Genomic DNA, 115,343 nt, shown 5'->3' with positions numbered 1-115,343 from the left:
AACTGCAGCGGTCGCTGGCGATCGCGGGCAGGGTCGTCCTGTTCGGTAGCCGGAAGAGACCTGCGTGGATCCTCGGTACCGCCTTGATGGGTGCGGCGAAGATCATCGAGAACATGGAACTCGGCCACAATGTCATTCACGGTCAATGGGATTGGATGAACGATCCCGAGATCCACTCGTCGAACTGGGAGTGGGACAACACGTGCCCGTCGTCGGGGTGGAAGCACTCGCACAACTACGTCCATCACAAGTTCACCAACATCGTTGGTCTCGACAGCGACGTCGGTTACGGGATCCTGCGTATGACCCGGGACCAGAAGTGGTCGCCGGTGTACCTGGCGCAGCCGTTCTACAACGTCCTGCTGGCGTTGCTGTTCGAGTGGGGTGTCGCGCTGCACCACCTGGACGTGGCGAGCATCCGGCGCGGCGACTACGACCGCGCCGAAACCCTCCGCAACGCGAAGGAGGTGGGACGCAAGATCGCGCGGCAGGTCGGCAAGGACTATGTGGTGTTCCCGGCGCTCACCGGCCCGGCATGGAAGAGCACGCTGACGGCGAACATCACCGCCAACGTGATCCGCAACCTGTGGGCCTACGGCGTGATCTTCTGCGGTCACTTCCCGGACGGTGCCGAGAAGTTCACCAAGGAGGAGTTCGAGAAGGAGACCAAGGCCGAGTGGTACCTGCGGCAGATGCTGGGCTCCGCCAACTTCAACGCCGGCCCGGTGCTGGCGTTCATGAGCGGCAACCTCTGCTACCAGATCGAGCACCACGCTTTCCCTGACCTGCCCAGCAACCGCTATGCCGAGATCGGTGTGAAGATGCGGGAACTGTGCGACAAGTACGACCTCCCCTACACGACGGGTTCGCTCCCGCACCAGTACGGGCTCACCCTCCGCACCATCTTCAAGCTCGCCCTGCCCAACCGCTTCCTGTCGGCGTCCGCGGACGACGCACCGGAGACGGCGTCGGAACTCCGATTCCGCATTCGGGGTGGGATGAAGGAAGTGTTCGGGGTCGATCCTGCGACCGGGAAGCGGCGCGGACTGCGCACCGCGCTGGCGATGATCCGCAACTGACTACGACGTCCACGCGTACCGGAAGCGCTGTGCGACCTCGTCGACCGGTTTGTCCCGGTATTCGGCGAGCTCGTACCCCTTGACCGCCGCGAGCGCCTCCATGATCAGCGGCCCGAACAGATCCCGCGGGAGCGCCGACGACTCGAACATTCCGAGCACGTCGGACGGCTGGGTCGGGAGGAGATCGACGGCGTGGGCGCCGGTCAGTTCCGCCGGGTCGACCGACACCTCGTCCGGGAGGGGAAGCCCAGTGGCGATGCCGTCGTGGGCGGCGCCGAGAATGGCGGCGCTGCTCAGATACGGGTTCGCGGACGGGTCGATGGGTTTGATCTCGAGGTTCGCGCCGTGCGGGTTCCCGGCGGTGTCCGCGCAGAGGCGGACGGCGGCCTCCCGGTTTTCCAGGCCCCAGCAGCGGAACACCCCCGACCACATGCCCGGGCGCAACCGCAGGTGCGACAGCGCCGACCCGGCGAGAACGGCCGTGAACTCGGGTAGCGCCCGCAGAATCCCGGCGATGGCCGCACCACCGGCGGGAGTCAGCCCGTACTGGCCCGGGCATCCCGACAGGATCGGCAGGTCACCCTCGGCGATCGACACGTGCTGGTGGGCGCCGTTTCCCGCCCCTCCCGCGACGGGCATGGGTGAGAACGACGCCCGCAGCCCCTGGGCACGCGCGACCCTGCTGATCAGGGCGCGGGCAAGTACCGCGTTGTCGGCCGCCGTGACAGGATCCGCGGGGGCGAGCGACACCTCGAACTGGTTCAGCCCCGCCTCGGCGTGGACCTGTTCGATCGGTAGCGCGGCCGTCGACGCCGCAGCGAGCAGATGCTCGAAGAATTCATCCTGCGCGAGAACGGCATTGAGGCCGTAGGCGGACCATTCTTCGGCGGTCGCCGCTTCGAAGAGGGTGAACTCGATCTCGTGACCGATCCGCGCGGTCAGTCCGGATTCCGCCAACCGCGTCGACACCTGCCGCAGCGCACCCCGGGTGCAGGCGAGCGACGGCGTCCCGTCCTGCTCGGTCAGGCACGCCGGCGCCCAATACGTGCCGTTGCCCAGATCTCGCACGTCGTCGCCGTCGATACGCAGACGGAGGTCGCCCACGACGGAGAAGGACGGCGTGAACGCGAGATGGTCGTCGACGCAGAACACATTCCAGCTCGGCGATGCTCCAGCACCGGAGTCGACGAAGGAATCCAGTCTCGAGATCGGAAATACTTTCGCCCGGGACACCCCGGCCATGTCGACGATCGAGCCGACGATGCGGTCCGTGTGGCCGAAGCCGCCCTCTGCGCGGCGCATCAGGCCCTCGCCACCGCGGTGGTCCGCGCGAGGAAGCCGAGCACGCTGTGCACCGCTTCGCGCTGCGCCCGGCCCTGACCTGCGCCCCCGCCACCGAACGCGATGCCGCCGGTCCACTGCGCGTCGGCGGGGAACATTCCGAGGCGGAGGAGGTGGCCGGCGCCGTCGAACGTCCGGTGTTCGTCGCGGGTGCCGGATCGACGCCCGAGAAGTGCCGTGGCCATCTCGTACGACGGCCACAACTGGTCGTCGGCGCCGGTCAGGCACAGCACCGGCGCGGTCGCCTGTTCGGCCCGCAACGTCGCCTCGGCCGGTGCGGCCGCGAGCCCGGCCCGGTAGGCGGCACCCAGCCGCAGCAGGCTCGGGCGGTGCGCGGTGAGGTCGTGGTGCGCCCGCCACGCGTTGCGGATCAGCTGGGGCATCAGCGTCCCACCCGGCAGCGGCGCCCACGGCACGGGCCCGCTGTTCCATGTCCACGACGGGGTGTCGGCGATCTCGCCGTCGGGGCCGATCGCCTGCCACGACACCGAACTCGGGCTGATCAGGATCAGCCCGGCGACGGGGAGGTCGCCGACGCAGGCGGAGGCCAACAGGCCCTCCGCACCCCGCGAAATGGCCATCGCGGTCAGGCGGCTCGCGTCCACCGACGGCTGCGCACCGAGAGCCTCGACCGCGGACGTGAACCGCTCGAGCGGAACGTTCACCAGCGTCGCGTCGGTGTTCGATTCGTCCACCCACGAATAGGCCAGTGCGGCATACCCGTTGGCGGCGAGCATCCCGATGGTGGAACGTTGGGAGTCGACGCCGCCCTCCGAGCCGCCGAAGCAGGCGACGCCCGGCCACCCGCCGCTCGGCGCGTCGCCGGCGGGCAGTGCGAGCAGGGCGGGCCGGCCGCCGACATCGAGGGAACGGACGGACACTCCGGGGGCGCTCACGTGACGCGTCACCGTCCGCCGCGACGTTCCGTCCGGAGTGCTCGCCTCGACAGTGACCAGCCACGCGTCGGGCGGCGGCACGAAGACGTCGGGTACCCGGTCTTCGGACACGAAACGCATGGCCCACAACGGGGCGTCGGCGTCCGCCACGTCCCAATCACCGTGGTCCGGAACCTGTCCGGCAACGTCGACGATTCCGTCGGCCGGGACGGTGAACGTGGCCTCGGACCGCCATTGCCCACCGAACAGGTCGGTCCCGGTGGTGCGGACGGTCACCGACGATCCGGGCCGGTCGCCGCGGACGATCAGCGAGAACGCCTCGTCGTGACGCGACGACGCCGGAACGTCGAGTTCGACGGACCCCGCCGACACGTCCGCGGCCGGCGCGGGCTGCTCGGCGACCGCCGGCTCCGCCGAAGATTGCGTCTCCAGCAGCTGCGACCGCTTCTCGAACCATCCGGGAAATACCGCGGACACCAGCCCCGCGATGCCCATGAGGGTGAACGGCAGCACCCAGTAGCAGACGACGGACAGGGTGTCGCCAGCGTCGCGCATGGTGGCGTCGCCGTCGACGATCGGCGGGATCAGCGAGAACACGGTCATCAGTCCGAACGCGGCCACCCACATCCACGTCATGGCCGTGGTGATGTACCGGAAGCCGCCGCTCGCCGCCGTCCGGGCGTCCACGGTTGCCGTCGCGTACTCGCGCACGAAGGGCCGCCCGATCACGACGCCCACCACCGCGATCGCGAACAACCCGAAGTTGCTGAGTGGCTGAAGCCAGCGTTCGAGGACGGCGTCGTCCAGGGTGAGTGCCGCGATCAGCAGCAGCGCGAAAACGGCGACGGTGCCGACCTCGAGGGTCCGCCACGGTTGGCCCCGTAACCGTTGCACCACCTGGCCAATCGCCGCGATACCGAACGCGATCGCGACGGCAGCGACGAATCCCGTGTTGCCCACCAGGATCCAGTAGACGATCCACGGTGCGAATCCGATGATGAATCCCATTGCACTGCCCCACTGCCCGGCACACCCGAGCGGACGACGGCCGACCCACACATATTGTCGGCCCTCGGGCGGGCGCGGGGGCCGGATTCACCGAGCCGAGCGGGTACCGCTCAGGTCACGCACCGAGCAGCTGGTGCGCCCGCAGACCGACGTACAGTTCGGCGGCGTCGATGGGGTCGGAGAAGTCGCGTCCCGTGAGGGTGTGGATTCTGCGCAGCCGGTACAGGACGGTGTTGCGGTGGTAGTGCAGTTGGGTGGCCGCCGCGGTGGTGGATCCGCGACAGGAGAACCAGGCGTCGAGAGTGGCGAGCAGGCTCTCCTGTTCCTCGGCGGGCAGCGCCAGCACCGGTCCGAGGATCTGGTTCGACGCCAGCTTGCCGGCGTCGGGAACGCTGACCAGCAGCAGCGACACCGGCACCGACTCGTAACGGGTGGGGGTGCATCCGCCGTGTCCGGCGCAGCGACGCGCGATCCGTGCCTGCTCGACGGCCCGGCTCGTCCCGCCGGGACGTCCGAACACCGAGCTGACCCCGATCCGTCCGTGCCCGGTGCGGCCGAGGAGGTCCAACGCGGAATCGAGTACGTCGGCGGTGGCGGCCCACAGCAGTCCGATCCGGCCGTCGACCTCCGTGTCCCACACCGAGTCGACACCCACACCGCGGAGGTCCGACTGCACGACGTCCGCGGCGGACGGCGAGGCCGCCGCTTCGACGGACACGACGAGGAACGTGCTGTTCTCCGGAATCCGGAACGTGCGGAGCGCGTCGGCGGCACCGGCCGGGTTGGCCGCGTGGTCACCGAACAGGGTTCTGATCAGCCGGCCCCGCGACTCGGCGTCCTCGCGGGCGCGCAGGTCGGCGGTCTCCCGGTATGCCTCCGCTGCGCTGTCCGAATAGACGTCGACGAGCGCCCACACCTGGGCGGCCATGTCGAGCAGCGCGTTGGTGGCGCGGCCCTCCGAGCGATCCATCAGTTCGTCCCAGATCAGGCGGCCGCCGAGCCGGAACGCGTGGAGTAGCGCCGCGAGCGGCACACCCTGTTCGGCCTTCAACTGTCCGGCCGCGCGCGCCGCCTCGAGCCGGATCGGCGCACTGCCCGCGAGGTTGCCCAGCATCGCCGTCAGATTGTCGACGCACGCCGCGTACAACTGCTCTGGAGTGAGGAGGGTCGCCTCCACATAGCCGTGCTCGGCCGACAGGATGCGCGAGACGAGTCGCTCGGACAGCTGGTCCACCGACTCCAGCATCGATCCGAGAAGATCGGTGGGCGACGGCGCGACATCCGAGCTGACAGTCATCCGGCAAGACTATCCACCGGACGTGGTCCGCGCCATACCCTTTTTGTGCGACGGCATAGCCCGCATGTTCACATTGACAGCCGCTGCCTATGGCGCGACGCCCGGAACTGGGACGAGAATCAGTGTTCTACGCCACAGTAGTTTTTCGTTTCTGCGGCGCGGTCCTTCATGTACTCGACTCGAGCGGAGCTGTCCACAGTGAGCACTTCAGAACCCGAGGCCACCTCCCCCACCCCCGGCGCGGGCTCCCCACATCCGGAGGTCGACGCCGCCCTCGCCGACCTCGCCGAGGGCGAGAAGACCTGGGCCGACCTCTCCCTCGCCGATCGCAGGAAACTCCTCGACAAAGTGCACGACCTCACGGTGCAGCACGCCGCCGACTGGGTGGACGCCGCGGTCGCGATCAAAGGACTGGACCCCAAGTCGCCGCTGGTCGGCGAGGAATGGATGTCCGGACCGTACCCGCTGGCCACGGGCACCGCGGCGCTGTCGGCGAGCCTGGCGAAACTCGAATCCGGGACCAGCCCGCTGGACGGCGCCACGTTCGGCACCGCCCCCGGCGGCCGCACCACCGTCAAAGCGCTGCCCCTGAACATCTTCGACAAGCTGCTGCTCAGCGGATTCAGCGCGGACGTGTGGCTGCAGCCGGGAATCGATCGTGCGACGGCACAGCGCGACGCCGGCCTCGCCCAGCGCGACCCGTCGCGGACTCAGGGCATCGGCGTGGTCCTGGGCGCCGGCAACATCACCTCGATCGCCCCGCTCGACACCCTGTACGAACTGATCGCGCACAATCGCGTCGTCGCACTCAAGCTCAACCCCATCACCGACCGCCTGCTGCCCGTGCTGACGCGTGTCCTCGAACCGCTCATCTCCATCGGCGCGGTCCGGTTGCTGACCGGCGGTGCGGAGGTCGGGACTTATCTGGTGCACCACGACCTCGTCGACCACGTGCACATGACGGGCAGCGCGCTCACCCACGACGCGATCGTGTTCGGCACCGGCGAGGAGGGTGCACGGCGCAAGGCTGCGAACGAGCCCATCCTCGGCAAGGCCATCTCCAGCGAACTCGGCGGTGTGTCCCCCACCATCGTGCTGCCCGGTGAGTGGAGCCGCGCCGACATCAAATTTCAGGCCGAACACATTGCGACGCAACGACTCCACAACGGCGGCTACAACTGCGTCGCGGCGCAGGCCGTGGTCGTGTCGTCCGAGTGGAAGCAGCGCGACGAGTTCGTGGCCGCCCTGAAAGAGGCCCTCGACACGGCACCGGACCGCGCCGCGTACTACCCCGGCAGCGACTCCCGGGTCGCCGGCGCCACCGCGTCGTTCCCCACCGCCGCACGCCTGGGCGAGAACGGTGGACGCGTCCTCGTCACCGATCTCGAGCCCGGCGCCTACGCCCCGCTCCTGCAGACCGAGTACTTCGCTCCGGTGCTCGGCGTGATCGACCTACCCCACGGAGGCGCCGAGTTCGCGGCACACGCCGCCGACCTCGTGAACGAGGACTTCATCGGCACCCTCGGAGTCAACATCGTCGCCGCACCGCAGACCATCCGCGAGCTGGGCACGGAGTTCGACTCACTGCTCGAGAGCCTCCGCTACGGGACCATCGCCGTGAACGCATGGACCGGCGTCGGGTACCTCACCGCCACCGCGACCTGGGGAGCCTTCCCCGGCCACACCCTCGACGACGTCCAGAGCGGCATCGGCGTGGTGCACAACGCCCTCCTCATCGACCGGCCGGAGCGCACCGTCGTCCGGGGCCCGTTCCGCCCGTCGCCGCGGTCGATCCTGAACCGTGAGATGTCCATCTCGCCCAAGCCCCCGTGGTTCGTCACCAACCGAACCGCCGCCACGACCGGCCGATTGCTGACAGGATTTGCCGGTGCACCCTCATGGACCCGGCTGCCGGCGATCTTCGCGTCCGCGCTGCGTGGATGAGGCTGCATGTCCTCGATCCCTCACCCTCGTCGAAGTGGAGATGAACGATGAATCAGGAACTGTCTGTGGCCGACTACGTGATCGTGGGGTCGGGTTCGGCAGGTGCCGTGCTGGCCGACCGGCTCAGCGCCGACTCCGGCAGCGAGGTCGTGGTCCTCGAGGCCGGCGGTGAGGACAAGGACAAGTTCGCGCACATCCCCGCCGCATTCTCGAAACTGTTTCGCAGTGAGTTGGATTGGGACTACCTGACCGAGCCGCAACCCGGGCTCGGCGGACGGACGATCTACTGGCCGCGCGGCAAGATGCTCGGCGGCTCGTCGTCGATGAACGCGATGATGTGGGTGCGCGGGTTCGCCGCCGACTACGACGAGTGGGCCGAACTCAGCGACGACTCCTGGTCGTTCAAGGAAGTGGTCAAGTACTTCCGCCGCATCGAGGACGTGCAGGACGCGTCGGACGCCGACAGCGGAACCGGCGGACCGATCGTCGTCTCGCACCAGCGGAGCCCCCGCGCTCTCACCGGGTCGTTCCTCGCGGCGGCCGAGGAGACCGGCTACCCCGTCGAACAGGCGAACACCGCTCGGCCCGAGGGCTTCTCACAGACCATGGTCACGCAGAAGCGGGGCGCCCGGTGGAGTACCGCCGACGCCTACCTCCGGCCGGCGCTGAAACGGAAGAATCTGACCGTCCTCACCGGCGCCCAGGCCACCCGGGTGCTGTTCGAGGGCACCGCGGCCGTCGGCGTCGAGTACGAGAAGGACGGGGTGCGACGCACCGTCCGCGCCGCGAAGGAAGTGATCCTCGCCGGCGGGGCGATCAACTCCCCGCAACTCCTCATGCTGTCGGGCATCGGCGACGAGGCGCAGTTGCGTGAGCACGGAATCGCGGTGCAGCAGCACCTACCGGAGGTCGGGAAGAATCTGCTCGATCACCTGGTGTCGTTCCTCGGCTACAGCGTCGACTCGGACTCGCTGTTCGCCGCCGAGAAGATCCCCGAGCTGCTCAACTACCTGACTCGTCGCCGCGGCATGCTCACGTCGAATGTGGCCGAGGCATACGGCTTCACGCGCAGTCGGGACGATCTGGCACTGCCCGACCTCGAGATCATCTTCGGGCCCGCGCCGTTCTTCGACGAGGGCCTCATTCCGGCAACCGGTCACGCTGCGGTGATCGGCACCATCCTCGTGAAACCCGAAAGCCGAGGCGAGATCTCGCTGCGGTCGGACGATCCGCTCGCCAAGCCGATCATCGATCCCCGCTACCTCAGCGACAGCGGCGGAGTCGACCGGCAGGCGATGCTCGAAGGACTGCGCCTGTGCGATGCCCTCGCATCGGCCCCGGCACTGAAGTCGCGGCTCGGCAACATGATTCGCCCGGCGGTCACGCCGAGCACGCCACTCGACGAGATCCTCGCCCGGGCACTGCAGGAGAATGCCCACACCCTGTACCACCCGGTCGGGACATGTCGCATGGGCAGCGACGACGCGAGTGTCGTCACGCCCGACCTGCGGGTCCGCGGGGTCGACAAACTGCGCGTCGCCGATGCGTCGATCATGCCCGCCATCATCCGCGGGCACACCCACGCACCCTCCGTCCTCATCGGTGAGCGGGCGTCGGATCTGATCCGCAACTCGTAGGGCGCTTCGCGCCCCGTGCGTGGTTTGCGAGTGCAGAGACTCGTTAACCACGCACGGGCGGCGGAGCCGCCTCAGTACCGGCGCGCCGCGTAGAACGGCATCGAATCGAGGGGCGCCTGCTTCACGGGCTGCCCGGCGGTGGGCGCGTGGACGACCGTGCCGTTCCCGGCGTAGAGCCCGACGTGGTTCGCCCCGTTGAACAGGACGAGATCACCCGGCTGCAGGCTCCCCTTGTCGACGGGCGAGCCACCGTTCACCTGGTCGTAGGTGGTGCGGGGTACCGAGATGCCCGCCTGCTTGTACGCCCACTGCACCAGACCCGAGCAATCGAAGGCATTCGGCCCGGTGGCGCCCCAAACGTACGGCGATCCGATCTTCGATTCGGCGGCCGCGAGAGCCTGCGCACCGTGGGTGGACGGCAACGCCGGCGGGGCAGGCAGGGGTCCCGGCAGGGGTCCCGGGAGGGGCGCTGGGTTCGGAGCCGGAGCCGGAGCCGGGGGCACTGGCGGCACGCCTGGTACCTCGAACGTCCCAATCCCTGGGATCGTGATCGGCTCCGCTGCAGCGGGAGCAACGGGAAGCAGAAACGCTCCCACTCCCACACCGGCGGCGATCAGAAGACCGCCGGTCGAAAACTGCAGACGATTGCCCCGACGCAATCTATGCTTGGCCATTGAGCTGAGTCCTTCAATTCATGAGGTTCCGGCGACATCAGTGCCGCTCGGACGAGACGTTAGATAACATCCCGGTCACGGACTCAGCAGACAACGGCCGAATGGCCCATACACATACCTGTTTTCGCAATCCAGGTATATAACGATCAGATCTCGAACCGACCGGTCCGTCATGAAACCCCAGAAACAGGTATGCCTTCAGGCAATTCGGCCCGTTACCGAAGGCATGCGCGTCGTCCACGCTGTTGGGCGTGTCACTGATCCAGAACTCAGAACCCGAGATCTTCGGGGTACCCGCAGGTGCGGACGCCGCGACCCTCACCGTCGTGGGGCGCGGCTCACCCGTCGTCTTCCTGCACGGATGGGGGCTCACCCCGCGGGTGTACGGCCGCAGCCTGTCGATGCTCGCCCAGCACGGGCACCGCGTCCTCACTCCGACACTCCCCGGCTTCGGCGGAACTCCCGACCATCCGCCCGAAGCGCGGACCTTCGCCGGTTACGCGGCCTGGCTGGGACGGTTCCTGGACGAGGCGGGAATCAGCGAACCGATCACACTGATCGGCCACTCCTTCGGCGGGGGCGTCGCCATTCAGGCTGCCCACGACCTTCCGGAGCGGGTCGCGCGCCTGGTGCTCGTCAACTCCGTGGGCGGTGGCGCCTGGTCGTCCGACGGCTGGGGAATACGGCCCATCGGCGAGAGGCCGCTGTGGGACTGGGGCGCGTCGGCCCTGGGTGAGGCACTGTCGATCCGGACCATCGCCCACACGGCGGCGTCGCTCGTCAACGGCTTCCTGCCCAACACGCTGCGGGATCCGGGTGCGGTCTGGCGCACCGCACACCTGGCCAGGCGAGCGGACCTGCGCCACGAACTCGGCGTCCTCGCCGACCGGGGCCTACCGGTGTCCCTCGTCTGGGGTCGCGGGGACCGGACGATTCCGCTCGCCAGCTTCGAGTCGATGCGGAAGGCACTCCGCAATCCGCCCGTCCTCACCGTGACGGGCGGCCACGGCTGGCTGATTCACGACCCCACCACGTTCGCCGATACCCTCCGCCGGGCACTCCGCAGCCCGTGAGCGGTTGACGAGTCCAGAGACTCGCTAACCGCGCACGGGCGGCGAAGCCGCCTACGCGTACGGGTTGTACTCGTTCGTGAAGAGGTCCTCCGCCGCCGCGCCCCCGGGTTTCAGCACCCCCAACCGCACGCCCTGGTCGATCCAGATCTGGAACTCCCCAGGGGCGATCACTCCCCCGGGCGCGGGCACGCCGGCACTCTTCCACTGCCGGACGAACTCCGTGGACTCGTTCCGCCCACGCCCCTCAACGATCTTCACGAACCGGTCGACCACCTCCTCCTTCGGGACCGTCTGCGTCCATCGCACGGCACGCGCGACACCCTGCACGAAGTCGCGGGTCGCCTCCTCGTTCTTCGCGATGAAGTCGTTCCGGAACACCACCGACCCGATCCCCAACGGTCCGGTGAGATCGACATCCGTGAACAGCGGCGTCAACCCGCCCCGGCCGAGCGCGGCATCCTTCACGATCCCGCCGAGATTCCCCACGTCGATCTGTCCCGACCGCAGTGCCTGTTCCGTGTTGTTCGGGGGCACGACGGTCAGCTCGACCTGGTTGATCTCGTCGTCGGTCAGTCCGGCACGAAACAGCCATTCCTTGATGACGTACTCGTGGTAGGCGCCGAGGGTGTTGATCCCCACCTTCTTGCCGATCAGATCACGGGCCGTCCGGATGGGGCTGCCCTCGAGGACGTAGTAGCCGTTGAAGCTGTCGGCCTCGGTGTCGCCGTCCGAACCGTACACCGACACGACCCCGGTCAGCGGCGCCCCGGCGTCGACGAGTTTCGCGATGGCGCCGTTGAACGCGGACCCGAAATCGGTGTCTCCGGTGGCCGCCGACTGAATGCTCTGCGGTCCACTCGTCGTGTCGCCCAGCCACTCCAGCTGCACCTTCTCGAAGTAGCCGAGGTCCTCCGCGAGTTCCGGGAAGGTGACACTGGCCGGGCTGCCCTCGTACCGCAGCACCGTCTTGCCGTCCGCCGTGGTGCCCCCGCCGAACGCCGACCCACCACATGCGGCCACCACCAGCGCCACGGCGGTGCCCAACACCGCCGCAACGATCGATCTGTTGCCGCGCAACCCGATCGGCAACTCAGCCCTCATGTCGTCTCCCGTGGCTCAGTCGGCGCCGTGGAACGCGCTGCCGACCACCGACCGCGACGGCTGACCGTCGACGCCGACCGGAACATCACCTTCGACGGTGGTGCGGTAGAGAACCCGAACGACGTCGAGGTGGTCGAGATCCGCCGGCGCGAGGTGCGCGGTGATGCGGTTGTCCCACACCCCGATGCTGTTGTTCTGCCAGCGAACCCGGACGGTGTAGGCCGGGTTCGTGACCTCCTCGAACAGCAGGTCGAGAATCCGGTCGCTCTGCGCCGGGGAGACACCGAGGATCCGGCTCGTGAAACCGGGGGTGACGAAGAGCCCGCGCTCACCGGTTTCGGGATGCACCCGGACCACCGGATGCTCCGTCACGATCGGCTTGGTGGTGACGTTCTGCTCGGCATCACTGCCCGCCTCCCATCGCTTCTGCCGTCCCCCGAAGCGGTGCTCGGCGCGCAGGCCGTCCACGAACGTCTTCAACGATTCCGGCAGGTTGGCATACGCCGCAGCGAGATTGGTCCAGGCGGTGTCGCCCCCGACGTCCGGCACCAGCTCCGATCGGAGGAAGGTGATCGCCGGCGGGTTCACCAGCGCCGAGACGTCGGTGTGCCAGAAGTTCGCATAGCTGTATTTGCGGGCACCGCCGCGGGCCGCGTACTTGCGGCTGTCCACCTCCAGGATTTCCGGGTAGCCCTCGGGGGCGTTGTAGTCGTACGGGTGGGCGGGTGTCACCTTGCCGAAGTGTCGGGAGAACCGGATCTGCGCCGCGTGGTCGAGAGGCTGGTCGCGGAAGAACAGCACCTTGTGGTCGAGCAATGCCTGCCGCAGTCGTGCGGCGGCGGCCTCGTCCAGGTCACCCGCAAGATCCACACCGCTGACCTCCGCGCCGATATAGCCGGCGATGGGAGCGATCCGGAGCTCGGTGACGACACCGGGACGGTCGTCGATAACTGTCATTTCTGTTGTCTCCTTGGTTCTGTGAGTGGCTGACGAGTCCAGAGACTCGCTAACCGCGCACGGGCGGCGAAGCCGCCTACTTCTCGCCGCGGAACGCCGCACCGGCGATGGACGTGGACTCCTTGCCGTCGGGGCCGACGGGAACGTCGCCCTCGAGGGTGGTGCGGTACAGGACTCGGGTGACGTCGAGGTGGTCGAGGTCGGTGGGCGCGAGGTGGGCGGTGGCACGGTTGTCCCAGAACGCGAGGCTGCCCGGCGCCCAGCGGAACCGCGCCGTGTAGGCGGGATTCGTCACCTCGGCGAACAGCAGGTCCAGCAGGCGGTCGCTCTGCGACGGCGAGACCCCGACGATCCGGCTGGTGAAACCGGGCGTGACGAACAGTGCCCGCTCCCCCGTCACCGGGTGCACACGGACCACCGGGTGTTCGGTGACGAGCGGGTTCTCCCGCGTCTTCTGGGCGTAGCTGCTGTCCTCGGCCCACTGCGGGTGCCGTCCGCCGAACCGGTGCTCGGCGCGGAGACCGTCGACGAGGTTCTTCAACGAGTCCGGCAGACCCTCGTACGCTGCGACGAGGTTCGTCCACTGGGTGTCGCCGCCCTGCTCCGGGACGATGTGGGCGCGCAGGATCGTGCCGGCAGGCGGGTTGATCAACGCGGTGACATCGGTGTGCCACTTGTTGTCGTAGCTGTACTTCTTGCGCCCGAAGCGCTTCTCGTACTTGCGGCTGTCGACGGCGAGGATCTGCGGGAAACCTTCGGGGGCTTCGTCGTCGTACGGGTGCGACGGTGTCACGTCACCGAACTTCCGCGAGAACGCGATCTGTTCGGCGTGCCCGATCTCCTGGTCGCGGAAGAACAGGACCTTGTAGCGGTGCAGGGCGTCGCGTACCTGCGCTACCTCGTTGTCGGCCAGCTCTTTCCGGAGGTCGATTCCGGAGATCTCGGCGCCGATGTGCCCGGCGACGGGACGGACCTCCAGCGCGGTGTCGGCGGTCTGATCCGAGTCGGCGGGCGCGGCGGTGGTGAGTGTCATGCGTACTCCTGGTTTCGGGCTGAATCGATACGTCGCGATCATCATCGAATTCCGAACCACGGTGCTACAACGGTATTTTCACAATGCGAAAAAGGTTCACCCTGAGTTTTTCCCTACCGGAACGCGGGAAATGCGGTTCCGGCCCGCGCGCCGATCCGCGCCGCGGCGCCGCGCATCGGCGGCACTATCTCCCGCACCAGTTCGTCGGTGAGTCGCCGGCGCAGCGCCTGGACCCCCAATGCGCCGCGGGACCGTCCCTCGGGGTCGAGAACGGGAACCGCGACGGCGAGGATGTCCCGGTTCTCCGAGGAGAAGGCCGCGGCGTACCCCAGCCGCCGGACCCGTTCGAGGTCGGAGGACGCCGTCACCGAACTGCTTCGCCGTGCGGACGCCGTGCCGAACGCCAGGATCGCCATCCCCATCGCGCTGCTCTGCAGCGGTTGGCGTGCCCCGGGCAGCTGATGCGTGCAGAACCGTTCGGGTGGGCGCGCCGAGAAGACGGTGACCGCGACGTCGTCCCTCGCGACCCCGAGACTGGCCGTCAGCTTCACCCGCGCGGCGAGCGAATACAGGTGCGGGGCGAACGATTCCGCGTCGAGACGCCCCAGCGACGGCACGGCGAGGGAGATCAGGCTCGGCCCCACCCGATAGCAGTCGGTCCGCTCGTCACGCTCGAGTAATCCGCCGCGGACGAGGGCCTGCACGATGCGATACGCGGTGCTGACGGCCAACCCGGTGCGGGCGGCGAGCGCGCTGACGGTCAGGTCGGTGGCCCCCTCGAAGCAGGCGAGTACCGCGATCGCCCGTTCCACCGCCTGCGAGCCCGACCGCGGTGACGTCACGAGCCCCTCCTTACCGTCTGAACGAACTCAGGCCGAGCGTGCGGCGCCGTACTCGGGCAGCGGCACCGCGAAGCGCTCACGCAGGGTCTTCTCCGCGTATACGTGACGGAAGAGCCCCCGCTTGCGGAGCAGGGGCACCACTTCGTCGACGAAGGTGTCGAGTCCGGACGGCAACGCGTCGGGCATCAGGTTGAATCCGTCGGCCGCCTCGGCACGGAACCACGCCTCGATGGTGTCGGCCACCTGATCCGGTGTGCCGATCACGGCGCGGTGCCCGCCACCGCCGTCCAACTCGCGAAGAAGCTGGGCCACGGTCAGATTCCGCTCGCGCGCCAGCCCGACCACTGATTCGCGGAACCCGAGGGAACCCGCGAACGTCGACGGGTCGGGCGGCCCGTCCAGCAGCGACGCCGGGATCGGCTGGTCTAGGTCGAGTTCCGCGAGCGGGACTCCGAGGGTCAGACTCAGCCGGTCCCAGCCGAACTTCGCCGGGACGTGGGCGCGGAGCTGTTCGTGTCGCGCGACGGCCTCCGCTTCGGTCGAGCCGATGACCGTGATCAGCCCGGGCAGGATCTTCACGTCGTCGGGGTTGCGGCCGGCCGCCCGCGCCACGTCCTTGACGTGCTTGTAGTGTCTGCGCCCGGCGTCGAGCGTCAGCTCCGCGGAGAAGACGCCGTGTGCGGTGCGGCCGGCGAGGTCACGCCCGGCGGGTGACCCGCCCGCCTGGATGAGCGGCGGCTGCCCCTGCTCCGACGGCGGCACCTGCAGCACGCCGTCGACGTCGAAGAATTCGCTGTGATGAGACACCGGGACACCGCTCCGGGCGCTCTCCCACAGCGCGGTCACCACACCGACGAACGCCTCGGCACGGCGATAGCGGTAGTCGCGGTCCGGAATCTGGTCGAATCCGAAATTGGCTGCGGCCGTCGGCGAATACGTGGTGACCACGTTCCACGCCACCCGGCCGCCGCTCAGGTAGTCGAGGGACAGGAAGCGTTCGGCGAGATCGCGCGGGTCGTTGAACGTGGTGGAGGCGGTCCCGATCAGGCCCAGGTTCTCGGTGGCCGTCGCCACGGCCGCCAGGATCACCGACGGTTCCAGCGCCCGGGTCGGCTTCACCCGGGGGTTCTCCCAGAAGCCGGGACCGTCGGCGAGGAAGAACGCGTCGAGGGTGCCACGCTCGGCGATCTGCGCGATCCTGGTGAAGTGATCGAGGTCGACGAACGAGTGCGCGTGCACGTCGTCGAGCGTCCACGCTCCGGGGGCGATTCCCACGTCGAGGACGTTCACGTTGAGCACCAGTTGGCGTCGGGATCTACTCACGGCAGTGCCTTCCGAATCAGAAGAATCCGGTGTCGGGAAGCGGGGTCTCGTTGACCACGAGGTCGCCGATCACCCGCGCCTTGTACACCGTCGGGTTGTGGGAGAACAGGGTTCGCAGGTTGCGCCAGTGCCTGTCCAGGTGCGCCGACTCCCGGGTGGCCGAGGCGCCGCCGACCTCGAACAGCCGGGTGGCCGCCCGGAGCGCGATGTCCTCGATGGCCACCTTCACCTTGGCGGCCAGTACCGCGGCCTCCTGCTCGAGCCTCGTGTCGACGCCGGACGTGCGCGCGACGTCCGCGGCCACATCCTGTGCTGCCGCGGCCGCCCGGACCACGGACTCCGCCGCGAAGGCAGCCGCCGAGAGGGTTCCGACGATCTCGAGCAACTGCGGGTCGTGCCGTGGTTCTTCGGCGACTGCAAACACGAAGCTGCGCTTGCGGCCGCGGATCAGCTCGGCGGACTCGGTCGTGACGGTGCGGAGGATGCCCGCCGCGATCGCGTGCAGATACAACTGGGGAAGCGCCTGCCGCGGCCGGGTCTCCTCGTCGCCACCGCGGAACGGCAGCGTCTCGGACTCCTCGACGGCGACGTTCTCGAACACCGTCGTCCCGCTGCCGGTGTGGCGCTGGCCGATTCCGTCCCAGTCGTCCTTGTGGACGATCCCCGCCCGGTCGGCGGGAACGATGGCGCTGAGCACCTTGCCGTCCGGGAGGTTGGCGGAGACCCGGATGAAATCGGAGTACAGCGAACCGGTGCTGTAGAACTTGACCCCGTTCAGGCGGTATCCGCCGGGATCCGGTGTCAGAGTGGATTCGAAGCTGTAGGAGCCGACGGCGCGGGTGCTCAGTTCCGACGACGCGCCACCGAACAGTGTGCCCGACAGGATCTCCGGCAACCATGCGTCCTTGCGCTCCGTGCGTGGGGCCCGCAGCACTTCCTCGACGAACGCGTAGTGGACCCGGACGATGTGTGGCACATCGGGATCGGCCTCGGCGAGGTCGATCACCAGATCGAAGAGATCCTGCAAGGTGTAACCACCGCCGCCGTGTTCCCGCGGCACCCGCACGGCCCCGAGCCGGTGTTCGCGGATCAACTCGACGGCCCGTCGCGGGCCCTCGGTCCCGCCACGGGTGCGCCGCCGCGCGGCGTCCTCGGCGATCTCGGCGATCACGGCCGCCAGCTCGGCGGAGCCGCGGGCAGGCGGACGCACCGCCTCCGGCGCGGGGGCCTCGGATACCACTGTCATGGTGAATCTCCTGTCTTCGGTGGAATGCTCAGCTGACCGGGAAGGCGCTGCGGCCGCCGGACAGTACGGTCTCCGCCGTCTGCAAGCCCAGGCGGTCACGCAGGGTGCGCCGCGGGTCCTGGAGGATCGGCTCCCGCCGCACCGCGTCGAGCAGGGCGGGCAGGGTTGCCGTGGTGGCCCCTCGGAAGACCACACCGTCGGCCTCCGTCGCCAGCGGCGAACCGCCGCCGGGCGCCCAGTGCCGGTCGGTCAGTACCACCTGGTCACGGGCGGCATCGGGGTCGAAGTGCGCTCGATAGCGGCGCACCGCATCCTCGTCCGCGAGGATCACGGCGTCAGCCGTGCGCCGCGCCGCCACCAGTTCAGCCTCGTTCGCGGGGCGCCAGAACACGGGCGGCTTGCGTTGCGGTGGCTCGGGGACGTTGAGCGGGCCCGACACGGAGAACGTACCCGCATGATCGATGTAGACGATCCGCTCGGATTCCGCGAAGATGCCGCGCTCGGCGTCGTCGACGATGCTGTCGGCCGGCCAGCTCTCCCACAACTTCCGGACGACCGACACAGCATCGACCGCGGCGTCCACCGGGCCCGAACCGATCAGCCATCCGGCCCTGCCGTGGGATCCGTGATCGAGCGAGCCGAGGCGGCGCGCGAGATTGAACGGGTGATCGCGGACGGGAGCACCGGCCACCACCAGTCCGACCGACGTCGTGTGGCGAGCCAGGACGGTGGCGGCCACGGTCGCATCGATCGTCGCGTGACTCGACTGCCCAGCGTCCAGGCGGTCACCGCCGAGAACGACGAAGTCGATTCCCGACTCGTCGATGCCGCGCCCGAACTCTTCTCGCCGCGCCGGCTGCCTCGGGTCGAGCAGTTCGGTGACGACTGCGGCATCAACGTGCAGTCCGACGACGGAATGTCGGCTCATGACGGTTCCCCTTTCCGCGATAGTCGTTACCTTCCCAGAGCATCGCTCACGGGACGAGCGTTGCGCTCAGTCTGATTCTGGACTGTGTCGACATGAAACTTTTTGTCCCCCATCATCAGTCACTTGCGTTCCGTCACGTGTCGTAGAACCAGGGCACGGAGTTGGCCGCGTTGCCGAAGTCGTGGATGTGCGGAGCGACGGCGAAGATCTGGGTATCCAGCAGCAGGGGGATCGTGTAGGCGCTGTCGATCACGTGATCCTGGATCTGTTCGATCAACGCGATCCGCTCGGCCCGGTCCGTCTCGGTGACCTGCGAACGGAGCAGGCCGTCGAGATACGGGTCGGTGCCTTCGAGCTGGAACAGATCCCCCTGGTCGCTGTCGTAGTTCTGGCTGCGAAGTTTTCCTGCCCGGCAACCGTAGGCCGTCGACCGCCCGTTTTCCGAGTCTTCCGCTCGTCTTGATTTCAACGACATTTCTAAATGTCTGGCGGACAGAGCTATTCGAGCCATGTTCACCTACCGGGAATCGAACGAGACGCGCAGGTTTCGTGTTCCGCTCACGCTGCGGAGAAGGCTGTACGACACACCGACGCGGGCCGTAACGTCACCCGTGTGATCACCGTCTGGATCATCGCGGGCGCGTTCCTCCTGTTCCGTGGGGTTCCGGGCGTCCTCGCGCTGTGGAGATCCCGGTCGTGGACACGGTCCGAGTGCTCGGTCGTCGACGTACGGCCGTCGATCACCTACTCGTATCGGGTCGGAAGCGACGAGTTCGTCGGTCAGCGGCGGACATTCGATCCCGGATCGACGCTCGGCGCCTCGCTGCCCGATGGGGGTAGGGGCGAATTCGTTGTCGGACAGTCTCTCTGGCTGTGGTATGACCCGCGGAATCCGTGGTCCAGTGTCCTCCGGCGCAGTGCGTCCGTATCGATGTTGCTGGTGATCCTGGGACTGACGTCCCTGACCCTCGCGGCATCCACCCTCTTCTCAGGAGATACCCCTTGACATCACGACAGCAGACCCAAAAATCGACAACGGGAAACCTCCGATGAGTGTGATCCAGCGCAGCAGGACCTTCCATGGGCTCGCACTCGGTGAGCGTCTGCTCGTCGACGCCATTCGCCGCGGCCGGATCGACGAACTCGGCGCATTCATCACCCGCACGGGCGCGGACTTCGCCCTGCTCGGCGTCGAGCGGGTGTCGCGGACCGCTCCCCGGCCCACCGCCGCCCTGTCGCCCAGCGTGTCCGCCGCAGCACTGATCGCCGCCACCGACGACGTCGGTGTGTTCGTCACCGCGGTTCCCCACCTCGACCACCCGTACAACCTGGCTCGCCGGCTCGCATCGCTCGATCACACCAGCCGCGGCCGGGTCGGCTGGCTCACCGGTGTGGAGGACCGATCGGCGCCGGGAAACCTGGCTTCGGCGGGGGTGTGGATCGATGCCGGACCGAGTCCCGCAGCCACGACCGATGCGATCCACGCCTCCCGCACGCTGTGGGAGAGCTGGCCGGCCGACACGATCCGTGGACGCCCGCACGACGTGCGTTTCGCGGATTCCGACCGGATCGTCTACGCCGACCACCGCGGGGTCTTCGACATCGCCGGCCCCCTCAACGTCCCCACCCCGCCGCAGCAGAAGATTCCCGTCGCGTGGTGGGCGCAGGACGGCGACGACATCGTCTCCGCCGCCGAGGTTTCCGACATCGTCGTGCTGGACGGCAGCCAGGTCGACCGTCACGGGCAGGCTGTGCGCGAACGCGCCTTGCTGTTCGTCGTCGACGATCCCGACGCCACCGAGGTGGACGGTCACATCGCGACCGTCACCGACCTCGACGCCGGGTTCGCCGCGTGGCCGAGGCCGGCGCGGCCCCGCGGGTACCGGCAGCGGTCGCTCCGGGCGACGCTGCGGCTGCCCGATCCGGCGCCGGCGCCGGCCCACCGCCGTCCCGTCTATCCGGGCGCGCAGAACTAGCCGCCCTTCCGATCAAGTCGATTCTTAGGCATGACTTTCCGTTTACTCACGCCTATCGTTTCGGGAATCCACCGGCCCGTCCGCGGGCCGGGATTTTCCGTCCCGACGGCCGACCCGAGGTGCCGTCATCCGACACAGGTGGTTCAGCATGATCGAAGTCCGTTCCGTCACGAAACGATTCGGGAAGGGATCCCGTTCCGTCGAAGTGCTCCACGACATCGACTTCTCCGTCGGCACCGGCCAGATCGCGGCGGTGATCGGCCAGAGCGGTGCGGGCAAGACCACGCTGTCGCGCATCATCAGCCTCCTGGAGCGCCCGTCCGAGGGTCGCATTCTGCTCGACGGCACCGACGTCTCGGGACTGTCCGAACGCCGGCTCCGGGATCAGCGTCGCGCGATCGGCACGATCTTCCAGGCGTCGAGCCTCCTCGCCCGTCGCACGGCGGCCGAGAATGTGGCCCTGCCTCTCGAATTCGCCGGTGTGGGCCGCTCCGAGCGGCGGGCACGGGTGGCGGAACTGCTCGAGCGGGTGGGATTGTCCGACAAGGCCGACCTCTACCCCCGGCAGCTGTCCGGCGGGCAGCGGCAACGGGTGGGGATTGCCCGCTCGCTGGCACTCGCTCCGAAGGTCCTGGTGTCGGACGAGGCGACGTCGGGGCTCGATCCCAATACCACGCGATCCATCCTCGCGTTGCTACGCGAACTGCGCGACGACCTCGGGCTGACGATCGTGCTGATCACCCACGAGATGGATGTCGTCCGGCAGGTCGCGGACGTCGTCACCGTCCTCGACGCGGGGCGGGTGGTGGAATCGGGCCCGGTGATCGAACTCCTCCGCGATCCGCACTCCGAACTCGGCGTCGGACTCCTCCCCGATCGTTCCCACATCACCGCGGAGGACCGGGACGTGCTCTGGCACGTCACCTACGGCTCCGACACCGTCCCCACCAACTGGATCGAGCTTCTCGGCAAGGCCACAGGCCGGTCGATCGGCGTGCTGTCCGGGACCGTGGAATCGGTCGGCGGGCAACCGGCGGGGCGGGTCACCATCTCGGTGGCCGGTGATCATCCGTCCGTCGGCGACCTGCTGTCGTCGTGGGGCCTGCACGGAACCCGGGTCGACGACGACGCATCCGCGCGCACCACCGAGGAGGCCGCGGCATGAGCGCCCCGGGCAGTGTCGTTCTCGCCATCTCGACTCCGGTCGAGGAACTTCCCGAGCTGTTCCTCCCCGCCCTGCAGCAGACCGTGCAGATGGTCGGGATCACGGTGATCCTGGCGATCCTGCTGGGCACTCCGCTGGCGGTCATCCTGCACAACACCGCTCCCCGCGGGCTGTTCCCCAACCCGGCGGTCAACGCGGTGGCGGGCTGGGTGGTCAACCTCGGTCGATCATTACCCTTCCTGGTGCTGATGGCCGCCATCATTCCGTTCACCCGGTTCGTCGTCGGCACCTCGCTCGGGGTGCAGGCGGCGGCGGTTCCGATGACGCTGGCCGCGACACCGTACGTCGCGCGGTTGATCGAGAATTCGCTGCGGGACGTTCCCCCCGACGTGGTGGAAGTGGGCCGGGCCTCGGCCGGGTCGAATTTTCAGATCATCCGCAAAGTGCAACTCCACGAGGCGGTTCCGACCATCATCGGCGCTCTGACCATCGCGCTGATCGGCATCCTCGACATGTCGGCGATCGCGGGAGCAGTGGGCGCAGGCGGCATCGGCAACCTCGCCATCGCCTACGGCTACAACCGATTCGACAACACCGTGATGATCACGACGGTCATCGCTCTCGTGGTACTGGTCCAGGTCATCCAGCTCGTCGGCGATCTGGCCGCCCGCCTCACCAACCGGCGCTGAGCCTTCCTTCACATTCACTAAGATCAGAGGACAACACTCATGACGACTCGACCCCGCTCGGTGACGCGCGCCCGTGCTGTGGCGGCAGGCGGACTGACGGCCACCCTGCTTCTCCTCCTCACCGCGTGCGGCGCGGCCGGGGGCAACGACCGAACCGAGGGTGACGGCCCGCAGACCACGTTCAAGATCGGATACACCGCCGGATCGATCCTGGACGAGAAGCTCGCCAAGGAAGTCGCGAAACTCGCCCCCGACCACGGCATCACCGTCGAACCCGTGCAGATCGAGGATTCGAAGCTCAAGAATCTCGCGGTCTCCCAGGGCGACATCGACGCCAACCACAGCCAGCATCAGGAGTGGATGCGCGTGCAGAACGAGGACGGCAACCTCGGACTGTATGCGGCCGGAGACTGGTACGTCCTCGAGTTCTCGGGATATTCCGAGAAGTACGGCAAGCTCGAGGATCTCCCGAAGGGCGCGAAGGTCGCCATCCCCGACGACCCGTCGAATCAGGCGCAGGCACTGCAGACCCTGCAGGACCTCGGCCAGCTGACCCTGAAGGACGGTGTCGACCCGTCGCGCGTGACCATCCGCGACGTGAAGGACAACCCGAAGTCGTTCGAGTTCACCGAGGCCGCGCTTGCGCAGTTGCCGCGCACGCTGCCCGACGTCGACCTGGCACTGGGCTGGCGGTCCAACTTCGACCTCGCCGACGTCCCCGACGACAAGATCGTCTTCAACGCCCCCGCGTACGAGTTGTACTGGATCGAGGTCGTCATCAACGAGAAGAACAAGGACAACCCCGACTTCGCGCCGCTGCTCGACACCTACCACGACCCGCGGATCGGCCAGCTCATCGACAGCGACCCGTTCTTCTCCCGGGTGGCGCAGAGCATCGAATCGGCGCGAGCCACCGACCGCAGCCAGACCAACGTCGACGGCGCGGCCGCGAAGCCGGCCGGCTGATGCCCGCGCAACGAGAGGTCATCCTCAACGTCAACGTGCTGGACGTGGGTTTCCACCCGTCCGCGTGGCGGGCTCCAGACCTGCACCCGACGTCGTTCATCGACCCGGACTACTACACCGAGGTCGCGAAAATCGCCGAGCGCGGCACCCTCGACGCGCTGTTCCTCGCGGACGGTCCTGCGCTCCGCGAGGATCCCGCCGTCAAGCCGACGCGGGCCCTCGAACCCACCACCGTGCTCGGGGTGGTGGCGAGCGCGACGGAACACCTCGGGCTGATCGGCACGGCGTCGACGACGTTCAACGATCCGTTCGATCTGGCGGACCGATTCCTCTCCCTCGACGTCGTGTCCGGCGGACGGGTGGCGTGGAATGTGGTGACCACGTTCCACGCCGGGACCGCCCACAACTTCGGTCTCTCCCGGATTCCCGACCGCGAGTCGCGGTATCGCCGGGCCACGGAGTTCGTGGACGTCGTCACCGCGCTGTGGGAATCGGCGACGACCCGGGTCCCGGTGCACCACGACGGGGAGTACTTCCACGTTCACGGCGCACTGCCCGTGCCGCCGTCGCCGCAGGGCCACCCCCTGCTCGTGCAGGCCGGCGGCTCCCCGCAGGGCCGCGCCCTGGCAGGACGCAGCGCCGACGCGGTGTTCTCGGCGGAGCTCACGCTCGACGCCGGGCGTCAGCACTACCGGGACGTGAAGGATGTCGCCCGCGCAGCCGGTCGGGATCCCCAGGCGGTGAAGATCCTTCCCGGGCTCGTCACGGTGGTGGGTAGCACCGAGACCGAGGCGATCGCCCGGTACGAGGACTGGGAATCCAAGACCGCCGACGGTTTCTCCGCCGAACGGCTCGGCGGCATGCTCGGCGTCGACCTGAGCTCGCTCGACCCGGACCGGCCGATCCCGCAGGAGTTGCTCCTCGCCCCGGTCGATCCGTCGTTCTCCGGCTCGCTCGGGTTCCGGGAGGCCGTCGTGCGGCTGGCACTCGAGAGCCGGTACTCGGTGACCGAACTGCTTCGCAAGGCGGGCGGCTTCGGCCACCGGCTGGTCGTCGGCTCACCCGAACAGATCGCCGACACCATCGAGGAATGGTTCCTGGCGCGCGCGGCGGACGGATTCAACCTGATGCCGGACGGATTTCCCTCCGGGCTCACCGATTTCGTCGATCACGTCGTGCCGATCCTCCGCGCGAAGGGGATCTTCCGGTACGAGTACGCCGAATCCACCCTCCGCGAACGCTTCGAGGGTGCTCCGCTCCCCGTGAGCGGTTAGGTTCAGCGCGCTAGCCGACGCGGGTGTCGTACGTGTTTCTGTTGGCGAGCACCTCGTCCATATGCGCCTCCGCCCACGCCTTGATCCCGCGGATGACGGAGTGGAGCGAGAGCCCGAGGTCGGTCAGCTCGTAGGTGACCGTGACAGGCACGGTCGGCGTCACCGTGCGGGTGAGCAGGCCGTCGCGTTCGAGGGAGCGCAGCGTCTGGGTGAGCATCTTCTGGCTGACTCCGGCCAGCCGGCGGGACAGCTCCGAGTAACGCATCCGCCGCGGCTCGCCGGCGCAGTCTTCGCCCGGGTGTGGGCCGTCGCTGCCCAGCGCGGCCAGGACCAGCGTCACCCACTTGTCGGAAATCCGGTCGAGGAGCTGGCGGCTGGGACAGGTCGCCAGGAACGCCTCGTACTCCACCTTCGCGTGCGCCCGCTCCTGGGCCGCCGTCGTTGTCGGCATCGACCGCTCCTTCCCGTGCGGTGACATACGCACTCTGAAGTGCGTACTTCCCATTGGAGAGTAACCCCTCCATCGTGGAGATGCAGCACCAATCCGGGTCCACAGGAGGCAACATGTCCACCACCTTCCGCACCGCCATCGTCCGCACCCCCGGCGGTCCCGACTCCATCGAGATCATCGACGTACCCGTCGTCGAGCCCGGGCCGGGCCAGGTCCGGGTCGAGATCGCGGGGGCCGCGGTCAACCCCGTCGACCTGGCGCTGACCGCCGGGGTGTTCCACCGGCTCGGGCTGATCGACCAACCCGACCACACCGGCCTGGGCTGGGACTTCGCCGGAACCGTCACCGCGGCTGGTCCGGACGTGGACATCCCGGTCGGCGGCCGCGTCGCGGGGCTGGTCGCCGGGTTCGACCGCGACTTCGGCACGTACGCCGAGCAGCTGATCGTCGCGGCGAGCGACACCGCTCCCGTGCCGGACGGCCTCGACCTGGCCACCGCCGCAACGGTTCCGCTCAACGGCCTCGCTGCAGACCAGCTGGTCGATCTGCTCGGTGACGGTGGCGGCCGGAGCCTGCTGGTGACCGGGGCCGCGGGAGCGGTCGGGGCGTACGTCGTGACGCTCGCCCAGGACCGCGACTGGCGGGTCACGGGACTCGCCCGCGCCGAAGACGAGAAATTCGTGCGCGGCCTCGGTGCCGACTTCACCACGCAGACAGCGCGCGCCTGGGACGCGGTAGCCGACTGCGCCGCACTCCAGGAACAGGGCCTCACACTGGTTCGCGACGGCGGCCTCTTCGTCGGCGTGCAGCCGGGCGCGGCGCCGGCCGAGGAACGCGGCGTCACCGTCCGGGTGCTGGTGGCGCAGCCCGACGGTGCCCGGCTCGCCCAGCTCCTCGACTCCACCGCGAGCGGCCACCTGCCGGCGCGGGTGCACGCCGTCGTACCGCTCGATCGGGTGGCCGACGCCCACCACGCGGTCGCGCGGGGCGGCGTACGCGGGAAGTACGTCCTTCAGCCCTGATCTTCGCCATCCCGGCCGCAACGTTCCAGGGATGGCGCTCGACTTTCCGCAATGATTGACGGCATGGAGAACACGAGCGCCGCACCATGCGGCACCGTCCGCGAGTCCTACTCGGCCAGAGCCCAGGAGTACACGGACCTCTTCGGCTCCATGACTTCGACACACCCCTCCGATCGGGCCCTGGCGAGCAGCTGGGCCGCCACCCTGACAGGTCCCGTCCTCGACGCCGGGTGTGGTCCGGGGCAGTGGACGGACTTCTTGGCCGAGTGCGGACTGGCGGCGAGCGGGATCGATCTGGTTCCCGAGTTCGTCGAACGAGCTCGCCTGCAGTATCCCGACCTCTCCTTCGACATCGGCGGCTTCGAGACAGTGGACGCCGCGGACGAATCACTCGGTGGTGTGCTGTCGTGGTACTCGCTCATTCACCACAGTCCGCAGGACATCCGGACTCCGCTCGCCGAGTTCGCGCGCGTGATTCGGCCGGGCGGCGGGCTGTTGGTGGGCTTCTTCGAAGGAGCAACCGTAGAGGCTTTCGACCACGCCGTGACCACTGCCTATCGGTGGCCGGTGGCGGAACTCGGCCAGGAGTTGGTCACGGCCGGCTTCGAGGTGATCGAGACCCATACACGAACGGGGAGCGGCCACAGGCCGCACGGCGCAATCACCGCACTCCGGCAGCACACCCTGTGAGACCCCTTCTCGGACTGGAGAATTGCTACCCGGTTTGCCGGAGGCCGGTACGGGCAAGGCAGATGTCGGCAAGCTCGTCGAGCGACAGGGGAAGCACCCGGGCGAGGGCCGCGACGGTCGTGAATGCGGGTGTCGCCATCCGCCCGGTCTCGATCTTGCGCAGAGTCTCCGGGGAGATCCCCGCCTCCTGCGCAACCTCGGCGAGGGTGCGATCACCGCGCGCCTGCCGTAGCTGAAGACCGAGGCGCTTACCTGCGGCCAGCTGTTCCGGAGTCAGAGGAAGACGCACCATGCGAGCAGTCTAACTCCGCAGCGGTATGAAAATACCTACACACCGTCTAGAGTGGTATTTTAATACCGATTTTTGGCCTATCAGGAGGAGTAGTTGGTGCTGGAACTGAAAACACCACGGGAGATCGCTGCGATGGACGTCACCGGCACGTTCATCGCCGAGTTGCTCGACGATCTCGAACACCGCGCGGGCCCGGGTGTGAATCTGCTCGAGCTCGAAGAACGCGCCCGCCAGTTGATCGCCCAGCGCGGCGCGACGTCGTGCTACTGGGACTACGCGCCGTCGTTCGGGCGCGGACCGTTCCGCAACGTCATCTGCCTGTCGGTCAACGACGCTGTACTCCACGGCCTGCCGCACGATTACGTGCTGCAGAACGGGGACCTGCTGAGCATGGATATCGCCGTGTCCATCGACGGGTGGGTCGCCGATTGTGCCCGCAGCATCATCGTCGGTGATCCACGACCCGAGGACGAACGCCTCATCGCAGCCACCGAGAAGGCCCTGACAGCCGGCATCGCCGCCGCGGTACCCGGCAACCGGCTGGGCGATATCTCTGCCGCGATCGGCGCGGTCGCCGCCGAGTACGGGTACCCGGTCAACACCGAGTTCGGTGGTCACGGGCTCGGGCGAACCATGCACGAGGATCCGCACGTGTCGAACACCGGACGGGCAGGCCGGGGACTCACACTGCGCCCGGGGCTGACGCTCGCCCTCGAACCGTGGTTCGCCGCCGGCACGGACAAGATCGTCTACGACCCCGACGGGTGGACCATCCGCTCGGCGGATGGATCGCGCACCTCGCACAGCGAACACACCATCGCGATCACCGACGGCCCGGCGCTCGTGCTGACGCGCCGCGAACACGTCGCGGCATCTGCACTGTGATCAGTGGCGTCAGCGCCCGGTGGCGCCGAGGTCGTCGGAGCGTCCGGATTCCAGCGGGACCATTGCGCTGTGGGCCGTCCGTCGGTGCGCATGATTTCCCTCGTGCCGGGCTCCCAATGCTGGGGCCAACCGCTCGGCGAGTCCTCCCACGTTTCCTGACGGCCGTACGCGGTCATGTCGAGCAACCCGTACGTCGGAGCCATCGGTTCCAGACCGACGCGGCGAGCACGGACTGGCCGCAGATCGCGATCCTGGACCCCGCCACCGGTCTAGTCGGCCCGCACGGGCCGGTCCCGCTGCTGGACGTGTTCGAGGGCCGCAGCCAGTTGATCGCGTACTTCCACATGTGGCACGCCGGCCACCACGCGGCCGAACAATGTGAGGGCTGCACATTCTTCAACGGAACCCCTGAACCTGGGGATATCTGCGACAGGACAACAGGGTGTTCGAGACGTTCTGCAAGGAGAACGTGGACGATGACCGATCTGATGGAGTTGTTCCGGCACTGGCATGCCGGCCGGTCCTAGCTGCAGATCTCGACGGCCCTGGGAATCGACCGCAAGACCATCCGGAATACCTGGCACCCGCGTTGGCGGCCGGACTGACGCCCGGCAAGGGCGGCAAGTTCGACGAGGCGCTCTGGCGGGAGCTGATCGCCGGGTAATTCCCGGAGGTCGGCGACCGGCAGATCCTCCCACCAAGCGTCTACATAGATCTCATACTTCCTACCACTGACGTGGCTGGCGTGGGAGATGTATGTACTTCACGGCTACCCGTAACTCGCTGCGGTGTTGCGGGTTCTACCGTGTCCCACACCGACGCTTGTGGCGCAGGAACAATCTTTATCTGGTTCACCCCCACCGGCGGTGTCGCGGCGGGAGCACTACGACGGACACGGCGATGCCGCGGCCGGCTCGGAGTGGGACTCTTCTTGTCGCGGCATCGGCGCACCGGCGCATGCTCGATCACCCGGATCTGCGGATTCGCCCCGCGCTTCCGAATGACTTGTCCGCGCCCCAGCAATGCCCGTTTGGCCAGGTTCACGGCCGCCACATGGTCACGATTTCCGCCGACTGTGCACCGCACACACCAGGCCCGGTGGTAACCACCCGGCCGCGTGAGCGGTTCGTCGCAGCCCGGACACAACGCCGAGGATCCGCGTGCGGGCACGGACACCACCGTCACACCGACACCGGCGACGGTATGGGTGAGAGCGTCGACGGCTTTGCGGCGGGCTGATTGCGCTGCCCGATTGTTGTTCACACGCCCGTGCCCGCGGGTTTCGAGGGTGGTGAGGTCTTCCACCGCGATCACCGTCGCCCCCGCCGCGGCGGCGTAGTCGGTGACCTGGCGGCCGAAGTGAAACGCCAGTTCCCGGTTGATCTTTCCCCGTTTGACTCGCACACCTCACCGCCACCGACACGGTCCCCGCCGCGGATATGAGATCGGGAACGACGGCGGTGGGCGTGGACTGGTCCCCGTCCACACTCGGTGCCGCTGCCATCGTGGCAGAGGACCCGGCCGGGTTGTCGTCGAATTACCGGGGCTGGACCTACGACGACCGAGGCCTCGGGATCAAGCTGGCCCGCCTACAGACCGAAGGTCAACTGCTGCACCGCAAAGCTGCTCGCTTGACCCAGCTGGCCGCGACCGCACCCCCCCCCGAGGTCCGAGCACAACTCGACGCGAAGATCGCCGTCCTCGACGGGCACCGAACCGCTGTCGGTACCGCGCCACCCTGCCGGACCATTTGGCGAAATGCGCGTGCGCTCCGCGAAGGGATTCACGGATGGCGTCGTCCAGGGGATGAACGTCCGTATCGGCCGGCGCCGTCAGTTCAGTGGTCATCTCGCCCCGTGTCAGGACGCGACGGTGCGCAACCAGCGGAACCGGCTGCGGTGGAACACGATCGGCTCGATCTCCGACTGCACCCTCAGTTCGTTGATCCGCAGGACCACGATAGCGTGATCTCCCGCGGGCACCTGCTGGGTGACGGTGGTGTCCAACCACACCGACGCTCCGCCGATGAACAGCGCTCCGCCGTCGGTGGTTTCGGTGTCGAGGCCCGCGAACCGGTCGCCGGTCTTCGCGGCCAGCACACGGGCGGCGGCGTCGTGCGCCTCACCGAGCACGCTGATCCCGACGTGGGCGAGGCGCTCGAGTTTCGGCCACGTGGTGGACGTGTTCTGCACGCAGAACGCGACCAGCGGCGGCTCCAGCGACACGGGCACGAACGTGCTCGCCGCCATCCCGACGCGCTCACCGTCGACTTCGGCGCAGACGGCGACGACGCCGCTCGGGAAATGTCCGAACGCCTCCCGGAGCGAAGTCTTGTCCAGTGTGCCGTCTGCCTGCGTCATGAGAGTTCCGTCCGGGTCCGGGCCGCCGCGGTGAGGATCGAACCCCACCGCTCGGCGTAGTCGGCGATGCGCGTGTCGGTCGTGTAGGTGGTGTCGATGAGGTACAAACCGGGAGCGGGGGCCGTTGCGCCGAGTTCGACGAGCACCGGCTTGAGCAGCAGGTCCGGCGCCATGGCGTGCGCAGGCCCGGCCCCGAGCATCAGCGGCACCACCACGACGTCCTTCAGGCCGTCTCCGGTCGCGAACTGGTCGAGGAACAGCTTCAGCACGCCGGTGTACGACGCCTTGAACGTCGGGCTGGCGAACACGACGAGGTCCGACGACGCCACCGTCTCCACGGCCGCCGCGACCTTGTCGTCACCCCATCCGAGCAGACCCGCACCGAGTTCGATCACGTCGACCGTGGAATCCGCGGCGGCACCCGTGACCGCGGTCGCGACCAGACCGGCTGCGTCCAGCGTCCGTGAACCGGGCTTGGGATTGCCCGCCACTACCGTTACCTTCATTGCTTCATCACCTCTCGCGTGTCTACCCCGCCACCCTAGAGCACTTGGTGGTTCCGGTCGAATACTGTAGGGCAGGAACGGAAGTCGCGACACGACCGTTCGAATCACGGCGATCCAAACCATTCCGCGCAACTCCCGGAGGCGCTACCTTGCCAGTGGCCACACTCCGTGGTCATCCGATCGATCGTGGGGATTTTCCGTGAAGTTCAGCCGTTCTCTCGCCCTTGCCGCCGTTCCACTCCTGGCGGCACTGACAGCGTGCTCCGGTGGATCCGGCAGCGCCGACGGCGACACGGTCCGGATCGGAACCACCGAGGCCAGTGACCGCTCGTGGGAGATCTTCGAGGACAAGGCGAAGGACGCGGGTATCACGCTCGACGTCGTGAACTTCTCCGACTACTCGCAGCCGAACATCGCCCTGTCGCAGGGGCAGATCGACGCCAATCTCTTCCAGCACCTGCAGTTCCTCGGCGAGTACAACACCGGCGCGGACGACGACCTCACCCAGATCGTGCCGCTCGGTCTGTACTCGCAGAAGCACCAGAGCCTCGCCGACATTCCGCAGGGCGGCGAGATCGCGATCCCCAACGACCCCAGCAACCAGGCTCGTGCCCTGTTCGTGCTGAAGGGCGCCGGCCTGCTCGCGCTGACCGGCGACAACCCGTCCCCCACTCCCGCCGACATCGACACGGCTGCGTCCAAGGTGAAGGTGACCCCGGTCGACGCCGCCCAGACGGCGCTGTCGCTCGCATCCGTCGACGGCGCGATCGTCAACAACACGTTCCTCGAGCGTTCGGGCATCGACCCCCAATCGGCTCTCTACAAGGACGACCCGTCCAGCCCGGCCGCCGAGCCGTACATCAACACGTTCGTCACCCGCGCCGAGGACAAGGACAACGCGACGTACCTCGAACTCGTGAAGATCTGGCACGACCCCGAGATCCAGGCCGCCGTGCGCGAGGAGTCGAAGGGAACGTCCGTCGAGGTGGAACGCGACGGCGCCCAACTGCAGCAGATCCTGTCGCGGGTCGAAGAGGGAATCCGTTCGGCCAAGTAGATGACACCGATCGTCCGATTCGAATCCGTCACGAAAACCTTCTCTTCGGGAAAGAAGACGCTCACCGCTGTCGACGCCGTTGATCTCACCATCGAGAGGGGTGAGATCTTCGGGGTCATCGGCTACTCGGGGGCCGGGAAGAGCACGCTGGTTCGGCTGATCAACGGCCTGGAACGCCCGACGAGCGGGCGCGTCGTCGTCGACGACGTCGACATCACCGCGCTGTCGGAATCGAAACTCCGGCACGTGCGCGCGAAGATCGGAATGATCTTCCAGCAGTTCAACCTGTTCCGCTCGCGGACCGTCGCCGGGAACGTCGCCTACCCCCTCGTCGTGGCCGGCTGGCCACGACAGAAGCGCCGCGAGCGCGTCGCCGCACTCCTCGAGTTCGTGGGCCTCTCCGACAAGGCGCGGGCCTACCCCGACCAGCTGTCCGGCGGACAGAAGCAGCGTGTCGGGATCGCCCGCGCGCTCGCGACGTCGCCGGACCTGCTGCTCGCCGACGAGTCCACCAGCGCCCTGGACCCGGAGACCACACAGGACGTACTCCGCCTGCTCCGCAAGGTGAACCGGGAACTCGGGGTCACCATCGTGGTGATCACGCACGAGATGGACGTCGTCCGGGCCGTCGCGGATCGTGTCGCCGTGCTGGCGGAGGGTCGCGTCGTGGAACTGGGCACGGTGTTCGACGTCTTCTCCGAACCCCAGGCGCCGGCGTCGAAGAGCTTCGTGAGCACGATCCTGCGCAACCGCCCGGAGACCGCCGACCTGGAACGGCTGCGGTCGCGTTTCGGTGGCCGGATCGTCACCGCCGACGTGCGGGACGGCAGCCGGATCGGCGACGTCCTCTCCGACGCGGGCGGGCACGGCGTGCGATTCGAGATCGTCTACGGCGGCATCACCACCCTGCAGGACCGCTCGTTCGGCAGTCTCACACTCGAACTCGTCGGTCCGGACGACGGCGTCGACGACGTGATCCGCCGGTTGCGGACCGTCACCGACGTCGAGGAAGTACAGGCATGACCACGAACTGGGACAAGCTGCGCCCCGTACTGTTCGAATCCATCGGCACCACCATCTACATGGTGGTGATCACCCTGGTGGTCGGCGGGCTGATCGGGCTCGTAGTGGGCACGCTGCTGTACGCCACGCGGAAGGGCGGGATTCTCCAGAACACGGCCGCCTACACGGTGCTGAACATCCTGGTGAACATCGTCCGGCCGATTCCGTTCATCATTCTGCTCGCCGCACTGGGGCCCGTGACCCTCGCCGTGGTGGGCCGGACCATCGGAACCGAGGCCGCGATCTTCGTGATGATCATCGCGTCGTCGTTCGCCATCGCACGCATCGTGGAACAGAATCTGGTGACCGTCGACCCCGGCGTGATCGAGGCTGCCCGCGCGATGGGCGCGGGACCCCTGCGGATCATCGTCACCCTGCTGATCCCGGAAGCCCTGGGCCCGTTGATCCTCGGCTATACGTTCGTTCTCATCGGCATCGTCGACATGTCCGCGATGGCGGGGACGATCGGCGGCGGCGGGCTCGGCGACTTCGCCATCGTCTACGGCTATCAGCGATTCAACTGGCAGGTGACCCTCGTCGCCACCCTCGTCATCATCCTGCTCGTCCAGGCCTCCCAGTTCTTCGGCAACTGGCTGGCGCGAAAGGCGCTGCGCCGCTGACCCGTGAGTACTTGTCAACCGCGGGCGGTTAACAAGTACTCACGGGAGGCGGAGCCTCAGTTCGCGGCGACGTTCCCGCGTCACCGCGCCGCCGCTCAACGTAGGAGCCGAACCGACGAGGAGCGCCGTGTACGGGTGCTGGGGATCGGAGATCACCTGATGGGTGGGCCCGTCCTCGACGATGTTTCCGCGGTACAGCACGACGATCCGGTCGACCAGCGCCGCGACCGCCCCGAGGTCGTGCGAGATGAACAGCTGAGCGAGTTGCCGCGAGTGCCCGAGTTCGGTGAGCAGCTTCAGGATCTGGATGCGGTTGACCGAGTCGAGGGCGCTGACCGGTTCGTCGAGCAGCAACAGCGCCGGATCGAGGACGAGGGCCCTCGCGATCGCGATCCGCTGGCGCTGCCCACCCGACAGGTCGGCGGGAATCCGCGCCGCGATGTCGGCGTCGAGTCCGACACTGCTCAGTACCGCCGCCACCCGCGACCGCACGACGCCCCGGTCGAGTGCGCCCCGCACGAGCAGTCCCTCGGCGATCGACTCGCCCACCGGAATGTCCGGATCGAGGCTCAGCAGCGGATCCTGGAACACGTATTGCACGGTCCCCGTGCGGCGGTGCGCCCTGCGGTGCGCCGCGGACAGGTCGTCGACGCGCTGCCCGCGGATCTCGATCGAACCCGACGTGGGAGTGATCAGACCGAGAATCGTGCGGGCCAGTGTCGTTTTCCCGGACCCGCTTTCACCGATGAGCCCCACCTTCTCACCGGCATCGATGGTCAGGTCGACGCCGTGCAGGATCTGCTTGCGGGTCCCGCGGGGCCCGCGCTCCACCCGGACGTCGGTCATGCGCAGCAACGACTCAGACACGAGCCGCCTCTTTTCCGGTGATCGACTCGAGCCCGTACTCCCGATGGTTCTCGACGAGTTGGCGGGTGTACTCGTGCCGCGGCGCCGTGAGCAGGTCCTTCGCACGCCCGGACTCGACGACGGCGCCGTCCCGCATCACGATCACGCTGTCGCAGACCTGAGCCACCACGGCGAGGTCGTGGGAGACGAGGACGAGGGCGAGGCCCAGTTCGTCACGCAGGTCCTCGAGGAGGTCGAGCACCTCGGCCTGAACGGTGACGTCCAGGGCAGTGGTCGCCTCGTCCGCTATCAGGAGTTCCGGTTCCGCGGACACCGCGATCGCGATGAGCACCCGCTGGAGCATTCCCCCGGACAGTTCGTGCGGGTATTGGCGGTACACGGTGTCGGCGTCGTTCAGCCCCATTTTCCGGAACAGTTCGACGCCGCGCCGCCGGGCGTCCGCGCGGGACAGCCCGAGGGTCGACCGGAGTGCCTCGGCCAGTTGTTCACCGACCCGGATGGACGGGTTCAGATAGGACGCCGGGTCCTGGAACACCGCCGAGATGCGGGTACCCCGCAGCGGCCGCCAGTGTTTGCGACCGAGGTCGGTGAGTTCGATGCCGTCGAAATCGATCGAGCCTGCGGTGACGCCGATTCCGCCGGGCAGGATTCCGAGGATGGCCCGGCAGGTCAGCGACTTACCGCTGCCCGATTCGCCGACGATCCCGAGGGCTTCGCCGCGCGCGAGGGAGAAGTCGACGCCTTGGACCAGTTCGGTTCCGTCGTCGAGTGCGATGCGCAGATCGCTCACGGTGAGCACCGGCGTGCCGGGACGCGTGGTTGCGGGTGCCGACGTGGCATCCAGTGTGTCAGTGGACATCCGAGGTGACCTCCTGTTTCCTGCGGGCGCGTCGTTGGGGTCGGCCGGTCGCATCTCGCACCGCGTCGGCGATGGCGTTGAGTGCCCATACGGTGGCCACGATCAACAGGGCGGGCACGACCGGGCCGAACGGAACCTGGTAGAGGTACTGCAATCCGCTGGCGAGGAGTCCGCCCCAGGTCGGGTCCGGCGGAACGACGCCGATCCCGAGGAACGTCAGCGAAGACACGATGACGAGGCTGGCTCCGGTCATCGCCGCGAACGTCACCCCCACCGCCGGCAGCACCTTACGCACTGCGTGGCGACGGATGATCCAGGACGTGTCGGCCCCCATCAGTTCGGCGGCCTCGACGTACTGGGAGTTCGCCACCGTCAGCGCCGCGGCACGGGTGACCCGGTAGAACGCGGGGGCGATGAGGATGCCGACCGCGAACATCGCCTGCGCGAGCCCGTTTCCGAGCAGCGCGGTCATCGCGACGGCGAACACGAGGAACGGCAGCGTGATGAGCGCATCCATCAAGCGGAGGGTGAACCATTCCACGCCGCGCCCGAGGTACACCGACAGGAAGCCCGGGATGACGCCGAGCAGGAATCCGACCACGACGCACTGCACTGCGGACAGCACCGACACGGTCGAACCCGCCAGCAGCCGGCTGAACACGTCCCGTCCGACGTTGTCCGTCCCGAGCCAGTGAGTTCCGCTCGGGCCCTGCAGGATTGCCGACGTGTCCTGCTCGAGCGGGTCGAACGGCGCGAGGGCGGGCCCGAAGACCGCGAGCACCACGATCAGCCCGAGAACGACCACCGCGGCGCGAGCGGAGTGATAGCGCAGGATTGCTGTGAGCATGGGATTTCAGTCTCTCCGCTTGGTTGCCGGCTGCAACGCGCTCTGGGCGATGTTGACGACGATGTTGCAGAACAGCACGAACACGATCGCCACGACGAGCGTTCCCTGGACGATGGGAACGTCTCCGCGCAGCGCGGAGTCGGCGGCGAGGCGACCGAAGCCGGGCATGGAGAACATGGTCTCCATCACGACGGCGCCGCCGATGAGCGTGGGGATCTTCATACCCAGGATGGACAGCGCGGGACCGCTGCCGTTGCGCAGTGTGTGCACGAACAGGATCCGGGCCGGACCGATGCCCCGGACCACCGCGCCGGTGACGTAGTTCTGGTCCAGCTCCGCGACCAATCCGGTGCGGAGTTGTCGCGCGATGTCGGCGACGACGTCCATACTCAACGCGATCGCGGGCATGATGATCAGCGACAGCCAGCGGCCGAAGTCCTCGTCCGGCGGGACGTACCCGGCCGACGGCAGCCAGCGCAACCCGACGCTGAGGACGAGGATCAGTCCGATCGAGATGACGAACGGCGGCAGCGTCGAGGCCACCGACGTGTAGGCGGTGACCAGCCGGTCGAGCAGGCTGCCCTTGTAGACGGCGGCGAGCACCCCGAGTCCGACGCCGAGGACGAGTCCGATGACCAGTGCGACACCGGCGATCGACGCGCTGACGGCGAGCCGCTCACCGATCAACTCGCTGACCGGGATCTTGCTGAACCACGAGACCCCGAGGTCTCCGCTCAGCATGCTCGACATCCAGTCGACGTACTGCTGCCAGACCGGCTTGTCCAGCCCGAACTCGGCGTTGATGCGGGCGATCGTCTCCGGGGTCGCGGCGTCGCCGGCGATCCCGGCGGCCGGATTCAGCCCGCTGGCCGCCCCGAGCAGGAAGGTGATCAGGGTGGAGAACAGGAAGACCGGGACCACGATCAGCACGGTGCTCAGCACGACCCGCAGCGCCGTGCCGAGCGCACCCGCCGGCACCGGGAGAGCGAATGTTCTCCCGGTGCCGGCGGCCTGGACGTCTGCGGTGGTCACGAGACCGTGACGCCTTCCCACCGCACCTGGGACGGCAGGATGTTCAGGTTCTTCAGGTCCGGGTTGGACACGATGATCCACGGATTGCTGAAGATGTAGTTCGTCGGCGACTGCTCGACACCGACCTTGACGGCCTGCCACAGCCGCGGCTTGTACTCCGGGTCCTCGAGGGGCGTGCGACGGACGGCGTCGAGCGCGGCGGTGAACTCCGGCGACGCGTGCGGGCCGCTGAGGTTCATGATGCCTTCGGGGCCGTAGACGGCGAGCAGGTTCTGCACCGGGGATTCACGCCCGATGGTGCCGTCCGTCGCCAGCTGCGGGTTCTTCGCGATGTAGACCTCGCTCTGCCACGTCGACGATCCCGGCGGCACCACCTTGATGGTGGACTCGACGCCGATCTTCTTCAGCTGCGACTGCACCAGCTCTGCCCGGTTGGTGGTCGCCGACTGCGCGGTGATCTCGATCGACAACTGTCCGGGTCCGTATCCCGCCTCGGTGAGGAGACGAGATGCCTTGTCGGGGTCGTAGTTCCAGAGCTTTTCGATCTCGGGATTGAACGCGAGGTACCCGTCGGGGAACGGCTGGCTCGTCGTGCTGCCCAACCCGTTCGTGATGACGTCGACGAAGGCCTGGCGGTCGAATGCGTAACGGAACGCCTCGACGACCTTCGGATTGTCGAACGGGGCCTTGTTGAGGTTGATGGAGACGTCGTTCGCGGCCAGCGACGGCTTCACGGTGACATCGAGACCGGCGGCCTCGGCTTCCTTGGACTGCAGGGCCGGTAGCGTCGCGAAGTCGATGGAGCCGGACTGGACACCGGCGACGAGTGTGGCCGGGTCCGGGGCGACGCTGAGTTCGAAGTGGTCGATGTGGATGTTGTCGGCGTCCCAGTAGTTCGGGTTCTTCTCGAAGTACGCGTGGTCCTCGGCGACGAAGTCGGTGATCGTGAAGGGACCGGCACCGACGGGCCACACACTGAGCTTCTGCGGGTCGGCGGCCGCGGTCGGGCTGGCGATGGCCCCGGTACGCCCGGCGACCAGGTAGGGGATCTGGTAGTCGGCGTCGGCCAGGTGCAGTGTGACGTCGGTGGCGCTGTCGGCCGTGACCTCGGTGACGCCGGCGAGCTGATCGCGGAGGAACGAGTCGTCCTGGATCTTGCCGCGGTCGAAGAACGCCTTCACCGCCTGGGCGTCGAGGGTGGTCCCGTCGGAGAACGTCAGACCGTCACGCAGGGTGAAGGTCACGGCGGTGCCGTCGGCGTTGTACTTCCAGCTCTCGGCGAGCGACGGCTCCACGTTGCCCTCGGCGTCGAGCCGGGTCAGCGACGCGTACGCGAGGCTGATCGTGTTGATGTCGTTTCCTGTCCGGCTCGTCACCGGATCCCAGGAGGTGGGGAGGCTGAACGCCCACTTGACCTCGGCGCCGTCCGAGCTGCTGCCGCCGCCGCACGCGGTGGCGACGAGCCCGACGATCACTCCGAGTATTACGGCGCCGACGATCCGCCGGCTCTTCTTGCTCACTGGGTGCTCCTGACCATGCAAAGGGGGTGGTGATTCAGACGCTCGCGGACAGCGATGCGGTGGTGCCGGGCAGCGGGGCGGGGTCGATTCCCTCACGCCGCGCGCGGGTGTAGCGGTTCTCCGCGAAGGGCAGACCGAGGTTGCCGCGCAACGTGTTCTGCTCGTAGTCCTCCCGGACGACGCCACGCTCGCGCAGGATCGGCAGCACCTCGTCCACGAAGCGCTGGAACTGCGCCGGGTGGCCGATGTGGATGTTGATGCCGTCGAGGGCATGGCCGTCCAGCCAGCGTTGCAGTTCGTTCGCGACGGTCTCGGCGCTGCCCGTGAACGGCGACGTCTTCGGTGCGCTGAGCGCCTCGACCGTCTGCCGCAGTGTCAGCCCGCGGTCGGCGGCGAGGTCGGCGATCTTCTTCGCCTGCGTGTAGAAGCTGCGCTCGGCGTGCTGTAGTGCCTCGGCGGGGAACGGCGCGTCGAGGTCGTACTGCCGGAAGTCGTGCCAGCCGAAGGGCCGGCCCAGTTCCCGGAGCGACTTTTCGAAGTCGTTGTCCGCCAGCTGGGTTGTGCGTTCGATCTCGCGGGCATCGGCGTCGGTGTCGCCCACGGTGACGGTGACTCCCGGCAGGATCACGATGTCCTCGGGAGCGCGCCCGTAGGCCGCGGCGCGGGTCTTGATGTCGGCGTAGAACGCCGCTCCCGCCTCGAAACTCGGCGCGTGCGTGAAGATCCCGTCGGCGATCCGCGCCCCGAGGTCGCGGCCCTGATCGGAGTCACCGGCTTGGAAGATCACCGGCTGCCCCTGCCGGGAGCGTTCGATGTTGAGCGGGCCCACCACCGAGAAGTGCTCACCCCGGTGGTCGAGGGTGTGCAGTTTGTCCGCGTCGAGGAAGCGGCGGGCCTCCCGGTCGCGCGGGAACGCGTCGTCCTCGTAGGAGTCCCACAGAGCCTTGACGACCTCGACGTGTTCGAGGGCCCGGCCGTAGCGGGTGGCGTAGTCGTAATGCTCCTCGAGGCCGTAGTTTCCGGCGGTACCCGAGTCACCACTGGTGACCACGTTCCAGCCGGCACGGCCGCGGCTGATCAGATCGAGGGACGCGAACCGTCGCGCGAGGTTGAACGGCTGGTTGAACGACGTGGTCAGTGTGCCGACGAGCCCGATGTGTTCGGTGGCCACCGCGAGCGCCGACAGCAGCGTCAGCGGCTCGAGCCGGTTCAGGTAGTGCGGGGGCGAGTCGGGGGTGATGAACTGGCTGTCGACGATGAACACGAGATCGAACCGCGCCTGCTCGGCCAGCCTCGCGTACCGGATGTACCAGTCGATGTCGACGCTCGCGTCGGCGGGAATCTCCGGGTCCAGCCAGGTGTACGGGTGCCCGGGCCCACCCGTGGGGGTGAGGACAGCTCCCAGTTTCAGTTGCCGTCTCGTCATGTTCTCGCTCCTTCGTCGTTCGCCGTCAGGCACCTGCCTCGGCACGCCGCGTTGAAGTGTATGGAGCAAACAGACGCGTGCAGAGTATTAAATTCTCGATGTTTCAAAACATATTTCGTATGTGCCGCAGGGCTGTCGAACAAAGTCCGATCAGTCGAAGAACTCGCGCGACGACTCCGCGACGGCCACCGCGACGACGTCGGCGAGTTGCCCGATCAGGTCCGGGTCGTCCGGCAACTGGGTGGCCGACAGGCGTAGGAGTTGACGTGCGGGCGCCTGCACGAACGAGCGGGATCCGGCCCCCACCGAGATGCCCTGCCGCGCCAACGCAACGAGGGCCGCGGTCTCGTCCGACACTGCGACCCACACGACCAGACTGTGCGGGCCCGCGTAAGCCTCGATGCCGCGGTCGGTCAGCGCCCCCAGCAGCGACGTGCGTCTGGCGGCGTAGCGCTCGTGCGCCGTCGTGACCGCCTGCTCGGCGTCGGCGCTGCCGATCAGATGGGCGAGGGTGTTCTGCAGGATCCGGCTGTTCGAGCCGACTCCGTGGCTGCGCACCTTCATGGCCTTCTCGATCAGTTCGCGGGACCCGCCGAGAACGGAGGTCCGCACATCGATCCCATATGCCTTGCAGTAGCTGCGGATCCGGACGACACGCTGCGGCAGTACCGATCCCAGAGAGGGAGGCTGCTGTGGTTCGAGCGGTCCGATCGAGTCGTCCTCGACGACCCACACCGCCGGATGCCGCCGCAACACATCGGCGAGTTCACTCGTGCGCCGCGCGCTGACCTCATGGTCGACGGCGAACGGCGCACCGGGCTGGAACACGAAGGCCACCGCACCGGCGGTCAGGGCCGCGTCGAGAGCGTCCGGCCGGGGGCCGTCTCGGTCGGCGCCGACCCCGACCGCATCCAGCCCCAGGTCGCGGAGCGTGTCGAGAACGCCCGGCCCCAGCGGCTCGTCGACGGCCACCATCGAACCGGGCGGTGCCGCCGCCTCCACGGCCAGCAACAGCGCCTCGGTACCACCGCCCGCCGTGGCCCAGGCCTCCGGTTCGAACGGCCAAGCCGGAGCCACTGCATTCCTCAACCGCTCGGTCATCAGTTCCCGGCCGAACACATTCAGCGTCTCGGCATCCAGACTGGACAACAAAGCGTCGGACAGGGACGGCTGCAGCGCCAGGTCCGGTGCATTCTGCGCCAGGTCGACGCCACGCCAGTCGGGGATGCCCCGCTCGGACACGCTGTCGAGCGGCAAAAGAACGACGGTGCCGCCGCGGCGGCGGGTCTGCACGAAACCCTGTTCCTGCAGCCGGCCCCACGCGTTGACGATCGCACCAACACTGAGATCGGTCGATTTCGCGAGTGCGCGGACGGTCGGCAGTCGATCGCCGGGGCTGAGCTCACCCGACCTGATGAGGTCGGCGACGGCATCGGCCAGTTCCGCGGTGCGGCCGTCGATCCGTTCGAGCAACCACTCCGGAGCAATCGTCTCCGACTCCAGCACCGCTGACATCCACACCCCTTCGATTTACAACCACTACCGCCCCCGCGCCCCGCGAGTCCGGGTCACTGCGCGAGAGCGCCGGCCGGTTCGCGGAGGATGATGTCGGGCGTCCCCGGCAGGCGGAGACGCTCGAGGAACTGCACGATCTCGGCGGCGACCGACCGGTGGGACACGTCGTTGAGGATGTCGTGCAGCCCCTCGTGAACGACGACGACCCGGGCGTCGGGCAACGCGGACGTGACGGCCAGGACGTCCGCTGCCGGGCTCAGTACGTCGGCGCCTCCGTGCACGACGAGGACGGGAACCTGCACGTGGGTCAGCGAATCGGCCGTGGCCACCGGCGTTTCCGCACCGAGCGTTCCCCGCTCGAGAGCGTCGGCCGACGACAGGACCCCTCGATGCACGGGACACGCGGAACGGATCTCGAGTTCGCCGTCCCACTCTCCGGTGAAGGCGTCGGCGCCCGCCACGAGAAGACCGGCGGCCACCACACCGGACACGGCCGGATGCGTCGCGGCCAGGTCGAGGGCGGTCAGGGCGCCACTGTCCGACCCGACGGCGGTGACAGGAAGATCGGTCTCGGCATCGGCGATCACCCGAGCAGTCGCCGCGGGATCGTTCTCCACCACCGCGACACGGTAACCATCGAAGGCGATCCGGCGGGCGAACCGGCGGTACACGTGAGCATGCTCACCGCGGCCGGCGACGACGATCACCGAGCCACGCGCAGTCGCTTCGGGTTCCAGCCAGTCGATGTCCACTGATTACCTCATTCGGGGGGTTGTTCGCAGGATTGACTGCGTCACCCTGACCCACACGCGCGAGGTCGAACAAGACTAATGCTCGAGCAGAACAAAACGCGTGCCTTCTCGCCGCGCTTCGTGTTTTGTTCCGAACATATTCGTTTTGCTCTGCCATTCACCCGCTCTGCCATTCATCCAGAAGTATCGACGAAGGGACAGGCACACCGATGCCCGAGACCACAGGGTTCGCGACCCGGCAGGTCCGCACCGGCTATCAACCCGGAACGCCGCAGAACACCGCGATCCCCCCGATCTACCAATCGGTTGCCTACGATTTCGGCAGCTTCGAACAGGCACGGGACATCTTCTCCCTCCGCCGGAAGGGAAACCTGTACAGCCGCACCGGCAATCCCACGCAGGCCGTGCTCGAGCAGCGCCTCGCCGATCTCGACGACGGAGTCGCCGCCCTGGCCACGGGATCCGGGCAGTCCGCTGTCGCGGTCGCCCTCCTCACGCTCGCCAAGTCCGGACAGCACATCGTCGCGGCGCGGCAGCTGTACGGGGGAACCGTCGATCTCCTCACCGACACCTTCGCGGACTTCGGGATCGAGGTCACGCTCGTCGATCAGGACGACCTCGACGCCTGGCGTGCGGCCGCGCGTCCCGAGACCCGGGCCTTCTTCGCCGAGACGATCGGCAACCCCGTCGCCTCCGTGCTCGACGTCCGGGCCGTGGCCGACATCGCGCACCAGGCGGGGGTCCCGCTGATCGTCGACAACACGATCGCCACCCCGTATCTGCTCCGCCCGAAGGACTTCGGAGCCGACATCACCGTGTACTCGGCCACCAAGTTCATCGGCGGGCACGGCAGTTCGCTGGGTGGTGTGATCGTGGACCTCGGCACGTTCGACTTCGGCGCGGAACCGCAGCGGTGGACCCAGTTCACCGAGCCCTACCCGCGCATCGGTGACCTCGTGCTGTGGGAGGAGTTCGGCCGCGAACGGAGCGCCTACCTGGTCTACGCGAAGACGAAGATCGTCCACGATCTCGGTCCCGCACTGTCCCCGTTCAATTCGTTCCAGCTGCTTCAGGGGCTGGAGACGCTGGACCTGCGGCTGGAACGGCAGGTCGGTTCGGCGCTGGCGATCGCACGATTCCTCGACGGTCATCCCGCGGTCGCGAAGGTCAACTACCCCGGACTGCCGGACAACCGGTGGCACGCTGCAGCCCAGCGGTACCTACCGCGCGGCGCCGGCTCGGTCTTCTCGTTCGATCTCGCCGTCGACGACTCGAAGGTGGCGAAGTTCATCGACTCGCTGCAACTGTTCGCCATCGTCGCCAACATCGGCGACGCCCGTTCGCTGGTAGTACACCCCGCCACCACCACGCACAGCCATCTCGGCGACACGCAACTCCGTGACGCCGGATTCGGCTACCGCACCGTCCGATTGTCGATCGGACTGGAAAACCTGGAAGACCTCGTCGACGATCTGCGTGCTTCGCTCGACGCAATCACGGAGGAATGACATGCACTTCGGCTACTGGACGCCCATCTACGGTGGCTTCCTGCGCAACCTCGGCGACGAAGGGATGCCCGCCACCTGGGACTACGTCAAGAAGCTCTCACAGCTCGCCGATCGTCTCGGGTACCACACCACCCTCGTGCCGGAGCTCTATCTCAACGACCGCAAGGGCGTCGACGCGCCCAGCCTCGAGGCGTGGTCGCTGTCATCGGCGATCCTCGCAGTCACCGAACAACTCCGGGTGATGACGGCGGTGCGACCCGGATTCCACCTGCCGGCGGTCACCGCGAAGGAATCGGCGACGATCACCGACATCGCCGGAACAACCGAGGCCGGTGGGGCACGGTTCGCGCTCAACGTCGTCGCCGCGTGGTGGGAGGAGGAAGCCCGGCAGTACGGCGGCGCCTTCACCCGGCACGACGACCGGTACCGGCAGGCCACCGAATTCGTCGACGTTCTCCGTGGGCTCTGGGAACACACCCCGTTCACCTACGAGGGCGAGCACTTCAGCGTGCGCGACTCGATCCTGTCGCCGAAGCCCGGCGTCCATCCCCCGGTCTTCGCGGGCGGGGAGAGCGAGAGCGGCCGCGAATCGATCGCGACCTTCGCCGACTCGTACGTGCTGCACGGCGGCACCGTCGAGGAGGTGCGCACGAAGATCGCGGACATGAACGCACGGTCCCAGCGAATCCACCAGCGGGACATGGCCGAATTCGGCATGTCCACGTACATCATCGTGCGCGACACCGAAGCCGAGGCCCGCGCCGAACTCGAACGCATCACCACCGTCGATCCGCACTCGCCCGGGTACGCGTCGTTCGAGGAGTTCGTGAAGAACTCCGAACTCGACGTCGAGCTGTCCAAGCGCGAGTACTCCGTCGGCACCCGCGGACTGCGCCCCGACCTCGTCGGCACACCCGAACAGGTCGCCGACAAGATCCGCGCCTACCAGGACGCCGGTCTCACCCTGCTGCTCATCCAGTGCTCCCCCGCGCACGAGGAACTCGAGCGCATCGCCGAGCAAGTCTTCCCGCTCGTCCCCACCCGTGAGTACTTGTTAACCACGGGCGGTTAACAAGTACTCACGGGCGGGACGCCCTTGACCGGACCACTCGCCGCGAGTAAGGATGAATATGTTCTGTGCGCGGCGATTTCATTCCCGGAGAGAGGAATTCACACCCCCAGGACCAATGGCGGCGCACCCGTTACATACGGCCGCACGAGGGCCGGGCGCGCAGCGCGAGGGGATTTGTCATGGCAGACATCGAGGTCGACTATTGCGTCGTCGGCGCCGGATTCGCCGGACTGACGGCGGCACTGCGTCTGAAACAGGCCGGACAATCGGTCGCGCTCGTGGAGGCGCGTGACCGGATCGGCGGGCGAACGTTCACCGAGGTCCGCGAAGATGGTTCGTGGATAGATCGGGGCGGTGCGTGGATCGGGCCGGGACAGGACCGGATCTACGCCATGATGGACGAATTCGGCGTCAAGAGTTACAAGCAGTACACCGACGGCGAGGCGATGATGGTCGTCGACGGCAAGCAGTACCGGTACAAGGGCACGATTCCCCTGACGATGAGTCCCTGGGCGGCCGCGAATCTCGGGGCCGTGTTCGTCGAACTCGGCGAGATGTGTAAGACGATCCCGCTCGAGGCGCCGTGGGAGGCGAAGAAGGCAGCGAAGTGGGACTCGATCAGCCTCGCCAAATGGCTCGGCGACAACACGCTGTCCACACCCGCCCACGACCTTCTCGAGACCGCCATCGCCGGCTGCTACACCTCCGCGGCGTCCGAAGTGTCGATGCTGTTCGTCCTGTACCAGATGGCATCCGGCGGCGGTCCGAGTTTCGTCCTCGGTGTGAAGGACGCCGCCGAGGACGCGCGGCCGGTCGGCGGAATGGGCGCCGTCTATCGTCCGATGGCAGTCGAGATCGGCGACGCGCTCCATCTGTCACAACCCGTCCGGGACATCGCACAGGACGGCGACGGCGTGACCGTCCGCTCCGCGGATCTGGCCGTGCGCGCCCGGAGGGCGATCGTCGCGGTACCCCTCGCGATCGCGAGCCAGATCGTCTACGAACCGCTGCTGCCGATGGATCGGTCCTTCCTGCACCAGCGAATGCCGAGCGGTGCGGTCATGAAAATCGCCGTCCTCTACGACGAACCCTTCTGGCGCGCCGCCGGACTGTCGGGGCAGTCGGCGGCACCCGACTCCCCCGCGACGATCACCATCGACGCCAGTACCGACACGGGACGTCCCGGCGTTCTGTGCGTCATCGTCGAGGGACCGATCGCCCGCAAGCTGGGGACGCTGCCGGAAGCGGAACGGAGGAAGGCCGTGCTCGCGGAGTTGACCGCGAGGTTCGGAAATAAGGCAGCCTCCCCCGTCGACTACATCGAGCAGAACTGGAGCGTCGAGCGGTACTCCGGCGGCGGCATGCTCAGTCATGCGCCGACGGGAGTGCTCACCCAATTCGGGCACGCCCTCCGCACCCCCTGCGGTCGCATTCACTGGGCCGGCACGGAGAGTTCGTCCGTGATGTGCGGCTGGGTCGACGGGGCCATCAGGTCCGGGGAGCGCGCCGCCCGCGAAGTCACCGAACACGACGGCGTGCTGTCACCCACCCGGTCTCAGTAGTAGACGGCGCCCGGAGCACCACCGCCGACGGCCACCGCGTCGCCGGTGATCCCGACACTGCGCGGTGACGCCAGGAACGTGACGACGTCCGCGACCTCGCTCGCGTCGATCAGCCGGTGGATCGAGTTGGTGGCCAGCCGCGACTCCAACTCGGCGACCGGTACACCTTCGTCCTCGGACTGCTTGGCCAACCGGTCGACGAGTCGTTCCGTCCGCGTCAGGCCCGGATGCACCACCGTCACGTTGATTCCGTGCGGTCCGAGTTCGTCGGCGAGGTTCTTCGTCAGCGCCGACACCCCGACGTTCCGCACGGTCTGCGCGATGGAATTGGCCTGGCGTGCACCGAGCCCGCTGATATTGATGATCCGCCCCCACCCCTGTTCCACGAGGTGCGGTGCCACCGCGCGGGCGGTCCGCAGATAGCCGAGCACCTTGATCTCGAGTTCGGCGCGCACCACGTCGTCGGTGGTGGACGCGAAGTCGCTCGGCTTGCCCGCACTCCACGGTGTGGCCGCGGCGTTCACGAGAATGTCGACGCCACCGAGTTCGTCCACCGTCCGCTGCACGAGGGCGCGCACCGAATCGTCGTCGCCGGTGTCGGTGGGCACCCCGATCACCCGTCGCCCGGTCTCCTGCGACAGCGTCTTCGCCGTCAATTCCAGCGCCTCGACGCCCCTGGCCGCGAGCACCACGTCGACGCCCTCCGACGCGAGGCTACGCGCGATCGCGAGACCGATTCCGCGGCTGCCGCCGGTGACGACGGCCCGCTTGCCGCCCAGACCGAGATCCATGTCGTTCTCCTCATCTCCGCTGTCCACCCCTCGGCTCGAGGGTAGGACCGCGACGGTCGGGAGTCACGGATTCGGTTCAGCGTGAGGCCAATTGCGCTCCGCACCCGTGCGTGGTTAGCGAGTCCAGAGACTCGTCAACCACGCACGGGCGGCGAAGCCGCCTACCGCTGGATCGACTTGATCTCGAGGAACTCCTCGAAGCCGAGGACGCCGGCCTCGCGGCCGATGCCCGACTGCTTGTACCCGCCGAATGGGGCGTTGGTGTTGAACGCGCCGCCGTTCACCTCGACCTGGCCTGCGCGCAGCTGCCGCGCCACGCGGTCGGCGCGGTCCTGGTCACCGGACCAGACGCCGGCGGCGAGCCCGTATTCGGTTGCGTTGGCGATCCGCACGGCGTCGTCCTCGTCCTGGTACCCGATGATCGACAGGACGGGACCGAAGATCTCCTCCTTGGCGATGGTCATGTCCTCGGTGACACCGGAGAATACGGTGGGGCCGACGAAGTAGCCGGATTCCTGGCCGGTCTCCCGGCCGTCGAGAACGGCGTGCGCGCCTTCCGCGATGCCCTGTTCGATGTAGCCGCGCACTCGCTTCAGCTGGTTCGAGTTCACCAGCGGCCCCAGCACCGACGTGGCGGCCGTCGGATCGCCGACGGAGTAGTTCTGCGCGACCTTCGCCGCGATGGCGGCAGCCTCGTCCACCTTGCCCGCGGGGACCAGCATCCGGGTCAGCGCCGAGCAGGTCTGACCGGAGTTGAGGAAACACTTGGCCACTCCGTCGGTGACAGCCTTCGTCAGGTCGGCGTCGTCGAGGATGACGTTGGCCGACTTGCCGCCGAGTTCGAGTGCCACCTTCTTCACCGTCTCGGCCGCGACCACCGCGACCCTCTTACCCGCGCGGGTGGAGCCGGTGAACGAGACCATGTCCACCTCGGGATGGCCGGCGATCGCCTCGCCCACGACGGGCCCGAATCCGCTGACGAGGTTGAACACGCCTGCCGGCAAACCGATTTCGTCGAAGATGTCGGCGAGTGCGTAGGTGGCGAGCGGCGCCACCTCGGTCGGCTTGAGCACCACGGTGCATCCCGCGGCCAGAGCACCGCCGACCTTGAGCACCACCTGGTGGAGCGGGAAGTTCCACGGGGTGATCGCACCGACGACACCGATCGGCTCGCGCACGATCAGGGAGTTGCCCACCTCGTGGGCGTCGAAGTCGTAGGTGGCGGCCAGTTCGGCGAAGGCGGCGAGGTTCGCGAGCGGCATGCCGATCTGGATGGGCTTCGCGAATCCGAGCGGCATGCCCATGTCGCGGGACACCAGGGCGGTGAAGTCGTCGAGGCGCTCCTGGATCAGGGCAGCCGCCTTCCGGAGGTACTCGCCACGTTCCTTGCCGGTGAGCGCGGACCATGCTGGGAATGCTGCTCGCGCGGCCTTCGCGGCGCGATCGACGTCGTCGGCGGTGCCCTCGGCGACCACCGCGATGACATCTTCGGTGGCCGGGTTCACCACGTCGATCCGGCCCGTTCCCTGCGAATCGACCCAGGATCCGTCGATGTAGATCTTGGTCCGGTCCAGAACTTCGCTCATCGGTCAGCCTCCAGTGAATGTGTCGCGGATCCCCTGCGCCCCGCAGCCTACGACCGGAACCCTCCGGCAAGGGGCGAATGCGATCTCCCCGAATCACATACCGGGACGGCACCGATCGCGGACCATCGACTACGGCAGCACATCAAGAGGAGGAGCGATCAGATGCGCACGCAGTCACCGGCACGCGCCCTTCTCGGCGTACTCTGCATCGCCGCCGCGCTCACCGCCTCGGCGTGTGGCTCGACGGATGAGACGGAGACCGCCGAACCCTCGCCCGGCGGCGTAACCGTCACGAAGTCCGCGCCGACCGTGACGACCGCACCGCATCCCGACCGCTGCCTGATCGGCGAATTGCAGGTGACGCTCGGGCAGGCGAGCGGGGCCGCCGGATCTCAGGAGATCCCGCTCGTCTTCACCAACACCGGCGCCCGCAGCTGTGTCCTCCACGGCTACCCCGGGGTCTCGTACGTCGCGTCCCCGGACGGTCCGCAGGTGGGTGCCGCGGCCGAGCGGGACGGCGGAACCGACACTCCGGTGACGGTCGCTCCGGGCTCGCGGGCCACCGCAGCGGTACGCGCCACGGTGGTGCAGAACTATCCGGCCGAGACGTGTGGCCCCACTCCGGTCGCGGGATTCCGGGTGTACCCACCCGACGACACCGGGTCGGTGTTCCTCCCCTACCCCACCACCGGCTGTTCGCAGAACGGCGTGAAGCAGCTGTCGGTGCAGCCCGTGACCGGGTGACCTGGTTCACCCGCCCAGGGTGAATCGGCTCACCCTGTCGCCGACCTACCGTCGTGCTACCGGCTCGCGCAGAAGGAGGGCGGAGGCATGTTCGAGATCATTCGCGAAGTGCATTCCGAAGTTCGGCACCGCCGCGGTCCGCGGCACCACCACCATCTCCTCACCCGAGCGGAGCGCCGGTCGCGGATCCTGAAGCGCTTCCACATGTGATCCGCCGGGGCGGCCGGCCCTCCGACCGGGCCCGTTCCTTGCCTTCGCTAACAATTGTCGCGGATGGGTACTATCCGACGTCGTGACTGAGAGCAGGCTGGAATCGGCGAATGTGTCCAGAGACGACTCGGACGAGACGCCGATCGAGACCCCGCCCCAGTCGTCGCCCCTCGGTCAGCCGGTCCGCTCGACCCGTCTTCTCGCGATCATCGCCTCCGTCTTCGGAGTGCTGCTCACCTTGTCGCTCCCGTTCCTTCCGGTCGAGCAGGACAACGCGACCCTCAGCTGGCCGCAGAACGGCAGCACCGGAAGCGTCGAAGCACCGCTCGTCACCTACGCGCCGCTGAGCCTCGACGTGCGGATCCCCTGTTCGGCGGTCGGCGAACTCGCCGACCGCGGCGGGATCCTGACCTCCACCGCCCCCGCCGGCGCCGCCGACGCCGGGAAGTACGGACTGGTCGCCAGGGTGAATCCCCCGACCCCGGACGGTCCCGCCGGCGTCGAGGTGCTGTTGCGGAACAAGGTGCTGCTGTCGTCGCCGCTGGACCAGCTACCCGCAGACTGCACGCTCGTGGTGTCGTCGGATTCCACGCGGACCACCGCCGGTGTCGTCGCGGGGGGCGAGGACGCACCGACCGTCGTCGACGGCGACCTCCGCCCGCAGATGGTGGGCATCTTCAGCGACCTCGACGGTGCGGCGCCCGACGGGCTGCAGGTGACGGCAGAGATCGACAGCCGCTTCTCGTCGACGCCGTCGACCCTCAAGTTCGCCGCCATGGTGGTGGGCGCGCTCGCGACGATTCTGGCGCTGGTGGCTCTGCACCGTCTCGACAACGTGGACGGACGCCGGGCACGACGATTCCTGCCCACCCGCTGGTGGTCGTTCGGGGCCGTCGACGCCGTCGTCATCGGCACGCTGGTGCTGTGGCATTTCATCGGCGCCTCCACCTCCGACGACGGCTATCAGTTCAACATGGCCCGCACGTCCGAGTCCGCGGGCTACATGGCCAACTACTTCCGCTGGTACGGCGTCCCGGAGGCGCCGTTCGGGTCTCCGTACTACGACGTCCTCGCGGTGCTGGCGAACATCACCCCGGCGAGCCCGTTCGTGCGTCTGCCCGCGCTGCTCGCCGGCATCGTCGCGTGGCTGGTGATCAGCCGTGAAGTCGCGCCGCGACTCGGCGCCGCGGTCCGCGGCAACCGACTCGCGCTGTGGACCGGCGGATTGGTGTTCCTCGCGTTCTGGCTCCCGTACAACAACGGTCTGCGGCCCGAACCGATCGTCGCGGTGGGCGTGCTGCTCACCTGGTGCTCGGTGGAACGCGCCGTCGCGACCCGGCGACTGCTGCCCGCCGCGGTGGCGATCCTGGTCGGTGCGGCCACGCTGACCGCGGGTCCGTCCGGGTTGATCTGTTTCGGCGCCCTCGTCGCGGGCGCCCGGCCGATCCTGCAGATCGTGATCGCGCGGGCCAAGACGGTGGGATACGTCGCCTTGCTGGCGCCGCTCGTCGCGTCGGGGACCGTGATCCTCGTGGCGGTGTTCGCCGACCAGACCCTCGCCGCCGTCATGGAGATGCAGCACGTTCATGCGATCGGTCCCAACGTTCCCTGGTTCGACGAGTACCTCCGCTACCAGTACCTGCTGAACATCTCCGTCGACGGTTCCCTGTCGCGCCGGTTCGGCGTGTTCGTGATGGTGCTGAGCCTGGCCGTGACGGTTCTCGTGATGCTCCGCAAGGGTGGCCGGATTCCCGGGACCGCGGCCGGACCGTCGCGGCGGCTCATCGGCATCACGCTCGCCGCGATGGGGCTGATGATGTTCACGCCCACCAAGTGGACGCACCACTTCGGCATCTACGCGGGCCTCGCGGGGTCGCTCGCCGTCCTGGCCTCTGTGGCGGTGAGCACCGCCGTGGTGCGCTCGCCACGCAACCGCGCCCTGTTCGCGGCCGCCCTGCTGTTCCTGCTGGCGATGTGTTTCACCAGCACCAATGGGTGGTGGTACGTGTCCAGTTACAGCGTCCCGTGGTGGGACAAGCCCGTGTCGATCGCCGGCCTGGGTGCCGGCACGATCCTGCTCGGCGCCACGCTGGTGATGCTGCTGGTCGCGGCGTGGTGCTACTTCCGCGAGCCCTACACCCGGACCGACTCCGTGCGGCGACGCCGGTTGTGGGCGATCCCGCCGCTGACGGTGGCGGCCGCCGCGATGGTGCTGTTCGAGGTGCTGTCGATGGCGAAGGGCGCGGTCGCGCAGTATCCCGCGTTCTCCCTCGCCCGTTCCAACGTCGACGCCGTCACCGGCGCACCGTGTGGTCTCGCCAACGACGTCCTGCTCGAAACCGATCCGAACGCGTCGCTGTTGCAACCGCTGTCCGGCGACGCCGCCACCGCTCTGGCGGGTACCGGCACTGTCGGCTTCACACCGAACGGCGTCGCCGGCGACCTCAGTGCCGACGAGGAATCGTCGGATGCGGGGGTCGCCAACTCCGTCAAGACCGACAACACCGAGCAGACGGCGTCGAGCAACGCTGCGGGCACCGGCGGCGGCGCCGGCGTGGTGGGTGTCAACGGCAGCGCGGTGGCCCTGCCCTTCGGCCTCGATCCCGACCGCACGCCGGTCCTCGGCAGCGACGGCAGCGACGGCGACGCGTCACTGACCACCGGCTGGTTCCGGTTGCCGAATCCCGACTCGGACGCCGGGGCGGGCGACATCATCTCCATCGCCGCGGCGGGCCGCATCCACTCCGTCGACGCGGACGGCGTCGTCACCTACGGCCAGAACCTCGAGGTGGAATACGGCACCACGGGGCCGGACGGCGCGGTCGCGGTGTCGGGACGCGTGACGCCGATCAACATCGGCCCGGCACCGTCCTGGCGGAATCTGCGCGTCCCGCTCGATTCCCTGCCAGGCGATACGAATGTCATCCGACTCGTGGCGTCGGACTCGGACAGTGATCCGCAGCAGTGGCTGGCGGTGACACCGCCGCGTGTTCCGCGGACGCAGACACTGAACGACGTGATCGGATCCGACGCACCCGTGATGATCGACTGGGCTGTGGGACTTGCCTTTCCGTGCCAGCGACCGTTCGACCACCGCACGGGGGTCGCGGAGGCGCCCGAGTACCGGATCCTTCCCGACCGTCCCGGCGCGATCATGACGAGCCTGTGGCAGGACCGGTACGGCGGAGGCCCCCTGGGCTGGATCGAGATGACCCGGGCGAGCCGAACCATACCGTCGTATCTGCGCGACGACTGGGACCGTGACTGGGGCGGAGTGGAGCAGTACTCCCCGCTCGACCCCGGCGCGAAGACGGCGGAGATCGACACCACCCGGATTCAGCGTTCGGGCATGTGGAACCCGGCGCCGATCATCACGGCCTACTGAGCGTCGGGTGACGCGCCCGCCCCGGGCGCGTCACCGATCACCTCAGAGTTCGAATTCCGCCGGGGCGATGCCGACGGCGAAACAGGCGTCGCGCACCACGTTTCGCTCGTGCTGGTCGAAGTTGCCGTCGGCGCCACCGATGACGATGCCGATCTGGATGACGGCACGTGCCTGATCCTGCTTGGACTTCAGTTTCGCGATGGTCGCGGTGGCCTCGATCTTGCCGAACTCGAAATCGGACTGCAGTTTGCTGCAGTACCAGTCGAACTTCTGACTCAACTCGTCCGACGGGAACACACTCAGCGCCTCGTTGCTGGTGATCAGCGCCGCCGTCTTCTGACGCTCGGACGGGTCGATGGTCCCGTCCGCCGCGGCGATGAGGGCGCACATGGCCATGCTGGCGTTGGCGAACTCCTTGTTCTGGAACTGTGCCGTCTTGGTCTTGAGCTGGCCGTTCATCTCGAACGCCTTTGCCTTCAGCTGATCCCAGAAAGCCATTGGACTCCTTCTTCATGTGCCCACGCACGGTGCGTGTGGTGTCCAATTTGCCAGGTTTCGCCCGGGGGCGTCGCCGCGGTCGGTCTACCAGCGCAGTCACAGGAATCCGCCGCTAGGGCTGCAGCGCCTGCAGGTCTCCCGTCGGCACGTGGATCCACCCCTCCCGCTCGGCGATGGCGCGGTCGTCGCCCCCGGGTAGTGCTGTGTGGCCGACGGCCGCGGCCCGCGCGATGACGGCGGCCAGCACCGCGTCGAGGGCGTCGTCCGATTCGCGGCAGATCGACTGGAATGCACCGAGTTCCAACCAGTCCGCGGCCGCCAGGAGCGCGTCGACCAACTCCCCCAGCGTCACCCGGTTCTGCGCGCTCTTGTATCCCCGCGACACCAGCCCCCAGGTGCGCAGCGCGGCCGCCGGATACACCTCGACCACGCGGCCGTCGACGCGTCCGACGTCGACGCCGAGGTCGCCGAGTTCCGCGAGAATTCCGGCGCAGCGCAACGCGACGTGCGCAATGAGATCCGCCGACACACTGAGCGGGGATATCCCCGTCGCGGACTGCACCACGAGGTCGGTGCGCCGCTTCGTCAACGGTCGACGCCCCTCGCGGTTGGCGAGGCCGTTGGTTGCGGACAGCCGGCCGGCGTGATGCTCGGACACCATGCGGACGAATGCGTCGGGCCAGCCGAACGGTGCATCGATACCGGTCCTGTCGCAGGCCAGCACGGCCTCGGTGACGGCGTCGTTCCCGGCTCCCAGCCGGACGGACTCGACGCGGGCGACACCGTCGGACCAGTCGATGATCGCCAGGGCCGTCTTCTTCGGCTCGGCAGCCAGGTCGACTCCCACGGTGCGCATCGGCCCAGGCTAGCCCCGACCTGCTGAATCAGAACAAGTGATGCAACGCATCAGTTAGTTGTTCTGTACAGATACACGGCCTCCGGCCATTGTGGTCTGCACGACTCGACCTAGAAGTGGCGCACCTGCGCCGTTCGGAGGATTGATGCCCGACACCCACGTCGCCCCGATGCCGGAGAAGCACACCATCGGGTACGTCCCGGAATCCGATCGCCACGGCAAGGTTCGTGATCTGTTCACGCTGTGGTTCGGCGGCAACCTCGCCCCGCTCCCGATCGTGACCGGCGCCCTCGGACCCAGTCTGTTCGGCATCATCGTCCAGATTCCGTTCTTGGCCACGTCCCTCTACACGGGCCCGGTGTCCGCGTTCCTCGGCGGCGCCGACCTGTCCTGGGTGGCCGGACTCGTGGTGACCGGACCCATCTACCTGCTCCTGGCCCGGCGCGGTTCGACCGGAGCGAAGAGCACGTCCGCCGCGACGCGTGAGCCTGCGCGCCTGTAGTCCTCGAACACCGCACCGCCCGAGCCCGTTACAGGCTCGGGCGGTGTGCGTGGTGCCCGCCCCTGCCCGCTCGGGCAGGGTTTCGCGTTTGTCCACCACCCGGCAGCGCCGGCTCGCTAGGGTCGAAAGAAGAGACCGATTCACCGGAGAAGGAAGTTGTCGCAGATGTCCAGTTTCCCGGGCCTCACCCACGTCGCGATCACCGTGTCCGACCTACCGGCCAGCACCGCCTGGTACACCGCACTGTTCGAATCAGCCCCCGTGCTCGACGAGGACGAGGAATCGGGAACCTTCCACCACACGGTGTTCGCGCTCGACGGCGGCATGCTCTTCGGCCTCCACACGCACCCCGACAGCGGCGCTCCCGCACGGTTCGACGAACGGCAGGTCGGACTCGACCACATCGCGTTCCAGTGTTCCCCCGACGCGCTGCCCCGGTGGGTGGAGCGGCTCGACGCCCTCGGCATCGAGCACGGGGGCATCAAGACGGCGCACTACGGGTCCGGCATCTCGTTCCGCGACCCGGACAACATCGCGCTCGAATTCTTTGCTCCACCCGTGAGTACTTCTTAACGTCGGGCGGTTAACAAGTACTCACGGGCGGCGGAGCCGCAGGCGTCGAGCAGGGTCAGGGCGAGGGCCAGCGCGCCGTCGACGGCCGCCCGGTCTGCGGCGGGCGCGGCGCTGGCCGCGGCGAACTCGGCCTGATGGTTGACGGCAGGCGCGGAGTCGATTCCGATGTAGGGGTGGATCGCGGGAATCACCTGCGAGACGTTGCCCATGTCGGTGGAGGCCCGGTTCATCAGCGAGTCCGCGCCGGTGCGGAACACGCGGCCCAGTCCCTCCGCGTGCCGGACGTACGACGCAAGCAGCGCTTCGTCGGTGCGGAACTCCGAGTACGGTTCGCTTTCGGGGGCGATGGTTAGGTTACAGCCGGTTGCGATGGCGCCGGCCTCGAAGCAGCGGGCCACGCGGGGTTCGATGCGGGCCAGTTCCTCCAGCGTCTCCGCGCGCACGTACCAGCGACCTTCGGTGCGCTGGGGGATGGCGTTGGGCGCCTCTCCCCCGCGGGTCATCATTCCGTGCACTCGCGTGCTCGACGGAAGCTGTTGCCGGAGAAGCCCGATGGCGACCTGCGCCACCGTGAACGCGTCGGCCGCGTTGACGCCCCGTTCCGGGTACGCGGCGGCGTGTGCTGCCTTGCCGTCGTACCGGATGTGACTGTGGGACACCGCGTACGGTTCGGCCCGGGCGACGTCGACCGGGCCGGGGTGGGCCATGACGGCGGCGTGGACGCCCTCGAACGCTCCGCGTTTCAACATGTCGATCTTGCCGCCCCCGCCTTCCTCGGCGGGGGTGCCGAGTACCGACAGGGTGATCCCGAGGTCGTCGACCAGCGGGGCGAGGGCCAGCGCCGTCCCCACCGAGATGGCGGAGATGACGTTGTGCCCGCACGCGTGCCCGAGCCCGGGGAGCGCGTCGTATTCCGCGCAGACCGCGAGGTGCAGCGGTCCGGAACCGACGTGCGCGCGGAACGCGGTGGGCAGTCCGACGTACTGCTGCTCCACCGTGAAACCGGCGTCCGACAGCACCCCGGCCACCCGGACGCAGGAACGTTCCTCCTCCCACGCGACCTCCGGGTGGGCGTGAAGGTCGTGCGACAGAGCCAGGATCCGGTCTTCCGCCCTCCTGGCTCCGTCACGAACCGCGGTGTCGGCGCTCACAGGTCCCCCGGCACGCCGTAGGACGGGGCGGCCGTCGGGTCGACACCCCGCGCCCGGTAGTCCCGCTTCTGCGGTTCCCACACCGCCGACAGCCGGCGCAGTTCGCCGACCGGGTCGTCGTGCCAGTCGACGCGCAGATCGGTGACGGGCCAGGGCACGTCCTCGACCACCTGGATTCCCGCCGAGTGCACGGGCCCCGCCTCCCCGCCGGCGATGACGGCCGCGGTGAGTCCGTCGAGCAGTCTGCCCTCGAACGTCGGAGCCGTGCTCGACACGTAGCCGAACAGCAGCGACCGGATGACCCCTTCGTCGCGGAGCATGTTGCCGGCGACGGCGGCGCCGCCGCCCTGCGCACTGCTGTGGATGCCCAACGTCTGCGCGCCCGAGTGCACTGCGGTGCCGCCGTCCGCATCGACGACGACGACCTGGCGGTACTCCGGGAACTTCTCTTGCGCGAGAGCGGTTTTCAGTGCGGTTTCCGCATTCGCACCCGAGGCGAGCGCGTCGAGGCCGATCGGCCCCAGCTGCGGATTGGTCACGTTCTGGGAGGCGACGACACCGACCCCGGACCGCACGTGCAGGCAGCGTGCGGCCACGGCGGGGCTGGAGGAGCAGACGACCATCCCGAACGCGCCCCCGGATTCGCGGGCGACGAGTGAGAACGTCATGAGCTGATCACTGCCGTCGCGTCGATCTCGACGAGCCATTCGGGCCGGGCGAGGGCGTCGACGACGATGCCGGTGGACACCGGATGCACACCTTTCAGCCAGCGTCCGACCACCCGGTAGACGGTCTCCCGGTACCGGATGTCCACCAGGTAGATGGTGACCTTGACGACGTCCTCGAGCCGGCTGCCCGATTCCTTCAGCAGCATCGCGATGTTCGCCATCGCCTTCTCGGCCTGGGCCTCGACGTCGCCGATTCCCACCGACTCCCGGGTGTCGAGGTCCTGTCCGATCTGCCCGCGGAGATACACGACTCCGCCGGCGACGACCGCTTGCGCGAGGTCGTTGTCGAGGTTCTGTTCCGGGTACGTGTCGCGGGTATTGAACGGGCGGATGCGGGTGTGGGTGGTCATGCCGCACCTCCGTCGACGTTGTCCGACAGCCCCGCTGCGGCCTTGACCAGCCCGAGCGGACCGTCGAAGTCGAAGTTGCGGTAGACGGCGGCGAGCTGCGCGAATGGCGGTGACTGGGCGAAGAGCTGGAACGTCAGGCGATGTCCCGCGTAGTCGCTGTTGAGCAGGTCGCGGGCGAATGCGAGGAGCTTGCGACGGTCGTCGGCCACCCAGTTGTCGTTGATGGAGTAGAACTTCTCCAGCCACGGCGCGACGTCGGGGTCGGCGAACGTGGCGGCGTCCGGGGTGATGCAGATCTGGCCGCCGCACAGTTCGCGGGCGATGTGCATCATCGCGGGCAGCTGGCTGAGCGCCATCACCCGGCCGGTGTAGAGGAGGGACTGGTTGGGCATGAGCAGGCCGCCGGGGCTGGGCTCCGCGAGCGAGATGGCCGCGGTGAGGTGGGCGTTGATCGTCTCCCGGTAGCAGGCGAGCTGGGCGAGCTTCTCCTGCACCGCCTGCTGCTTCTCGAGGCCGCTCTGCTTGACGTTCCACAGTGCGGATCCGATCATCAGATCGGCGAGGTGCAGAGTGCGTTGCACGAACGGGAACGCGCTGTAGCGGTGCAGGGTGGAGCGGATGAACGTGGCTGCCCGGGTGTGCCGGTAGAACAGGACGTCTTCCCAGGGGATCTCGACGTTGTCGAAGACGACGAGGGACTCGACCTCGTCGACCCGGTTGGCGAGCGGGTAGTCGGCGGACGGCGCGCGGCCGGCGAACCCGTTGCGGGAGATGTACTTCAGCCCCGGCGCGCCCATGTCGAGCACGAATCCGACAGCGTAGTCGGACAGTTCGCTGTTGCCCCAGTTGGCGATGGTGGGTTTGGTGAACGCCTGGTTGGAGTAGGCGGCGGCGGTCTCGTACTTCGCGCCGCGCACGACGATGCCGTTGTCGGTCTCTTTCACGACGTGCAGGAGCATGTCGGGGTCCTGATCCTGCGGCGCCTTGGACCGGTCGCCCTTCGGGTCGGTGTTCGCCGACACGTGGAACGGGTCCTCCCGGACCGACCGGTCCAGGTGGCGGCGGATGTTCTCCGAGAAGCGCGGGTCCACCTCGTTGAGGACGTCCTGGCCGTCGAACAGCGACCACATCTCGCCGATGGTCTCGTCACCGACTCGGGTGACCACGCCCCGGGTGTCCTCGAGGACCAGGTCGACGGCGGCGCGCTTGTCGAGCCAGTCCTGCTGCGTGCGGGGAAGCTTGTTGGCGATGGCGTTGCGTTCGCCGGATTCGGGATCGACATAGGTCATCGCGTCCTGCGTGGCCTCCTCGTGCGCGAGGTCGTAGATGCGTGCCCGCACGTCGACGATCGGCTTGAACATGGGGTGGTCGGCCACGTCCTTGACGCGCTCCCCGTCGACCCAGACCTCACGGCCGTCTCTGATGGACTCCCTGTATTCGTCTCCGGTGCGGATCATTTCGTGCTCCTCGTCCTCGGCGCGGGGTGTGCGTCCGGGTAGTCGGGAAAGGTGGAAGGTTCGAACGCTGCGGGCTTGCTGTAGGTGTGGGAGGCGTACACGAGGGGTTCGCCGGGGTGTGCCTCCACGGCGGCGACGCGTCCGATGTAGACACGGTGGGTACCGGCCTCGATGACGTCGTGGACGGTGCAGTCGAACGACGCGATCGCGTCGTGGACGCGGGGTGAGCCGGATTCGGCCACGGTCCAGTGCCCGCAGGTGAAGTCCCACCGCCGCTTGCCCGGCCAGGGGCGGCCGGCGAAGGTGTCGGCGACGTGATCGTGCTGGGTGGCAAGCACATTGACGCAGAAGACGCCGTTCTCGGAGATCGCGTCGTTGACCGGGCTTCGTCCGTGCAGGCAGACCAGCACCAGTGCCGGGTCGGCCGAGACGGAGCACATCGCACTCACGGTCTGGGCGGCGCGCCCGCCTGGACCGTCGGTCGCGACGACGGTGACTCCGGTCGCGACGGCGCTCATGGCCATGACGAAGTTCGCGGTCGAGTTGTCCGGCATCGGTGGGGCCACCGATGTTCGGGCCGTCGTTTCGACGGCTGGGTGACGGTCAGCGATCGGCATGACGGGCTCCTTTCTGTGTGCGGTGAGCGAGGAGTTCGTGCCGTTGCACCAATCTTGAGGTCCCCGGTGAAATCTGTACAACACAGATAAGTGGCGCACTGCATAAGGAAAAGTGATGAACTGGGAACCGATGCCGATCACGGGTTCGACCAGGGATAATTCCCTACATCAGCCGATGCGGACGGGGACGATCATGACGCCACTGCAACGCTATATCGCCGAGGAGATCGCGATCGACCATGCCGACGGGCTGCTGTCCCGCCGCGAGGCGTTGCGAAGACTCGGACTCATCGGCCTCGGCGTGGCGGCGGCGTCCTCGTTGCTCGCCGCCTGTTCCACCGACAGCGACGAGTCGCCGACGTCGGCGCCGGTGACGCCCGGCGGAGCGACGCCCCCACCGCCGGGAGCGGCCGAGGCCGTCGAGACCGAAGCGGTGACGTTCCCCGGGCCGGACGGCCGCGTCCTGCAGGGTGCGTGGGCCGACGCCGCCACACCTCGCGGAGCGGTCCTCGTCATACACGAGAACAAGGGCCTGACCGACCACATCCGTTCGGTGGCGGGACGATTCGCGGGTGCCGGCTACTCCGCGCTCGCCCTCGACCTGCTCTCGGAGGAGGGCGGGACCGCGACGTTCACCGATCAGGCGCAGGCGACCGCCGCGCTGGCCACCGTGCCGCCGGCGCGCTTCGTCGCCGACATGAAGGCCGGGGTCGACGAACTCGGGCGTCGGGTGCCGGACGAGAAGATCGCGGCGGTCGGGTTCTGTTTCGGCGGCGGGATGGTGTGGCAACTCCTCGCGTCCGGTGAGCCGAGGCTGGCTGCGGCGGTCCCCTTCTACGGGCCCCTGCCCGAGGGCGCCGATTTCTCCGGGTCGAAGGCCGCGGTCCTCGCCATCTACGCGGAATTGGACGCCCGGGTGAACGCGTCCCGGGACGCCGCTGCCGCCGCACTCGCGAAGGCGGGACTACCGCACGAGATCGTCACGGTTCCGGGCGCCGATCACGCGTTCTTCAACGACACCGGGCCGCGCTACAACGCGACCGCGGCAGCCGAGGCCTACGAACGTGTCCTCGCCTGGTTCGGCGAATACCTGGGGTGAGGCGGGCGCATCAGCAGTGCGGCCACGAGGAAACAGACCGCACCCACGAACGTGCCCAGATCGGCGATCGTCGGGTTCTTCAGCGAGTCCGTGCCGGGCACGATGAACGCGCCGACCGCGGACACTCCGAACGCCACCGACCCGATCATGTTCAACCAGGTGCTGCGCCAGTTGCGGGCATGCGGATCCCACAGCTTGTCGGTTTCGGTGGTGGCCACCACAGCCAGACCGCTGGCGACGAGGAATGCCGTCGACCCGAAGATGTCGGGACGCCACCCCCACACCCGGTCCTGTTCGACGGTGAGGCCCTGGATCAGCGCGACGCCGGTGCTCACGTTGAACAGCAGGGTGCCGACGAACTGGATCAGCGCCGCCCACCAGTCGTAGCGTTCGACCGTCGCGGAGTCCTCCCCGGGCACCGGCCTGCCGCTGAGCCGCAACTGGATGAACCCGGCGGTGGTGAAGAACAGCGACCCGACGAAGTAGGTGATGTTGTCGATCTCGGCGCCGACCGCGTGCCCGTACACCCGGGTGGCCGCCAGCCCGAACAGGAAGGAGCCGATCACGAATCCCCAGGACTCGCGGCGCAGCCGGAGCGTGCGGCGAGGCGCGGACGAGGGGTGGTCATTCGACACCGTGACGTCACCCCCTCACCGGTCGGCAAGGTTTCAGACTCTCCGAAAGCGCGCACCGGGTCAAGGTCGGACGCCGAAATTCGGCTGCGAGTCCACGTGGGGTGTGCCAGTGTCGGGGAATGACGACGACCACCGCCGGCATCACGATCAGAACGGCCACCGAACGGGACTGGCCGAAGATCACCCTGCTCAACGAGATCTGCTTCGTGACACCGCAGACCGAGGAGTTCACCGCCCACTGGAGGCAACTCGTCAGCGGCGCGCCGCCGATCATCGCGGTCTACGAGGACGCGGTGGTCGGCGCCACCATGGACATCCCGATGACCGTCACCGTTCCCGGTGGCGAGGGCGTTCCCGCGGCGGGCGTCACCGCGGTGACGGTCGCGCCCACCCATCGACGCCGCGGCCTCCTCCGCGCGCTCTACACCGAACATCACGACCGCATCCGGACGTCGGGGGTCCCGCTGTCGCTCCTCACGGCCAGTGAGGGCGGGATCTACGGACGCTTCGGGTACGGACCCGCGACCATCGAGACCACGTCGAGCATCGACCGCCGATTCGCGGTGCCGCACCCGAAGGCACCGGACCCGGGTGGTGTGCGGATGGTCCATCCGGCGGAGGCCCGGGCCGCGTTCACCGACGTCTACGACCGCTGGCAACGGGTGACCCCGGGGGCGCAGGTGCGGCCCGAGATCGTGTGGAATCGGATCTTCGCCGACCGTGAGAGCGAGCGTGGCGGCGGCACAAGCCTGTTCGGGCTCGTGCACGACGACGGTTACGTGCTCTACCGTCGCGTGTCCGGCGACAACGGAACCGTCGCCCGGGTGGAGGAGATCCGCACCGTCACGCGAGACGCGCACGCCGCGCTGTGGCGAGCACTGCTCGGCCTGGACCTCGTGCGGCGCATCGAAGCGCACCTCACCCCCGAGGACCCACTGCCGTATCTGCTGACCGACGGCCGGCTGGTACGCACCACCTCGCGCCACGACGAACTGTGGGTCCGGATCATGGACGTGCCCGCCGCACTCGAGGCCCGCAGGTACCGAACAGACTTCGACGTCGTGATCCAGGTCGACGACGGATTTTTGGACGCCGGCGGGCGGTTCGCGCTGACCGTGCGGGACGGCACCGCGTTGTGCACCCCGACCGACTCCACCCCGCAGGTGGTGCTCGACCTGGACGTGCTGGGCAGCCTGTATCTCGGCGCCCACCGGGCACGCACCTTCGCCGCCGCGAACCGGCTGCAGGCCGCGGACCCCGACGTCCTCGACCGCTTCGATCACGCCTTCGGCGCCGACCGCGACGCCCAGATGGGGTGGCCGTTCTAGCGGGCCGAACCCGCCTGTTTCGCGAACACGGCCCGCGCCCGTTCGGCGACGGCCCGGGCCCGCGCCGTGCTCCGCACACCCTTCAGCCGGGCAAGCACCACCGGGAGGCCGGGAACGTCGTCGGCGATGGGCAGCGTCGCGACGCGTCCGCCGTCGTAGGTCCGGCCCTCGGCGGGCCGCTGGTTGAGGATCGAGAAGCCGTGGCCGCGGGCGACGAGTCCGCGCACCGTTTCGTAGCTCGCCGACCGGTACCGGACCACCGGCGTGACCCCCGCCGCCGACAGCATCGCCAGGAAGTAGTCGCGGCTGCTCGGCAGGTCCAGCAACACCATGGGTTCGCCCTCGAGGTCGGCGAGGGTGATCGCGTCGTGGCCGGCCAGCCGGTGGTCCGGCGGAAGGATGACGTGCGGCTTGGCAACGCCGAGCGTCTCCGTCTCCATGTCGTCGCCCAGCGCGAGGTCGTAGGTCAGGGCCAGTTCCGCGGTGCCGTTGCGCAGCGCCGCCCGCACCGCCTCCGCCTGCGTCTCGACGACCTCGACCTCCAGGTCGGGGTGCTGATCGCGCAGGTCCGAGATCAGTGTCGGGAGGATGAACGGAGTGAGGGTGACGAAGCAGGCCAGGCGCACCGTTCCCCGCACGTTGTCCTGGTGGCCGCGCGCCGCGTCGAGAACCTCACCGAGGTGGGCGAGGACGCTGCGTGTGTCGCGGAGCATCTCCTCCCCCGCAGCGGTGAGGACCAGTCCGCGGGACCGTTGCCGGATGAAGAGCTGGGTGCCGATCTGATGCTCGAGTTGGGAGACCGCCGAGGAGACCGCCGACTGCGCGACCATCAGTTCGTCGGCGGCCTTCGTCATGCTGGAGAAGTTCGCGGCCTCGACGAAATACCTCAGTTGGGTGAACGTCACGTCGGGTCGTCGTTGCATGCACTCTCCTCGGGATCTGAGGCCACCAGGATTGCAGGTCTCCGACCGGGGAGCCACCCACGACACACGCGGCGGACGCGACACCGTCAGCGGATGTCGGCGTTCACGAGGTCGGGATCCGGCTGCGATCCGGGGCCGTCTTCCCGGGTGCGGCGCGGGCCGCTCGCCGACCGCACGGAATTGCCACGCACGTATCCGACGGCGCCGAGGAGCGCGAGCACGGCCAGCGTCCCGAGGGTGAACAGTTCGAACGTCCCCTGGTTCACTCCCCAGATCTCCTCGAAGTCGTAGTCCAGGCCGAACACCGATTCCAGGGTGCCGGGGAAGACCGCCACCCAGGAACCGAGCAGCACCCACGCGAAGCACAGGATGCCGAGGACGCGGAAGCCCGCGTTTCCGGTGGGAACCCGGAAGGGCCGCACGACGTCCGGGAAACGCGTGCGCAGGCGGACCGCCGACGGGATGACGATCAGGTAGCTGATCAGGAACGTCGAGATCGAGATGGTGAGCACGACCGCGAAGATGGAACCGCCGGAGCCGGTGATCTGCATGGCCGCGACCATGAAGACGGTGGCGACGAGTCCGGACAGGAAGTTGACGCGCACCGGCGTTCCCAGACGCGGATGGAAGCGGCCGAAGAATCCGCCGAAGAACGCACCGTCGGCCGCGGCCATCGCCTGCATGCGGTCGCTGATGATCATCCACGCCGCGCCCTGGGTCATCAGGATCACCGCGAAGATCACCCCGGTCACGGTCAGCATGGCGGGTGCGGCGGGACCGTACACGCTGTACACGGTCGCGACCGCCTCGAGGAGTCCGCCGACACCGGTGATGTCGTCCGCGGGGACGACGAGCAGGATGGCGAAGATCGGCAGCAGGTAGGACGCGGCGGCGATGGCGCAGGCGCGGGCGATCGAGATCGGGACGTCGCGGGCGGGGTTCTTCATCTCCCCGGCGGCGCTGTTTCCGGATTCGAACCCGAGGTAGGAGAACAGCAGCAGCGGCGTCACGCCGAGGAGCCCGGTCAGGGTGGGGCTGAAGTCGCCCGCCGAGATGCCGGCGAATCCGTTCTTCGCGGCGTAGATGCCGGTGGTGACGAGGAAGAACAGCAGGAAGACGATCTTGAGGAATGCGCCGACCGTCGGAATCCATTTGCCGCGAGCCAGACTCACGACGGCCGCGAGCACCGTCAGCCAGATGAAGACCAGTTTGAACAGGTAGTCCGTCACCGATCCTTCCTCGAACGCGGTGACGTAGTGGTTCCAGGTCTCCGCGGCGATGAACGCCATCGACCCGCCGACCCACACGGGCTGGGTCACCCACGTCAGCAGCGATGCGAGGGCGGCCAGCGGCCGGCCGAACGCTCTCCGGACCCACACGTACACACCGCCCTCGCCGGTGAACGTGCTGCCGATCTCGGCGAAGATCAGGCCGTACGGCAGCAGGAAGAACACCGCGAGAACCAGTGCCCACGTGAACGTCTCCGCGCCGAAGGTGGAGACCTGACCGAGAACCTCGACCGACACCACCGCCGCGACGATGAGGAAGACGATGTCGAAACGGCCGAGTGACTTCTCGAGATGTTGCGTCTGTTCTTCCGCCAGGGCGGTGGGGGTGTTGTCGCTCATCGATCGTGCCTCTCACGTTGCAGTGATGCCGGTCACTACTCTCGTCCGCGACCGGCAAATCTGTACAGCACAAAGATCCGGGGTACTGCATCAGTTCTCCAGATGTGGAAGCCGCCGGGTTGGCATCTGAATAACTGATGCAGTGGCACGGAAAGATCCTGTTGACTGTTGTGGTCGCGCGGACCGACGATTCTGGCACTGCACGAACCGAACAGCGTGAGGAACCCACCGTGCGTGATCCGCGATACGACATCCTTTTCGAACCGGTCAAGATCGGACCGGTCACCGCCCGCAACAGATTCTTCCAAGTCCCCCACTGCAACGGCATGGGCTACCGCGACCCCTCCGGGGAGGCCTACATGCGGCGCGTCAAGGCCGAGGGCGGCTGGGCCGTCGTCTGCACCGAGCAGGTCGAGATCCACCCGACCTCGGACATCGGCCCGTTCATCGAGCTGCGCCTGTGGGACGACCAGGACCTGCCCGCCCTGACCCGGATCTCCGAGAAGATTCACGAGGGCGACTCCCTCGCCGGCATCGAGCTCGCCCACAACGGCCTGAACAGTCCCAACCTGATCAGCCGCGAGACCCCGCTGGGCCCGCAGAATCTGCCCGTCGTCTCCTGGAACTACGACCCCGTCCAGGCGAGGGCGATGACCAAGTCGGACATCGCCGACCTCCGGCACTGGCACAAGGAGGCGGTGCGCCGGTCGCTGAAGGCCGAATACGACATCGTCTACGTGTACGCCGGACACGCGATCGGCGGCCTGCACCACTTCCTGTCCCGCCGGTACAACAATCGGACGGACGAGTACGGCGGCAGCCTGACCAACCGGGTTCGCCTGCTCCGCGAGATCCTCGAGGATTCGCGTGAGGTCGCCGACGGGAAGGCCGCGGTGGCGTGCCGCATCTCGGTCGACGAACTCCTCGGCGACGAGGGGATCACCCGCAGCGAGATCGAGGACGTGATCGGCCTGCTCGGCGAGACCCCCGATCTGTGGGACTTCGTGCTGGGCAGCTGGGAGGACGACTCCGTCACGTCGCGGTTCGGTCCCGAGGCGGAGCAGGAGCCGTATGTCCGCGGGCTGAAGCAGCTCACCACGAAACCCGTCGTCGGTGTCGGCCGCTTCACCTCGCCCGACACGATGCTGCATCAGGTCAAGAGCGGCATCCTCGACTTCATCGGGGCGGCCCGACCCTCGATCGCCGACCCGTACCTTCCGCGCAAGATCGAGGAGGGGAACCTCGAGGACATCCGGGAGTGCATCGGCTGCAATATCTGCGTGTCCGGCGACTTCACCATGTCGCCGATCCGCTGCACCCAGAACCCGACGATGGGCGAGGAGTTCCGGCGCGGCTGGCACCCGGAGCGGATCAAGGTGCGCTCGACCGATTCGAACGTCCTCGTCGTCGGCGCCGGCCCCGCCGGACTCGAGGCGGCCCGCGCACTCGGGCAACGCGGCTACCACGTCAGCCTCGCCGAGGCGAGCAGGCAACTCGGCGGCCGCGTGACCCGCGAGTCCAAGTTGCCCGGCCTGTCCGCGTGGATCCGCGTGGTCGACTACCGCGAACAGCAACTCCGCAGGCTCCCCGACGTGGACGTGTTCATGGAGAGCGAGATGACCGCCGACGACGTCATCGAGAACGACTTCCAGCACGTGGTCGTCGCGACGGGCTCGCACTGGCGCCGCGACGGCGTCGGCCGGTGGCACACCCACGCCGTTCCCGTCGACGAGCACGCCGACGTCCTGACCCCCGACGACGTGATGGCGGGGCTCCGGCCCCGGGGCAACAAGGTCGTGCTCTTCGACGACGACCACTACTACCTCGGTGCCGTCGTCGCCGAACTCCTCGCCAAGGAGGGATTCGACGTCACCCTGATCACGCCGGCCGCGCATGTGTCGCAGTGGACGACGAACACCATGGAGGTGGTCCGCATCCGCAAGCGAATCATCAAGGCCGGTGTGCACGTTCAGGTGAATCGCGCCGTCACCGCGGTCACCGCGCAGGGCGTCCGCACCGTGTGCGCGTTCACCGGCGACGAGCAGTTCGTCGACGCGGACAGCGTCGTCCTCGTCACCGCGCGGCTCCCGAAGGACGGGTTGTTCCACGAACTGCAGTCCCGCGAATCCGAATGGGCCGACGCCGACCTGCGCAGTGTCCGCGGCATCGGCGACGCCTGGGCCCCGTCCACCATCGCGGCGGCGGTCTGGTCCGGGCACCGGTACGCCGAGGAACTGGACGAACCACCCGCCGCGGGCCCGGTCGCCTTCCGACGCGAAGTCACCGGACTGTCCATCGAACCCGTCGAGAGATTCTCCGTCCCCCCGCTCGCCAACGCACAGAACTGAGGAACACCACCATGACCGCAGTGCACCCGATCCCGACCGACGCCCGGAACATCGCGGCGATGACACCCAGCGCGTACGTCACCGCGGACACGCTCCGGGCGGGCGATCCGAAGGAACACGAAATGGTCCACCTGAGCAGCGGCGACGAGAAGTTCACCGTCGGCTCCTGGCGCGCCGAGCCGTATCGCGAGTACATCGAGTCCTACCCGGGCGACGAATACACCCGGGTGCTGGAGGGTTCGGTGACGCTGACAGCGGACGACGGCGTCTCGCACACCTTCGGATCCGGCGACGCATTCACCCTGACCAAGGGGTGGCGCGGCGAGTACCGCGTCGACGAGCCCCTGCTCAAACAGTTCGCCATCTATGTTCCCTGATCCCACACCACCACTTTCGAGCACGAGGGATGACGATGCCTGACCCGACCACACTCGACGACTGGACCCGGCTCGCCGCGACGATCACGCCGCGCCGGGAGCTCTTCATCGACGGCGCGTTCCGTCCCGCCAAGTCCGATGAGACGTTCGACTCGATCAACCCGGCCACCGGTGAGCTGCTCGCACGGGTGGCGGCCGCGGACGCCCCGGACGTCGACGCCGCGGTGCGGTCTGCGCGCGAGGCATTCGACTCGGGCGTCTGGTCGCGGAGCCCGGCGTCGCACCGCAAGCGGGTCCTGCTCCGGCTCGCCGAGCTGATCCTCGAACACCGGCACGAGCTCGCCCTGCTCGACTCTCTCGACATGGGCAAGCTCGTGGTGGAGGCACTGACCGTCGACGTCCCCTCGGCCGCTGATCTTTTCAGGTTCTACGCCGAAGCCCTCGACAAGATCGGCGGGGAGATCGCGCCCACCGATCCCGGGAGTCTCGCGCTCGTCTCCCGCGAACCCCTCGGGGTCGTCGGGGCGGTGGTCCCGTGGAACTTCCCCCTCGACCTCGCGGTGTGGAAGCTGGCGCCTGCCCTCGCCGCGGGCAACAGCGTCGTCCTCAAACCCGCCGAGCAGGCTCCCCTGTCGGTGCTGCGGCTGGCCGAACTCGCCGCCGAGGCGGGCCTGCCCGACGGTGTCCTGGGCGTCGTCCCGGGGTTCGGCGCCACCGCCGGGGCGGCGCTGGGCCTGCATCCCGACGTCGACGTCCTCGCCTTCACCGGCTCGACCGCGACCGGGAAGCGGTTCCTCCGGTATGCGGCGGACTCGAATCTGAAGCAGGTCTGGCTCGAATGCGGAGGCAAAAGCCCCAACCTGGTGTTTGCGGACGCCGATCTCGACGAGGCGGTGGAGAAGGCGGTCTTCGGCGCGTTCTACAACCAGGGCGCGGTGTGCTCGGCCAACTCCCGGTTGCTGGTCGAGGAGTCGGTGGCCGAACAGGTGACCGAGGCCCTCGTCCGCCGGGCGTCGTCGATCCGCCCCGGCAATCCGCTCGATCCCGCCTCCACGCTGGGCGCAATCGTCGACGAGAACCACGCTCGCACCGTCGCGGGGTTCATCGACCGCGCCCGGTCCGAGGGCCGGGTGTTGCTGGGCGGCAACAGAACCACCGTGGACGGCCGGGGATCCTTCGTCGAACCGACGATCTTCGCGGACGTCGCACCCACGGCCGAGGTGGTGACCCGGGAGGTGTTCGGGCCCGTCCTCACCGTCCAGACGTTCACCGACGAGGCCGACGCCGTCCGGATGGGCAACGACAGCACCTACGGCCTGGCGGCCTCGGTGTGGACCGAGAACCTGAACCGGGCGCACCGCGTCTCCGCGGCGCTGCGGGCGGGGACCGTCTCCGTCAACACCGTCGACGCCATCAGCGCGCAGACCCCGTTCGGCGGGTTCAAACAGTCCGGGTTCGGCCGCGACCTCTCCCTGCACGCGACGGACAAGTACACCGGGCTGAAGACGACGTGGATCCGGCTGCGGCAGTGAGCGTCACGACACCGTGCTGATCCCCGACCTCGGCGGGGCGAATGTACCCGTCGGCGCTCCCGAGGCGCCCGCGGGTACGTTCGCCCCGAAACGTGACACCCCACGCGGGCACGTCGAGCCGCCCTGTCCCCCATGTCCTCGCGGCGCTGCTTCCGCGGGGTGGCCGAGAACTCCGTGTACACGGCCCGGGCGTTCCGCGGCGCGGGCGTCGGGACCGCGCTGATGCGGCGGCTCATCGACGAAGCGAACTTCTCGGGCATCTGGACGCTCCAGGCCTCGGTGCTGGCGGTGAACACCGGGTCCATCGCACTGCACCACGCGGTCGGCTACCGGACGGTCGGGGTGCGGCAACGACTCGCACAGATCGACGGCGTCTGGCACGACAGCGTGCTGCTCGAGCGCTGCCGGGAGACCTGACACCGCGACCAACCGGAGCTACCGTGGAGGGATGCTCCCCGTCATCGATTTCGCCGAACTGGACACTCCGGCCGGGCGGGAACGGCTGCGGGAGATCACCCACCACGTGGGGTTCTTCTACCTCGACGGGCACGGCGTGGACCGGGAACTGCTCGATCGGGTGTTCACCGTCGCGCGGGAATTCTTCGCCCTGCCCGACGACTCCAAGCAGTCGATCGCGATGCTGAACAGCCCCCATTTCCGTGGCTACAACCGGGTGGGCGACGAACTGACCAACGGCGAGACCGACTGGCGGGAACAGATCGACATCGGCCCCGAACGGCAACCGATCCCCGGCGCCGACGGCTACCTGAGACTGCAGGGTCCCAATCAATGGCCCGCGGATCTCCCCGACCTCGAGAAGACGATCGAGGCCCTCGACGCCGCGCTCGCCGACGTCGGGATGCGGCTCCTGCGGCACTGGGCCGCGTCACTCGACGCCGATCCGGCGATCTTCGACGACGCCTTCGCGCACGCCCCCGCCACGCTGATCAAGGTCGTCCGCTACCCGGAACGGCCGAGCGCCGACCACACCGGCGAGCAGGGCGTCGGCGCCCACAAGGATTCCGGCGTGCTGACGATGCTGCTCCTCGAACCCGGGTCGTCGGGACTCCAGGTGGAAACTGAGACCGGCGACTGGATCGACGCACCCGCCCGCGCCGGCTCGTTCGTGGTGAACATCGGCGAACTGCTCGAGGTCGCGACCGGCGGGTACCTGAGGGCCACCCGGCACCGGGTGATCACCCCCGCCGGTGCGCCCGAACGACTGTCCGTGCCGTACTTCCTCAATCCCGCCCTCGACGCCACGGTCCCGACCATCGAGCTGCCGCCGCACCTGGCCGAACGTGCCCGCGGCATCGAACTCGATCCGGCGAATCCGCTCTATCGCACGTACGGCGAGAACGCGTGGAAGAGCCGCACCCGCGCGCACCCCGACGTCTACGCCCGCTGGTATCCGGACGAGGCCGAACCGGAGTAAACCCGCGGCGCCACCGGGAGTATTGTTCCCGCAGTGTTGTTCCTGACCTCTCGGCGCTACGTCGACCTCCGCCTGCAGGCGAGCGCAATCTGTCCGCGCTCGCGCTGACGCACCTCTCCACTCAGGACTCTCTCTCGCCGTATCCGCCCCACCGGGCGACGTTCCACGGCCCCATGCGAAAGGCACACCCATGCCCAGTCCCGCGCTGTCCACGCGCGCCGAGACCACCTCTCGACGCCGTCTACCCCAGTGGGCCACATCCTTCGGCCCCCAGATCGTCACCGGTCTCGTCCTCGGCGTCATCCTCGGACTCGTCGCCCGCGCCATGCCCGTCGCCGCCGACGGCAACGAGAACTGGCTCGTCGGAACCGTCCACACCATCGGCTCCAGTTACGTGAAACTCCTTACCGTCGCGGTGATCCCGCTGGTGTTCACGGCCATCGTCAGTTCGATCGCCAACCTGCGTGAGGTGGCCAACGCCGCGCGCCTCGCCGTCCAGACACTGCTGTGGTTCGCGATCACCGCGTTCATCGCCGTCGTCATCGGGATCGTCATCGGACTCGTCATCCAGCCGGGATCCCACACGACCGTCACCGGCGCCGGCAAGGAACCGGCCACCACCGGCTCGTGGTGGGCATTCGTCACCGGCCTCGTGCCCAGCAACTTCCTCGGCCTGAATGCGAAGACCACCCTCACCGAGGGCGCCGCCAGCACGTCGCTGAGTTTCAACGTGCTGCAGTTGCTCGTCGTCGCGGCCGCGATCGGCATCGCCGCACTGAAGGTCGGGGCCAAGGCCGAACCGTTCCTGCAGTTCAACGCGTCACTCCTCGCGATCGTGCAGAAGGTGCTGTGGTGGATCATCCGCCTCGCACCGATCGGGACCGCCGCGCTGATCGCGAACGCCGTCGCCACCTACGGCTGGGACGCCATCGGCTCGCTCGGCTGGTTCACCGCCGCCGTCTACATCGGCCTGGCCATCGTGTTCCTCGTCGTCTACCCCGTCCTGATCCGCGCGCACGGACTGTCGGTGCGCGCCTTCTACTCCGGCGTCTGGCCTGCCACGCAGCTCGGCTTCGTGTCTCGTTCGTCGATCGGTACCCTGCCCCTCACCGAGCGGGTCACCGAACGCAATCTCGGTGTCCCCCGCGAGTACGCGTCGTTCGCCGTGCCGCTCGGGTCGACCACCAAGATGGACGGCTGCGCTGCCATCTATCCCTCGATCGCCGCGATCTTCGTCGCCGAGTTCTACGGTGTGCCTTTGTCGTTCACCGACTACCTGCTGATCATCGTCGTCTCCGTGATCGGATCCGCGGCCACCGCGGGCACCACCGGCGCCACCGTCATGCTGACGCTCACGTTGTCGACGCTGGGACTGCCCCTCGCCGGTGTGGGCCTGCTGCTCGCGGTCGAACCGATCGTCGACATGGGCCGCACCGCGGTCAACGTCACCGGGCAGGCTCTCGTCCCGACGATCGTCGCGAAGCGCGAAGGCATCCTCGACGAAGCCCGCTACAACGCCGAACGGACCGGCGACCCGTTCGAGGACGACGACGCGGTCGCCGCGAAGTAGCGAAACGGTCGACGAGAGCCTTCCCCACGTGGAAGGCTCTCGTCATGGCCGACCTCGACGCGATCAAACGACGGATCGTCATGCAATTCCAGCGGCACGTCGCCAACCCGCTCTCCACGCGACTGTCGAGCCAGACGCTCCTCGAGACCACCGGCCGCGTCAGCGGGCAGCCCCGCGTCACGCCCATCGGCGGCCGGCGCACGGGCACCGAGTTCTGGCTGGTGTCCGAGTTCGGTGAGCGGTCGAACTACATCCGCAACATCCGCGCGAACAATGCCGTTCGGCTGCGGATCCACGGCAGGTGGCACGCCGGCACCGCGACGCTGCTCCCCGATGACGACGCCCGCGCCCGGCTGGCGCAGCTTCCCCGGATGAACAGCGTCGCCGTCCGGGCCGTCGGCACCGACCTGCTGACCGTCCGCATCGACCTCGCCGACTGAGGTCAGGGGGCAAACGCCCACCGAATGGTCACCCGCACCCGCAATAGCGTCGGCATCTGACCAATGCCCGTGCGTCTACGAGCGCGGCCCAGCGTCCTGGCCAGGTGTGATGTTCGCAACTCGGCGTTCGGCTGCACGCTCGTCGCGGATTTGGTACCGCTCGGCGGCTGCGGATCGAGCAGCTTGCAGTAGGGACTTAGCCTCGGCTAATCTGCGATTTCGCGCGGACCTGGAAAAGGTCCGCACCTCAGACAACGACGTCTGCCTCACCGGCGTATCGGTTCGGGGCCGGTTCTCTGCCGTGTTCCTCTCGCCGACGCCACCCGTGCGCCCAGCACGGCCCCATATTCGGCGAGTATCGCGAGGAGACAGTCGGTTGAACACGAGTGCCACCGAGTCCGGCCTGTACGACAGGACGCTCGACAAGAGCAGCTGCGGCGTGGGCTTCATCACCCGCAAGGACGGCATTCAGGCCCATGACGTCCTCATCAGGGGCCATGAGGCCCTGTGTGCTGTTCCTCACCGTGGTGGCATGTCGGCGGAGGGTGTCGGCGACGGCGCCGGTGTCTGCGTCGACCTGTCGGTGCCGTTCTTCCGCACCCTGACCGGTCAGGACGATCTCGAGGCCGGCCGGTTCGGTGTCGGCAACTTCTTCCTCCCCACCGACGTGGCATTCCACGGCGACGCGGAGGCCGTCATCGAGCGGGCTCTCGCCGACCAGGGTTTCCACGTGCTGCTCGAGCGTGACGTGCCCGTCGACGCGACCGTGCTCCGGCCCGCCGCGATCCGGCACCAGCTGCCGATCCGGCAGTGGGTGTTCACCGCGCCCGACGCGTGCGCCGACGAGACCGAGTTCGACCGTCGCATCCACGACGCCCTGCTCGCGATCGAGGCCGTCGCGTACACCCAGCCCGATCTGGCCGGGCTGTACCCGCTGTCGCTGAGCGCCCGCACCCAGGTGCTCAAGGGCCGCCTCAATTCGAACGAGGTGATGCCCTACTTCCAGGACCTCGTCGACCCGGCGCACGCCATCCACACCCTGTACTTCCACACCCGGTTCTCGACGAACACCGACCCGCATCCGACGATGGCGCAGCCGTTCCGTCTGATGGCGCACAACGGCGAGCTCAACACGGACAAGAAGAATCGCCTGTCCGAGACGGCGCTCGCTCGTGCCCGGAACCGGGAGATCGTCCGCCCGCACGGCCAGTCGGACAGTTGCCGCCTCGACCAGACGCTGCAGAGCCGGGTGGTGGAGGACGGTCTCGACCTGGTGACCGCGGTGGTGTCGATGATGCCGCCGGCGTGGGAGAACGACTCCACCCTGTCGCCCGAGGTCCGGGCGATGCTCGAGTACTTCTCGCTGTACGAGGAGAAGAACGACGGCCCGGCCGCGCTGATCTTCGGCGACGGCACCGTCGTCGGCGCCCGGCTCGACCGGCTCGGACTGCGTCCGCTGCGCTCGGTGGAGACGGACGAGTACCTGTGCGTCACGTCCGAGGCCGGGCAGATCGACTTCGACCCCGAGACCGTCCTGCACCGCGGACGCATCGAGGCCGGCGGCATGCTGTACTTCGACCACCGCGAGGGCCGCTCGTACTCCACCGACGAGGCACTCGAGCTGCTCGCCTCCCGGAACGACTACCCGACGCTCGTCGCGGAGGCCCGCCGGACCATCGAGGCGCTGCCCGAGGTCGAGGCCGAGCCGGGACCGCTGCGGTACAACGGCGACCTCGAGCGCACCCAGCGCTACGTCGCGTACTCGCACAACCAGGAAAGCTTCAAATTCATGATGGACCCGATGCTCGCGTCGGGTCAGGAGAAGATCTCCGCGATGGGCTACGGCAACGCCATCAACGCGCTCTCCGATCAGGAAGGCGGGGTGGCCAAGTACTTCTCGCAGCGTTTCGCCCAGGTCACGAACCCTTCGCTCGACAGCATCCGTGAGGCCGACGGCATGACGCTGCGTGTCGCGCTGGGCGCCAAGCCGAACAGCGGGGCGCAGTCTGCGCCGCAGATCGTGGTGCCGTCGCCGATCCTCACCCACATGGACATGCTGCGGATCCGCAAGCAGTCCGAGACCCCGGTGCAGCGTTTCCCGATGCTGTACACCCCCGTCCACGGTGACTCCGCCGCCAACGCGGCTGCGCTCGAGGCCGCGGTCGACGGGCTCTGCGACGAGGTGGAGGCGTTCGCCCGCGAGCAGGGCGGCATCGCGATCGTCACCGACCGTCACGTGGCCACCGACCGCGCCGCGCTGCCGATGATCGTGGCGATCTCCGCTGTCAACCAGCGGCTGATCGAGGAGGGCCTGCGCCTGCGGGTGTCCGTCGTCGCCGAGAGCGGTCAGATCTCGTCGTCGCACCACGTGGCCGCGGCCCTCGGTTTCGGCGCCGCCGCGATCTACCCGCTCGCCGTCCGTCTGCGCGCCGAGGAGAAGTTCGCCGACGAGGCGGATGTGGCGTTCAAGCGGTTCGCGAAGGCCGCCGAGAAGTCGCTGATGAAGACGATGGGCCGGGTCGGCCTGTGCACCGCCGAAAGCTACATCGGCGGCGAGTTCTTCGAACCCAACTACCTCGACACCGACGACCGGGTGCTGCGCCGCTACTTCGCGAACGTGAAGACGCCGGTGGGTGGTGTCGGGTTCGCCGTCATCGCGCAGGCCGTCGCCGACTGGCACCAGCGCGCCCTGACGGTCACCGGGGAGAAGGACGTCCCGCTGCTCGGCCTGTTCAAGGAGCGCGCGGAGGGCGCCGGTCACTCGTACGGCACGGCGGCCGTGCGCGGCTTCGTCGACCTCACCGAGGAGCCCATCTCGTTCGACACGGCGGGCACGCAGGACCACACGGAATCGCTGCGACTGCTGCCGCTGAACCGGCTCGAGGACGCGTTCGGTCTCGACGACGACGCCTACCGCAACGCCGGCTTCCAGAAGCTGACACCCGAGGCGGTCGACCGCTTCGAGATCACCCCCGGCTACCGCGCCTTCGCGCGGACGATGGCCGAGGAGCGCACCCGTCGTCCGGCAGCGCTGCGCGACGTGCTGGATCTGCCTGCCGACGTCACGTTCCTCACCACGGCAGCCGAGTTCCGCAAGCAGATGGGCCGCTTCTCCCGCAAGGGCAACAACAGCTTCGCGGTGCGCGGGCTCGAATCCGAGGCCATCGGCGAGGACCGGTTCCGGCTGCGGCTCACCGGCCCCCACGCGGGCGAGTCCCGTGTGCTCGCGGCGCTCGGCGAATCGCTGGTCATGCGGTTCGGCGACGACCTCCTCGAGCACAGCGTGGACGGCGACGCCCTTGTGGTGCGCACGTCCGGTGAGGCGCTGCGATGTCTGTCGCTACTGCGCACCGCTCCGGCGAGCGTGCCGATCGGTCAGGTGCAGAAGGCCAGCGAGATCACCCCGTTCCTCACGTCCGGCGCCATGAGCCACGGTGCGTTGAACTCCAACGCGCACGAGGCCGTCGCGCACGGCACCAACATGGTCGGCGGTATGTCGAACAGCGGTGAGGGCGGTGAGCACATCTCGCGCTACGGCACCATCCGCGGTTCCCGGATCAAACAGTTCGCGTCCGGCCGCTTCGGTGTGTGGGCGGGCTACCTGGCCGACCCGATGCTCGAGGAACTCGAGATCAAGATCGCGCAGGGCGCCAAGCCCGGCGAGGGCGGGCAGCTGCCCGCACCCAAGGTGACCGTCGAGATCGCGGCAGCGCGCGGCGGCACTCCCGGCGTCGAACTCGTCTCTCCCCCACCGCATCACGACACGTACTCCATCGAGGACCTCGCGCAGCTGATCCACGACTGCAAGGCGGCGCGGGTCCGCGTCATCGTCAAGCTCGTGTCCTCGGAGGGCATCGGCACCATCGCGGTGGGTGTCGCGAAGGCCGGCGCCGACGTCATCAATGTCGCGGGCAACACCGGCGGTACCGGTGCCGCCGCGGTGACCAGCCTCAAGTACGCCGGACGTTCGGCGGAGATCGGTGTCGCCGAGGTCCATCAGGCGTTGTGCGCCAACGGGTTGCGGCAGAAGGTGCTGCTCCGGTGCTCCGGGGCGCACCAGACGGCGAGCGACGTCGTGAAGTCGGCGCTGCTCGGCGCCGACAGCTTCGAGTTCGGTACCACCGCGCTGATGATGCTCAAGTGCGTCATGGCCAAGAACTGCAACATCAAGTGCCCCGCCGGTCTGACCACCAACCCCGAACTGTTCGACGGTGATCCGCGGGCGATGGCGCAGTACCTGCTGAACATCGCGCACGAGACCCGCGAGGTGCTGGCCGAGCTGGGGATGTCCTCGCTGCGCGAGGCCCGGGGCCGCTCCGATCTGCTGCAGCTCCTCGACCACCCGTCGAGCGTCGGCCAGCTCGACCTGCGTGCGATGCTCGCCGTGGTCGAGGAAGTGTCGATCGGCGATCCGGTGTACCTGGAGAAGGACTACACCCTCGACGACGGCTGGCTCGTGCAGCTGCGCGCCGCGCTGGTCGAGCAGGGTAAGGCCATGGTCGAGCTCGGCGACGGGGTGCACCTGAGCAACCGCAACAAGAGCGTCGGCGCCCAGCTGGCGGTCGACATCGAGCGGATGCTGAACCACGAGCTCACCGATGTCGAACTGCCCGCGGTGCTCCGCGACGAGCGCGGCCGCGGCTACCTGCGCGACGGCAGCGTCCGGATCGCCACGTCCGGGTCCGCGGGCCTGTCGTACGGTGCGTTCTGCAACGACGGCATGACCCTCGTCCACACCGGCACCGCCAACGACGGCGTCGGCAAGGGCGCCAACGGCGGCAGCATCGTCGTGCGCTCGCCCGGTGGCGGCTCCGACCGGCACGGCGGCAACGTGCTGATCGGCAACTTCGCACTGTTCGGCGCCACCGGTGGACGCACGTTCGTGGAGGGTCAGGCGGGCGACCGGTTCGCCGTGCGCAATTCGGGTGCCACCGCGGTGGTCGAGGGTGTCGGCGACTTCGCCTGCGAGTACATGACCAACGGCGCCGTCCTCAACCTCGGCAGCTTCGGCAAGGGCGTCGGCAACGGGATGAGCGGTGGCTTCGTCTACCAGTACGACCCCGAGGGCAAGCTGCCCGGCAAGGCCAGCGCGGACTCGATCCTGCTCGGTTCCATCACCGGCGACGACGAGCACGCGGCGCTGCACCGTCAGGCGGTGCACGTGCTCCTCGGGTGGCACCTCGAGGCCACCGGCTCCGCCAAGGCGGCCTGGTTGCTCGAGAACTGGGAGACCGAACAGCACCACTTCGTGTACGGCATGCCGCGCGCACTGCTGCAGTACCAGGACAGCGACGAGATCCTGAAGGCCAAGCCCCGCAAGGAGCTCGCCGACGAACTCGCCGCCGCACTGGTCGCGCACCAGGTGCGCAAGTTCAAGCTGGACTACCGGGACGGTCACGCGGTGCTGGACGGCGCCGTGCCCGGCTACGGCGAGGCCGACACCGAAGCCATGTTCGCGCTGCTGAACAACTACACCGTGCTGAACGCGGCGCAGGAGATGGCGCTGTCCAAGCTGCCGGGTGTCGCGGATCCGTCCGATCCGGCGGTCGACAAGGCCGTCCGCAACCTGCTGCTCACCGAGGACTTCTTCCTCACGCAGCGGTTGCAGCGGTACGCGCGGGAAGCGTTGAAGGACTACAGCGACGAGGACCTGGCCGTGATGGTGGCGGCCAAGCGTCTCGCCGACTACAAGGATGCGCTGCGCCGCCGCAACGTCCGGTCCATCGACGCCCCCGGCACGTACGGCTGGATCCTGCACCAGGACGCCAAGAACGTCGACAAGATCGGCCGGCTGCCCGGTTTCGAGGAGTTGTTCGCGCAGCACGCTCTCCCCGATCTCATCCCCACGAGAGACGTGGTCCCCTCATGAAGATGCCCTACATCCCCCAGGACGCCCCGTTCAGCGAGGACCAGCGCGTGTGGCTCACCGGCTTCCTCGCCGGCATGAGCTCGCGCCTCGTCGTCGGCGGCTCCGACGCGCCCGCCGCGGCGGCCGGTGGGCAGTTGCCCGCCATGCACGTGCTGTACGGCAGCCAGACCGGGAACGCCGAGGGTGTCGCGGAAGACGCTGCGGCCGCGGCCCGTTCGCAGGGCTTCGCGCCGGTCGTGAGCGCGCTCGACGACGTCGACACGGACGCCCTCGCCGCCATGCAACGCGTCCTGGTCGTCACCTCCACCTACGGTGAGGGTGAGATGCCCGACAACGCCGAACTGTTCTGGCAGGCGCTGGCCGCGGAGACCGCGCCGCGACTGGAGAACACCGACTTCGCCGTCCTCGCGCTCGGCGACACCGGCTACGACGGGTACTGCCAGGCCGGCAAGATGATCGACACCAGGCTCGAGCAGCTCGGTGCCCGCCGCGTCACTCCGCGCGTCGACTGCGACGTCGACTACGAGGACACTGCCGCCGCGTGGGTCGCCGACACCCTCCCCCTGTTCGCGGCCGTCGAGGGCATTCGCGGCGAGTCCCCCGTCGCCGATGTCGCCGAGCCCGAGACGAAGCCGGCCCGGAAGCGGTCGCTGTGGAACCGCAAGAACCCCTACAGTTCCACGCTCTCCGTGAACCGGCGGCTGTCGAGCGACACGTCCGCGAAGGAGATCCGGCACTACGAGTTCGCGCTCGCCGACAGCGGTCTCGAGTACGAGGCCGGTGACGCGCTCGGTGTGATGCCGATCAACGATCCCGCGCTCGTCGACGCTCTGGTGTCCCGGCTGGGCATCCCGGCGGACGCCGCCGTCACCGGGAAGGAGCGGCCGTTCAGCGACCTCCTGCTGCACGGGTACGAGATCTCCACGCCGAGCCACGAATTCATCGACGAGATCGAGAAGCGGGCGGGCGACGAAGAACTGAGCCACGTGCTGCGGCACGGCGACAAGGAAGCCCTCGACGCCTGGTTGTGGGGCAAGGACGTGCTCGACCTGCTGCTCCTCGAACCGTCGGTGACCCTGACCGCGGACGAGTTCGTCGGGCTGCTGAAGCCGTTGCAGCACAGGGCGTATTCCATCTCGTCCAGCCCGCTCGCCAACCCCGGCAGCGTGCACCTGACCGTCGCCAGCGTCCGCCACAGCTCGGCCGGACGCGACCGCGGCGGCGTGTGCTCCACGTTCCTCGCCGATCGGATCGCCGAGGGCGGCAGCGGCGGAATCTTCGTGTCGAAGAACAAGTCGTTCCGCGTCCCCGCGAACGACGACGCACCGATGATCATGGTCGGCCCCGGCACCGGCATCGCGCCGTTCCGCGCGTTCCTGCAGGAACGGCAGGCGCGGGGCGCGTCGGGACGCAACTGGCTGTTCTTCGGCGACCAGCACCGCGCGTCGGACTACATCTACGAGGACGAGATCGGCGCGATGAGCGACAGCGGTCTCCTCACCCGACTCGACCTCGCCTTCTCCCGCGACCAGGCGGAGAAGATCTACGTGCAGAACCGGATGGTCGAGAACGGCGCGGAGTTGTTCGCCTGGCTCGAGGACGGCGGCCACTTCTACGTCTGTGGCGACGCCACCCGGATGGCGAAGGACGTCGACCGGGCCCTGCACGAGGTCATCGCCACCCATGGCACCCTTTCCACCGAGCAGGCCGCCGACTACGTGACCAAGCTCAAGAAGGAAAAGCGCTACCTGCGCGACGTGTACTGACCACGTCGGCAGCAACCCACGAGGAGCAAGAACAATGGCAGTGGTGATTCTGTACGGCAGCGAGGGCGGGACCTCCGAACTGGTGGCCGACAACATCGCCGACGTGCTCGGCGACTACGGCGACACGTCCCTGTACGACATGATGGAGTTCGACGCGGGCGATCTCGACCCCGAGAATTTCCACGTCATCGTGTGCTCCACCTACGGTGACGGCGAACTGCCCACCGGCGCGGAACCCTTCTTCGAGGGTCTCGAGGAAGACGAACCCGATCTCACCGGTTTGCAGTTCGCGCTGTTCGGCCTCGGCGACAAGGTGTACGAGGAGACCTACAACCGCGGCGGCGAGATCATCGCGGAGAAGCTCGTCTCCCTCGGCGCGGTCCAGGTGGGCGAACACGGCAGGCACGACGGGTCCAGCTCGATCCGCCCGAAGGATCAGGCCGAGGAGTGGGCCAAGAACATCGGCGAGGAATTCCTCGGATAGCACCTCACACCGGGAGCCGCGACTGCACGCTCCGCACCCAGTCGCGGCTCCCGTCGAGGTAGCGGTCCCGTGCCGACGCGAACAGGCGGACGCTGTCGGCGCCGGGCCAGTCCTCGGGCAGCATGCCCGCGGGCAGGCCCGGGTCGATGTAGGGGATGATGCGCCATTCGTCGAGCAGCGGGGCGAACCGGACGAACGCTTCGCGCGGCGACACCTCCTCTGCCGCAGACAGAGCGACCCGGTGGCGGTCCAGGAAGTCGCGGTGCCGCGCGGCGATGCCGTCCAGATCCCACCACCGCGTCGCCGCGTCCCCCATCGAATCGGGGACGAACACCGATGTGGACACGAAGGTGGTCACGTACTCTGACAGGCCCAGCGCGTCGACGATGTCGTCGACCTCGCGGGCGAGGTACTCGGGGGCGATCCACAGGCCGGGCGACACGGTTCCGCAGCCGATCCAGCCGAGTCGCCTGCGCAACTGGTGCCGCACCGCCCGTTGCGATTCGGGGATGGTGAACGAGATCAGCCGCCAGGGATCGGTGTCCGACATCTGACGGAAGCCGAAGATCCGCGGATCGCCGCGTCTGAACATCGCCTCGGCCTGCTCGGTCACCTCGTACCCGCTCCGCCCGTCGCGGGTCAGCGGCCGCAGCACCCCCTTCTTCTTCAGGCGGGCCACTGCGATGCGCGTCGATTCGGAGGGGATACCGACGGCCTGCATCAATTCCACGAAGTCGGCGATCGCCACCCACCCGCCGAGGTCGCGCACGTACGCGCCGAGGACGGTGCGGATCAGGGACGTCGCGCTGCCGGGCCGCGAATCGAAGTCGTCGAGGACGGCGCTCGCCGGTTCAGTCGGTGAGTTCATCACGGATCGCGAGTATCCCGGCGAACACCTCACCGAAGCTGGTACTCAGCGGGCTCAGGCCGAGCCGCAGCCCCTGCGGGGCCCGGAAGTCCGGGATGACGCCCTTCGTCCACAGTCGCTCGACGACGGTCTGGAACCGCGGGTGGTCGATGATGACGTGACCACCCCGCTCGGCGGAGTCCTCCGGCGACCCGATCTCCACGCCTAAGGGAATCAGCACCTCGCGCACGAGGTCGAGTGCGTACTCGGTGAGCGCGATCGACTTGGCGCGCACGGCGTCCATGCCGACCTCGTCGAGGAGTGCGAGGGTGTCCTGCAGCGCGATCATGCCGAGGACCGACGGCGTTCCGCTGATCACCCGCCGGATGCCGGGCGCCGGTCGGTAGCCCTGCTCCATCGCGAACGGGTTGTCGCGGCCCATCCAGCCCCAGATCGGCTGTACGAAGTCCTGCTGATGGTCGGCGTGAACGTAGGCGAACGCCGGTGAGCCCGGACCGCCGTTCAGATACTTGTACGTGCACCCGACCGCCAGATCGACACCCCACGTGTCGAGTTCGAGGGGAACCGAGCCGACGGAGTGACACAGGTCGAGCAGCAGGAGCGCACCGGCGTCGTGTGTCACGCGCGCGGCGCCGGCGGCGTCGACCAGGTAGCCCGAGCGGTAGGCGACGTGACTGAGCACGACGAGCGCGGTGCGCTCGGAGACCACGGACGTCAGGTCGTCGACGGTGACGCCGCCCCGGGTATCGGATTCGATCCACCGGAGCGTGAGCCCGAGTTCTCCGGCCACGGCCTCGAGCACGTAGCGGTCCGTCGGAAAGTTGTCGCGGTCCACGACGATCTCGGTGCGGTCCGGCCGCAACGCGAGCGCACCTCGCGCGAGTTTGTACAGCAGAACCGTCGTCGAGTCGCCGATGGTGGTCTGCCCGGCGGCCGCGCCGAGCGCCACCCTCGCGAGGGTGTCGCCGATCGTGATCGGCAGGTCGTACCACTCCTCGTCCCACCCGCGGATGAGGCGGCCGCCCCACGACTGGGTGACGAAGGCGTTGATCCGCTCGGCGCTCGCCTTGGTGGGCCGGCCGAGCGAGTTGCCGTCGAGGTAGGCGGGCACCGAGGGGTCGTCGGCGCCGATGAACAGGTCGCGGTACGGGCGCAGCGGGTCCGCGGCGTCGAGTTCGGCGGCGCGGGCGGCCGGCACACCGGTCGAGGTGGTCATCATCGTCCGATCTCGGTGCGCACGGCCAGCAGTTCCGGGAAGAACGTCAGGTCCAGCGCCTTTTGCAGGAATCCCACTCCGCTGGACCCTCCCGTTCCGGATTTCATGCCGATGGTCCGCAGCACCGTGCGCATGTGGCGGAAGCGCCACAGCTGAAAGTTCTCCTCGAGGTCGACGAACTCCTCGAAGGCCTCGTAGACGGCCCAGTGTTCGTCGTGGTTCTCGTAGACGAACTTGATCAGAGGCAGCAGGTCCTCGTTCAGCGTGTAGGCGGCGGTCACGTCGCGGTCCAGCGCGGAGGCCGGCACGTCGTACCCCAGCCGCGACAGGCACTGCCAGAACGCGTCGTACAGGCTCGGCTCGGCGAGGAGCCGTTCGAGCAGGTCGTGGGCGGCGGGATCGGCGTCGAACACCGCAAGCATTCCGGCGTTCTTGTTGCCGAGCACGAACTCGACGGCGCGATACTGGTAGGACTGGAACCCGGACGAATTGCCGAGGAACCGGCGGAACTCCGAGTACTCGGTGGGGGTCAGCGTTGCCAGGACCGACCACTGTTCGGTCAGCGTCTTCTGGATGTGCTTGACGCGCGCCACGCACTTGAGCGCCCTGCCGATGTCGTCCTCGTCGAAAGCAGCTCGGGCCGCGAGTGTTTCGTGCAGGACGAGCTTCAGCCAGAGTTCGGTGGTCTGGTGCTGGATGATGAACAGCAGTTCGTCGTGATGCTCCGGGCGGCTCACCGGTTTCTGCGCGCTCAGCAGGGTGTCGAGGTCGAGGTACGAGGCGTAGCTCATCCGCTCGCTGAAGTCGGTGACGATGTCTTTCTCGATGGCTCTGGTGTTGGCCTGCACGCCCATGACCGTCCTCACTGCTGGTGTTCGAGTACCGGGCTCCCGAACCCCATATTACATAATCGTGGCGACCGCTACAGTTGTCGAATACGCGCCACCCCGGGTGCCACACCGGTAGATCCATCGGTACCGCTGGCGCTCCCGGCAGACCTCACGCCAACTCGGCTGCCCAGTCGGCGAAGCTCTGCCAGCCCACCTCGGGGTAGAGCCGGCGCAGTTCGCCGATCTTCGCGTCGTACCCCGTGTCGGCGAGGAAGCGGAACATAGCGCGCATGTCCGGCGACGCGATGGCATCCGCGTCGGACGAATGGGCACGTACCGGCGTGCCCACTACCTCACCGAGCACCTCGGCCATTCGACGTGGCGTCGGATCATCCGACGCCAGGTCGATTCGTGTCCGGGAGAATCGGTCCGGATCGTCGAACACGAGGGCGACGAACCGACCGAGGTCTCGCCGCGACAACTGCTGCAGCGGGGTATCGACTGGCAGAGGCAGATCGAGTCGGCCATGGCGGATGCCGTCGAGTCCACCGAGCAGGTTGTCATAGAAGTAGGTCGGCCCGACGATCGTGTACGAGACCGAGGATTCTCGCAACAACGACTCGGTCGCAGCCTTCGTGTCGAAATGTGGGACCCCGGTGCTCTTGTCCGCGTCGGCCACCGAAGAAAACACCACGTGTGGAACACCGGAATCACTGAACGCGCCGACGAGCGCGGCACCCTGAGCGATCTCCGCCTCCGGGCCGTCCTCGAACGGCGTCGTCATGGCGAACACGCCCGCACACCCATCGACAGCAGACGCGATCGCCGCCCGATCGGTAATATCGGCCACGGCAATCTCGACGCCTCGTAGGCGCAATGCATCTGAGCGAGAAGAGCTTCGACGGACAAGCGCGCGGACCTCACGCCCCCGTTCGAGCAGCGCGTCGACGACGGCGCCTCCTTGACCACCCGTCGCTCCGACGACTGCATACGGCTCACCCATGGGCACAACACCTCTCCTTCTCGACCGCGCCAGCGTACTCGCAGGCTCCGTCCGCTCACCGTGACGTGTGCCCCCTGTTCGCCGTCGTCAGGTGTGCAGGTGCTGCCGATGATTTCTCGGCCGTCACGGTGTCAGTATTTGGTATGAGAACACTCGCGATCACCCAGAACATCACCCTCGACGGCTCCATCGAGATGCTCGGCGACTGGTTCGACCCCGCGGACCAGGATCCACAGCTGCTGGATGCGACCCGCCGGCAGTCCGAGCGCGCGGATGCGATGTTGCTGGGTCGGCAGACGTTCGAGGACTTCCGCGGCTATTGGCCCCGACAGACCGACGACCGGACGGGGATTACCGACGAGCTGAACCAGATTCAGAAGTACGTCGTCTCGTCGACCATGGCCGACCCCCAGTGGCGGAACTCGACCGTGCTCACGAGCGACTGGATCGGCCGGGTACAGGCCTTGAAGGGGCAGGAGGGCCGCGACATCGTGGTCACGGGCAGCATCAAGCTGACCCATGCCCTGATCGAGTCCGGCCTGGTCGACGAGTACCGGCTGTTCGTGTACCCCGTCGTCCAAGGTCGGGGACGAAGGCTGTTCCCCGACGGGTACGAGATGCCGAGGCTGCAGCTGGTGGAGGCCCGCGGCTTCCAGAACGGCGTCTCTCTGCTGCACTACACCGTCTGAGGACGTCCACCCAGGGCCCTCGGCGGACGACGGTTTCCCAGCAGTCGATCCCGCCGCTACCGCTCCGCGTCAGCAGGAGCTGTGATCGTCGTGGTGGTCGTCGGTGTGGGGCTCTTCGTCCGCGTCGGTAGCTCTGGTGGTGGGGGCAGCATCCAGGTAGTGGTCGGCTCCGGCGAGCGTGTCACCGGGAGCACCTCGAAAGTCGTCTGCACCACCATGGACGGGGTCGGCAGGCACCGCAGACCGGCCACCTGGAAACCGCGACTGCCGCGGTTCGGCACCGCCGCGCGGAAGTCGGCGACGCTGCCGACCTGACGGGTCTCGCCCAGGACACGATCGCCGAACTCCACCGCCCACGGCCCGCCACAGGTAGGAAGACTCGTCGCGTGATATTGGACGCGGTCGCCCGGCTGCCCGCGCGGCGGAGTGAGGACGAGGACCGGCCCGCCGGGATCGAGCATGCGCGTCGCTTCCCTGCCGGGTTCGCTCGACGCACCGCCGCCGGTGTGGACTGTGAGCAGGACAGCAACCGACCCGACGAATACCGTCGTCGCCAACCAGGGTGTCTGCCGCACCGGTCTCACCTCGCACCCTCAATTATGCGGCTTCGCCACCCGTGCGCACCGACTCAGCGCGCATGTGATGGGCGACCACGCACACAGCTACTTCACCCACGACACGAACAGCCAGGCTTCCCCGCACACCCTCGGCGCACCCGGGGACACTCAGCGCATCTCACGGCGCCTTCGAGCACATCCGGGGGAGGGCCCCACAACCGTAACGAGACCCGAATTACATTGCACCAGCACCACCGCTGCCAATCGGCGGTTGGCGCACGGATCTCGCGTGTCCTGGCCAGATGTCGTCACGGGTACGTACGGTGACCGGGTGAGCGAACCACCGCCGAGAGTCGACATCGTCTTCGCCCCTGGCGTGGTGGCGCACCGCGGAACCGCCGAGGAACTCGTGGGCCGGGCGCTGGATGCGCGCGGCCTGACCGGTGAGTTGACGTTCGCCGCGGACACCACCGGGCTGGAGCGGGCCGTGCGGTCGGCGGCGGGGCGAGGCGAGTTCATCGCCGTGCCCGGTGCCGGGGCCTCCTTCACCGCCCCGGCCGGCGGGGCGATCCGCGTCGATCTCGGGGAATGCGAGGCCGACCGCTCGCCGGGCACCCGGGTCCACATTCGGGGGCGCGGACTCGACGGACTCCGCTACGCCGTCGACAGCTGGTATCACCACCGCTTCCACCCCGCACGGATCGTCCGCTACGGCGACCACCCCGATCAGCGAGTGGAACTGCGGATTCCGGGCGGCGACGGCCCCTTCCCCGTCGTCGTGCTGATCCACGGCGGATTCTGGCGTCCGCGTTGGGAGTCCGACCTGATGGACGCGCTGGCAGTCGACCTGACGGCCCGCGGGTACGTCACCTGGAATGTCGAGTACCGGCGCGGCGCGGAGAACCGTTGGGCTGCAATGGCATCCGATGTCGACGATGCCGTGCAGGCCGTCGCGACGGTGCCGGAAGCGGACCCGGAGCGGGTCGTGATCCTCGGCCATTCGGCCGGTGCTCAGCTCGCGCTCCGCGCCGCCGCCGACGCCGCGGCCGAGGACGCAGCGGTTCGTCCGGCGCTGGCCGTCAGCCTCGCCGGGGTGCTGAATCTGCGGCTCGCCGGCGAACGCCACCTCGGCGAGGGCGCGGTGGCGGATGCCGTCGGCGGCGACCGGGCCGGCGACCGTGCGACGTACGCACGGTCGTCGCCGATCGAGCGACTGCCGCTGGGCACCGCCCAGCTGGTGGTGTGCGCCGTCGACGACGAGCCGGACATGCTGGAGATGAGCAGGGAGTACCACGACGCCGCCGCGGCGACACCCGACGACGTCGTCCGGATCGAGGGGCCAGGCGATCATTTCACCGTCATCGATCCGGAGAGCGAGATCTGGCGAAGGACCGCCGAGGCGATCGACGCCCGGATCAGACCTCGGACAGCGTCGACTCCGCCGCCCGCAGCCCGGACCCGGCCCGGCCGCGGAGCAGATCCGCGCACCTCTCGGCCATCGTCATCACCGTGATGTTCGGGTTGACGTGCGGCAGTTTCGGCATCGCCGACGCGTCGACCACCCGCAGTCCTCGAACCCCCTTGACCCGCAGTTCCGGGTCGAGCACCGCCATCGGGTCGTCGACGGCGCCCATGCGGGCCGTGCCCGCGGGGTGATACACCGTGTTGTGGGTCTTGTGGATGTAGTCGAGGATCTCGGCGTCCGTCACCGCGTCGGGTCCCGGCGCCAGTTCGCGGGCAATCCAACCGCGTAGCGCCTTCTGCTCGGCGATCGTGCGGGCCAGCTTCACCCCGGACAGCATCACCCGGTCGTCGTGGCCCTCACTGTCGGTGAAGTATCGGGGGTCGACCTTCGCGCGGTCACGGAAGTCCCGCGACCGCAGCCGGACCGTCCCGCGGGAGCGGCCCTGAGTGACGTTGGGTGTCAGGCAGAATCCGTTGTCGGTGGTCGGGTAACCCCACCGCAGGGTGTTCATGTCGAACGGGACGCTGCCGTAGTGCATCATCAGGTCCGGATGGTTCAGCCCCTCCCGGGTGGTCGCGAACAATCCGATCTCCCACCACTGCGTCGATTCGGTGACCATCGGCTGGGACGCCTCCCAGAACACGAGGCCCTCGACGTGATCGTCGAGGTTCGATCCGACACCGGGCGAGTCGACGCGCACGGGGATCCCGAACTCCGCGAGGTGCTCCGCCGGACCGATACCCGACAGCATCAGGAGCTTCGGTGTGTCGATGGCCCCGGCCGTCACCACCACCTCCCGTCGCGCCGACACCGTGTCGTAGCCGGTGAGATCGGGACGCTGGTACCGGACGCCCGTCGCCGTCTGCTGTTCGTCGAACAGGATCTCGCTCACCCAGCAGCCGGTCCGGACCTCCAGGTTGGGCCGGGTCCCGAGGATCGGGTGCAGGTAGGCGCGCGACGACGACATCCGGGTGCCGTCCTCGGACGCGTTGATCTGGAACCATCCGGCCCCGTTGAGCACCGTTCCGCCGCGGTTGAAGGCGACGGTCGGCAGCCCTACCGCGGCGGCGGCGTCGAGAACCGCTCGGCCGCAGGGGTCGTTCGGCGGGACGTCCCGCAGCCGCACGGGCCCGCTGCGGCCGTGCCCGTCGCCGGGGGCGTCGTTGCTCTCCAGCCGGCTGACGTACGGGAGGATGTCGCGCGCACCCCAACCCGACGCCCCCATCGCCTCCCAGTCGTCGAGTGCCTCGGCAGGCGGCCAGAATGCGATACACGAGTTGTGGGACGAGCAGCCACCGAGGACCTTGGCCCGGGCGTGCCGCATGAAGCTGTTGCCCTTCTCCTGCGGCTCGACGGGATAGTCCCAGTCGTACCCGGAGTCGAGCAGATGCATCCACTGCGACAGCTCGAGGATCGCCCGGTCCCCGACGTCGGACGGGCCCGCCTCGAGCAGGCACACCGTCACCGACGGGTCTTCGCTGAGACGTGCCGCGAGAGCGCAGCCCGCGCTGCCACCGCCCGCGATCACGTAGTCGAATTCCCCTGCAGTGCTCTTCGATTCGCCGTGGGTCATCGGGCGAGCTCCTTGTCGTTCGGTTCGGATTCCGGCGCGGGCGTTACCACCGCCGCGCAGTGTGACGTCAACGTTCCGATGTGGTGCCGGCCGGTGGTGAGGTACCACAACAGGCCGAACCCGAGGATGACGCCGATGTAGACGAAGGCGCCCCAGGTGTTGTACCAAGGTTCGCCGTACACGGCCTCGCGCGGCCACGCGAGGTTGAGGGCCATCCCGATTCCCCAGACGAGTGCGACGAGGTTGACGGGCAGTCCCCATCTGCCCATCGTGAAGTAGCCGCCCTCCTTCAGGTCCCGCGGCGGCCACTCACCCCGCAGCCGCTTCTTCAGCATCGGCCCGGTGACCATCAGGTAGGCCAGGTAGATCATGATGATCGCGATCGACGTCAGCACGGTGAAGATGTGCGGCTGACCGATGTTGACCACCAGGATCAGCGCGGCCACCACCCCGATGGTCACCGCAGGCACGACGGGTGTCCGCGTCCGCGGGTGGACGCGGGCGAGCCGCTCACCGAACGGGAGGGCGTTGTCGCGGGCCATGGCAAAGGTCAGCCGGATCGCGGCGGTGTGCACCGCCAGCGAGCAGACCGTCACCGCGATCACGATGCACACCAGGAAGATCGTGCCCAGCGGACCCCACATCACCTGCTCCACGATGTACTGCAGGCTGCCGTCCGACGCGCCGATCTTCGGGTCGTCGAGGTCGGGTGCCGCCATGACGGCGAACACGAGGATCGCGCCGCCGATCACGAACGAGGCGAGGATCGCGCGGAAGATCGCCTTGGGGGCCGTCCGTCGGGGTTCCACCGTCTCCTCGCCCAGTGAACTCGCGGTGTCGAAGCCGTACATCACGTAACCCGACGCGAGCGTCGCCACCAGGAACGCACCGAGGTATCCGCCGCTTTCGCCTGCGCCGTATCCGTGGGTGGAGAAGAACACCTGTGGGCCGCGGGTCATGTTGGCGGCGAGGATGATCGCGATCAGCACCGCCGCGATGATCTCGATGAACACCCCGGCGCTGTTGATCATCGCCATCAGACGGACGCCGAGCGCGTTGACGACGGTGGTGAAGCCGATCATCACCGTCCCGAGAATGACGGCGTTGGTGGCGAAGTCGTGTTCTCCGGTGCCGTCACCGACGATCTGGAAGCCGCTCCACAGCCGCGGCAGGTTGAGCTGCAGCGCCAGCACAACGGCCGACAGGGTGACGATCGACGCGGTGAGCATCAGCCAGCCCGCGGACCACCCCACTATTCGGCTGCCGAGCGTCTTCGCCCAGTTGTACACGGAGCCGGCGATCGGATATTTGGCGGCCAGCTCCATGAAGCAGAGCGCCACGGCGAGCTGGCCGACGAACACCAGCGGCCACGACCACAGGTAGGCGGGGCCTGCGGTGCCGAATCCGAAGTAGAACAACTGGAAAGTGCCGGTCAGGATGGAGATGTAGCTGACGCCCGCGGCGAAGCTCGCGAACTTGCCGATACTGCGATCGAGGGACTCCTTGTAGCCGAATTCCTCGAGTCCACTGTCGTGATCGCCGGTCGTATTGTCGGTACTGGTCATTCGATCACTTCCTGAGAAGGTGAGTAGGCCTGCTCGCGCGTCCCTGCCGGGAGCACGTCAGGTCGCGGTGAACCAACCCGCGAGAGGCGAGGTCGTGTTGTTCCAGATGTGTTTGACTTCCTGGTATTCGGAGAGCCCGGCGGGTCCGAGTTCGCGCCCGTTGCCGGACTTCTTGAATCCGCCCCATTCCGCCGCCGCGGTGTAGTACCCGAAGTCGTTGAGCCACACCGTCCCGTGGCGCAGGCGGCGCACCACCCGTTCGCCGCGGGCGGCGTCCGACGTCCGGACTCCGGCGGCGAGGCCGTACTCGGTGTCGTTGCCGAGCCGGACCGCGTCCTCCTCGGTGGTGAACCTCTCGACCGTGAGAATGGGCCCGAACGTTTCCTCCTGCACGATGCGCATGGACCGGTCGCAGTGGTCGAAGATGGTGGGCAGGTAGTAGCTGCCGCCGTCGAGCGCGGGATCGGCGGGCCGGGAACCACCCGTCCGGAGTGCCGCTCCTTCGGAGATGCCTAGTGCCACATAGGCTTCGATCTTGTCGCGCTGTGCCGTCGACACGAGAGGTCCGGTCTCGCTGCCGGGATCGAGCCCGGGGCCGACGCGGATGGCCTCGGCGCGCGAGACGAGGGCGGCGACGAAGTCGTCGGCGATCGACTCCTCGACGATCAACCGCGTCCCGGCCGAGCACACCTGCCCCGAATGCAGGAAGACGCCGGTGAGCACCTGGTCGACCGACGACTCCCACTCGGCGTCCGCGAACACGATGTGCGGGTTCTTCCCGCCGAGTTCCACGGCGACCTTCGTGACGTGCTTCGCGGCCGTCTGCAGAATGGTGGTGCCGGTCGCGAGTCCACCGGTGAACGAGATGAAGTCGACGTCACCGGTGTCGGTCAGCGCGGGTCCGAGGTCGGCGCCGCTCCCCTGCACCAGGTTGACGACACCGGCGGGCACGCCCGCCTCCTCGATCAGCCGGGCGAACGCGATCGTGCTCAGTGGCGTGACTTCGCTGGGCTTGAGCACCATCGTGCAACCGGCGGCCAGTGCGGGTGCCACCTTCCAGGAAATCTGGAGCAGCGGGTAGTTCCACGGCGCGATGAGGACGCACACCCCGATCGGTTCGCGAACGACCCGGGAGACGACGGCGGGGTCACCCACGTCGACCACCCGGTCGCTGGAGACGAGGGCCAGCCGGGCGTAGTACCGGAATACCGAGACGACGTCGTCGATGTCGATTCGGCTCTCCACCAACGTCTTACCGGTGTCCAGCGTCTCGATACGCGCCAATTCCTCCTTGTCGCGCTCGAGCAGATCCGCGACACGCGACAGGAGCGACGACCGCGCGGCGACCGCCGTCTCCGGCCAGTCCCCGGCGTCGAAGGCCGACCGGGCCGCCTGCACGGCTCGCGCCGCGTCTTCGGGCGACGCCTCGTCGACCGTGGCGATCACGTTCCCGGTTGCCGGGTCGATGCAGTCGCGGGTGCGCCCCGACGTCGCCGCCACCCACTCCCCCGCGATGAAATTCACCTTCCCGAACAACCTCTGGACGCCCTGATCCGCGGATAGTGCCGTCATCTTCATACTGTGTCCGAAACCCTCTCGTGTGCATACTTTTTCGATGAACCGACGATGAGCGGATCACGGGAGACGTCCCGGTACAGCGAGAAGCACAATCCGATCATCACCAGGAGGAACGGCGCGGCCGCGATGATCGTCATCGTCTGCAGACCCTGCAGGGCGTCCGAGCCGCCGGTCCAGAGGATGAGTGCCGCCGTGCCCCCGGTGAGGGTTCCCCAGAAGATGACGACCCACGTGCTCGGTTCTCGTGCACCCCGCTGCGACAGGGTGCCCATCACCAGGGAGGCGGCGTCCGCGCCGGACACGAAGAAGATCGCGACCAGCACCATGACCAGCACGGTGGCGAACCCCGTCAACGGCAGATGGTCGAGCATCCCGAACAACTGGCCTTCGGTCGACGAACGCGCCGCCAGGTCGACTCCGTCCTGCTGCTGTCCGATGCCGGCGCCGCCGAACACCGCGAACCACACGAGGCTGACCGAGGTGGGAATGACGATCACGCCGATCACGAACTGCCGGATGGTGCGGCCCCGGCTGATCCGGGCGAGGAACATTCCGACGAACGGAGTCCATGACACCCACCACGCCCAGTAGAAGATCGTCCACGACGACAGCCAGGACGCCGTGTCGTCGCCGGAACTCGCGGCCGTCCGCCCCGACATGGTGGCGAGTTGCGCCGCGTAGTCCGCGATCGCGGTGGGGAGCAGATTGAGGATGAGGACGGTCGGACCGAGCACGAACACGAACAGCGCGAGAATCACCGCCAGCACCATGTTGATGTTGGACAGCCAGTGGATTCCCCGCGCCACTCCTGACACCGCCGAACCGACGAACGCGAACGTCAGCAGCCCGACGAGGGCGACGAGCGCGAACGTGCCGACATGGCCCATCCAGCCGATGATCTCGAGACCGGAACCGATCTGCAGTGCGCCGAGTCCGAGCGACGCGGCGGTGCCGAACATCGTCGCGATGATCGCGAGGATGTCGATGACCTTCCCCACGGCGCCTTCCGAGCGGCGACCGAGGAGGGGGAAGAATGCGGCGCTGATCAGCTGCTTGCGGCCGCGCCGGTAGGAGCCGTACGCAATCGACAACCCGACGACCGCGTAGATCGCCCACGGATGCAGACCCCAGTGGAACATCGTCGTAGCCATCGCCGACCCGACGGAGCCGTCCGTTCCCGGCGGCGGGCTCACCAGATGGGCGAGCGGTTCGGCGACGCCGTAGAACATCAATCCGATGCCCATGCCGGCGCTGAACATCATCGCGATCCAGCTCACCGTCCGGAACTCCGGTTTCTCGCCGTCGCGGCCGAGCGGAATCCGGCCGTACCGGGAGAACGCGAGGTAGAGCGAGAAGACGACGAACGCCGACGACGCGGCGATGAACAGCCAGCCGAGATCGGCCACCAGCCAGTCCAGCGCCGCGGTCGACACGATCGAGAGGTTCTCCGGTGCCAGCAGTCCCCACAGAATGAGTCCGACACCGAGCGCCGCGGCCGTGCCGAACACCACCTTGTCGACGCTCCGCCGCCCCTCGCCGTCGGACGGTGCCGCCGGCTGCTGCCCCTGCGCCTGGTGTCGGGGTTGCGGATCGACACCGTTCACCCGGGGAGGGTCGGTTACCCTCGGTTGTTCGCCGGCGTAGGTCATCGGGGATCCCCGCTCAGCCTTTCGAGTAGCCATTCGTGGAATTCGCCGATGTGGTGTTCCGCGGGCACCAGCACACCCCCGTTCCGGTACGCCTTCGACGCCATCGTGGGCTGGGTCCGCTCGCAGGCGTCGAAGTCCTGCTGGTTGACCCGGTGGAAAAGCTCCACCGAACGGGAGACGTCGCGACCCGAAGCGGTGACCTCCGGCGAGTACAGCCAGTCGCATTCGACGATGGTGCGATCCGCGGACACGGGGTACATGCGGTGGAAGATGACGTGGTCGGGCACGAGGTTGACGAAGACCTGCGGCCGGATCGTGATGGCGTAGTACTTGCGGTCCTGGTCTTCGCTGATGCCGGACAACGACTCGAATCCGCCGCTTCCGTCGATGGTGAATCCCTCGACGTCGTCACCGAAGGCGGCACCGTGCCCCACGAAGTACTGTGCGGCAAGGCCGTCCGCGAACTCGGGAAGTACCTCGGTGAGCTCGGGGTGGATGGTCGCGCAGTGGTAGCACTCCATGAAGTTCTCGATGATCAGCTTCCAGTTGGCCGCGACGTCGTAGACGATCCGGCGGCCGAGTTCGAGGGTTCCGATCTGGTACCGGTCGATGGCGGCCGGATCACCGAGTCGTTCGGTGACGGCGCCGACGACCTCGTCCTCGAACGACGGAGGTTCGTCGGCCAGGCACACCCATGCGTAGCCGAGCCATTCGCGAAGCGCGACCGGTACCAGCCCGTACCGCACCCGGTCGATGTCGGCTCCGGTCTCGTCGCGCAGCGTGGCCATGTTGGGGGCGGCCACCAGTTTGCCGTCGAGTCCGTACGTCCACGCGTGGTAGGGGCACTGCAGGTTTCTGCGGATCTGCCCTTCGTCTTCGGTGCACAGCATGGCGCCGCGGTGCCGGCAGATGTTGAGGAAGGCGCGCAGTTCCCCGTCGCGGCCGCGGACGAGGAGCACGCTCTCCCGGCCCACCGTGATCTTCCGGAAGGCTCCGGGGTCGGCGAGATCGGCGGCGCGGACGGCGCAGAACCACATTTCCTCGAACAGATTCTCCTGTTCGTCCGTGAAGATGTCGGCGTCGGTGTAGTACCGGCCACCCAGGGTGGGGATCAGTGCCGGTGCGGGCGCGGAGGCAGGGGCGGGGGCTTGAACGTCCGGAGCGGACATAGATGTCACCGTTTCTTTCGTTGCCGGGAAAGATGCGTGTCGGTCGAGCTGTGACCTGATGTCTGTGTGCGTTGGGGGCGCAGATCGCAAGGGGCGCCGTTGCCGAGAGTGACGACATGCGTGCCCGATCCGCGGCGACCGTCCGAACAGCGGACAGCTGTTCCCGCCGAGTCATCGCGGCGACAGCATTGTTGCGTCATCAGCAACGCTATGCGATTTACACAACTTAGACCGTCGCCAGCAGACGTGTCAAACATCACATTCGACACTTCTTTCGCGGACGCGACACGACCGAAACACCGCGTTAACCGCGGACGGCCGAAACCCGGGCAAACGGGACTATCCGTTCGTCCCACCTTGAGGGAGAAGCACTTCCGGGCGGTCAGTCACCCGCGCCGACGGATTGCTGCGCCTCGATCCGTACGACTGCGTCGGCGAGCTCGAGCGCCACCGCCTCGAATCGTTCGGGCGCCAGCCGGTACTCCGGCCCGGACACGCAGATCGACGCGACGATCCGGTTGGTGACCTTGCTCCGCACCGGTACGGCGATGGAATTGAGCCCCGCTTCGAGCTCCTCGGCCGTGGACGCCCACCCTCGCGACCGCACGTGCTCGAGTTCGACGTCGAACGCCTTGAAGTCGGTGATCGTGTTGGGAGTGAGCGCGCTCAGGTGCGGCCCCAACCGGCTCCGGAGCTGGCCGGACGTCATTTCCGAGACCAGCACCTTGCCCGTCGCGGTCGCGTGCGCCGGGGTCACCTGACCCACCCACGTGCGCAGCGCGACGTGGCGATCGCTGCGGGCCTCGAGCACATTGAGGGTCGCCGCACCGTCCAGCACGGCGAGGTTGACCGTCTCCCCGAAGGCGTCGGCAAGGCGGTCGCACTCCGGCTGCGCAACCTCGACGAGCCCGCTCTGCGCGACCGTGGCCTCGGCCAACCGCACTACCGCGAATCCGAGCTGATACTTACCGCGGACGCCCGCCTCCTCCACGAATCCGCGTTGCTGCAGCGATGCGATCAGGCGTGACACGGTCGATTTGTGCACGCCGAGACGCACGGCGATCTCCGAGGCGCCGACACGGCCTTCGGCCGCGACTATCTCGAGCACGTCGATGGCACGTTCCACCGCGTGCACGGTCTTCGCCTTTCCTTCTGCGCCCTGGGCCGCGGGCGCCGTCGCCTCGGATTCACTCATGCCCCGAGGTTATGCCCGCCGACTTCCGGAACGCAGTTTTTACACGCGAATGCTTGACACCGCGGGGGAGCACCGGAGAGCATTGTGTTGCACAGCTTGCAAGTCGTCGCGCATAGCGCAACAACCGCTCCACAACTTGTCCTTCCTCCCCGACGCTTTCGGAGGTATCGAGTGATTCTCGATAACGATTCCCCAGTTGTGACCCACCCCGGCGCCACGGCGTTCCCCGTCTGCGAACTCGTGACACTGCCCGTGGGCGAAGTCGTCACGGTGACCCCGCCGGGCTTGGCTCCCATCTCCGTCTTCCACACCTCCGACGGTCTGTATGCCATCGACGACACCTGCACCCATCAGGACGCCTCCCTCGCCGACGGCTGGGTGGAAGGCTGCACCGTCGAGTGCCCGCTCCACGAGGCGTGCTTCGACCTCCGCACCGGAGTGCCCTCGGGCCCGCCGGCCAAGATCGCGGTTCGCACACACGACGTGTCGATCGTCGACGGCACCGTGCTGCTTCATCTCGACCAGAAGGGCGACGCCCGATGAACACTGTCCCGAATTCCATTGTGGTACTGGGCGCTTCCCTCGCCGGACTGTCGGCGGTGCGCGCACTGCGCGAGAAGGGATACACCGGCCGCCTCATCGTGGCCGGCAGCGAGCAGTCCCTGCCCTACGACCGGCCGCCCCTGTCCAAGGAATTCCTCACCGGCGACCTGACCGACGAGGATCTGCTGTTGATGAACAGCGACGACGACACCCTCGACGTCGAATGGCGCATGAACAGAACGGCCACCGGTCTGGTCTACTCCCCCGGCGGGCTCCACCGCGTCACGTTCGACGACGGGTCCCACTTCGACGCCGATGCCGTCGTCGTCGCGACGGGCGCGCGGGCCCGAACCCTGCCCGGACACTCCGGCCTCGCCGGCGTCCACACACTCAGGTCGATCGACGACGCACGCGCACTGCGGGATTCGCTGTCGCGTGCGCAGAACCTCGTGATCGTGGGAGCAGGGTTCATCGGCGCCGAGGTGGCCTCCACCGCGGCCCGCATGAGCCTGAACGTCACCGTCGTCGAGGCGTCACCGACGCCGCTGGCGGGCCCGCTCGGCATCGAACTCGGGGCGATCTGCGCTGGACAGCATGCCGCACACGGCGTCCGTCTCCTCACCGGGGCAGTCGTCGCCGCGCTGCTCGGTGACGACGCGGTCGAAGCCGTCCAGCTGAGCGACGGAACGATCCTCCCCGCGGACGCCGTGGTGGTCGGAATCGGGGCCGTCCCCAACGTCGAATGGGCACGCGATTCGGAATTGATGATCGACGACGGTTTCCTCACCGACTCGTCGTGCCGCACGAACGTGCCCGGCGTGTACGCGATCGGTGACTGCGCACGGACTTTCGACGACGCCCACCAGGTGCACCACCGAAGCGAGCACTGGAGCAATGCCGTCGCCCAGGCGGCCACCGTCGCCGACACGATCATGGCCACGCCGTCCGGGCCCGCCGCGATCCCGTACTTCTGGTCCCACCAGTACGGCAAGATGCTGCAGTTCGCCGGCACGAGACACAGCACCGACGAGGTCCGGTTCGTCGACGGCGACCCCGGAACCGGCACGTTCGTGGCCACCTACGACCGGGACGGCGACACCGTCGGCGTGTTCGCGATGAACAGTCCCCGGCTGTTCACCCGGTACAAGAAGCAACTCGCCAGGTCGCGGGCCTGATGCCGGCGCTACGTGACGGCATAGCCCAAACGGCTGCTGATCTGCTGGGACGTGTCGAGTGCGGCGTGGGCGACGTCCTCGAACCGTTCCGGCAGCAGCCGGTAGGCGGGGCCGGACACGCTCAGAGCAGCAATCATTTTCGACGTGTAGTCGCGGATCGGGACGGACACCGCGTTCAGCCCGAGTTCGAGTTCCTCCTCGGACTCCGCCCATCCCCGCTCGCGAATGGCTTTCAGCGATTCCACGAGCGCGGGCACATCGGTGAGAGTTTTGGCCGTGAGAGCAATCGGAGTTTCTCCCACGCGCTCCGCGAGTTCACTGTCGGACAATTCCGTCAGCAACAATTTTCCACTCGCCGTCGCATGCGCCGGGCTGCTTTGACCCACCCAGGTATTGGTACCGACGCCGGACGGACCGTCCGCTTTGACGATGCTGACCGATCGATTGCCGTCGAGTATCGACACATTGACGCTCTCACCGACAGTTTCCGCCAGTTCGGCGCACAATTCCTGACTCTGCCGCACCAGATCGCCGTCCGGCGACGCGGTGCGGGCCAGCCGGACGATGGAATTGCCGAGTTGGAATTTTCCCCGGTTCTTCAATTGGGCGACGTACCCTCGCGAATCCAGAACGGCAACGAGGCGCGACGCGGTCGACTTGTGGACACCCAACTCATCGGCGATTTCGGTGACACCGGCGGTACCGAGCCTCGCCAGGATTTCGAGTACCGCCAGAGCGCGGTCCACTGACTGCACAGCGCCGGACGGCCGGCTCCGATCTCCATTCGAGTTATCGTCCAATTCAGTCATCTCGACTTCAGGATAGGCGACATGACCGTGCGACGGTTACCTCCATCCACACCCGGTTCCGCGTCATCACAGTCGGGTCGGTGCGCATTTCCACCACGGATCGCGGAATTACTGCCATTTCCTCGACCAATCGTCGTGGAATTACCCGCAATTCGGGGTTGACCCCCTTACTCGCCCAGACCTAATGTGTTGATATATCAGTTGTCGATATTGGTTCGGATCAGTCCGATCCGTTTCGCAATTCACAGTTCTTTCCGGCGCCGTTCGAGCCCACACCGAACACCGAATCTCCCGCTACTTCGCCACACACAGGCACCCACCCAACCAGGAGGACCATCATGGGGTCACCGCGCGTAGTGATCATCGGAGCCGGCATCGTCGGCGCGAATCTGGCCGACGAGCTCACCGCTCGCGGTTGGGATCGGATCACGGTTCTCGATCAGGGACCGTTGCCGCTCACCGGAGGCTCCACGTCACACGCACCGGGCCTGGTGTTCCAGACGAACGCGTCCAAGACGATGACCGAGTTCGCCCGGTACACGGTCGAGAAGTTCGTCGGGCTCGACGTGGACGGCGCATGGTGCTTCAACCAACTCGGCGGGCTCGAGGTGGCCACCACCCCCGAGCGTCTCGCCGATCTGCACCGCAAGCAGGGCTGGGCCACGTCCTGGGGAATCGAGGGTGCCGTCCTCGACCCGGCCGAGTGTGCGAAGCTTCACCCGCTGCTGGACGAGAAGCGCGTACTCGGTGGGCTGTACGTGGAGACGGACGGCCTCGCGAAGGCGTCCCGAGTCGTCGTCGCGCTGGCCCGGCGCGCCGAGGCCCGCGGTGCCGTGTTCCAGGGTTCGACGAAGGTGATCGGCATCGAACAGAGCGGCGGCAAAGTGACCGGCGTCGCCACCGCGGACGGGGTGATCCCCGCCGACATCGTGGTGTCCTGCGCGGGCTTCTGGGGTCGTGACATCGGCGCGATGGTGGGTATGGACGTCCCGCTGCTGCCGCTGGCGCACCAGTACGCGAAGACCGAGCAGATTCCAGAACTCGTCGGACGCAACACCGAACTCGCCGAGGCCGGCTTTCCGATCCTGCGTCACCAGGACCAGGATCTGTACTTCCGTGAGCACGTCGACCGTCTCGGCATCGGCACCTACGCCCACCGCCCGATGCCCGTGAACCTGCGCGACCTCGACGAGAGCGACGACGTGTCCGCGTCCGCCATGCCGTCGATGCTGCCGTTCACCGAAGAGGACTTCGCGCCGTCGTGGGAGCAGAGCAAGTTGCTGCTGCCGTGCCTCGAATCCGCGAAACTGGATGCCGGTTTCAACGGTGTCTTCTCGTTCACTCCCGACGGCGGACCGCTCATCGGCGAGTCCCCGGACGTCGCCGGGTTCTGGATCGCCGAGGCGGTGTGGGTGACGCACTCCGCCGGTGTCGGCCGGGCCGTCGCGCAACTGCTCGTCGACGGCCGCTCCGAGGTCGAACTGCACGGCTGCGACGTGCACCGCTTCGAGGAGATCCAGCTCGCGCCCGACTATGTCAGCGAGACCTCGCAGCAGAACTTCGTCGAGATCTACGACGTGCTGCACCCGCTGCAGCCCAAGGAGTCTCCCCGCGACCTGCGGGTCAGCCCGTTCCATGCTCGACAGAAGGAGCTCGGCGCCGTGTTCCTGGAGAGCTCCGGCTGGGAGCGCCCGCACTGGTTCGAGTCCAACGCCCATCTGGTGCAGGACCTTCCGGCCGAATGGCAGCCGCCGGCCCGGGAGCCGTGGGCGGCGATGTTCCACTCCCCCATCGCCGCGGCCGAGGCCTGGAAGACCCGAACCTCGGTGGCGATGTACGACATGACACCGCTGAAGCGCCTCGAGATCAGCGGCGCAGGCGCACTGGCCCTGCTCGACCGGCTGACGACCGGCAAGATGGACAAGTCCGTCGGGTCCGTCACCTACACGCTCGCGCTCGACGATGCCGGTGGCGTCCGCAGCGACCTTACCGTCACTCGACTGTCCGACACCGTCTTCCAGGTCGGCGCCAACGGCAACCTCGATCTCGACTACTTCCGCCGCCAGTCCCCGGACGACGGCAGTGTGCAGATCCGGGACGTCACCGGCGGCACGTGCGGGATCGGGTTGTGGGGTCCGCGCGCCCGGGATCTGGTGCAGGCGTTGAGCTCCGACGACTTCACGAACGAGAACTTCAAGTACTTCCGGGCGAAGCAGGTCCGCATCGGCGGTGTTCCCGTCACGGCGATGCGTCTGTCGTACGTCGGCGAACTCGGCTGGGAGCTGTACACGTCCGCCGACAACGGTCTGCGCCTGTGGGATCTGTTGTGGGCGGAGGGGCAGAAGTACGACGTGATCGCCGCCGGCCGCGCCGCGTTCAACAGCCTGCGGATGGAGAAGGGCTACCGCTCGTGGGGCAGTGACATGACCACCGAGCACAATCCCTACGAGGCCGGTCTCGGGTTCGCGGTCCGACTGCAGAAGGGCGGCTTCCGTGGGCGTGACGCGCTCGACGGCGTCTCCGACGAGACGGTGGAGCGGCGTCTGGCTTGCCTCATGATCGACGACCGCACGTCGGTGGTCCTCGGCCACGAGCCGGTGTTCGTCGACGGACAACCCGCAGGGTACGTCACGAGCGCGGCGTTCGGTCACACGGTGGGGGCGCCGATCGCCTACGCCTGGCTTCCCGCGAACGCGACCGTCGACACCCCGGTGGAGATCGAGTACTTCGGACGCCGCATCGCGGCCACCGTCGTGGCGGAGCCGCTCGTCGACCCCGAGATGAAGAAGATCCGGTCATGACCCTCCGAGACGACACGATCGCCGGATTCCTGGACTCGCTCGCCGATCGAACTCCCGCGCCCGGCGGCGGCGCGACCGGCGCGCTCCACCTCGGCCAGGCAGCCGCGCTGGTCTCGATGGTCGCCCGCTACACCACCGGCAAGAGGTACGCCGACCACGGGATGCTCGTCGAACGCATCTGCGCGTCCGCCGATGCGTTCCGCGAGAAGGCACTGCAGTTCGCCGACGACGACATGGCGGCATTCACGGCCGTCATCGACGCCTACCGGCTCCCCCAGGACACGGACGACGAATCCGATGCCCGCACGTCGGCGATCGCGGCCGCCCTCGCCGGCGCGGCCGCGGTCCCCGCCGAGGTGGTGGTCGCGGCAGGCGACGTCGTCGCACTCGCCGACGTCCTGCTGCCGGTGGCGAACCGCACCGTCGTCAGCGACGTCGCGGCCGCCGCCGAGGCTGCCCGAGCAGCCGCCACCACCGCCCGCGTCAACATCGAGGTGAACCTGCCGGGTATCACCGATGCGGACACCCGCCGGGCCCTCACCGAATGCCTGTCCGGCGTCGACGCGATCGTCGAGCGTGCCGACGCCGTCACGACACGAGTACGAAAGCAGCTGACTTCATGACCAGAAGCCTCGGTGGCGCCGAACTCGCCACCTCCATCCGCAACGACGCATCCGTCGCCGCCGCAGCACTCAACGACCTCGGTATCCGGCCCAAGCTGGCGGTCGTGCAGGCCACCGACGACGAATCGACCGCCTGGTACGTGCGGTCCATCGCGTCGGCCGCGAAGCGCACCGGAATCCTGTGCGACATCGTCGATCTCGGCGCCGCGGCATCGACCGAGCAGATCCGCAGCACGCTCGTCGAGCTCGGCCACGACCCGGACGTCCACGGCATCATCCTGCAGACACCCCTGCCGGACGGAACCGACCTCGACGCCCTCCGGGAGGCGATCAACCCCGCCAAGGACGTCGACGGCGCGAACCCGGTCAGCCTCGGCCGTCTCGTCGCGCGTCTGCCCGCGTTCGCGCCCGCCACCGCACAGGCCGTGATCGCCCTCCTCGATCACCACGGAATCTCCCCGCACGGCAGGACGGCCACGGTGGTCGGCAGATCGACTGTCGTCGGAAGTCCTGTCGCGCACCTGCTCGTGCAGCGCAACGCGACGGTCACCGTCTGCCACCGGCACACCACCGACCTGGCCGCCGGCACCCGTGACGCCGACATCCTCGTCGTCGCGGTCGGCATCCCCGGACTGATCACCGCCGACCACGTCGCCGACGGCGCCGTCGTCATCGATGTCGGGACCACGGCGACCGCGGACGGCCAACTACTCGGTGACGTCGACGCCGCGGCCGTCGACGGTCGGGCCGGCGCGCTGACCCCGGTCCCCGGAGGGGTGGGCCCGGTGACCACCGCGTTGCTGCTCAATCACACGGTCGACGCCGCCGGGACCCAGTACGCCCAGACTCGATCGGAGTCCGTGCTCGCCGGGTTCCGCAGCAGCGTCTGACTCCGCCTCCACCCCTTGACCCGCTCGTCCAGCCTGAAATAGCATGGGCCCATTCTGATATATCAGTTCGCTCGGACTGACACCTCAATTGGTCCGGCATCGAGGAGACCCACATGACCCAGACCTTCACCCTGACGCTCAGCTGCGCTCAGCGTCCCGGGATCGTTCACGCAGTCAGCTCCTTCCTCTTCGAGCAGAACTGCGATATCGCCGAGCATCAGCAGTTCGACGACACCCGAAGCGACGCGTTCTTCCTCCGCACGTCGTTCGTGTCGGCAGAAGATGTCGACATCGAGCGCCTCACAGCGGAATTCGGGAGCGTCGCCGCGAAATTCGGCATGACGTTCAACTTCAACGGCACCGACCTGCCCCGGGTGATCGTGATGGTCTCCAAGATGGGTCACTGCCTCAACGACCTCATCTTCCGCTGGCGAGCGGGCAACCTCGGCGCCGAACTCGTCGCCGTCGTCTCCAATCACGAGGTGCTGCGCCCCATGGCCGAGGCCGCCGGGCTGCCGTTCGTCCACGTCCCCGTCACCCCGACCACCAAGCCGCAGGCCGAAGCCCGGCTGCTCGAACTCGTCGAGGAATACGACGCGGACCTCGTGGTCCTCGCCCGGTACATGCAGGTGCTGTCGGACGACGCCTGCCGCGCGCTACGGGGACGGGCCATCAACATCCACCACTCGTTCCTGCCCGGATTCAAGGGCGCCAAGCCCTACCACCAGGCATTCGATCGCGGCGTCAAGCAGGTCGGGGCCACCGCCCACTACGTGACACCCGATCTGGACGAGGGGCCCATCATCGAACAGGAAGTCATCCGCATCGACCACTCCTTCGACCCGGCGCGACTCGCCACGGTCGGGCAGGACGCCGAGGCCCTCGCGCTGTCGCGGGCCGTGCGCTGGCACTGCGAAAACCGCGTCCTGCTGCACGGTCATCGGACGGTTGTCTTCAGCTGAGGCGGCTCCGCCGCCCGTGAGTGGTTAACGAGTCCCTGGACTCGTTAACCACTCACGGGCGCGAAGCGCCTACAGCAGGTCGCGGATGGCCTTCTCGAAACCCGCGACGTGGGCGAGGGTGAGGGACGAGGCGGTGCTCTCGTCGCCGTCGACGATGGCCCGGAGCAGGGCGACGTGCTCGCGGACGTGGCTCGCGACGTCGGGCAGCCGGTCGAGGAAGAGGCACCAGATGCGGGTGGCGTGTGCGTCGAGGCTGACGAGGATGTCCTCGAGGTGAGGGTTCCCGGACGCTCGGTAGATCTCGCGGTGGACGCGGACGTCCTTGCGCAGGACTTCGCGTGGGTCTTCGTTGTCGTCTATCTCGGCGATCTCGTCGGCGAGCGCGGTCAGCCGGGCTCGCGCGTCCGGGGAGGCGGTCCGGGCCGCCCGGGCCGCCGCGGTCGGTTCGAGTTGCTTGCGGATCTCGGAGATGTCGGCGAGATCGGTCATGTCGACGGCGGTGGCGAACGTGCCACGACGCGGGTAGGCGACGACGAGGCGTTCCCGCTCGAGGCGCTTGAGCGCTTCCCGCACCGGTGTCCGGCCGAATCCGAGTTCATCGGCGAGTCGGTCGTCGTTGATCGGCTCGCCGGGCCGGATGTCCAGCATGACCAGGCGTTCGCGCACGATCTCGTACGCACGGTCGGCGTTGGTGCCGCCGTTCGATGCCGTGTCCGCGACCGATGAATGCGCCAGGCTCATGTTCCGTCTCCCTGATTTTCCGGAGCTATTGACCTTTGTCCGTCACTGACCTTACTCTACTTTCCAGTTGATATATCAGTTCGAAGTCAACTGACCTTTCAGAAAGGCGAACCATGACCGTGGACACCGCACACCTCACCGAGGCGGCAGCAGCGAACCCGACGCTGACGCATTCGCTCGCCGATCTCGACCCCGCCGTGCACCAGGCGATCGCCGCCGAGCTGGGGCGACAGCAGGGCACCCTGGAAATGATTGCCAGTGAGAACTTCGCCCCGCTCGCGGTGATGCAGGCGCAGGGGTCGGTGCTGACGAACAAGTACGCCGAGGGCTACCCCGGCCGCCGCTACTACGGCGGTTGCGAGCACGTCGACGTCATCGAGCAGCTCGCCATCGACCGCCTCACCGCGCTGTTCGGTGCGAAATTCGCCAACGTGCAACCGCATTCGGGAGCGCAGGCCAACGCCGCCGCGATGTCGGCACTGCTCAAGCCCGGCGACGGCATCCTCGGCCTGGACCTCGCGCACGGCGGTCACCTCACGCACGGGATGAAGCTGAACTTCTCCGGCAAGCTCTACGACGTCGCCGCGTACCACGTCCGCGAGGACGACCATCTCGTCGACATGGACGAGGTCGAGCGTCTCGCGCGTGAGCATCGTCCGAAGCTGATCCTGGCCGGCTGGTCCGCCTATACCCGCCAACTCGACTTCGCCGCGTTCCGGCGCATCGCCGACGAGGTCGGCGCGTACCTCATGGTCGACATGGCGCACTTCGCCGGACTCGTCGCCGCCGGACTGCATCCCTCCCCCGTCCCGCACGCCCACGTGGTCACGTCGACGACGCACAAGACCCTCGGCGGCCCCCGCGGCGGCGTCATCCTCACCAACGACGAGGCACTGGCCAAGAAGTTCAACTCCTCGGTGTTCCCCGGACAGCAGGGCGGCCCGCTCGAGCACGTGATCGCCGGCAAGGCCGTCTCGTTCAAGCTCGCTGCCGAGCCCGAATTCCGGGAGCGCCAGGAGCGCACGCTCGCCGGCGCGAAGATCCTCGCCGACCGCCTCCTGAAGGACGACTCCCGGCAGGCCGGCATCAACGTCGTGTCCGGCGGCACCGACGTGCACCTGGTGCTGGTGGATCTGCGCGAGTCCGAACTCGACGGCAAGCAGGCCGAGGACCGGCTGCACCGCGTGGGAATCACCGTGAACCGCAACGCCGTCCCGTTCGACCCGCGTCCGCCGATGGTCAGCTCAGGCGTGCGGATCGGCACCCCCGCGCTCGCCACCCGCGGTTTCGACCTGGACGCGTTCACCGAGGTCGCCGACATCATCAGCTACGCGCTCCGGCCGGCCACCGACGAGGCCGGGCTAGACGAACTCCGCGGCCGCGTCGACGCTCTCGCACTGCGTTTCCCGCTCTACCCCGACCTCACGGAGGCGAACTGATGAGTGCCACCCAGCCACCCGGCGCCCACCTGCCCGACCACCCCGACTTCCTGTGGCGTAATCCGGAGCCGAAGAAGTCGTACGACGTCGTCATCGTCGGGGGTGGCGGACACGGCCTCGCCACCGCGCACTACCTCGCCAAGAACCACGGCATCACCAACGTCGCGGTCCTGGAGAAGGGCTGGCTCGCGGGCGGCAACATGGCCCGCAACACCACGCTGATCCGGTCGAACTACCTGTGGGACGAGAGCGCCAAGATCTACGAGCACGCCCTGAAACTGTGGGAGGGTCTCGAGGACGACCTCGACTACCCGATCCTGTTCAGCCAGCGCGGCGTCCTCAACCTCGCGCACAGTCTGCAGGACGTCCGCGACAGCGTCCGCCGGGTGGAGGCGAACAAGCTCAACGGAATCGACGCCGAGTGGGTCGGACCCGACGAGGTCAAGAAGCTGTGCCCGCTGGTGAACATCTCGAGCGACATCCGCTACCCCGTCCTCGGCGCGACGTATCAGCCGCGGGCCGGGATCGCCAAGCACGACTACGTGGCCTGGGGTTTCGCGCGCCGCGCCGACGAGGCGGGCATCGATATCATCCAGAACTGTGAGGTCACCGGTTTCGTCACCGACGGCAACAAGGTGACCGGGGTGCGCACCACCCGCGGCGACATCGCGACCGGTCAGGTTGCGCTGTGCGCGGCCGGGCACACCTCGACGCTCACCGACATGCTCGGCATCCGCACCCCCGTACAGAGCCACCCGCTGCAGGCGCTGGTCTCCGAACTCCTCGAGCCCGTGCACCCGACCATCGTGATGTCCAACGCCATCCACGTGTACGTCTCGCAGGCGCACAAGGGCGAACTGGTGATGGGCGCCGGTGTCGACTCCTACAACGGGTACGGCCAGCGCGGCGCGTTCCACATCATCGAACGTCAGATGGCGGCCGCGGTGGAGTTGTTCCCGGTCTTCGCCCGCGCGCATCTGCTGCGCACCTGGGGCGGCATCGTCGACGTGTGCCCCGACGCCTCCCCGATCGTGGGACGCACCCCGTACGACAACGTGTATCTCAACTGCGGTTGGGGCACCGGGGGATTCAAGGCCACCCCCGGGTTGGGCTGGTGTCTGGCGGACACCATCGCGAACGACGAACCGCACGAGTTCATCGCGCCGTTCAGCCTCGACCGGTTCGTCACCGGCGCTCTCGTCGACGAGCACGGCGCCGCGGCCGTCGCGCACTGATCCCACCTCGCGCACTGAAATTCAGGAGCCACAATGCAACTCATCGAATGCCCGTGGTGCGGGTCCCGTGAGGAAACCGAGTTCCACTACGGCGGCGAAGCCCACGTCGTCTATCCGGAAGATCCCGAGTCGCTGACCGACGAACAGTGGGCACACTTCGTGTTCTTCCGCGCGAACCCGAAAGGTCTTTTCGCGGAACGGTGGAACCACAGCGCCGGCTGCCGGCGCTGGTTCAACGCCGTACGCGACACCGCCACCTACCGATTCCACAGCGTCTACCGCTTGGACGAGCAGAAGCCGACGATATCGTGAACGCACCCTTCCGCACCCGCCAGGGCGGTCGCCTCGACCGCAACACCCCCTACACCTTCACGTTCGACGGCCGGGAACTCACCGGTCACCCCGGTGACACGCTCGGTTCGGCCCTGCTCGCGAACGGCGTCCACCAGATCACCACCAGCATCAAGGTCGGCCGGCCACGCGGCATCACCGCGGCGTGGGCGGAGGACACCGGCGGGCTCGTGCAGATCGAGGAGCCGTTCCCCGAGCCGATGCTGCTCGCCACCACCATCGAGTTGTTCGACGGCCTCGTCGCCCGCGGCATCCCCGGTCAGGGCCGGCTCGCCGAGATCGCCGATTCGGCGAAGTACGACGCCAAGCACGTCCACACCGACCTCCTCGTCGCCGGCGCCGGACCGGCCGGTCTCGCCGCCGCGCTCACGGCGGCCCGGGCGGGCGCCCGGGTGGTGCTCGTCGACGAGCAGAGCGAAGCCGGCGGCGACCTCCTCGGGTCCACGGACCTCATCGACGGCGCACCCGCCCTCGACTGGGTCGCTGCCGCGGTCGCCGAACTCGCCACCTACCCGGATGTGCTGCACCTGCAGCGCACCACCGCGTTCGGCAACTACGACGACGGCTTCGTCCTCGCGCTGCAGCGCCGCACCGACCATCTCGGTGTCGAGGCCCCCGCCGCGCTGAGCCGCCAGCGCGTCTGGCGTATCCGCGCCCGGCACATCCTCGTCGCCGCCGGAGCGCACGAGCGTCCCGTCGTCTTCACCGACAACGACCGCCCGGGCATCATGCTCGCGCACGGCGCCCGCACCTTCCTGCACCGCTACGGTGTCAAGGTCGGCGAGCAGGCCGTCGTGTTCACCACCAACGACAGCGCGTACGAGGCCGCGATCGACCTGCACGACGCGGGCGTGCGGATCAACGCGATCGTCGAGGCCCGCGACGAGGCACCCGCCCGCTGGCAGCGTGAATGCGACGCGCGCGGCATCACCATCCGTACGGCGTCGGTGGTGTCCGGCACCCGCGGCAACGGCCGGATCAGTCACGCGGTCGTGTCGCACCGCACGGACACCGATCACCGATTCCGCATCCCCCTCGCCTGCGACGTCCTGCTCGTCAGCGGCGGCTGGAACCCGGCCGTGCACCTGTTCTCGCAGGCCCGCGGCAAGCTCCGCTACGACGAGAACCTCGGCGCCTTCGTGCCCGGCGAGGACCTCGACGGAGTCTCCGTCGCCGGTTCCGCGAACGGTGTGTTCGACCTGGACGGGTGCCTGCGCGACGGCCAGACCGCCGGCCAGTCGATCATGCGCGACCTCGGCTTCACCGTTCCCGACCACACGATCGACCCGGCACCTGCACCGGCGATCGAACAGTCCACCCCGCTGGTGCTCTGGCGGGTGAAGGACGTCGCCGGTGAGGACACCCAGTTCGTCGACGTGCAACGCGACGCGACGGTCGCCGACCTCGCTCGCGCGGTCGGCGCAGGCATGACGTCGATGGAGCACATCAAGCGCTACACCACCATCGGAACCGCGCACGACCAGGGCAAGACGTCCGGGGTGATCTCCTCCGGCATCACGGCCGAACTGCTCGGCAGGCCGATCGAGACGCTGGGCACCACCACGTTCCGGCCGCCGTACACCCCGGTCGCGTTCGCCGCCCTCGCCGGCCGCAGCCGCGGCGCCCTCTTCGACCCCGAACGGGTGACGGCACTGCACGATTGGCATGTCGGCCGCGGCGCGGTGTTCGAGGACGTCGGCCAGTGGAAGCGTCCCCGCTACTACCCCCTGCCCGGAGAGGACATGGACGCCGCGGTGCTGCGTGAATGCGCTGCCGTGCGCCGCAGCATCGGCATCCTCGACGGCTCCACCCTCGGCAAGATCGACGTCCAGGGTCCCGACGCCGGGGTGCTGCTCGACATGATCTACACGAACATGATGAGCACCCTGAAGGTCGGCATGGTCCGCTACGGCGTCATGTGCGGGGTCGACGGCATGGTCATCGACGACGGCACCGTGATGCGCCTGGACGACGACCGGTTCCAGGTCTTCACGACCACCGGCGGCGCCGCGAAGATCCTCGACTGGATGGAGGAATGGCTGCAGACCGAATGGCCGCACCTGAGGGTCCGGCTCACCTCGGTCACCGAACAGTGGGCCACGTTCCCCGTCGTCGGACCGCGCTCCCGCGACGTGATCGGTGAGGTCTTCCCCGACCTCGACGTCACCAATGACGCGTTCGGGTTCATGGCGTGGCGCGACACCTCCCTCGGCGACGTCCACGTACGGGTCGCGCGGATCAGCTTCTCCGGCGAACTCGCGTTCGAGGTCAACGTCGACGGCTGGCACGCACCCGCGGTCTGGGCGCGCCTGATCGCCGCGGGCGAGAAATTCGACATCACCCCGTACGGCACCGAAACCATGCACGTCCTGCGCGCCGAAAAGGGTTACCCGATCATCGGTCAGGACACCGACGGGACGGTCACCCCGCAGGACCTGGGGATGAGCTGGGCCGTGTCGAAGAAGAAGCGCGACTTCATCGGAAAGCGCTCCTTCACCCGGGCGGAGAACCAGAACCCGCTGCGCAAGGAGTTCGTCGGACTGCTGCCCCTCGACAAGCAGACCGTGCTGCCCGAGGGCGCGCAGATCATCGAAGAAATCTCCGACGGCGTCCTGCCGCCCCCGCCGGTGCCGATGCTCGGGCACGTCACCTCGAGCTACCTCAGCGCCGAACTCGGCCGCCCGTTCGGGCTCGCCCTCGTCAAGGGCGGCCGGGCAAGGCTCGGCGACACCCTGCACGTCCCGGTGGACGGAAACCTGGTCGCCGTCGAGGTCACCAGTTCCGTCCTCGTCGATCCCGAAGGAGCACGTCGCGATGGCTGACACCCTCGTCCCCCTCAGCCCCCTGCACGGCTGGGACCAGAAATTCTCCGAACTCCCCGAATCGGTGAGCATCGCCGAGGAACCGTTCGTCGCGATGGTCGACCTGTGGGTCGACCCGGCCGGACCGGGAGCCGAGCCCGCCGCGACGGTCCTCGGGTTCGACCTCCCCACCGCGGCGTCGACGTCCGCCGGCACCGACGCCACCACCGCCGTCTGGCTCGGTCCCGAGGAATGGCTGATCACCACGCGGTCACGGTCGGCGCCCGCGCTCGAGTCGGACCTGCGGGCGGCGGTGACCCCCCACGGCGGCGCCGCGATCGACGTCTCCGGACAGCGAACCACTCTGCGGCTGCGCGGGATTCACGCCCGCGACGTCCTCGAGAAGGGGTGCTCGCTGGATCTGCATCCGAGGGTGTACGGCCGCGGCACTGCAGCGCAGACCATGCTCGGCCTCGCGGGCGTGATCCTGATCGCGCTCGACGACGAGGGGGCCGACTACCGGATTCTCGTGCGGTCGTCGTTCGCCCGGTATCTCGCGGAGTGGCTGATCGACGCCGCCGAGGAGTTCGGCGTCGACCCCGTGTAATCGCCAGTCGGTTCGGTGGGCGGCACAGCGTCGTCCACCGGGCCGATTTCCCTTCTGGAAGGAGGTGCGCCCGAATGGTTCCGTTCCCCGCACTCACCGCCACCGGCCCCGGTCGACTGCTCGACGCCCTCGCACGCGACGTTCCCCTGGTCTGCGGCATCGTCAACGTGACCCCGGATTCGTTCTCCGACGGTGGTCGGTACCTCGACACCGCCGCCGCGGTCGAACACGCCCTGTCGCTGGTCGCAGAGGGCGCCGACCTCCTCGACATCGGCGGCGAGTCGACCCGTCCCGGGTCCCGCCCGCCGTCCGTCGCGGAGGAAATCGCGCGCGTGGTTCCGGTAGTTGCAGCCCTCGCGATGTCGACGTCGGTACCGATCTCCGTCGACACCTCGAGACCGGACGTCATGCGAGAGGCGGTCACCGCCGGCGCGTCGATGATCAACGACGTTCGCGCCCTCCGGCTTCCGGGTGCACTGCGGACCGCGGCCGATCTGGACGTGCCCGTGTGCCTGATGCACATGCGCGGCGAGCCCGAAACGATGCAGAGGTCGCCGGAGTACGACGACGTCGTGTCCGAGGTGCGCCGGTTCCTCATCGACCGTGTCGGCGCCTGCCGGGGCGCGGGAATTCCGCTCGAGCACATCATGGTCGACCCGGGTTTCGGCTTCGGCAAGACCCTCGCCCACAACCTCGCGCTGTTATCCGAGCTGCGGCAGATCACCGATCTCGGTGTTCCCGTGATGGCCGGACTGTCCCGGAAGGGCATGCTGGGCACGATCACCGGTCGCGGCGTCGAGCACCGTCAGGCCGCCTCGGTGGCCGCTGCCCTGATTGCCGCGCAGAACGGGGCAGCCGTCCTCCGGGTGCACGACGTCGCCGCCACCGTGGACGCGGTGTCCGTGCTCCGCGCACTCGTATATCGTGGTCCCGCCAGCTTCAGTCACGCGTCGAATCGAGTCTCCGCACTGTGAACACCTCCGTGTCCGCCGCCGGTCTCGCGACGATCGGTCCCGCTGAAGCGCAGCTGATCGATGCCGGTGTCCAGCTGATGGAGACGATGTATCACGATCCGCGGACCGGCTTGCGGCACGCGGAGCGTCACCTGCGACGGCTGGCCCGTTCGGCGGCGGTGCTCGGGTACGAGTTCCGGGAACGTGACGTCCGGCGCCACCTCGCGCAGCGGCTGTCGGGCGTCGGCCCGGCTCGGGTCCGCGTGCGCCTGCACCGCGACGGCGGGGTGGACGTCGATGTCTTCGGGCCGCCGGTCGCACCCGCGTCGGTGTCTCTCGCACTCGACGACGAGCCCGTCGACTCCCGGGACGTCCTCCTCGGACACAAGACGACGCTGCGTGAGCGTTACGACCGCAGGCGACACCGCCATCCCGGGGCCGACGACGTCGTGCTGGTCAACGAGCTCGGGCACGTCACCGAGACCACGATCGCGAATGTCGCCGCCCGGATCGACGGCGTCTGGTGGACGCCACCATTGGCGTCGGGGTGCCTGCCCGGTGTGGAGCGGTCGTGGCAGCTCGACCGCGGGCTGATGCGCGAACGCATTCTCACGCCGGGCGATCTCCTGGCCGCTGAAGCGCTGGCCGTGACGAGCTCACTCAAAGGCGTGCTCCCCGCGACCCTCCGGCCGTAGCCACTTCATTTCCGGACGTTTCCGGACCACCTCTTGACCCACCCCCATGCCTAACCTACTGTTATTACACACACTGATATATCAATATCAGACCTATTGGATCACAGCGCGACTCCGCGACCACTACGCCCGACTGTCAAAGGAAAAGGCATGAGAGCTGGAAAGATTCCCTCTGATCGACGGTTCACGGCAACGCACAGCTGGTTGGCCCTCGCACCGGGACAGAGCTTCTCCGACTACCCGCTCCGGGCCGGGGTCACGGACACGGCACTCGACGAGGTCGAGGTGGTCGGACTGGAACTTCCGACAGTCCGCAGCACGATCGAGGCAGGCGCCCCGTGCGCCCTCGTGTGGACGTCCGCCCGGACCGTCGTCACGGTGAACGCGCCGATCAGCGGACTCGTCACGATGACGAACACCGACGCCGCCGAGAACCCGCAACTCGTCGCCGACGACCCGTTCCACCATGGCTGGCTGTTCGCCGTTCTCCCCTCGCCGACGTCGTCGGCATACGGACTTCTGACCCCCGCGCAATACGCGAACGAACTCAGTGAGGCGGTGTAATCCCATGACCATCAGCGTGTTCGACCTGTTCTCCGTCGGCGTCGGCCCCTCGAGTTCGCACACCGTCGGACCGATGCGCGCCGCCGCGAGGTTCGTCTCCGACCTCCGCGCCCTCGACGCCCTGTCTGCAGTGGCGCACATCCGCGTCGACCTGTACGGGTCGCTCGCGGCGACCGGAGCGGGCCACGGGACGATGTCCGCGGTGCTGCTCGGGCTCGAGGGGTACTTTCCCGAGAAGATCGAGACCGAGGAGATGGAACGACGTCTCGAGGAGATGCGCAGCATCCGGCGCATCAGGGTCGGCGGTTCGCACGAGGTCGCGCTCGCCGAGGACGAGATCGTCCTCCATCCGCTGACCATCCTGCCGCTGCACCCGAACGGGATGAGGATCACCGCGTCCACGGCCGCCGGCGTCGAGATCCACAGCGAAACCTACTTTTCCGTCGGCGGCGGCTTCGTCGTCACCCAAGCGGAGAGCGCACAGCCGCCACGCGCCGCCACCGGTGGCCTGTCGTTCGGGTCCGCCAAGGAACTCCTCGACATCGCGGCCCGCCACGGCTACACCATCAGTGACGTGATGCTCCAGTTCGAACGCGAAACGCGGTCGACCGTGGAGATCTACGAACGGCTCCTCCATATCCGCGACGTCATGGTGGAATGCGAGAAGCGCGGGATCGCGCGCAACGGGATCCTTCCCGGCGCCCTACGCGTGCGCCGGCGGGCACGGGACTGGTATCTCCGCCTGGATCAGGAAGACCCGCACCGTGATCCCGCATTCGCCGAGGACTGGATCAACCTCGTCGCCCTGGCCGTCAACGAGGAGAACGCATCCGGCGGCCGCATCGTCACCGCGCCGACCAACGGGGCCGCGGGCATCATCCCCGCGGTGCTGCACTACGCCGTTCACTACACCCCGGCCGGGAAGTCGGATCCCGACGACACCGCGATCCGCTTCCTCCTCGCCGCCGGCGCCGTCGGATCGCTGTACAAGGAACGCGCGTCGATCTCCGGAGCCGAGGTCGGCTGTCAGGGCGAGGTGGGTTCCGCCGCGTCGATGGCCGCCGCCGGGCTTGCGGAGATCCTCGGCGGCACAATCGAACAGGTGGAGAATGCCGCGGAGATCGCGATGGAACACAGCCTCGGTCTGACGTGCGATCCCATCGAAGGGCTGGTGCAGATTCCGTGCATCGAACGCAACGCGATCTCGGCGGGCAAGGCCATCAACGCTGCTCGCATGGCCTTGCGCGGCGACGGCACCCACCGGGTCAGCCTCGACCAGGTGATCGAGACGATGCGCTCGACCGGCGCAGACATGCTGTCGAAGTACAAGGAAACGTCGACCGGCGGTCTGGCCGTCAACGTCCCGGTCAACTATGTCGAGTGCTGACATGATCACCGACGAACTTCGCCTTCTCCCCGCCCGCGCCGCCCAGTTCATCCGCCGGCACCCGGTTCCGGAGCGCGGCGACTACACGCCCGAGACCCGGCTGTCGGTGCTCGACGTCCTCGTGCACTGTGCTCCGGTCCGCGGCGACGCGTTCGTCGCGTTCCAACTGCTGAG

Annotated in this window: 105 protein-coding genes and 2 pseudogenes (2 of these 107 running past the window's edge); 57 read left to right on the top strand and 50 right to left on the bottom strand. The window is 68.1% G+C overall.

Annotated elements, in window-relative coordinates:
* Positions 1-1,079, top strand: the 3' portion of a protein-coding gene (locus JVH1_RS28720; protein ID WP_007300454.1) for a fatty acid desaturase. The gene continues 142 nt to the left of window position 1, outside the view; only the last 1,079 of its 1,221 coding nucleotides appear in the window; its start codon lies beyond the left edge, outside the window; the stop codon is at positions 1,077-1,079.
* Here JVH1_RS28720 and JVH1_RS28715 read toward each other — a convergent pair whose 3' ends face one another.
* The 3 genes from JVH1_RS28715 to JVH1_RS28705 form a co-directional block, all read right to left on the bottom strand.
* The gene (locus tag JVH1_RS28715) at positions 1,080-2,381 is read right to left on the bottom strand and encodes a glutamine synthetase family protein (protein ID WP_009474417.1); all 1,302 of its coding nucleotides are present in this window, start codon (positions 2,379-2,381) and stop codon (positions 1,080-1,082) included.
* Positions 2,381-4,324, bottom strand: a complete 1,944-nt coding sequence (locus tag JVH1_RS28710; RefSeq protein WP_009474418.1) for an acyl-CoA thioesterase/bile acid-CoA:amino acid N-acyltransferase family protein — start codon at positions 4,322-4,324, stop codon at positions 2,381-2,383. The genes JVH1_RS28715 and JVH1_RS28710 overlap by 1 nt, the downstream gene beginning before the upstream one ends.
* Before the next feature lie 115 nt (positions 4,325-4,439).
* Positions 4,440-5,621 (bottom strand): CdaR family transcriptional regulator, encoded by a 1,182-nt coding sequence (locus JVH1_RS28705; protein WP_009474419.1) that lies wholly within the window; start codon positions 5,619-5,621, stop codon positions 4,440-4,442.
* Between the two features lie 198 nt (positions 5,622-5,819).
* On the opposite strand from JVH1_RS28705, the gene JVH1_RS28700 reads away from it, so the two are divergent.
* Together JVH1_RS28700 and JVH1_RS28695 are read left to right on the top strand one after the other, a co-directional pair.
* Positions 5,820-7,565 carry an aldehyde dehydrogenase family protein gene (locus JVH1_RS28700; RefSeq protein WP_009474421.1) on the top strand — a complete coding sequence of 582 codons (1,746 nt, stop codon included), beginning with the start codon at positions 5,820-5,822 and terminating at the stop codon, positions 7,563-7,565.
* Between the two features lie 47 nt (positions 7,566-7,612).
* Positions 7,613-9,202: a GMC family oxidoreductase gene (locus tag JVH1_RS28695; RefSeq protein ID WP_009474422.1), complete on the top strand. Its 1,590-nt coding sequence runs from the start codon at positions 7,613-7,615 to the stop codon at positions 9,200-9,202.
* Between the two features lie 71 nt (positions 9,203-9,273).
* On the opposite strand, the gene JVH1_RS28690 is transcribed toward JVH1_RS28695, so the two are convergent.
* Entirely contained in the window at positions 9,274-9,876 is a 603-nt protein-coding gene (locus JVH1_RS28690) for a C40 family peptidase (protein WP_043778610.1), read from the bottom strand.
* Between the two features lie 245 nt (positions 9,877-10,121).
* On the opposite strand from JVH1_RS28690, the gene JVH1_RS28685 reads away from it, so the two are divergent.
* Positions 10,122-10,949 carry an alpha/beta fold hydrolase gene (locus JVH1_RS28685; RefSeq protein WP_192817824.1) on the top strand — a complete coding sequence of 276 codons (828 nt, stop codon included), beginning with the start codon at positions 10,122-10,124 and terminating at the stop codon, positions 10,947-10,949.
* A gap of 51 nt (positions 10,950-11,000) precedes the next feature.
* Here the strand turns inward: JVH1_RS28685 and JVH1_RS28680 are convergent, their stop codons facing one another.
* The 8 genes from JVH1_RS28680 to JVH1_RS28645 all read right to left on the bottom strand — a co-directional run bounded on the left by JVH1_RS28680 (position 11,001) and on the right by JVH1_RS28645 (position 18,854).
* Entirely contained in the window at positions 11,001-12,050 is a 1,050-nt protein-coding gene (locus JVH1_RS28680) for an ABC transporter substrate-binding protein (RefSeq protein WP_009474425.1), read from the bottom strand.
* 15 nt (positions 12,051-12,065) lie between these two features.
* A complete protein-coding gene (locus JVH1_RS28675) occupies positions 12,066-13,007 on the bottom strand; it encodes a TauD/TfdA family dioxygenase (RefSeq protein WP_009474426.1) in 942 nt (313 codons plus the stop codon).
* Positions 13,008-13,083: 76 nt separating this feature from the next.
* Positions 13,084-14,040, bottom strand: a complete 957-nt coding sequence (locus tag JVH1_RS28670; protein ID WP_043778612.1) for a TauD/TfdA family dioxygenase — start codon at positions 14,038-14,040, stop codon at positions 13,084-13,086.
* Between the two features lie 113 nt (positions 14,041-14,153).
* A complete protein-coding gene (locus tag JVH1_RS28665; protein ID WP_009474428.1) occupies positions 14,154-14,882 on the bottom strand; it encodes an IclR family transcriptional regulator in 729 nt (242 codons plus the stop codon).
* Between the two features lie 27 nt (positions 14,883-14,909).
* Positions 14,910-16,205 (bottom strand): LLM class flavin-dependent oxidoreductase, encoded by a 1,296-nt coding sequence (locus JVH1_RS28660; protein WP_009474429.1) that lies wholly within the window; start codon positions 16,203-16,205, stop codon positions 14,910-14,912.
* Positions 16,206-16,221: 16 nt separating this feature from the next.
* Positions 16,222-17,451: an acyl-CoA dehydrogenase family protein gene (locus tag JVH1_RS28655; protein WP_009474430.1), complete on the bottom strand. Its 1,230-nt coding sequence runs from the start codon at positions 17,449-17,451 to the stop codon at positions 16,222-16,224.
* A 28-nt stretch (positions 17,452-17,479) separates the two neighbouring features.
* Entirely contained in the window at positions 17,480-18,379 is a 900-nt protein-coding gene (locus tag JVH1_RS28650; RefSeq protein ID WP_009474431.1) for an LLM class flavin-dependent oxidoreductase, read from the bottom strand.
* Between the two features lie 133 nt (positions 18,380-18,512).
* Positions 18,513-18,854: a transporter gene (locus JVH1_RS28645; RefSeq protein WP_009474432.1), complete on the bottom strand. Its 342-nt coding sequence runs from the start codon at positions 18,852-18,854 to the stop codon at positions 18,513-18,515.
* A gap of 138 nt (positions 18,855-18,992) precedes the next feature.
* Here JVH1_RS28645 and JVH1_RS28640 point away from each other — a divergent pair, with 138 nt between their 5' ends.
* The 6 genes from JVH1_RS28640 to JVH1_RS28615 all read left to right on the top strand — a co-directional run bounded on the left by JVH1_RS28640 (position 18,993) and on the right by JVH1_RS28615 (position 24,449).
* A complete protein-coding gene (locus JVH1_RS28640; protein WP_009474433.1) occupies positions 18,993-19,385 on the top strand; it encodes a DUF3592 domain-containing protein in 393 nt (130 codons plus the stop codon).
* Between the two features lie 43 nt (positions 19,386-19,428).
* Entirely contained in the window at positions 19,429-20,355 is a 927-nt protein-coding gene (locus JVH1_RS28635) for an LLM class flavin-dependent oxidoreductase (RefSeq protein WP_009474434.1), read from the top strand.
* Between the two features lie 148 nt (positions 20,356-20,503).
* Entirely contained in the window at positions 20,504-21,520 is a 1,017-nt protein-coding gene (locus JVH1_RS28630; protein WP_009474435.1) for a methionine ABC transporter ATP-binding protein, read from the top strand.
* Complete coding sequence (locus JVH1_RS28625) at positions 21,517-22,209, top strand: methionine ABC transporter permease (RefSeq protein WP_009474436.1); 693 nt, start codon at positions 21,517-21,519, stop codon at positions 22,207-22,209. The genes JVH1_RS28630 and JVH1_RS28625 overlap by 4 nt, the downstream gene beginning before the upstream one ends.
* 39 nt (positions 22,210-22,248) lie before the next feature.
* A complete protein-coding gene (locus JVH1_RS28620) occupies positions 22,249-23,175 on the top strand; it encodes a MetQ/NlpA family ABC transporter substrate-binding protein (RefSeq protein WP_009474437.1) in 927 nt (308 codons plus the stop codon).
* Complete coding sequence (locus JVH1_RS28615; protein WP_009474438.1) at positions 23,175-24,449, top strand: LLM class flavin-dependent oxidoreductase; 1,275 nt, start codon at positions 23,175-23,177, stop codon at positions 24,447-24,449. The genes JVH1_RS28620 and JVH1_RS28615 overlap by 1 nt, the downstream gene beginning before the upstream one ends.
* Before the next feature lie 10 nt (positions 24,450-24,459).
* On the opposite strand, the gene JVH1_RS28610 is transcribed toward JVH1_RS28615, so the two are convergent.
* On the bottom strand, positions 24,460-24,900 hold the full coding sequence (locus JVH1_RS28610; protein ID WP_009474439.1) for a helix-turn-helix domain-containing protein: 441 nt from the start codon (positions 24,898-24,900) through the stop codon (positions 24,460-24,462).
* 113 nt (positions 24,901-25,013) lie between these two features.
* On the opposite strand from JVH1_RS28610, the gene JVH1_RS28605 reads away from it, so the two are divergent.
* The gene (locus JVH1_RS28605; RefSeq protein WP_009474440.1) at positions 25,014-25,922 is read left to right on the top strand and encodes an NADP-dependent oxidoreductase; all 909 of its coding nucleotides are present in this window, start codon (positions 25,014-25,016) and stop codon (positions 25,920-25,922) included.
* A gap of 63 nt (positions 25,923-25,985) precedes the next feature.
* Positions 25,986-26,612 (top strand): class I SAM-dependent methyltransferase, encoded by a 627-nt coding sequence (locus JVH1_RS28600; RefSeq protein ID WP_009474441.1) that lies wholly within the window; start codon positions 25,986-25,988, stop codon positions 26,610-26,612.
* Between the two features lie 25 nt (positions 26,613-26,637).
* Here JVH1_RS28600 and JVH1_RS28595 read toward each other — a convergent pair whose 3' ends face one another.
* The gene (locus JVH1_RS28595; protein ID WP_009474442.1) at positions 26,638-26,904 is read right to left on the bottom strand and encodes a helix-turn-helix domain-containing protein; all 267 of its coding nucleotides are present in this window, start codon (positions 26,902-26,904) and stop codon (positions 26,638-26,640) included.
* Between the two features lie 96 nt (positions 26,905-27,000).
* On the opposite strand from JVH1_RS28595, the gene map reads away from it, so the two are divergent.
* The 3 genes from map to JVH1_RS28580 all read left to right on the top strand — a co-directional run bounded on the left by map (position 27,001) and on the right by JVH1_RS28580 (position 28,453).
* Complete coding sequence (gene map / locus JVH1_RS28590) at positions 27,001-27,789, top strand: type I methionyl aminopeptidase (RefSeq protein WP_009474443.1); 789 nt, start codon at positions 27,001-27,003, stop codon at positions 27,787-27,789.
* A 116-nt stretch (positions 27,790-27,905) separates the two neighbouring features.
* Complete coding sequence (locus tag JVH1_RS28585) at positions 27,906-28,316, top strand: DUF899 family protein (RefSeq protein ID WP_371113054.1); 411 nt, start codon at positions 27,906-27,908, stop codon at positions 28,314-28,316.
* Complete coding sequence (locus JVH1_RS28580) at positions 28,232-28,453, top strand: hypothetical protein (protein ID WP_009474445.1); 222 nt, start codon at positions 28,232-28,234, stop codon at positions 28,451-28,453. The genes JVH1_RS28585 and JVH1_RS28580 overlap by 85 nt, the downstream gene beginning before the upstream one ends.
* A 41-nt stretch (positions 28,454-28,494) precedes the next feature.
* Here the strand turns inward: JVH1_RS28580 and JVH1_RS28575 are convergent.
* Positions 28,495-29,193, bottom strand: a pseudogene (locus JVH1_RS28575) (zinc ribbon domain-containing protein); the annotation flags it as partial.
* 8 nt (positions 29,194-29,201) lie between these two features.
* Here JVH1_RS28575 and JVH1_RS28570 point away from each other — a divergent pair.
* Positions 29,202-29,516: pseudogene (locus tag JVH1_RS28570) on the top strand (transposase); the annotation flags it as partial.
* 132 nt (positions 29,517-29,648) lie between these two features.
* Here the strand turns inward: JVH1_RS28570 and JVH1_RS28565 are convergent.
* Positions 29,649-30,149 (bottom strand): flavin reductase family protein, encoded by a 501-nt coding sequence (locus JVH1_RS28565; protein ID WP_009474447.1) that lies wholly within the window; start codon positions 30,147-30,149, stop codon positions 29,649-29,651.
* Positions 30,146-30,655 carry an NADPH-dependent FMN reductase gene (locus JVH1_RS28560; RefSeq protein ID WP_029539406.1) on the bottom strand — a complete coding sequence of 170 codons (510 nt, stop codon included), beginning with the start codon at positions 30,653-30,655 and terminating at the stop codon, positions 30,146-30,148. Before JVH1_RS28560 ends, JVH1_RS28565 begins: the two co-directional genes overlap by 4 nt.
* Before the next feature lie 199 nt (positions 30,656-30,854).
* On the opposite strand from JVH1_RS28560, the gene JVH1_RS28555 reads away from it, so the two are divergent.
* The 3 genes from JVH1_RS28555 to JVH1_RS28545 are packed head-to-tail and all read left to right on the top strand — an operon-like array spanning position 30,855 to position 33,394.
* Positions 30,855-31,712, top strand: a complete 858-nt coding sequence (locus JVH1_RS28555) for a MetQ/NlpA family ABC transporter substrate-binding protein (RefSeq protein ID WP_009474449.1) — start codon at positions 30,855-30,857, stop codon at positions 31,710-31,712.
* Positions 31,713-32,735: a methionine ABC transporter ATP-binding protein gene (locus tag JVH1_RS28550; RefSeq protein WP_009474450.1), complete on the top strand. Its 1,023-nt coding sequence runs from the start codon at positions 31,713-31,715 to the stop codon at positions 32,733-32,735.
* Positions 32,732-33,394 (top strand): methionine ABC transporter permease, encoded by a 663-nt coding sequence (locus JVH1_RS28545; RefSeq protein WP_005252476.1) that lies wholly within the window; start codon positions 32,732-32,734, stop codon positions 33,392-33,394. Before JVH1_RS28550 ends, JVH1_RS28545 begins: the two co-directional genes overlap by 4 nt.
* Before the next feature lie 39 nt (positions 33,395-33,433).
* Here the strand turns inward: JVH1_RS28545 and JVH1_RS28540 are convergent, their stop codons facing one another.
* The 8 genes from JVH1_RS28540 to JVH1_RS28505 all read right to left on the bottom strand — a co-directional run bounded on the left by JVH1_RS28540 (position 33,434) and on the right by JVH1_RS28505 (position 42,212).
* The gene (locus JVH1_RS28540) at positions 33,434-34,261 is read right to left on the bottom strand and encodes an ABC transporter ATP-binding protein (RefSeq protein ID WP_009474451.1); all 828 of its coding nucleotides are present in this window, start codon (positions 34,259-34,261) and stop codon (positions 33,434-33,436) included.
* A complete protein-coding gene (locus JVH1_RS28535) occupies positions 34,254-35,120 on the bottom strand; it encodes an ABC transporter ATP-binding protein (protein WP_009474452.1) in 867 nt (288 codons plus the stop codon). Before JVH1_RS28535 ends, JVH1_RS28540 begins: the two co-directional genes overlap by 8 nt.
* Positions 35,110-35,967 carry an ABC transporter permease gene (locus JVH1_RS28530; RefSeq protein WP_009474453.1) on the bottom strand — a complete coding sequence of 286 codons (858 nt, stop codon included), beginning with the start codon at positions 35,965-35,967 and terminating at the stop codon, positions 35,110-35,112. Before JVH1_RS28530 ends, JVH1_RS28535 begins: the two co-directional genes overlap by 11 nt.
* A gap of 6 nt (positions 35,968-35,973) precedes the next feature.
* On the bottom strand, positions 35,974-36,999 hold the full coding sequence (locus JVH1_RS28525; RefSeq protein ID WP_009474454.1) for an ABC transporter permease: 1,026 nt from the start codon (positions 36,997-36,999) through the stop codon (positions 35,974-35,976).
* Positions 36,996-38,474: an ABC transporter substrate-binding protein gene (locus JVH1_RS28520; protein WP_237735121.1), complete on the bottom strand. Its 1,479-nt coding sequence runs from the start codon at positions 38,472-38,474 to the stop codon at positions 36,996-36,998. The genes JVH1_RS28525 and JVH1_RS28520 overlap by 4 nt, the downstream gene beginning before the upstream one ends.
* A gap of 79 nt (positions 38,475-38,553) precedes the next feature.
* Complete coding sequence (locus tag JVH1_RS28515; protein ID WP_009474456.1) at positions 38,554-39,945, bottom strand: LLM class flavin-dependent oxidoreductase; 1,392 nt, start codon at positions 39,943-39,945, stop codon at positions 38,554-38,556.
* A gap of 150 nt (positions 39,946-40,095) precedes the next feature.
* Positions 40,096-41,460: an aminotransferase class I/II-fold pyridoxal phosphate-dependent enzyme gene (locus JVH1_RS28510; protein WP_009474457.1), complete on the bottom strand. Its 1,365-nt coding sequence runs from the start codon at positions 41,458-41,460 to the stop codon at positions 40,096-40,098.
* Positions 41,461-41,513: 53 nt separating this feature from the next.
* Positions 41,514-42,212 carry an alpha/beta hydrolase gene (locus JVH1_RS28505; RefSeq protein ID WP_009474458.1) on the bottom strand — a complete coding sequence of 233 codons (699 nt, stop codon included), beginning with the start codon at positions 42,210-42,212 and terminating at the stop codon, positions 41,514-41,516.
* A 209-nt stretch (positions 42,213-42,421) separates the two neighbouring features.
* On the opposite strand from JVH1_RS28505, the gene JVH1_RS28500 reads away from it, so the two are divergent.
* The 3 genes from JVH1_RS28500 to JVH1_RS28490 all read left to right on the top strand — a co-directional run bounded on the left by JVH1_RS28500 (position 42,422) and on the right by JVH1_RS28490 (position 46,354).
* Positions 42,422-43,720, top strand: a complete 1,299-nt coding sequence (locus JVH1_RS28500) for an O-acetylhomoserine aminocarboxypropyltransferase/cysteine synthase family protein (protein ID WP_009474459.1) — start codon at positions 42,422-42,424, stop codon at positions 43,718-43,720.
* 1 nt (position 43,721) lies between these two features.
* Positions 43,722-44,792 carry an LLM class flavin-dependent oxidoreductase gene (locus JVH1_RS28495; protein ID WP_009474460.1) on the top strand — a complete coding sequence of 357 codons (1,071 nt, stop codon included), beginning with the start codon at positions 43,722-43,724 and terminating at the stop codon, positions 44,790-44,792.
* Between the two features lie 179 nt (positions 44,793-44,971).
* The gene (locus tag JVH1_RS28490) at positions 44,972-46,354 is read left to right on the top strand and encodes an FAD-dependent oxidoreductase (RefSeq protein ID WP_009474461.1); all 1,383 of its coding nucleotides are present in this window, start codon (positions 44,972-44,974) and stop codon (positions 46,352-46,354) included.
* On the opposite strand, the gene JVH1_RS28485 is transcribed toward JVH1_RS28490, so the two are convergent.
* Entirely contained in the window at positions 46,348-47,145 is a 798-nt protein-coding gene (locus JVH1_RS28485; protein WP_009474462.1) for an SDR family NAD(P)-dependent oxidoreductase, read from the bottom strand. The genes JVH1_RS28490 and JVH1_RS28485 overlap by 7 nt on opposite strands.
* Before the next feature lie 161 nt (positions 47,146-47,306).
* Positions 47,307-48,731: an aldehyde dehydrogenase family protein gene (locus tag JVH1_RS28480; protein ID WP_009474463.1), complete on the bottom strand. Its 1,425-nt coding sequence runs from the start codon at positions 48,729-48,731 to the stop codon at positions 47,307-47,309.
* 162 nt (positions 48,732-48,893) lie between these two features.
* Between JVH1_RS28480 and JVH1_RS28475 the strand changes: the two genes are divergently transcribed.
* The 3 genes from JVH1_RS28475 (at position 48,894) to JVH1_RS28465 (ending at position 53,070) form a co-directional block, all read left to right on the top strand.
* Positions 48,894-49,475, top strand: a complete 582-nt coding sequence (locus JVH1_RS28475; RefSeq protein WP_009474464.1) for a DUF4232 domain-containing protein — start codon at positions 48,894-48,896, stop codon at positions 49,473-49,475.
* Positions 49,476-49,562: 87 nt separating this feature from the next.
* Complete coding sequence (locus JVH1_RS28470; protein WP_016882916.1) at positions 49,563-49,685, top strand: hypothetical protein; 123 nt, start codon at positions 49,563-49,565, stop codon at positions 49,683-49,685.
* Positions 49,686-49,797: 112 nt separating this feature from the next.
* Complete coding sequence (locus tag JVH1_RS28465) at positions 49,798-53,070, top strand: arabinosyltransferase domain-containing protein (RefSeq protein ID WP_009474466.1); 3,273 nt, start codon at positions 49,798-49,800, stop codon at positions 53,068-53,070.
* A 42-nt stretch (positions 53,071-53,112) separates the two neighbouring features.
* Here JVH1_RS28465 and JVH1_RS28460 read toward each other — a convergent pair whose 3' ends face one another.
* Both JVH1_RS28460 and JVH1_RS28455 read right to left on the bottom strand, forming a co-directional pair.
* Entirely contained in the window at positions 53,113-53,568 is a 456-nt protein-coding gene (locus JVH1_RS28460; RefSeq protein ID WP_005254018.1) for a tellurite resistance TerB family protein, read from the bottom strand.
* A 112-nt stretch (positions 53,569-53,680) separates the two neighbouring features.
* Positions 53,681-54,424 carry a DUF429 domain-containing protein gene (locus JVH1_RS28455; protein ID WP_043778622.1) on the bottom strand — a complete coding sequence of 248 codons (744 nt, stop codon included), beginning with the start codon at positions 54,422-54,424 and terminating at the stop codon, positions 53,681-53,683.
* Positions 54,425-54,569: 145 nt separating this feature from the next.
* On the opposite strand from JVH1_RS28455, the gene JVH1_RS28450 reads away from it, so the two are divergent.
* Both JVH1_RS28450 and JVH1_RS28445 read left to right on the top strand, forming a co-directional pair.
* On the top strand, positions 54,570-54,926 hold the full coding sequence (locus JVH1_RS28450; RefSeq protein ID WP_009474468.1) for a cytosine permease: 357 nt from the start codon (positions 54,570-54,572) through the stop codon (positions 54,924-54,926).
* Positions 54,927-55,091: 165 nt separating this feature from the next.
* Positions 55,092-55,499, top strand: a complete 408-nt coding sequence (locus tag JVH1_RS28445; RefSeq protein ID WP_009474469.1) for a VOC family protein — start codon at positions 55,092-55,094, stop codon at positions 55,497-55,499.
* Here JVH1_RS28445 and JVH1_RS28440 read toward each other — a convergent pair.
* From JVH1_RS28440 to JVH1_RS28420, 5 genes are read right to left on the bottom strand one after another with little or no spacing between them, the layout of a single operon-like run.
* Positions 55,496-56,650: a M20 family metallopeptidase gene (locus JVH1_RS28440; protein ID WP_009474470.1), complete on the bottom strand. Its 1,155-nt coding sequence runs from the start codon at positions 56,648-56,650 to the stop codon at positions 55,496-55,498. The genes JVH1_RS28445 and JVH1_RS28440 overlap by 4 nt on opposite strands.
* On the bottom strand, positions 56,647-57,318 hold the full coding sequence (locus JVH1_RS28435) for a DUF1028 domain-containing protein (protein WP_009474471.1): 672 nt from the start codon (positions 57,316-57,318) through the stop codon (positions 56,647-56,649). Before JVH1_RS28435 ends, JVH1_RS28440 begins: the two co-directional genes overlap by 4 nt.
* On the bottom strand, positions 57,315-57,728 hold the full coding sequence (locus tag JVH1_RS28430) for a RidA family protein (RefSeq protein WP_009474472.1): 414 nt from the start codon (positions 57,726-57,728) through the stop codon (positions 57,315-57,317). The genes JVH1_RS28435 and JVH1_RS28430 overlap by 4 nt, the downstream gene beginning before the upstream one ends.
* On the bottom strand, positions 57,725-59,185 hold the full coding sequence (locus JVH1_RS28425; RefSeq protein WP_009474473.1) for a 4-hydroxyphenylacetate 3-hydroxylase family protein: 1,461 nt from the start codon (positions 59,183-59,185) through the stop codon (positions 57,725-57,727). Before JVH1_RS28425 ends, JVH1_RS28430 begins: the two co-directional genes overlap by 4 nt.
* Positions 59,182-59,802 (bottom strand): flavin reductase family protein, encoded by a 621-nt coding sequence (locus JVH1_RS28420; RefSeq protein WP_009474474.1) that lies wholly within the window; start codon positions 59,800-59,802, stop codon positions 59,182-59,184. Before JVH1_RS28420 ends, JVH1_RS28425 begins: the two co-directional genes overlap by 4 nt.
* Before the next feature lie 193 nt (positions 59,803-59,995).
* On the opposite strand from JVH1_RS28420, the gene JVH1_RS28415 reads away from it, so the two are divergent.
* A complete protein-coding gene (locus tag JVH1_RS28415) occupies positions 59,996-60,901 on the top strand; it encodes a dienelactone hydrolase family protein (protein ID WP_029539397.1) in 906 nt (301 codons plus the stop codon).
* Here the strand turns inward: JVH1_RS28415 and JVH1_RS28410 are convergent.
* Positions 60,859-61,536: a YrhK family protein gene (locus JVH1_RS28410; RefSeq protein WP_011594711.1), complete on the bottom strand. Its 678-nt coding sequence runs from the start codon at positions 61,534-61,536 to the stop codon at positions 60,859-60,861. The genes JVH1_RS28415 and JVH1_RS28410 overlap by 43 nt on opposite strands.
* Positions 61,537-61,655: 119 nt before the next feature.
* On the opposite strand from JVH1_RS28410, the gene JVH1_RS28405 reads away from it, so the two are divergent.
* Positions 61,656-62,864 (top strand): enhanced intracellular survival protein Eis, encoded by a 1,209-nt coding sequence (locus tag JVH1_RS28405; protein WP_009474478.1) that lies wholly within the window; start codon positions 61,656-61,658, stop codon positions 62,862-62,864.
* Here the strand turns inward: JVH1_RS28405 and JVH1_RS28400 are convergent.
* Both JVH1_RS28400 and JVH1_RS28395 read right to left on the bottom strand, forming a co-directional pair.
* Positions 62,861-63,787 (bottom strand): LysR family transcriptional regulator, encoded by a 927-nt coding sequence (locus tag JVH1_RS28400; protein ID WP_009474479.1) that lies wholly within the window; start codon positions 63,785-63,787, stop codon positions 62,861-62,863. The genes JVH1_RS28405 and JVH1_RS28400 overlap by 4 nt on opposite strands.
* 86 nt (positions 63,788-63,873) lie before the next feature.
* Positions 63,874-65,415: an APC family permease gene (locus JVH1_RS28395; protein ID WP_009474480.1), complete on the bottom strand. Its 1,542-nt coding sequence runs from the start codon at positions 65,413-65,415 to the stop codon at positions 63,874-63,876.
* A 230-nt stretch (positions 65,416-65,645) separates the two neighbouring features.
* Here JVH1_RS28395 and JVH1_RS28390 point away from each other — a divergent pair, with 230 nt between their 5' ends.
* The 10 genes from JVH1_RS28390 (at position 65,646) to JVH1_RS28345 (ending at position 81,236) form a co-directional block, all read left to right on the top strand.
* Positions 65,646-67,763 (top strand): FAD-dependent oxidoreductase, encoded by a 2,118-nt coding sequence (locus tag JVH1_RS28390; protein ID WP_043778696.1) that lies wholly within the window; start codon positions 65,646-65,648, stop codon positions 67,761-67,763.
* A gap of 11 nt (positions 67,764-67,774) precedes the next feature.
* Positions 67,775-68,140 carry a cupin domain-containing protein gene (locus JVH1_RS28385; protein WP_009474483.1) on the top strand — a complete coding sequence of 122 codons (366 nt, stop codon included), beginning with the start codon at positions 67,775-67,777 and terminating at the stop codon, positions 68,138-68,140.
* A gap of 35 nt (positions 68,141-68,175) precedes the next feature.
* The gene (locus JVH1_RS28380; protein WP_009474484.1) at positions 68,176-69,672 is read left to right on the top strand and encodes an aldehyde dehydrogenase; all 1,497 of its coding nucleotides are present in this window, start codon (positions 68,176-68,178) and stop codon (positions 69,670-69,672) included.
* Positions 69,673-69,804: 132 nt separating this feature from the next.
* Positions 69,805-70,089, top strand: a complete 285-nt coding sequence (locus JVH1_RS28375) for a GNAT family N-acetyltransferase (protein WP_051033662.1) — start codon at positions 69,805-69,807, stop codon at positions 70,087-70,089.
* A gap of 31 nt (positions 70,090-70,120) precedes the next feature.
* Positions 70,121-71,107, top strand: a complete 987-nt coding sequence (locus JVH1_RS28370; RefSeq protein ID WP_009474486.1) for an isopenicillin N synthase family oxygenase — start codon at positions 70,121-70,123, stop codon at positions 71,105-71,107.
* Positions 71,108-71,297: 190 nt separating this feature from the next.
* On the top strand, positions 71,298-72,677 hold the full coding sequence (locus tag JVH1_RS28365; RefSeq protein ID WP_009474487.1) for a dicarboxylate/amino acid:cation symporter: 1,380 nt from the start codon (positions 71,298-71,300) through the stop codon (positions 72,675-72,677).
* Between the two features lie 44 nt (positions 72,678-72,721).
* Positions 72,722-73,117, top strand: a complete 396-nt coding sequence (locus JVH1_RS28360) for a nitroreductase/quinone reductase family protein (protein WP_009474488.1) — start codon at positions 72,722-72,724, stop codon at positions 73,115-73,117.
* 376 nt (positions 73,118-73,493) lie between these two features.
* Positions 73,494-78,986, top strand: a complete 5,493-nt coding sequence (locus tag JVH1_RS28355) for a glutamate synthase-related protein (protein ID WP_043778628.1) — start codon at positions 73,494-73,496, stop codon at positions 78,984-78,986.
* A complete protein-coding gene (locus JVH1_RS28350; RefSeq protein ID WP_009474491.1) occupies positions 78,983-80,752 on the top strand; it encodes a sulfite reductase subunit alpha in 1,770 nt (589 codons plus the stop codon). The genes JVH1_RS28355 and JVH1_RS28350 overlap by 4 nt, the downstream gene beginning before the upstream one ends.
* Positions 80,753-80,786: 34 nt before the next feature.
* Positions 80,787-81,236, top strand: coding sequence for a flavodoxin domain-containing protein (locus JVH1_RS28345; RefSeq protein WP_009474492.1), 450 nt, complete (start codon positions 80,787-80,789; stop codon positions 81,234-81,236).
* Positions 81,237-81,240: 4 nt separating this feature from the next.
* Here JVH1_RS28345 and JVH1_RS28340 read toward each other — a convergent pair whose 3' ends face one another.
* The 4 genes from JVH1_RS28340 to JVH1_RS28325 all read right to left on the bottom strand — a co-directional run bounded on the left by JVH1_RS28340 (position 81,241) and on the right by JVH1_RS28325 (position 85,159).
* Complete coding sequence (locus JVH1_RS28340) at positions 81,241-82,104, bottom strand: PaaX family transcriptional regulator C-terminal domain-containing protein (protein ID WP_009474493.1); 864 nt, start codon at positions 82,102-82,104, stop codon at positions 81,241-81,243.
* Positions 82,088-83,323 carry a kynureninase gene (locus tag JVH1_RS28335; RefSeq protein ID WP_009474494.1) on the bottom strand — a complete coding sequence of 412 codons (1,236 nt, stop codon included), beginning with the start codon at positions 83,321-83,323 and terminating at the stop codon, positions 82,088-82,090. The genes JVH1_RS28340 and JVH1_RS28335 overlap by 17 nt, the downstream gene beginning before the upstream one ends.
* A complete protein-coding gene (locus JVH1_RS28330; protein WP_009474495.1) occupies positions 83,320-84,174 on the bottom strand; it encodes a tryptophan 2,3-dioxygenase in 855 nt (284 codons plus the stop codon). Before JVH1_RS28330 ends, JVH1_RS28335 begins: the two co-directional genes overlap by 4 nt.
* 145 nt (positions 84,175-84,319) lie before the next feature.
* A complete protein-coding gene (locus JVH1_RS28325; RefSeq protein WP_009474496.1) occupies positions 84,320-85,159 on the bottom strand; it encodes an NmrA/HSCARG family protein in 840 nt (279 codons plus the stop codon).
* Between the two features lie 137 nt (positions 85,160-85,296).
* On the opposite strand from JVH1_RS28325, the gene JVH1_RS28320 reads away from it, so the two are divergent.
* Positions 85,297-85,842: a dihydrofolate reductase family protein gene (locus JVH1_RS28320; protein ID WP_043778630.1), complete on the top strand. Its 546-nt coding sequence runs from the start codon at positions 85,297-85,299 to the stop codon at positions 85,840-85,842.
* Positions 85,843-85,898: 56 nt separating this feature from the next.
* Here the strand turns inward: JVH1_RS28320 and JVH1_RS28315 are convergent, their stop codons facing one another.
* Positions 85,899-86,417, bottom strand: coding sequence for a hypothetical protein (locus JVH1_RS28315; RefSeq protein WP_009474498.1), 519 nt, complete (start codon positions 86,415-86,417; stop codon positions 85,899-85,901).
* A 313-nt stretch (positions 86,418-86,730) separates the two neighbouring features.
* Between JVH1_RS28315 and JVH1_RS28310 the strand changes: the two genes are divergently transcribed.
* Positions 86,731-87,912 carry an alpha/beta hydrolase gene (locus JVH1_RS28310; RefSeq protein ID WP_083849728.1) on the top strand — a complete coding sequence of 394 codons (1,182 nt, stop codon included), beginning with the start codon at positions 86,731-86,733 and terminating at the stop codon, positions 87,910-87,912.
* On the opposite strand, the gene JVH1_RS28305 is transcribed toward JVH1_RS28310, so the two are convergent.
* The 6 genes from JVH1_RS28305 to JVH1_RS28280 form a co-directional block, all read right to left on the bottom strand.
* Entirely contained in the window at positions 87,815-89,437 is a 1,623-nt protein-coding gene (locus tag JVH1_RS28305) for a GMC family oxidoreductase (RefSeq protein WP_009474499.1), read from the bottom strand. The genes JVH1_RS28310 and JVH1_RS28305 overlap by 98 nt on opposite strands.
* Positions 89,434-91,002: an APC family permease gene (locus JVH1_RS28300; RefSeq protein WP_009474500.1), complete on the bottom strand. Its 1,569-nt coding sequence runs from the start codon at positions 91,000-91,002 to the stop codon at positions 89,434-89,436. Before JVH1_RS28300 ends, JVH1_RS28305 begins: the two co-directional genes overlap by 4 nt.
* A 57-nt stretch (positions 91,003-91,059) precedes the next feature.
* Complete coding sequence (locus tag JVH1_RS28295; protein ID WP_009474501.1) at positions 91,060-92,580, bottom strand: aldehyde dehydrogenase family protein; 1,521 nt, start codon at positions 92,578-92,580, stop codon at positions 91,060-91,062.
* Positions 92,577-94,229, bottom strand: coding sequence for a BCCT family transporter (locus tag JVH1_RS28290; protein WP_043778636.1), 1,653 nt, complete (start codon positions 94,227-94,229; stop codon positions 92,577-92,579). Before JVH1_RS28290 ends, JVH1_RS28295 begins: the two co-directional genes overlap by 4 nt.
* Positions 94,226-95,398 carry an aromatic ring-hydroxylating dioxygenase subunit alpha gene (locus tag JVH1_RS28285; protein WP_009474503.1) on the bottom strand — a complete coding sequence of 391 codons (1,173 nt, stop codon included), beginning with the start codon at positions 95,396-95,398 and terminating at the stop codon, positions 94,226-94,228. Before JVH1_RS28285 ends, JVH1_RS28290 begins: the two co-directional genes overlap by 4 nt.
* A 382-nt stretch (positions 95,399-95,780) precedes the next feature.
* Positions 95,781-96,593 carry an IclR family transcriptional regulator gene (locus JVH1_RS28280; protein ID WP_043778639.1) on the bottom strand — a complete coding sequence of 271 codons (813 nt, stop codon included), beginning with the start codon at positions 96,591-96,593 and terminating at the stop codon, positions 95,781-95,783.
* 198 nt (positions 96,594-96,791) lie between these two features.
* Between JVH1_RS28280 and JVH1_RS28275 the strand changes: the two genes are divergently transcribed.
* Together JVH1_RS28275 and JVH1_RS28270 are read left to right on the top strand one after the other, a co-directional pair.
* Positions 96,792-97,136, top strand: a complete 345-nt coding sequence (locus JVH1_RS28275; RefSeq protein WP_009474505.1) for a bifunctional 3-phenylpropionate/cinnamic acid dioxygenase ferredoxin subunit — start codon at positions 96,792-96,794, stop codon at positions 97,134-97,136.
* A complete protein-coding gene (locus JVH1_RS28270) occupies positions 97,133-98,311 on the top strand; it encodes an NAD(P)/FAD-dependent oxidoreductase (protein WP_009474506.1) in 1,179 nt (392 codons plus the stop codon). Before JVH1_RS28275 ends, JVH1_RS28270 begins: the two co-directional genes overlap by 4 nt.
* A gap of 8 nt (positions 98,312-98,319) precedes the next feature.
* Here JVH1_RS28270 and JVH1_RS28265 read toward each other — a convergent pair whose 3' ends face one another.
* Complete coding sequence (locus JVH1_RS28265; protein WP_016882893.1) at positions 98,320-99,120, bottom strand: IclR family transcriptional regulator; 801 nt, start codon at positions 99,118-99,120, stop codon at positions 98,320-98,322.
* A 338-nt stretch (positions 99,121-99,458) separates the two neighbouring features.
* Here JVH1_RS28265 and JVH1_RS28260 point away from each other — a divergent pair, with 338 nt between their 5' ends.
* From JVH1_RS28260 to purU, 4 genes are all read left to right on the top strand, one after another.
* On the top strand, positions 99,459-101,921 hold the full coding sequence (locus JVH1_RS28260) for an FAD-dependent oxidoreductase (RefSeq protein WP_009474510.1): 2,463 nt from the start codon (positions 99,459-99,461) through the stop codon (positions 101,919-101,921).
* Positions 101,918-102,544, top strand: a complete 627-nt coding sequence (locus JVH1_RS28255) for a cyclodeaminase/cyclohydrolase family protein (RefSeq protein ID WP_009474511.1) — start codon at positions 101,918-101,920, stop codon at positions 102,542-102,544. Before JVH1_RS28260 ends, JVH1_RS28255 begins: the two co-directional genes overlap by 4 nt.
* Positions 102,541-103,434 (top strand): bifunctional 5,10-methylenetetrahydrofolate dehydrogenase/5,10-methenyltetrahydrofolate cyclohydrolase, encoded by an 894-nt coding sequence (locus JVH1_RS28250; protein WP_009474512.1) that lies wholly within the window; start codon positions 102,541-102,543, stop codon positions 103,432-103,434. Before JVH1_RS28255 ends, JVH1_RS28250 begins: the two co-directional genes overlap by 4 nt.
* A 113-nt stretch (positions 103,435-103,547) precedes the next feature.
* Complete coding sequence (purU, locus tag JVH1_RS28245; protein WP_009474513.1) at positions 103,548-104,396, top strand: formyltetrahydrofolate deformylase; 849 nt, start codon at positions 103,548-103,550, stop codon at positions 104,394-104,396.
* Positions 104,397-104,465: 69 nt separating this feature from the next.
* On the opposite strand, the gene JVH1_RS28240 is transcribed toward purU, so the two are convergent.
* The gene (locus JVH1_RS28240) at positions 104,466-105,137 is read right to left on the bottom strand and encodes a GntR family transcriptional regulator (RefSeq protein WP_009474514.1); all 672 of its coding nucleotides are present in this window, start codon (positions 105,135-105,137) and stop codon (positions 104,466-104,468) included.
* A gap of 113 nt (positions 105,138-105,250) precedes the next feature.
* Here JVH1_RS28240 and glyA point away from each other — a divergent pair, with 113 nt between their 5' ends.
* From glyA to JVH1_RS28190, 10 genes are all read left to right on the top strand, one after another.
* A complete protein-coding gene (gene glyA, locus JVH1_RS28235; protein WP_009474515.1) occupies positions 105,251-106,576 on the top strand; it encodes a serine hydroxymethyltransferase in 1,326 nt (441 codons plus the stop codon).
* On the top strand, positions 106,576-107,811 hold the full coding sequence (locus JVH1_RS28230) for a sarcosine oxidase subunit beta family protein (protein ID WP_007300401.1): 1,236 nt from the start codon (positions 106,576-106,578) through the stop codon (positions 107,809-107,811). The genes glyA and JVH1_RS28230 overlap by 1 nt, the downstream gene beginning before the upstream one ends.
* Before the next feature lie 33 nt (positions 107,812-107,844).
* Positions 107,845-108,123 (top strand): sarcosine oxidase subunit delta, encoded by a 279-nt coding sequence (locus JVH1_RS28225; protein WP_005252386.1) that lies wholly within the window; start codon positions 107,845-107,847, stop codon positions 108,121-108,123.
* A complete protein-coding gene (locus tag JVH1_RS28220; RefSeq protein WP_009474516.1) occupies positions 108,120-110,984 on the top strand; it encodes a 2Fe-2S iron-sulfur cluster-binding protein in 2,865 nt (954 codons plus the stop codon). The genes JVH1_RS28225 and JVH1_RS28220 overlap by 4 nt, the downstream gene beginning before the upstream one ends.
* Positions 110,977-111,570 (top strand): sarcosine oxidase subunit gamma, encoded by a 594-nt coding sequence (locus tag JVH1_RS28215; protein WP_009474517.1) that lies wholly within the window; start codon positions 110,977-110,979, stop codon positions 111,568-111,570. The genes JVH1_RS28220 and JVH1_RS28215 overlap by 8 nt, the downstream gene beginning before the upstream one ends.
* A gap of 74 nt (positions 111,571-111,644) precedes the next feature.
* Positions 111,645-112,544: a dihydropteroate synthase gene (gene folP, locus JVH1_RS28210; RefSeq protein ID WP_009474518.1), complete on the top strand. Its 900-nt coding sequence runs from the start codon at positions 111,645-111,647 to the stop codon at positions 112,542-112,544.
* Complete coding sequence (locus JVH1_RS28205; protein ID WP_009474519.1) at positions 112,541-113,218, top strand: aminotransferase class IV; 678 nt, start codon at positions 112,541-112,543, stop codon at positions 113,216-113,218. The genes folP and JVH1_RS28205 overlap by 4 nt, the downstream gene beginning before the upstream one ends.
* 150 nt (positions 113,219-113,368) lie before the next feature.
* The gene (locus JVH1_RS28200) at positions 113,369-113,782 is read left to right on the top strand and encodes a glycine cleavage system protein H (RefSeq protein WP_009474520.1); all 414 of its coding nucleotides are present in this window, start codon (positions 113,369-113,371) and stop codon (positions 113,780-113,782) included.
* A 4-nt stretch (positions 113,783-113,786) separates the two neighbouring features.
* Positions 113,787-115,169, top strand: a complete 1,383-nt coding sequence (locus JVH1_RS28195) for an L-serine ammonia-lyase (RefSeq protein WP_009474521.1) — start codon at positions 113,787-113,789, stop codon at positions 115,167-115,169.
* A gap of 1 nt (position 115,170) precedes the next feature.
* Positions 115,171-115,343, top strand: the start of a protein-coding gene (locus tag JVH1_RS28190) for a hypothetical protein (protein ID WP_009474522.1). 556 nt of this gene lie beyond the right edge of the window; the window shows 173 of its 729 coding nt (coding positions 1-173); it begins with the start codon at positions 115,171-115,173; its stop codon lies off the right edge, out of view.

Origin of the sequence: Rhodococcus sp. JVH1, from assembly GCF_000280725.2 — a bacterium.
GTDB classification, from domain to species: domain Bacteria; phylum Actinomycetota; class Actinomycetes; order Mycobacteriales; family Mycobacteriaceae; genus Rhodococcus_F; species Rhodococcus_F jostii_A.
Note: the sequence above shows the minus strand (reverse complement) of the source record. Positions and strands in the feature narration are given on the sequence as shown.

Coding starts and splice junctions, on each gene's coding strand:
- glyA (WP_009474515.1), top strand. CDS start 105,251: ATGACCGTGGACACCGCACACCTCACCGAGGCGGCAGCAGCGAACCCG.
- JVH1_RS28620 (WP_009474437.1), top strand. CDS start 22,249: ATGACGACTCGACCCCGCTCGGTGACGCGCGCCCGTGCTGTGGCGGCA.
- JVH1_RS28495 (WP_009474460.1), top strand. CDS start 43,722: ATGCACTTCGGCTACTGGACGCCCATCTACGGTGGCTTCCTGCGCAAC.
- JVH1_RS28225 (WP_005252386.1), top strand. CDS start 107,845: ATGCAACTCATCGAATGCCCGTGGTGCGGGTCCCGTGAGGAAACCGAG.
- JVH1_RS28395 (WP_009474480.1), bottom strand. CDS start 65,415: ATGAGCGACAACACCCCCACCGCCCTGGCGGAAGAACAGACGCAACAT.
- JVH1_RS28385 (WP_009474483.1), top strand. CDS start 67,775: ATGACCGCAGTGCACCCGATCCCGACCGACGCCCGGAACATCGCGGCG.
- JVH1_RS28585 (WP_371113054.1), top strand. CDS start 27,906: ATGCTGGGGCCAACCGCTCGGCGAGTCCTCCCACGTTTCCTGACGGCC.
- JVH1_RS28265 (WP_016882893.1), bottom strand. CDS start 99,120: ATGACTGAATTGGACGATAACTCGAATGGAGATCGGAGCCGGCCGTCC.
- JVH1_RS28370 (WP_009474486.1), top strand. CDS start 70,121: ATGCTCCCCGTCATCGATTTCGCCGAACTGGACACTCCGGCCGGGCGG.
- JVH1_RS28560 (WP_029539406.1), bottom strand. CDS start 30,655: ATGAAGGTAACGGTAGTGGCGGGCAATCCCAAGCCCGGTTCACGGACG.
- JVH1_RS28470 (WP_016882916.1), top strand. CDS start 49,563: ATGTTCGAGATCATTCGCGAAGTGCATTCCGAAGTTCGGCACCGCCGC.
- JVH1_RS28605 (WP_009474440.1), top strand. CDS start 25,014: ATGTCCACCACCTTCCGCACCGCCATCGTCCGCACCCCCGGCGGTCCC.
- JVH1_RS28365 (WP_009474487.1), top strand. CDS start 71,298: ATGCCCAGTCCCGCGCTGTCCACGCGCGCCGAGACCACCTCTCGACGC.
- JVH1_RS28490 (WP_009474461.1), top strand. CDS start 44,972: ATGGCAGACATCGAGGTCGACTATTGCGTCGTCGGCGCCGGATTCGCC.
- purU (WP_009474513.1), top strand. CDS start 103,548: ATGACCCAGACCTTCACCCTGACGCTCAGCTGCGCTCAGCGTCCCGGG.
- JVH1_RS28480 (WP_009474463.1), bottom strand. CDS start 48,731: ATGAGCGAAGTTCTGGACCGGACCAAGATCTACATCGACGGATCCTGG.
- JVH1_RS28350 (WP_009474491.1), top strand. CDS start 78,983: ATGAAGATGCCCTACATCCCCCAGGACGCCCCGTTCAGCGAGGACCAG.
- JVH1_RS28375 (WP_051033662.1), top strand. CDS start 69,805: ATGTCCTCGCGGCGCTGCTTCCGCGGGGTGGCCGAGAACTCCGTGTAC.
- JVH1_RS28455 (WP_043778622.1), bottom strand. CDS start 54,424: ATGCGCACCGTGGGAGTCGACCTGGCTGCCGAGCCGAAGAAGACGGCC.
- JVH1_RS28200 (WP_009474520.1), top strand. CDS start 113,369: ATGAGAGCTGGAAAGATTCCCTCTGATCGACGGTTCACGGCAACGCAC.
- JVH1_RS28285 (WP_009474503.1), bottom strand. CDS start 95,398: ATGTCCGCTCCGGACGTTCAAGCCCCCGCCCCTGCCTCCGCGCCCGCA.
- JVH1_RS28405 (WP_009474478.1), top strand. CDS start 61,656: ATGACGACGACCACCGCCGGCATCACGATCAGAACGGCCACCGAACGG.
- JVH1_RS28460 (WP_005254018.1), bottom strand. CDS start 53,568: ATGGCTTTCTGGGATCAGCTGAAGGCAAAGGCGTTCGAGATGAACGGC.
- JVH1_RS28510 (WP_009474457.1), bottom strand. CDS start 41,460: ATGTCAGCGGTGCTGGAGTCGGAGACGATTGCTCCGGAGTGGTTGCTC.
- JVH1_RS28305 (WP_009474499.1), bottom strand. CDS start 89,437: ATGACCCACGGCGAATCGAAGAGCACTGCAGGGGAATTCGACTACGTG.
- JVH1_RS28240 (WP_009474514.1), bottom strand. CDS start 105,137: ATGAGCCTGGCGCATTCATCGGTCGCGGACACGGCATCGAACGGCGGC.
- JVH1_RS28230 (WP_007300401.1), top strand. CDS start 106,576: ATGAGTGCCACCCAGCCACCCGGCGCCCACCTGCCCGACCACCCCGAC.
- JVH1_RS28610 (WP_009474439.1), bottom strand. CDS start 24,900: ATGCCGACAACGACGGCGGCCCAGGAGCGGGCGCACGCGAAGGTGGAG.
- JVH1_RS28500 (WP_009474459.1), top strand. CDS start 42,422: ATGCCCGAGACCACAGGGTTCGCGACCCGGCAGGTCCGCACCGGCTAT.
- JVH1_RS28340 (WP_009474493.1), bottom strand. CDS start 82,104: ATGAACTCACCGACTGAACCGGCGAGCGCCGTCCTCGACGACTTCGAT.
- JVH1_RS28280 (WP_043778639.1), bottom strand. CDS start 96,593: ATGAGTGAATCCGAGGCGACGGCGCCCGCGGCCCAGGGCGCAGAAGGA.
- JVH1_RS28295 (WP_009474501.1), bottom strand. CDS start 92,580: ATGAAGATGACGGCACTATCCGCGGATCAGGGCGTCCAGAGGTTGTTC.
- JVH1_RS28380 (WP_009474484.1), top strand. CDS start 68,176: ATGCCTGACCCGACCACACTCGACGACTGGACCCGGCTCGCCGCGACG.
- JVH1_RS28450 (WP_009474468.1), top strand. CDS start 54,570: ATGCCCGACACCCACGTCGCCCCGATGCCGGAGAAGCACACCATCGGG.
- JVH1_RS28300 (WP_009474500.1), bottom strand. CDS start 91,002: ATGACCAGTACCGACAATACGACCGGCGATCACGACAGTGGACTCGAG.
- JVH1_RS28255 (WP_009474511.1), top strand. CDS start 101,918: ATGACCCTCCGAGACGACACGATCGCCGGATTCCTGGACTCGCTCGCC.
- JVH1_RS28330 (WP_009474495.1), bottom strand. CDS start 84,174: ATGGGCGTGCAGGCCAACACCAGAGCCATCGAGAAAGACATCGTCACC.
- JVH1_RS28715 (WP_009474417.1), bottom strand. CDS start 2,381: ATGCGCCGCGCAGAGGGCGGCTTCGGCCACACGGACCGCATCGTCGGC.
- JVH1_RS28415 (WP_029539397.1), top strand. CDS start 59,996: ATGACGCCACTGCAACGCTATATCGCCGAGGAGATCGCGATCGACCAT.
- JVH1_RS28445 (WP_009474469.1), top strand. CDS start 55,092: ATGTCCAGTTTCCCGGGCCTCACCCACGTCGCGATCACCGTGTCCGAC.
- JVH1_RS28360 (WP_009474488.1), top strand. CDS start 72,722: ATGGCCGACCTCGACGCGATCAAACGACGGATCGTCATGCAATTCCAG.
- JVH1_RS28550 (WP_009474450.1), top strand. CDS start 31,713: ATGACACCGATCGTCCGATTCGAATCCGTCACGAAAACCTTCTCTTCG.
- JVH1_RS28645 (WP_009474432.1), bottom strand. CDS start 18,854: ATGTCGTTGAAATCAAGACGAGCGGAAGACTCGGAAAACGGGCGGTCG.
- JVH1_RS28420 (WP_009474474.1), bottom strand. CDS start 59,802: ATGCCGATCGCTGACCGTCACCCAGCCGTCGAAACGACGGCCCGAACA.
- JVH1_RS28435 (WP_009474471.1), bottom strand. CDS start 57,318: ATGACGTTCTCACTCGTCGCCCGCGAATCCGGGGGCGCGTTCGGGATG.
- JVH1_RS28680 (WP_009474425.1), bottom strand. CDS start 12,050: ATGAGGGCTGAGTTGCCGATCGGGTTGCGCGGCAACAGATCGATCGTT.
- JVH1_RS28675 (WP_009474426.1), bottom strand. CDS start 13,007: ATGACAGTTATCGACGACCGTCCCGGTGTCGTCACCGAGCTCCGGATC.
- JVH1_RS28250 (WP_009474512.1), top strand. CDS start 102,541: ATGACCAGAAGCCTCGGTGGCGCCGAACTCGCCACCTCCATCCGCAAC.
- JVH1_RS28260 (WP_009474510.1), top strand. CDS start 99,459: ATGGGGTCACCGCGCGTAGTGATCATCGGAGCCGGCATCGTCGGCGCG.
- JVH1_RS28430 (WP_009474472.1), bottom strand. CDS start 57,728: ATGACCACCCACACCCGCATCCGCCCGTTCAATACCCGCGACACGTAC.
- JVH1_RS28400 (WP_009474479.1), bottom strand. CDS start 63,787: ATGCAACGACGACCCGACGTGACGTTCACCCAACTGAGGTATTTCGTC.
- JVH1_RS28710 (WP_009474418.1), bottom strand. CDS start 4,324: ATGGGATTCATCATCGGATTCGCACCGTGGATCGTCTACTGGATCCTG.
- JVH1_RS28595 (WP_009474442.1), bottom strand. CDS start 26,904: ATGGTGCGTCTTCCTCTGACTCCGGAACAGCTGGCCGCAGGTAAGCGC.
- JVH1_RS28545 (WP_005252476.1), top strand. CDS start 32,732: ATGACCACGAACTGGGACAAGCTGCGCCCCGTACTGTTCGAATCCATC.
- JVH1_RS28335 (WP_009474494.1), bottom strand. CDS start 83,323: ATGATGACCACCTCGACCGGTGTGCCGGCCGCCCGCGCCGCCGAACTC.
- JVH1_RS28615 (WP_009474438.1), top strand. CDS start 23,175: ATGCCCGCGCAACGAGAGGTCATCCTCAACGTCAACGTGCTGGACGTG.
- JVH1_RS28565 (WP_009474447.1), bottom strand. CDS start 30,149: ATGACGCAGGCAGACGGCACACTGGACAAGACTTCGCTCCGGGAGGCG.
- JVH1_RS28475 (WP_009474464.1), top strand. CDS start 48,894: ATGCGCACGCAGTCACCGGCACGCGCCCTTCTCGGCGTACTCTGCATC.
- JVH1_RS28535 (WP_009474452.1), bottom strand. CDS start 35,120: ATGTCCACTGACACACTGGATGCCACGTCGGCACCCGCAACCACGCGT.
- JVH1_RS28695 (WP_009474422.1), top strand. CDS start 7,613: ATGAATCAGGAACTGTCTGTGGCCGACTACGTGATCGTGGGGTCGGGT.
- folP (WP_009474518.1), top strand. CDS start 111,645: ATGGTTCCGTTCCCCGCACTCACCGCCACCGGCCCCGGTCGACTGCTC.
- JVH1_RS28515 (WP_009474456.1), bottom strand. CDS start 39,945: ATGACGAGACGGCAACTGAAACTGGGAGCTGTCCTCACCCCCACGGGT.
- JVH1_RS28650 (WP_009474431.1), bottom strand. CDS start 18,379: ATGAGCCGACATTCCGTCGTCGGACTGCACGTTGATGCCGCAGTCGTC.
- JVH1_RS28270 (WP_009474506.1), top strand. CDS start 97,133: ATGAACACTGTCCCGAATTCCATTGTGGTACTGGGCGCTTCCCTCGCC.
- JVH1_RS28320 (WP_043778630.1), top strand. CDS start 85,297: ATGAGAACACTCGCGATCACCCAGAACATCACCCTCGACGGCTCCATC.
- JVH1_RS28655 (WP_009474430.1), bottom strand. CDS start 17,451: ATGACAGTGGTATCCGAGGCCCCCGCGCCGGAGGCGGTGCGTCCGCCT.
- JVH1_RS28705 (WP_009474419.1), bottom strand. CDS start 5,621: ATGACTGTCAGCTCGGATGTCGCGCCGTCGCCCACCGATCTTCTCGGA.
- JVH1_RS28425 (WP_009474473.1), bottom strand. CDS start 59,185: ATGATCCGCACCGGAGACGAATACAGGGAGTCCATCAGAGACGGCCGT.
- JVH1_RS28630 (WP_009474435.1), top strand. CDS start 20,504: ATGATCGAAGTCCGTTCCGTCACGAAACGATTCGGGAAGGGATCCCGT.
- JVH1_RS28600 (WP_009474441.1), top strand. CDS start 25,986: ATGGAGAACACGAGCGCCGCACCATGCGGCACCGTCCGCGAGTCCTAC.
- JVH1_RS28670 (WP_043778612.1), bottom strand. CDS start 14,040: ATGACACTCACCACCGCCGCGCCCGCCGACTCGGATCAGACCGCCGAC.
- JVH1_RS28635 (WP_009474434.1), top strand. CDS start 19,429: ATGAGTGTGATCCAGCGCAGCAGGACCTTCCATGGGCTCGCACTCGGT.
- JVH1_RS28215 (WP_009474517.1), top strand. CDS start 110,977: ATGGCTGACACCCTCGTCCCCCTCAGCCCCCTGCACGGCTGGGACCAG.
- JVH1_RS28625 (WP_009474436.1), top strand. CDS start 21,517: ATGAGCGCCCCGGGCAGTGTCGTTCTCGCCATCTCGACTCCGGTCGAG.
- JVH1_RS28690 (WP_043778610.1), bottom strand. CDS start 9,876: ATGGCCAAGCATAGATTGCGTCGGGGCAATCGTCTGCAGTTTTCGACC.
- JVH1_RS28345 (WP_009474492.1), top strand. CDS start 80,787: ATGGCAGTGGTGATTCTGTACGGCAGCGAGGGCGGGACCTCCGAACTG.
- JVH1_RS28195 (WP_009474521.1), top strand. CDS start 113,787: ATGACCATCAGCGTGTTCGACCTGTTCTCCGTCGGCGTCGGCCCCTCG.
- JVH1_RS28290 (WP_043778636.1), bottom strand. CDS start 94,229: ATGACCTACGCCGGCGAACAACCGAGGGTAACCGACCCTCCCCGGGTG.
- JVH1_RS28485 (WP_009474462.1), bottom strand. CDS start 47,145: ATGGATCTCGGTCTGGGCGGCAAGCGGGCCGTCGTCACCGGCGGCAGC.
- JVH1_RS28530 (WP_009474453.1), bottom strand. CDS start 35,967: ATGCTCACAGCAATCCTGCGCTATCACTCCGCTCGCGCCGCGGTGGTC.